General features: G+C 73.0%; 80 protein-coding genes (1 of these 80 running past the window's edge). 39 read left to right on the forward strand and 41 right to left on the reverse strand.

Features of this window, described 5'->3' with window-relative positions; all coding sequences use genetic code 11:
- The 6 genes from ACZ4K2_RS18320 to ACZ4K2_RS18345 form a co-directional block, all read right to left on the reverse strand.
- Window positions 1-1,127, reverse strand: the 5' portion of a protein-coding gene (locus ACZ4K2_RS18320) for a CpaF family protein (protein WP_467473925.1). The gene continues 211 nt to the left of window position 1, outside the view; only the first 1,127 of its 1,338 coding nucleotides appear in the window; it begins with the start codon at window positions 1,125-1,127; its stop codon lies off the left edge, out of view.
- Between the two features lie 16 nt (window positions 1,128-1,143).
- Window positions 1,144-1,485, reverse strand: coding sequence for a TadE/TadG family type IV pilus assembly protein (locus tag ACZ4K2_RS18325; RefSeq protein WP_467473926.1), 342 nt, complete (start codon window positions 1,483-1,485; stop codon window positions 1,144-1,146).
- Between the two features lies 1 nt (window position 1,486).
- Window positions 1,487-1,867, reverse strand: a complete 381-nt coding sequence (locus ACZ4K2_RS18330; protein WP_467473928.1) for a TadE family protein — start codon at window positions 1,865-1,867, stop codon at window positions 1,487-1,489.
- A gap of 7 nt (window positions 1,868-1,874) precedes the next feature.
- The gene (locus ACZ4K2_RS18335) at window positions 1,875-3,113 is read right to left on the reverse strand and encodes an AAA family ATPase (protein ID WP_467473930.1); all 1,239 of its coding nucleotides are present in this window, start codon (window positions 3,111-3,113) and stop codon (window positions 1,875-1,877) included.
- A 9-nt stretch (window positions 3,114-3,122) separates the two neighbouring features.
- Window positions 3,123-3,827 carry a Flp pilus assembly protein CpaB gene (gene cpaB, locus ACZ4K2_RS18340; RefSeq protein WP_467473932.1) on the reverse strand — a complete coding sequence of 235 codons (705 nt, stop codon included), beginning with the start codon at window positions 3,825-3,827 and terminating at the stop codon, window positions 3,123-3,125.
- Window positions 3,828-3,904: 77 nt separating this feature from the next.
- On the reverse strand, window positions 3,905-4,750 hold the full coding sequence (locus ACZ4K2_RS18345) for a hypothetical protein (protein ID WP_467473934.1): 846 nt from the start codon (window positions 4,748-4,750) through the stop codon (window positions 3,905-3,907).
- A gap of 338 nt (window positions 4,751-5,088) precedes the next feature.
- Between ACZ4K2_RS18345 and ACZ4K2_RS18350 the strand changes: the two genes are divergently transcribed.
- The 6 genes from ACZ4K2_RS18350 (at window position 5,089) to ACZ4K2_RS18375 (ending at window position 14,479) form a co-directional block, all read left to right on the forward strand.
- The gene (locus ACZ4K2_RS18350) at window positions 5,089-6,792 is read left to right on the forward strand and encodes a chitinase (protein ID WP_467473936.1); all 1,704 of its coding nucleotides are present in this window, start codon (window positions 5,089-5,091) and stop codon (window positions 6,790-6,792) included.
- A gap of 135 nt (window positions 6,793-6,927) precedes the next feature.
- On the forward strand, window positions 6,928-7,476 hold the full coding sequence (locus ACZ4K2_RS18355) for a hypothetical protein (protein ID WP_467473937.1): 549 nt from the start codon (window positions 6,928-6,930) through the stop codon (window positions 7,474-7,476).
- Window positions 7,473-8,078, forward strand: coding sequence for a hypothetical protein (locus tag ACZ4K2_RS18360; RefSeq protein WP_467473939.1), 606 nt, complete (start codon window positions 7,473-7,475; stop codon window positions 8,076-8,078). The genes ACZ4K2_RS18355 and ACZ4K2_RS18360 overlap by 4 nt, the downstream gene beginning before the upstream one ends.
- Window positions 8,078-12,820, forward strand: a complete 4,743-nt coding sequence (locus ACZ4K2_RS18365) for a putative T7SS-secreted protein (protein ID WP_467473941.1) — start codon at window positions 8,078-8,080, stop codon at window positions 12,818-12,820. Before ACZ4K2_RS18360 ends, ACZ4K2_RS18365 begins: the two co-directional genes overlap by 1 nt.
- Entirely contained in the window at window positions 12,799-13,143 is a 345-nt protein-coding gene (locus ACZ4K2_RS18370; RefSeq protein ID WP_467473943.1) for a hypothetical protein, read from the forward strand. Before ACZ4K2_RS18365 ends, ACZ4K2_RS18370 begins: the two co-directional genes overlap by 22 nt.
- 73 nt (window positions 13,144-13,216) lie before the next feature.
- On the forward strand, window positions 13,217-14,479 hold the full coding sequence (locus ACZ4K2_RS18375) for a DUF1266 domain-containing protein (protein WP_467473945.1): 1,263 nt from the start codon (window positions 13,217-13,219) through the stop codon (window positions 14,477-14,479).
- A 1-nt stretch (window position 14,480) separates the two neighbouring features.
- Here ACZ4K2_RS18375 and ACZ4K2_RS18380 read toward each other — a convergent pair whose 3' ends face one another.
- Window positions 14,481-14,891, reverse strand: a complete 411-nt coding sequence (locus tag ACZ4K2_RS18380; RefSeq protein ID WP_467473947.1) for an ATP-binding protein — start codon at window positions 14,889-14,891, stop codon at window positions 14,481-14,483.
- A 202-nt stretch (window positions 14,892-15,093) separates the two neighbouring features.
- On the opposite strand from ACZ4K2_RS18380, the gene ACZ4K2_RS18385 reads away from it, so the two are divergent.
- From ACZ4K2_RS18385 to ACZ4K2_RS18400, 4 genes are all read left to right on the forward strand, one after another.
- A complete protein-coding gene (locus tag ACZ4K2_RS18385) occupies window positions 15,094-15,945 on the forward strand; it encodes a helix-turn-helix domain-containing protein (protein ID WP_467473949.1) in 852 nt (283 codons plus the stop codon).
- An 8-nt stretch (window positions 15,946-15,953) separates the two neighbouring features.
- Window positions 15,954-16,154: a DUF397 domain-containing protein gene (locus tag ACZ4K2_RS18390; protein WP_467473951.1), complete on the forward strand. Its 201-nt coding sequence runs from the start codon at window positions 15,954-15,956 to the stop codon at window positions 16,152-16,154.
- Between the two features lie 161 nt (window positions 16,155-16,315).
- On the forward strand, window positions 16,316-16,882 hold the full coding sequence (locus ACZ4K2_RS18395) for a lamin tail domain-containing protein (protein ID WP_467473953.1): 567 nt from the start codon (window positions 16,316-16,318) through the stop codon (window positions 16,880-16,882).
- A 220-nt stretch (window positions 16,883-17,102) separates the two neighbouring features.
- Window positions 17,103-18,446, forward strand: coding sequence for a M14 family metallopeptidase (locus ACZ4K2_RS18400; protein WP_467473955.1), 1,344 nt, complete (start codon window positions 17,103-17,105; stop codon window positions 18,444-18,446).
- A 21-nt stretch (window positions 18,447-18,467) separates the two neighbouring features.
- Here ACZ4K2_RS18400 and ACZ4K2_RS18405 read toward each other — a convergent pair whose 3' ends face one another.
- From ACZ4K2_RS18405 to ACZ4K2_RS18425, 5 genes are all read right to left on the reverse strand, one after another.
- Entirely contained in the window at window positions 18,468-19,043 is a 576-nt protein-coding gene (locus ACZ4K2_RS18405; protein ID WP_467473956.1) for a hypothetical protein, read from the reverse strand.
- A 37-nt stretch (window positions 19,044-19,080) separates the two neighbouring features.
- Window positions 19,081-20,559 (reverse strand): GntP family permease, encoded by a 1,479-nt coding sequence (locus tag ACZ4K2_RS18410; protein ID WP_467473958.1) that lies wholly within the window; start codon window positions 20,557-20,559, stop codon window positions 19,081-19,083.
- A 104-nt stretch (window positions 20,560-20,663) separates the two neighbouring features.
- A complete protein-coding gene (locus ACZ4K2_RS18415) occupies window positions 20,664-21,074 on the reverse strand; it encodes a RidA family protein (RefSeq protein WP_467473960.1) in 411 nt (136 codons plus the stop codon).
- Window positions 21,071-21,835 carry an IclR family transcriptional regulator gene (locus ACZ4K2_RS18420; protein ID WP_467473961.1) on the reverse strand — a complete coding sequence of 255 codons (765 nt, stop codon included), beginning with the start codon at window positions 21,833-21,835 and terminating at the stop codon, window positions 21,071-21,073. The genes ACZ4K2_RS18415 and ACZ4K2_RS18420 overlap by 4 nt, the downstream gene beginning before the upstream one ends.
- On the reverse strand, window positions 21,832-22,839 hold the full coding sequence (locus ACZ4K2_RS18425) for a sugar kinase (RefSeq protein ID WP_467474065.1): 1,008 nt from the start codon (window positions 22,837-22,839) through the stop codon (window positions 21,832-21,834). The genes ACZ4K2_RS18420 and ACZ4K2_RS18425 overlap by 4 nt, the downstream gene beginning before the upstream one ends.
- A 197-nt stretch (window positions 22,840-23,036) precedes the next feature.
- Here ACZ4K2_RS18425 and ACZ4K2_RS18430 point away from each other — a divergent pair, with 197 nt between their 5' ends.
- Both ACZ4K2_RS18430 and ACZ4K2_RS18435 read left to right on the forward strand, forming a co-directional pair.
- Window positions 23,037-24,308 (forward strand): amino acid deaminase, encoded by a 1,272-nt coding sequence (locus ACZ4K2_RS18430; protein WP_467473963.1) that lies wholly within the window; start codon window positions 23,037-23,039, stop codon window positions 24,306-24,308.
- A gap of 9 nt (window positions 24,309-24,317) precedes the next feature.
- Window positions 24,318-25,928 carry an N-acyl-D-amino-acid deacylase family protein gene (locus tag ACZ4K2_RS18435; RefSeq protein ID WP_467473965.1) on the forward strand — a complete coding sequence of 537 codons (1,611 nt, stop codon included), beginning with the start codon at window positions 24,318-24,320 and terminating at the stop codon, window positions 25,926-25,928.
- Window positions 25,929-25,978: 50 nt separating this feature from the next.
- Here the strand turns inward: ACZ4K2_RS18435 and ACZ4K2_RS18440 are convergent, their stop codons facing one another.
- Window positions 25,979-26,827, reverse strand: coding sequence for a trypsin-like peptidase domain-containing protein (locus ACZ4K2_RS18440; protein WP_467473966.1), 849 nt, complete (start codon window positions 26,825-26,827; stop codon window positions 25,979-25,981).
- A 261-nt stretch (window positions 26,828-27,088) separates the two neighbouring features.
- Between ACZ4K2_RS18440 and ACZ4K2_RS18445 the strand changes: the two genes are divergently transcribed.
- Window positions 27,089-27,457 carry a hypothetical protein gene (locus ACZ4K2_RS18445; RefSeq protein WP_467473967.1) on the forward strand — a complete coding sequence of 123 codons (369 nt, stop codon included), beginning with the start codon at window positions 27,089-27,091 and terminating at the stop codon, window positions 27,455-27,457.
- A gap of 242 nt (window positions 27,458-27,699) precedes the next feature.
- On the opposite strand, the gene ACZ4K2_RS18450 is transcribed toward ACZ4K2_RS18445, so the two are convergent.
- Window positions 27,700-28,464 carry a hypothetical protein gene (locus ACZ4K2_RS18450; protein ID WP_467473969.1) on the reverse strand — a complete coding sequence of 255 codons (765 nt, stop codon included), beginning with the start codon at window positions 28,462-28,464 and terminating at the stop codon, window positions 27,700-27,702.
- Window positions 28,465-28,589: 125 nt separating this feature from the next.
- On the opposite strand from ACZ4K2_RS18450, the gene ACZ4K2_RS18455 reads away from it, so the two are divergent.
- Together ACZ4K2_RS18455 and ACZ4K2_RS18460 are read left to right on the forward strand one after the other, a co-directional pair.
- Complete coding sequence (locus ACZ4K2_RS18455; protein WP_467473971.1) at window positions 28,590-29,801, forward strand: pyridoxal phosphate-dependent aminotransferase; 1,212 nt, start codon at window positions 28,590-28,592, stop codon at window positions 29,799-29,801.
- 116 nt (window positions 29,802-29,917) lie between these two features.
- Window positions 29,918-30,340 carry an SCO4983 family protein gene (locus ACZ4K2_RS18460; protein WP_467473972.1) on the forward strand — a complete coding sequence of 141 codons (423 nt, stop codon included), beginning with the start codon at window positions 29,918-29,920 and terminating at the stop codon, window positions 30,338-30,340.
- 83 nt (window positions 30,341-30,423) lie between these two features.
- On the opposite strand, the gene ACZ4K2_RS18465 is transcribed toward ACZ4K2_RS18460, so the two are convergent.
- Window positions 30,424-30,600 (reverse strand): hypothetical protein, encoded by a 177-nt coding sequence (locus tag ACZ4K2_RS18465; protein ID WP_467473974.1) that lies wholly within the window; start codon window positions 30,598-30,600, stop codon window positions 30,424-30,426.
- 286 nt (window positions 30,601-30,886) lie between these two features.
- Here ACZ4K2_RS18465 and ACZ4K2_RS18470 point away from each other — a divergent pair, with 286 nt between their 5' ends.
- Window positions 30,887-31,504 (forward strand): tetratricopeptide repeat protein, encoded by a 618-nt coding sequence (locus ACZ4K2_RS18470; RefSeq protein ID WP_467473976.1) that lies wholly within the window; start codon window positions 30,887-30,889, stop codon window positions 31,502-31,504.
- Between the two features lie 35 nt (window positions 31,505-31,539).
- On the opposite strand, the gene ACZ4K2_RS18475 is transcribed toward ACZ4K2_RS18470, so the two are convergent.
- Window positions 31,540-32,664: a glycosyltransferase gene (locus ACZ4K2_RS18475; protein ID WP_467473979.1), complete on the reverse strand. Its 1,125-nt coding sequence runs from the start codon at window positions 32,662-32,664 to the stop codon at window positions 31,540-31,542.
- Between the two features lie 238 nt (window positions 32,665-32,902).
- On the opposite strand from ACZ4K2_RS18475, the gene ACZ4K2_RS18480 reads away from it, so the two are divergent.
- Window positions 32,903-33,538 (forward strand): tetratricopeptide repeat protein, encoded by a 636-nt coding sequence (locus tag ACZ4K2_RS18480; protein WP_467473980.1) that lies wholly within the window; start codon window positions 32,903-32,905, stop codon window positions 33,536-33,538.
- Window positions 33,535-34,809, forward strand: coding sequence for a glycosyltransferase (locus ACZ4K2_RS18485; RefSeq protein ID WP_467473981.1), 1,275 nt, complete (start codon window positions 33,535-33,537; stop codon window positions 34,807-34,809). The genes ACZ4K2_RS18480 and ACZ4K2_RS18485 overlap by 4 nt, the downstream gene beginning before the upstream one ends.
- A gap of 58 nt (window positions 34,810-34,867) precedes the next feature.
- Here the strand turns inward: ACZ4K2_RS18485 and rfbD are convergent, their stop codons facing one another.
- From rfbD to rfbA, 5 genes are all read right to left on the reverse strand, one after another.
- Entirely contained in the window at window positions 34,868-35,776 is a 909-nt protein-coding gene (gene rfbD / locus ACZ4K2_RS18490) for a dTDP-4-dehydrorhamnose reductase (protein ID WP_467473983.1), read from the reverse strand.
- Window positions 35,773-36,747 (reverse strand): dTDP-glucose 4,6-dehydratase, encoded by a 975-nt coding sequence (rfbB, locus tag ACZ4K2_RS18495; protein WP_467473985.1) that lies wholly within the window; start codon window positions 36,745-36,747, stop codon window positions 35,773-35,775. The genes rfbD and rfbB overlap by 4 nt, the downstream gene beginning before the upstream one ends.
- A 125-nt stretch (window positions 36,748-36,872) precedes the next feature.
- Window positions 36,873-37,730 (reverse strand): hypothetical protein, encoded by an 858-nt coding sequence (locus ACZ4K2_RS18500; RefSeq protein ID WP_467473986.1) that lies wholly within the window; start codon window positions 37,728-37,730, stop codon window positions 36,873-36,875.
- A gap of 215 nt (window positions 37,731-37,945) precedes the next feature.
- Window positions 37,946-38,536, reverse strand: a complete 591-nt coding sequence (locus tag ACZ4K2_RS18505) for a dTDP-4-dehydrorhamnose 3,5-epimerase family protein (RefSeq protein WP_467473988.1) — start codon at window positions 38,534-38,536, stop codon at window positions 37,946-37,948.
- Between the two features lie 38 nt (window positions 38,537-38,574).
- Window positions 38,575-39,495 carry a glucose-1-phosphate thymidylyltransferase RfbA gene (gene rfbA, locus ACZ4K2_RS18510; RefSeq protein ID WP_467473989.1) on the reverse strand — a complete coding sequence of 307 codons (921 nt, stop codon included), beginning with the start codon at window positions 39,493-39,495 and terminating at the stop codon, window positions 38,575-38,577.
- A 118-nt stretch (window positions 39,496-39,613) separates the two neighbouring features.
- Between rfbA and ACZ4K2_RS18515 the strand changes: the two genes are divergently transcribed.
- Window positions 39,614-40,882, forward strand: coding sequence for a hypothetical protein (locus tag ACZ4K2_RS18515; protein WP_467473990.1), 1,269 nt, complete (start codon window positions 39,614-39,616; stop codon window positions 40,880-40,882).
- Between the two features lie 115 nt (window positions 40,883-40,997).
- Here ACZ4K2_RS18515 and ACZ4K2_RS18520 read toward each other — a convergent pair whose 3' ends face one another.
- A complete protein-coding gene (locus tag ACZ4K2_RS18520; RefSeq protein WP_467473992.1) occupies window positions 40,998-42,056 on the reverse strand; it encodes a glycosyltransferase family 2 protein in 1,059 nt (352 codons plus the stop codon).
- Window positions 42,057-42,288: 232 nt separating this feature from the next.
- Window positions 42,289-44,112, reverse strand: a complete 1,824-nt coding sequence (locus tag ACZ4K2_RS18525; RefSeq protein WP_467473993.1) for a phosphoenolpyruvate carboxykinase (GTP) — start codon at window positions 44,110-44,112, stop codon at window positions 42,289-42,291.
- 367 nt (window positions 44,113-44,479) lie between these two features.
- Here ACZ4K2_RS18525 and trhA point away from each other — a divergent pair, with 367 nt between their 5' ends.
- The 3 genes from trhA (at window position 44,480) to ACZ4K2_RS18540 (ending at window position 46,820) form a co-directional block, all read left to right on the forward strand.
- Window positions 44,480-45,193 carry a PAQR family membrane homeostasis protein TrhA gene (gene trhA / locus ACZ4K2_RS18530; RefSeq protein WP_467473994.1) on the forward strand — a complete coding sequence of 238 codons (714 nt, stop codon included), beginning with the start codon at window positions 44,480-44,482 and terminating at the stop codon, window positions 45,191-45,193.
- A gap of 228 nt (window positions 45,194-45,421) precedes the next feature.
- Window positions 45,422-46,054 carry a TetR/AcrR family transcriptional regulator gene (locus tag ACZ4K2_RS18535; protein WP_467473996.1) on the forward strand — a complete coding sequence of 211 codons (633 nt, stop codon included), beginning with the start codon at window positions 45,422-45,424 and terminating at the stop codon, window positions 46,052-46,054.
- Window positions 46,055-46,088: 34 nt separating this feature from the next.
- Window positions 46,089-46,820, forward strand: a complete 732-nt coding sequence (locus ACZ4K2_RS18540) for a Mut7-C RNAse domain-containing protein (protein WP_467473997.1) — start codon at window positions 46,089-46,091, stop codon at window positions 46,818-46,820.
- A 126-nt stretch (window positions 46,821-46,946) separates the two neighbouring features.
- Here ACZ4K2_RS18540 and ACZ4K2_RS18545 read toward each other — a convergent pair whose 3' ends face one another.
- Together ACZ4K2_RS18545 and ACZ4K2_RS18550 are read right to left on the reverse strand one after the other, a co-directional pair.
- Window positions 46,947-48,980, reverse strand: coding sequence for a thioredoxin domain-containing protein (locus ACZ4K2_RS18545; RefSeq protein WP_467473999.1), 2,034 nt, complete (start codon window positions 48,978-48,980; stop codon window positions 46,947-46,949).
- A 322-nt stretch (window positions 48,981-49,302) separates the two neighbouring features.
- Window positions 49,303-49,896, reverse strand: coding sequence for an ArsR/SmtB family transcription factor (locus tag ACZ4K2_RS18550; protein WP_467474000.1), 594 nt, complete (start codon window positions 49,894-49,896; stop codon window positions 49,303-49,305).
- 172 nt (window positions 49,897-50,068) lie between these two features.
- Here ACZ4K2_RS18550 and ACZ4K2_RS18555 point away from each other — a divergent pair, with 172 nt between their 5' ends.
- Both ACZ4K2_RS18555 and ACZ4K2_RS18560 read left to right on the forward strand, forming a co-directional pair.
- Window positions 50,069-50,461, forward strand: a complete 393-nt coding sequence (locus tag ACZ4K2_RS18555; protein ID WP_467474002.1) for a hypothetical protein — start codon at window positions 50,069-50,071, stop codon at window positions 50,459-50,461.
- Between the two features lie 152 nt (window positions 50,462-50,613).
- Entirely contained in the window at window positions 50,614-53,817 is a 3,204-nt protein-coding gene (locus tag ACZ4K2_RS18560) for a tetratricopeptide repeat protein (RefSeq protein ID WP_467474003.1), read from the forward strand.
- A gap of 9 nt (window positions 53,818-53,826) precedes the next feature.
- Here ACZ4K2_RS18560 and ACZ4K2_RS18565 read toward each other — a convergent pair whose 3' ends face one another.
- Both ACZ4K2_RS18565 and mca read right to left on the reverse strand, forming a co-directional pair.
- Window positions 53,827-54,075: a hypothetical protein gene (locus tag ACZ4K2_RS18565; RefSeq protein WP_467474005.1), complete on the reverse strand. Its 249-nt coding sequence runs from the start codon at window positions 54,073-54,075 to the stop codon at window positions 53,827-53,829.
- Entirely contained in the window at window positions 54,068-54,949 is an 882-nt protein-coding gene (gene mca / locus ACZ4K2_RS18570) for a mycothiol conjugate amidase Mca (RefSeq protein ID WP_467474006.1), read from the reverse strand. The genes ACZ4K2_RS18565 and mca overlap by 8 nt, the downstream gene beginning before the upstream one ends.
- Before the next feature lie 154 nt (window positions 54,950-55,103).
- Here mca and ACZ4K2_RS18575 point away from each other — a divergent pair, with 154 nt between their 5' ends.
- Window positions 55,104-55,502: a DUF4307 domain-containing protein gene (locus ACZ4K2_RS18575; protein WP_467474008.1), complete on the forward strand. Its 399-nt coding sequence runs from the start codon at window positions 55,104-55,106 to the stop codon at window positions 55,500-55,502.
- 190 nt (window positions 55,503-55,692) lie between these two features.
- A complete protein-coding gene (greA, locus tag ACZ4K2_RS18580) occupies window positions 55,693-56,190 on the forward strand; it encodes a transcription elongation factor GreA (protein ID WP_467474009.1) in 498 nt (165 codons plus the stop codon).
- A 107-nt stretch (window positions 56,191-56,297) separates the two neighbouring features.
- Here greA and ACZ4K2_RS18585 read toward each other — a convergent pair whose 3' ends face one another.
- The 3 genes from ACZ4K2_RS18585 to ilvA all read right to left on the reverse strand — a co-directional run bounded on the left by ACZ4K2_RS18585 (window position 56,298) and on the right by ilvA (window position 59,599).
- Window positions 56,298-57,155: an ABC transporter permease gene (locus tag ACZ4K2_RS18585; RefSeq protein WP_467474011.1), complete on the reverse strand. Its 858-nt coding sequence runs from the start codon at window positions 57,153-57,155 to the stop codon at window positions 56,298-56,300.
- The gene (locus ACZ4K2_RS18590; RefSeq protein WP_467474012.1) at window positions 57,152-58,135 is read right to left on the reverse strand and encodes an ATP-binding cassette domain-containing protein; all 984 of its coding nucleotides are present in this window, start codon (window positions 58,133-58,135) and stop codon (window positions 57,152-57,154) included. The genes ACZ4K2_RS18585 and ACZ4K2_RS18590 overlap by 4 nt, the downstream gene beginning before the upstream one ends.
- Before the next feature lie 234 nt (window positions 58,136-58,369).
- Window positions 58,370-59,599 carry a threonine ammonia-lyase gene (gene ilvA / locus ACZ4K2_RS18595; protein ID WP_467474014.1) on the reverse strand — a complete coding sequence of 410 codons (1,230 nt, stop codon included), beginning with the start codon at window positions 59,597-59,599 and terminating at the stop codon, window positions 58,370-58,372.
- 162 nt (window positions 59,600-59,761) lie between these two features.
- Here ilvA and ACZ4K2_RS18600 point away from each other — a divergent pair, with 162 nt between their 5' ends.
- The 3 genes from ACZ4K2_RS18600 to ACZ4K2_RS18610 all read left to right on the forward strand — a co-directional run bounded on the left by ACZ4K2_RS18600 (window position 59,762) and on the right by ACZ4K2_RS18610 (window position 61,301).
- The gene (locus tag ACZ4K2_RS18600) at window positions 59,762-60,268 is read left to right on the forward strand and encodes a MarR family winged helix-turn-helix transcriptional regulator (RefSeq protein WP_467474066.1); all 507 of its coding nucleotides are present in this window, start codon (window positions 59,762-59,764) and stop codon (window positions 60,266-60,268) included.
- A gap of 99 nt (window positions 60,269-60,367) precedes the next feature.
- Window positions 60,368-60,871, forward strand: coding sequence for a sigma factor-like helix-turn-helix DNA-binding protein (locus tag ACZ4K2_RS18605; protein WP_467474015.1), 504 nt, complete (start codon window positions 60,368-60,370; stop codon window positions 60,869-60,871).
- Between the two features lie 181 nt (window positions 60,872-61,052).
- The gene (locus ACZ4K2_RS18610; RefSeq protein ID WP_467474017.1) at window positions 61,053-61,301 is read left to right on the forward strand and encodes a hypothetical protein; all 249 of its coding nucleotides are present in this window, start codon (window positions 61,053-61,055) and stop codon (window positions 61,299-61,301) included.
- A gap of 13 nt (window positions 61,302-61,314) precedes the next feature.
- Here ACZ4K2_RS18610 and ACZ4K2_RS18615 read toward each other — a convergent pair whose 3' ends face one another.
- Complete coding sequence (locus ACZ4K2_RS18615) at window positions 61,315-62,469, reverse strand: cystathionine gamma-synthase (protein WP_467474019.1); 1,155 nt, start codon at window positions 62,467-62,469, stop codon at window positions 61,315-61,317.
- Window positions 62,470-62,655: 186 nt separating this feature from the next.
- Between ACZ4K2_RS18615 and ACZ4K2_RS18620 the strand changes: the two genes are divergently transcribed.
- Window positions 62,656-63,774, forward strand: coding sequence for a hypothetical protein (locus tag ACZ4K2_RS18620; protein ID WP_467474020.1), 1,119 nt, complete (start codon window positions 62,656-62,658; stop codon window positions 63,772-63,774).
- 264 nt (window positions 63,775-64,038) lie between these two features.
- A complete protein-coding gene (locus ACZ4K2_RS18625) occupies window positions 64,039-64,770 on the forward strand; it encodes a type 1 glutamine amidotransferase family protein (RefSeq protein WP_467474022.1) in 732 nt (243 codons plus the stop codon).
- Between the two features lie 59 nt (window positions 64,771-64,829).
- On the opposite strand, the gene ACZ4K2_RS18630 is transcribed toward ACZ4K2_RS18625, so the two are convergent.
- Window positions 64,830-65,873: an NAD(P)-dependent alcohol dehydrogenase gene (locus ACZ4K2_RS18630; RefSeq protein WP_467474023.1), complete on the reverse strand. Its 1,044-nt coding sequence runs from the start codon at window positions 65,871-65,873 to the stop codon at window positions 64,830-64,832.
- Window positions 65,874-66,044: 171 nt separating this feature from the next.
- On the opposite strand from ACZ4K2_RS18630, the gene ACZ4K2_RS18635 reads away from it, so the two are divergent.
- Entirely contained in the window at window positions 66,045-66,950 is a 906-nt protein-coding gene (locus ACZ4K2_RS18635) for a helix-turn-helix domain-containing protein (RefSeq protein WP_467474025.1), read from the forward strand.
- 55 nt (window positions 66,951-67,005) lie between these two features.
- Here ACZ4K2_RS18635 and ACZ4K2_RS18640 read toward each other — a convergent pair whose 3' ends face one another.
- The 3 genes from ACZ4K2_RS18640 to ACZ4K2_RS18650 form a co-directional block, all read right to left on the reverse strand.
- On the reverse strand, window positions 67,006-70,302 hold the full coding sequence (locus tag ACZ4K2_RS18640) for a S8 family peptidase (RefSeq protein ID WP_467474068.1): 3,297 nt from the start codon (window positions 70,300-70,302) through the stop codon (window positions 67,006-67,008).
- Between the two features lie 299 nt (window positions 70,303-70,601).
- Window positions 70,602-71,852, reverse strand: a complete 1,251-nt coding sequence (locus ACZ4K2_RS18645; protein WP_467474026.1) for a L,D-transpeptidase — start codon at window positions 71,850-71,852, stop codon at window positions 70,602-70,604.
- Between the two features lie 245 nt (window positions 71,853-72,097).
- The gene (locus ACZ4K2_RS18650; RefSeq protein WP_467474028.1) at window positions 72,098-72,445 is read right to left on the reverse strand and encodes a hypothetical protein; all 348 of its coding nucleotides are present in this window, start codon (window positions 72,443-72,445) and stop codon (window positions 72,098-72,100) included.
- Window positions 72,446-72,554: 109 nt separating this feature from the next.
- Between ACZ4K2_RS18650 and ACZ4K2_RS18655 the strand changes: the two genes are divergently transcribed.
- Complete coding sequence (locus ACZ4K2_RS18655) at window positions 72,555-72,887, forward strand: LAETG motif-containing sortase-dependent surface protein (protein WP_467474030.1); 333 nt, start codon at window positions 72,555-72,557, stop codon at window positions 72,885-72,887.
- Window positions 72,888-73,101: 214 nt separating this feature from the next.
- Here the strand turns inward: ACZ4K2_RS18655 and hutH are convergent, their stop codons facing one another.
- From hutH to ACZ4K2_RS18670, 3 genes are all read right to left on the reverse strand, one after another.
- On the reverse strand, window positions 73,102-74,640 hold the full coding sequence (gene hutH, locus ACZ4K2_RS18660) for a histidine ammonia-lyase (protein ID WP_467474069.1): 1,539 nt from the start codon (window positions 74,638-74,640) through the stop codon (window positions 73,102-73,104).
- Window positions 74,641-74,728: 88 nt separating this feature from the next.
- Window positions 74,729-75,871: a GGDEF domain-containing protein gene (locus ACZ4K2_RS18665; protein ID WP_467474032.1), complete on the reverse strand. Its 1,143-nt coding sequence runs from the start codon at window positions 75,869-75,871 to the stop codon at window positions 74,729-74,731.
- Between the two features lie 145 nt (window positions 75,872-76,016).
- Window positions 76,017-76,811: an enoyl-CoA hydratase/isomerase family protein gene (locus ACZ4K2_RS18670; RefSeq protein WP_467474033.1), complete on the reverse strand. Its 795-nt coding sequence runs from the start codon at window positions 76,809-76,811 to the stop codon at window positions 76,017-76,019.
- 190 nt (window positions 76,812-77,001) lie between these two features.
- Here ACZ4K2_RS18670 and ACZ4K2_RS18675 point away from each other — a divergent pair, with 190 nt between their 5' ends.
- Window positions 77,002-77,724 carry a hypothetical protein gene (locus ACZ4K2_RS18675; RefSeq protein ID WP_467474034.1) on the forward strand — a complete coding sequence of 241 codons (723 nt, stop codon included), beginning with the start codon at window positions 77,002-77,004 and terminating at the stop codon, window positions 77,722-77,724.
- Window positions 77,725-78,274: 550 nt separating this feature from the next.
- Here ACZ4K2_RS18675 and ACZ4K2_RS18680 read toward each other — a convergent pair.
- Both ACZ4K2_RS18680 and ACZ4K2_RS18685 read right to left on the reverse strand, forming a co-directional pair.
- The gene (locus ACZ4K2_RS18680) at window positions 78,275-79,402 is read right to left on the reverse strand and encodes an adenylate/guanylate cyclase domain-containing protein (protein WP_467474036.1); all 1,128 of its coding nucleotides are present in this window, start codon (window positions 79,400-79,402) and stop codon (window positions 78,275-78,277) included.
- 232 nt (window positions 79,403-79,634) lie between these two features.
- On the reverse strand, window positions 79,635-80,495 hold the full coding sequence (locus tag ACZ4K2_RS18685; RefSeq protein ID WP_467474038.1) for a biotin--[acetyl-CoA-carboxylase] ligase: 861 nt from the start codon (window positions 80,493-80,495) through the stop codon (window positions 79,635-79,637).
- Between the two features lie 110 nt (window positions 80,496-80,605).
- Between ACZ4K2_RS18685 and ACZ4K2_RS18690 the strand changes: the two genes are divergently transcribed.
- From ACZ4K2_RS18690 to ACZ4K2_RS18705, 4 genes are all read left to right on the forward strand, one after another.
- Window positions 80,606-82,219: an acyl-CoA carboxylase subunit beta gene (locus tag ACZ4K2_RS18690; protein WP_467474040.1), complete on the forward strand. Its 1,614-nt coding sequence runs from the start codon at window positions 80,606-80,608 to the stop codon at window positions 82,217-82,219.
- Window positions 82,220-82,244: 25 nt separating this feature from the next.
- Entirely contained in the window at window positions 82,245-82,454 is a 210-nt protein-coding gene (locus ACZ4K2_RS18695; protein ID WP_467474042.1) for an acyl-CoA carboxylase epsilon subunit, read from the forward strand.
- A 90-nt stretch (window positions 82,455-82,544) separates the two neighbouring features.
- A complete protein-coding gene (gene mmpB, locus ACZ4K2_RS18700; RefSeq protein WP_467474044.1) occupies window positions 82,545-82,673 on the forward strand; it encodes a morphogenic membrane protein MmpB in 129 nt (42 codons plus the stop codon).
- Window positions 82,674-82,705: 32 nt separating this feature from the next.
- Complete coding sequence (locus tag ACZ4K2_RS18705; protein ID WP_467474046.1) at window positions 82,706-83,323, forward strand: nucleoside triphosphate pyrophosphatase; 618 nt, start codon at window positions 82,706-82,708, stop codon at window positions 83,321-83,323.
- Here the strand turns inward: ACZ4K2_RS18705 and ACZ4K2_RS18710 are convergent.
- Window positions 83,295-83,870 (reverse strand): hypothetical protein, encoded by a 576-nt coding sequence (locus ACZ4K2_RS18710; protein ID WP_467474048.1) that lies wholly within the window; start codon window positions 83,868-83,870, stop codon window positions 83,295-83,297. The genes ACZ4K2_RS18705 and ACZ4K2_RS18710 overlap by 29 nt on opposite strands.
- Before the next feature lie 379 nt (window positions 83,871-84,249).
- On the opposite strand from ACZ4K2_RS18710, the gene ACZ4K2_RS18715 reads away from it, so the two are divergent.
- Window positions 84,250-84,460: biotin carboxylase N-terminal domain-containing protein (locus ACZ4K2_RS18715; RefSeq protein WP_467474049.1), on the forward strand; the 211-nt coding region annotated here is incomplete at its 3' end.

Below are 84,460 nucleotides of genomic sequence, written 5' to 3' on the forward strand. Positions count from 1 at the left end.
TCGAGCAGGGCGATCTCCGTGATCCGGCGGGCTCCGTCGGCGAACCGGGTGAGCTGGACGATGACGTCGACGGCGCTGTTGATCTGGTCGTGCAGCGCGACGAACGGCACCTCGACCTCGGACATCGAGGCCAGGGTCTGGAGCCGGGTGAGGGCGTCCTCGGCGCTGTTGGCGTGCACGGTGGCCAGCGATCCGTCGTGGCCGGTGGACATCGCCTGGAGCATGTCCAGGGACTCGCCGCCGCGGACCTCGCCGACGACGATCCGGTCCGGCCGCATGCGCAGCGAGTTGCGGACGAGGTCGCGGATGGTGACCTGCCCGGTGCCCTCCACGTTCGGCGGGCGGGACTCCAGGCGGACCACGTGGGTCTGCTGGAGCTGGAGTTCGGCGGAGTCCTCGATGGTGATGATGCGCTCGTGCGCGGGGATCAGCCCGGACAGGGCGTTGAGCAGGGTCGTCTTGCCGGTGCCGGTCGCGCCCGAGACGATGATGTTGAACTTGGCCTGCACCAGACCGGCGAGCAGCAGCAGCATGGGATCGTCGAGCGAGCCGAAGCCGATCAGCTCCCGGAGGGTGAAGGAGCGCGGGAAGCGGCGGATGGTGAGGATGGGGCCGGTCAGGGACAGCGGCGGGATGATGACGTTGACGCGTTCGCCGGAGGGCAGCCGGGCGTCCACCATCGGGTTGGACTCGTCGACGCGACGGTTGACCGTCGACACGATCCGCTCGATGGTCTGCATGAGCTGGTCCGCCGAGGCGAACCGCAGGGGCAGTTGCTCGACCCGGCCGCCGCGCTCCACGAACACCGCGTCGGGGCCGTTCACCATGATCTCGGTGATGGACGCGTCCTCCAGCAGGGGTTCGAGGATGCCGAGGCCGAGTGCCTCGTCCACCACCCGGCGGATGAGCTGGGAGCGCTCCACGGTCGACAGCACCGGGCCCTCGCGGCTGATGATGTGCCCGAGCACCCGCTCCAGCCGTGCCCGGCGCTCGGCGGCGGCCAGCGGGCCCATCTCCGCGAGGTCGATCTCCTCCAGCAGCTTGGCCCGGTAGGAGGCGACCAGGTGGCCGTCCTCGCCCCGGCCGGCGTGCTCCTCCGGAGCGCTGATGCGTGCCCGCAGGCTCATGTCTGCGACTCCTCGGTCAGTGGTCGAGCGGCATGGTGGCGGACTTGGTGGCGGTGCCGAAGCTCCAGAGGACCTTCGGGATGGTGACGGACGCGGTGACGGTGACGGAGCCGTCGCCCTCGGCGGCCTCGCAGGACACCGAGAGCACGCTGCTCACCGCGTCCGCGCACGCCTGGGCGTAGGACTGGTCCAGGGAGGCGGCCCGCGCTCCGGCCCGGGCCGCCGTACCGGCCTGTTCGGCGGCGTAGGCGACGGCACCGATCTGGATGCCGGCCAGCCCGACGACGAGCAGGACGGGGATGAAGCCCAGGTACTCGATGGCCACCTGGCCCCGGTCGTGTCTCCTGCGGTACGGCATCTCAGTCCTTCGCCTCCTCCACGGCACCGGCGTGGCCGTGCACGGTGACGGGGAAGTCGAGGAAGCCGGGGAAGAGGACGGGCACCTTGACGGCCACGTCGGCCGTCACGTATCCCGTGCCCTCGCAGTGCTCCACGCTCGCGCCCCCTTGCCAGGCCCCCGACAGGTGCTTCAGCGCGGCCTGCCGGCACGCCGCGTACCGCTCCCCGCGCGGGGCGGCCGTCCCCGCCCGCACGCCCTCGTCCGCGGCGTTCCCGGCGAGGGTGAAGGCGTACCCCACCAGCACGGCCTGCCACATCAGCACGAGGGTCAGGACGATCAGCGGTGTCATGCCGAGGAACTCGACGCTGACCTGGCCGCGGTCGCCGTCCGGCCGTCTCATCGCGTCCTCACTCCTTCCGCCGCCGCAGGCCGGTCCCGCTCCGGCCGCCGCCCCGGTGGGAGGTCCCCGTGTCGGCGGCCCGGACCAGGCCCAGTTCCCCCGCGAGTGCCCACAGCGCCTGCTTCACCGTGCTCTTCGCGTCGAGTTCGTGGAGCCGTCCCGCGTCCACGACCGCCTGGAGTTCCTTGAAATTGGCGGGTACGGCCGTGCGGGCCAGCGCGGTGCCGGTGATGCGCTGCACCAGGGCGGGCTGGATCTCGGTGTTGCGGGAGTGCCGGTTGACGACGACGGTCGTCTCCTCGGCCTTGCGGATCTGGAGCCGGTCCCACATCCGCACGGTGCGTTTGGCGGCGCGTACGGCGATCACGTCCGGGGTGGTGACCAGGACCGCGGTGTCGGCCATCTCCACGGCCGCCGCGCCGGCCCCGCCGAGCTGGGCGCCGCAGTCGACGACGACGACCTCGTAGCGCGAGCGCAGGGCGCTGACGAGCTGGCGGGCGGCCCGGTCGGTCACCTCCTCGCCGCGTTCGCCCTCGCCGGGGGCGAGGAGCAGGGCGAGACCGGTGTCGTGGCGGAAGACGGCGTCGGCGAGGACGCGGGGCGAGATGTCGGTGATGGCGGCGAGGTCGGCCACCGACCGGCGGAACTGGATGTCGAGGTAGGAGGCGATGTCGCCGCTCTGGAGGTCGAGGTCGACCAGTGCGGTGGCGCGGCCGGAGGCCTGGGCGGCGAGGGCGAGCTGGACGGCGGCCAGGGTCGCGCCGACGCCGCCCTTGGCCCCGCTGACCGTGACGACGGTGCCGCCGGCGCCGGGCAGGACCTCGGCGCCGTGCCCGAGGTGCCGTCGTACGCCCGTCGACCACTGGGCGACGGCCTGGACGCGGCCGGCGAGTTCCTCGTACGACAGCGGGAGCGCGACCAGGCCGCGGGCTCCGGAGTCCATGGCGGCGGCGAACAGGGCGGGGCCCAAGTCGCCGGTGACGAGGATGACGCCGACGGCCGGGAAGCGCAGGGCGACCTCGCGGATCAGCTCCAGGGCCGGGACCGGGCCGATGCGTTCGTGGACGACGACCACCTCGGGCAGTTCGTCGACCGACTCGGCGGCGAGCCGGGCGAGCAGGTCGACGAGCTGGGTGGAGTCGGTCACCGGGGGCTGCGGTTCGGCGTCGGGGAGCTGGCTGAGCAGGGTGGTGAGGGAGCGGACGGCGTCCGGGTCCGCGCCGGCCGGGAGGATCCTGGTGGGCATGGCCGCCTCTCACTTGTCCGTCGCGAGTTCGTAGGTGCGGTCCTTGTCGGGGACGCCGGTCACGCTGCCGGGCGCCACCAGCGCGAGCCGGACCCGCTGGGCGAAGGACTCGGCGTAGGTGATGCGCTGGGCGTCGATGGTGGACAGCGCGAAGGTGATGGGGACGGCCTCGGTGGGCTGCTGGGTGCGGTCCTTGTCCGGGTCGAGGGCGGTGATCTGGCCGACGTCGAGGACCCGGGCGTTGGTCACGATGATCTTCGACTGGTCGGGGTCGGCGTCCTTCTTGCCCTCGAAGGTGGCGTAGACGTTGACGCGTGAGCCGGGCGTGATCTTGCCGGCCACGCCGGTCGCCGCGTCGATCATGATGGCGACCTCCTGCTGGCCGGGCTGGAGGGCGGGCTGGTCCACGATCATGTCGGTCTGGAGCAGGGAGCCCGGGCGCAGGGTGGTCACGGCGATCTTGCCGCGGATCTGCCCGAGGTCGGTGACGGCGTTGTCGGACAGCCACCGCCGGGGCATCTCGATCTTCTCGAACTGGCCGGTGTCCAGCGCGGTGTACGGCTTCACCTCGGACCTGACCCGGTAGGCGGCGACCTGGGGCCCGACCTTGGAATCGGCGTCCTTGACGACGGAGAGCACGCCGGCGAACGCACCCAGGGCGCACAGGGCCGACAGGATCAGGAGTAGCACGCCGCGGCGCTGACGGGAGTTCATGAACCGTGCAACCTCATTGGGGGAATCGGTCGTGCGGGATGTGAGGGTCGTCTCCGGGCATGTCGCGTCCGGGCCGGTCAGGCGGGGGCGCGTTGCTCCAGCGCGCGGGGCGCGGGGGGTTCGTGGGCGGGCGGCGGGGTGGCGGAGCAGAAGACGCAGCGGTCGCCGATGACGTCGAGGCCGCACCAGTGGCAACTGGTCTGCCGTACGGAGGTGACGAGTTGGTAGAGGACCGAGAGGTCGGCGAGGTAGCCGCAGAACTCGATCAGGCGGCCGGTTCCCCACCACGCCGCGGACTCGGCGGGCAGCGGTGTCTCGCGCAGCCCGTGCGCGCCCCACCGGGTGCCGAGGCCGGCCGCCCAGTCGCTCTGCAACTGCCCCTTGGCGAGGAGCATCCAGGTGCTGAATTCGGGACCCTTGAGGGTGGCGTCGGGCGTGACCTTGACGAGCTGGGGTTCGGGGTGGGCGAGGACGGCGAACTGGCCGCCCGGCATCCAGGACCTGGCGTGCGCCTTCAGGCCGACCGGGACCCGGTCGAGCTTGGCGACGGAGCCGAGGACGGCACCGGCGTGGATGTAGTGGGTGAGCAGCCGGCCGGCGGAGGCGAGCACCCCGGGGCTCAGGTCGCAGGAGGCGAGCTGGCGCAGCTGCCGGGCCAGGACGGCGATGCCGAGCGGCGGCAGGGCGGGCCGGAACAGCGCGATGCGGTCGCTCTCCAGCAGGGAGCGCAGCGTGTGCAGCCGCCGTACGACCGGCTCCGGGGTGGCCCGTGAGCAGACGACGACCACGTAGCCGTACTGCTCGGTGAGGGTGTGGAGTTCGGTGAGCGCCTCGTCGAGGGGCTTGCGGTCGAGGCCGGCCAGCACGACGGCGGGCATGGTCCGTTCGTCCTGCGCCGGCAGCGCCATGTCGGCACTGGTCACGGCAATGGCAGTTGGCACGCGCAGCTCCCCGCTCTTCACACCCGTCCGGCCCACCGGGTACCCACCGAACGCCGGACGACTTCATTGCGTGACTACGTGAGCACTGTAACCACGGCCGGATGGCCGGAGAACAGCGTTTGTGAAGCCCGTGTGGAACTCTCCCGGTTCAAGTCCCGTCAAACCCGGACAGGTTGAGCAGTCGGTCGGCGACCGTTTCGGTCTGTACCTCTTGACACCCCGATTGGTCTGGACCAACTTGTAGGGCAAGCGGTGGCCACCGTCTACTCCCCCTCCCCGCCAACTCCCCACCGGAGGCTCCAGTGGACCGCGCACCAGGCATGCCCAGACCCCGCAGACGACGGCTCGCGACGTGGTCCGCCACCACCGCCCTCGCCCTCTCGGTCGCCGGCCTCGCCGTCGCGACCCCGGCGTCCGCGGCGGACGTCAACAACGTCAAGAACGCCGGCTTCGAGTCCGGCCTGACCGGCTGGACCTGTTCCGGCGGCACCGGCGCGACGGTCTCCTCCCCGGCCCACGGCGGCAGCGCGGCCCTGAAGGCGACCCCGGCCGGCCAGGACAACGCCCAGTGCACCCAGTCGGTGGCGGTCAAGCCCAACTCGACGTACACGCTGAGCGCCTGGGTGCAGGGCGGTTACTCCTACCTGGGCGTGACCGGGACCGGCACCACGGACGTCTCCACCTGGACCGCCGACGCCCCGTCCTGGAAGCAGCTCACGACGACCTTCAAGACCGGCGCGTCCACGACGTCCGTCTCGGTCTACACCCACGGCTGGTACGGCCAGCCGGCCTACTACGTCGACGACGTCTCGGTCTTCGGCCCCGACGGCGGGGGCAGCGGCGAGCCGGCCCCGACGATCCCGGCGGCCCCCGCCGGCCTCGCGGTCTCGGGCACGACGACGACCTCGGTCTCCCTGTCCTGGTCGTCGGTGACGGGCGCGACGGGCTACAACGTCTACCGCGACGGCACCAAGGTCAGCTCGGTGAGCGGCGCCTCGGCGACGGTGACCGGCCTGACGGCGGCGACCGCGTACACCTTCCAGGTGACGGCGACCAACGCGGCCGGCGAGTCGGCGAAGTCGGCGGCGGTCACCGGCACGACGGCCAAGGACTCGGGTGGCAACAACGGTGGCGGGTCCCTGCCGAAGCACGCCGTGACCGGCTACTGGCAGAACTTCAACAACGGCGCGACGGTCCAGAAGATCTCCGACGTGCCCTCCGCCTACGACATCATCGCGGTCTCCTTCGCGGACGCGACGTCGACGCCGGGCGCCGTCACCTTCAACCTGGACACGGCCGGCCTCAACGGCTACACGGTCGACCAGTTCAAGGCCGACATCAAGGCCAAGCAGGCCGCGGGCAAGAAGGTCATCATCTCCATCGGCGGTGAGAAGGGCACGGTGTCGGTGAACGACTCCGGCTCGGCGACGAACTTCGCCAACTCGGTGTACTCGCTGATGCAGACGTACGGCTTCGACGGCGTCGACATCGACCTGGAGAACGGCCTCAACCCCACCTACATGACTCAGGCCCTGCGCGCCCTGTCCGCGAAGGCGGGCCCGTCGTTGATCATCACGATGGCGCCGCAGACGATCGACATGCAGTCGACGCAGGGCGGTTACTTCAAGACCGCGCTGAACGTGAAGGACATCCTCACGGTCGTCAACATGCAGTACTACAACAGCGGTTCCATGCTGGGCTGTGACGGCAAGGTCTACAGCCAGGGCACGGTCGACTTCCTGACGGCCCTCGCCTGCATCCAGCTGGAGGGCGGCCTCGACCCGTCCCAGGTGGGCCTCGGCGTGCCGGCGTCCACGCGTGCGGCGGGCGGCGGCTACGTCTCCCCCTCCGTGGTCAACGCCGCCCTGGACTGCCTGACGGCCGGCACCAACTGCGGCTCCTTCAAGCCGTCGAAGACCTACCCCGGCCTGCGGGGCGCGATGACCTGGTCCACCAACTGGGACGCGGCCTCGGGCAACGCGTGGTCCACCCCGGTGGGTGCCAAGGTGCACTCGCTGCCGTAACCCCGCCGCTCCACCCCGCACGACCCGACGCCCGGGCCACCACTGGCCCGGGCGTCCGGCGTGCGCGGCCGGACTCGATCGGTCGGCCGCGTGACGCGTTGCGACCGCCGACGGGCCGGTGTGATGATCCCGGACATGGCCGGACACGGGGGAGACGCCCGCGCGCAGGAAGAGGTCCGCAGGTCACGCCTGTACGACTACGCGGACCCGCCGGAACCGGCCCCGCCGCGGACCACCCGCACGGAACCAGCCGGGCAGACCACTCCGCCGGGGCGCACGGCCCCCCTGCCCGAGACCCCGGCCGCCGCCGGGCTCGGCCGCCGGGAGTCCGCCGTCCTGCTCGGCGAGTTCCGGCGCACCGCCGTCCTCGTCCCGCTGGATGCGGAGACGGGCGACCCGCTGGCCGCCGACCACGGTGGCGTGCGCTTCCTCCTGGCGTTCTCCGACGAGCGGGCACTGGCCCGCTACGCCACGGCCCGCGGCGAGGCGGGCCGCGAGTGGCCGTACCGGACGGTCCTCGGCGCGCGCCTGCTGGACGCGGCCGTACCGGCGGTGGGGGTGCCGTGCGGGGTGGCGCTGGACTGCGCGGACGGTGCGCGGGGGATGGTCTTCCCGCCGGTGCGCGGGGTCGTGCCGGACGGGGTGGCGGTGGACGTCGGGGACGGGACGGGGGACGAGCGGTGACCGACGCGGGCAAGGACCTGAGGACCGAGGGGCTCGGCCTGATCGCCAAGGGCCTGACCGAGGCCCTGGGCGAGTTGGAGGAGCTGGGCATGGTCGGGCGGGCCGGCGCGGGGCGCGGCTTCTCCGACCTCGTGATGTCCGGGCTGGAGCTGGGCCACACGGGCCTGACGGACGAGTTCAAGTCGTTCTGCGAGCGCTGGGAGTGGGGGGTGCGGTCGCTGATCGCCGAGGGCAACGCGTTCGCCGTGAAGACGGGTCTGTCGGCGGGCACGTACTACGAGACGGACCAGTACGTCGAGGGCTCCTTCAAGGTCGTGACCAATGCGATCGTCGGCAACCCGTACGCCTCCGAGGAGGACGTGGAGAAGATGGGCTGGGGGGAGATAGCCGCCTCCGGCGGGGGCGCCGACTACAGCGGGGAGTCCTTCGAGGAGGCGTGGGCGAACAGCAAGGAGGGCTGGCGGGGCGCCGCGGACGACGTGATGACCTCGCACACGATCGGCCCGGTGCCGGGCATGGGCCTGGGCGACCTGCGCGGCGCCACCGGCGACGCGGAGGGTGCTGCGGCCGATGATGCGGGCAGTCGGGGCGGTGCGGGCTGATGGGTCTTGGGGATCTCACCGACTCGCTGCTCAGCGGCGGCGAGAAGCTCATCGACGGCGGCAAGAGGATCGTCGGCGAGGGCGTCGACTACACCACCGACAGGATAGGTGACGGCCTGGACCGCGTCGGGGCCCACCAGTGGGCCGACGTGGTGGAGGACTGGGGCGACGGTGTCGCCTCGGACCTCGGCGCGACCCCGGGCGAGCAGCAGCTCGGCGAGACCGAGAAGGCCGACGAACTGGTCCACGGCGACCCGGGGAAGATCCGCGGCAACGCCGAGCACCTGCGGGACTTCCACGGCGCGTTCGACAAGGTCGGCCAGGGACTGCGGAAGGTCGACTCCTCCGGCTGGCAGGGCGAGGGCGGCGACGCCTTCCGCAAGCGGTTCGGGGTGCACCCCGCCAAGTGGGCGCAGGCGGCCGAGGCGTGCCGGACGGCGGCCGGGGCGCTGGAGGCGTACGCCGACACCGTCAAGTGGGCGCAGGGCCAGGCCCGGGAGGCCGTCGAGCTGTACAAGAAGGGCGTGCGGGCGTCCGAGGAGGCGTTCGAGGCGCACCGGCGGAAGGTGGACGCCTACAACGCCAAGGCCGAGGCCGGCCAGGACCCCGGCCCGGAACCCGGCCCGCTGGTCGACCCCGGCAAGGCCGACGTCCGGTCGGCCCGGCACAAGCTGGCCGAGGCCCGCAAGCAGCGCAACACCGCCGCCTCCGAGGCCCAGGGCAGTGTCCGGGCGGCCCTGGCCCACGCCCCCGCCGAACCCCCGCCCCTGGAGCGCCTCGGCAAGGACCTCAAGGACGGCTTCCAGGCCTCCACCACCGAACTGACCCATGTGGTGGGCGGCGCGCTGAAGGGTACGGCGGGCCTGGTCGACGTCGTCCGCGGCCTGAACCCCGCCGACCCCTACAACATCACCCACCCGGCCGCCTACCTGCAGAACGTCAGCATGACGCTCTCCGGCCTGACCTCCACCGCGGCCCACCCCGAACGCGCCGCCCGGGCCGCCGCGGACGGCTTCCGCAAGGACCCCTCGGAGTTCTTCGGCCGGCTCTTCCCCGAGGCGATCGGCACCAAGGGCGCGGGCCTCGCCGGCGGCGGCCTGCGGCTCGCGGCGAAGGAGGGCGCGGAGGGCCTCGCCGGGCAGGGTCTGCGCAGGGGCGCGCGGGAGGCGGAGGAAGCGGGCACGAAGACGGCCCGTTCGAGGGTCGAGGAAGACCCGCCGCAGCGCTCGCACGACGAAAGCAGCACCAAAGAGTGCGGCGACCCGGTCAACGTGGCCACCGGCAGGATGTTCCTGCCGCAGACGGACGTCGCCCTGCCCGGCGTCCTGCCCCTGCTCCTGACCCGGCGCGTGGAGTCCGGCTACGACCTGGGCCGCTGGTTCGGGCCGTCCTGGTCCTCGACGCTGGACCAGCGCCTGGAGATCGACGCGGAGGGCGTCGTCTTCGTCACCGAGGACGGCCTGCTCCTGTCGTACCCCCACCCGGCGCCCGGCCTGCCCACCCTGCCCGGCCACGGCCCCCGGCTCCTCCTGGACCGGGTGGACGGCGGCTACACCGTCACCGATCCCCGGACCCACCGCACCCGGCACTTCGCCGACCGGGGTCCCGGGCTGGCGGTCCTGGAGCAGATCGACGACCGCAACGGCAACTGGACCACGTTCGAGCACGACGCCGACGGCACCCCGCTGGGCGTCTTCACGAGCGCCGGCCAGGGCGTCCGCGTCACGGTGGAAGCGGGCCGCGTGACGGCGTACCACCTGGTGGCGACCGGCGAGGAGCTGAAGCGCTTCGGGTACACGGACGGCAACCTCACCGAGGTCACCAACTCCTCCGGGCTGCCCCTGCGCTTCACGTACGACGAGGCCGGCCGGGTCACGTCGTGGACGGACACGAACGACCGCGGCTACTCCTACGAGTACGACGACCGGGACCGCTGTACGGCGCAGCGCGGTGCGGCGGGCCACCTGACCACGCACCTGGCGTACCAGGACCCGGACCCGTCGACGGGGCTGCGGACGACGACGGCGACGACGGCCAGGGGCCACACCACCCGTTACCTGATCAACGACACCTGGCAGGTGGTCGCGGAGACCGATCCACTGGGCGCGACCACTCACCACGTCCGCGACCGCCACCACCGCCTGCTCTCCACGACGGACCCGCTGGGCCGCACGACGGCGTTCTCGTACGACGAGGCGGGCAACCTCGTCCGGGTGGTCCGCCCGGACGGCCGCGAGGCCACGGCGGAGTACGACGGCCTCGGCCTGCCGGTGAGGGTGGTGAACCCGGACGGCACGGTGGTCCGCCAGACGTACGACTCCCGGGGCAACCGCACGTCGGTCACCGACCCGGCGGGCCGGACCACCCGGTTCACCTACACGGACGCCGGCCACCTGACGTCGGTGACGGACCCGCTGGGCAACACCACGACGGTCGTCTGCGACCGCGCGGGCCTCCCGCTGGAGGTGACGGACCCGCTGGGCGCGACCACCCGTTACGCGCGCGACGCCCTCGGCCGCCCGACCGCGATCACGGACCCCGCGGGCGCCACGACCCGCCTGGAATGGTCGGTCGAGGGCCACCCGACCCGCCGCACGGCCCCCGACGGCACGACGGAGACGTGGACGTACGACGGCGAGGGCAACTGCACGAGCCACACCGATCCGCTCGGCGGCGTCTCCCGCTTCGAGTACACCCACTTCGACCTGCTCACCGCCCGCACCGGCCCGGACGGCGTCCGCTACGAGTTCGACCACGACACGGAACTGCGCCTGACGAAGGTCACGAATCCGCAGGGCCTGACGTGGACGTACGAGTACGACGCGGCCGGCCGCCTGGCGTCGGAGACGGACTTCGACGACCACGTCCTGACGTACGCCTACGACGCGGCGGGCCGCCTGCGCTCCCGGCGGAACGCGCTCGGCGAGGTGACGTCCTTCGAACGGAACGAACTCGGCCAGGTCCTCCGCAAGGACGCGGCGGGCCGGGTCACGACGTACGCCTACGACCTCACCGATCAACTGGCCCAGGCGACAACCGCGGACGGCACGACGCTCACCCTCCTGCGGGACCGTCACGGCCGCCTGCGCTCGGAGACGGTGGACGGCCGCACGGTGACGTACACGTACGACGCGCTGGGCCGCCGGGCGAGCCGGGTGACGCCGGCCGGGGCCGAGACGACGTGGTCGTACGACGCGGCGGGCCGCCGCACCGGCATGGTGGCGTCGGGCCGGGCGATCGACTTCACGTACGACGAGGCGGGCCGCGAGCTGACCCGCCGCATCGGCGGCGCGGTCGCCCTGGAGCACACCTTCGACGCGCTGGGCCGCCTGGCCACCCAGTCGGTGACCGGCGCCGGGGGCGACCTGGTCCAGCACCGGGCGTACTCCTACCGGGCCGACGGCAACCTGATCGGCATCGACGACCACCTGTCGGGCTCCCGGCGCTTCGACCTGGACGCGACGGGCCGGGTGACGGCGGTCCACGCGGCCGGCTGGACGGAGCGGTACGCGTACGACGAGGCGGGCAACCAGACCCGGGCATCCTGGCCGTCGGAGCATCCGGGCGCGGAGGCGCGGGGCTCGCGCGCGTACGTCGGCACCCGCATCACCCGGGCGGGTGACGTCCGCTACGAGCACGACGCGCTGGGCCGCGTCACGCTCCGCCAGAAGACCCGCCTGTCCCGCAAGCCGGACACCTGGCGCTACACGTGGGACGCCGAGGACCGCCTGACCTCGGTGACCACGCCGGACGGCACCCGCTGGCGCTACACGTACGACGCCCTGGGCCGCCGCACGGCGAAGCTCCGCCTGGCGGACGACGGCGAGACGGTCCTGGAAAGGGTGGACTTCACCTGGGACGGCACCACCCTCTGCGAACAGACGACGGTCTCTGCGGACCTCCCCCACCCGGTCACCCTCACCTGGGACCACCAGGGCCTGCGCCCGCTCGCCCAGACGGAACGCATCACCGCGGCGGAGGCTCCCCAGCGGGAGATCGACTCCCGCTTCTTCGCGATCGTCACGGACCTGGTGGGCACCCCGAGCGAACTGGTCGGCGAACAGGGCGACATCGCCTGGCGCACCCGCAGCACGCTCTGGGGCGCGACGGCGTGGACGACGAACAGCACGACGTACACGCCGTTACGTTTCCCAGGCCAGTACTACGACCCGGAAACGGGCCTGCACTACAACTACTTCCGCCACTACGACCCGGAGACGGCGCGGTATCTCAGCCGGGATCCACTGGGCCTGGCTCCAGCCCCCAACCCCGCCTCCTACGTCCACAACCCGCATTCGTGGTTCGATCATCTGGGGCTTGCGCCGGATGCGTGCGAGAACGGGGGAAGCTGGGATGCCGAGGAAGAGCCTTATCTGTACCGCGGTGTCGGACACGCAGACGAGAGAAGTCCGCAAGAGTGGATTAAAATGTATGAAGACGCCAAGCATGGAGTCGCGGAACCGCTGGGCGGACACGCGGATCCGCAATCTCATGCCGGGGGCCGCACCGATAGCATCTTCACTTCATGGACGACGGATTACGAAGGCATGGCGCTAGAGGAGAGCTACCGAGGCAACGGTCCCGGAGTCGTCCTCCGGATACCGAACGCAGACGGAGCGACCTACTTTCGCGTGCCCGGTGTTTCATTCCCGTACGACGAAGGTGAGGTAATGATTCGGGGTACCGTTACGGGAGCCGAGGTGAGCATAGGTGGGGGGCCATGGACAAAGTCAGGATCCTGAAGCTCGTTGAAGCGGCTGTCGAGTCCGGCATCTGTGACGCACAACTCCTCGACCGCCTCGCGGAGATCAATGCAATTGAAGTGGGAAGCGTGTCGAGAGAGAACTTGGCGAACACATACAGGCGCCGCCTGAAAAGAACGACTCCCGGTTCTCAACTCCAGAGAGAGACGGCCTCCCTCTTGTCATTCCTGGACACTTATCCACAGGATACTCTCGCCATGGCAAGCATCTCCCTGCATGGAGACGGTAATGAATTGTTCCTCATGGACAGCAACAGTCAAAAAATTCTGCACTGGATGAAAATGTTCTCCAGTCAAGCTTAACCCCACACATCAAACTCTAACCAAGATTGATATCCGTCGCGTACAAATATCCCTGGAAAAGGTCAGGAACTCGATGTCGTTCGGTCCGCCACCTGCGGGTTTCTCGGCTTCCGCACCTCCCGCCTGGACGCCACCCTCGGAAATCGAACAGGCGCTGTTCGAGGCCAAGAGCCGTGGGAACTGGGTCGGCTACCTCTCCGCACTCGCGCGGAACCCGCTGTACTTCGAGATAGAGAAAGACCAGGCGGACGCCACGCCCAGCGCCACGCACGCCGTCTTCGGGCATGACCCCCGCGTCCCCGGTGGACGGATCTGGGCCGTGTACACCGAGGGCATGCTGCCCGCCCCGGAGCCCCACCGAGTCTTCGACTGGAACTACCTGGAATGGTTCCCGAAGGTGTGGGCTCCGACCGATCCGCCGATGATCGTCGTCAACCCGGGAAGCCCATGCGAGGCATTTCTGCCCTCCGCCCCACCGCACTCGGCGGCCTGGGCGCAGTTCGGCGCACGGACTCCCGCCCGGGACACGTCCCTGTCGCTCCGTACCCTCCGCATCGGCGGCCCCCTGCACGGCACCGTCGCCCACGGCCTCGCCTGCGGCGGCCTCCTGTGCTTCAACAACGGCGCATTCTGGAACGCCATGGCCTGGCACGGCGCGGGCTATCCGGACGAGCGGAAGCGACTCCGCGAGTGGTGGGGCATCACCAGTCGTGAGAAGTGGCTGCGCTGCCTCCGCGACCTCCTCGACTGCGAACAGCACAGCCCGGTCTGGGACTTCGTCCTCGGCCTGCGCCGCAGCATCGCACGTGACTTCGGCGGCCACGTAGACGCGGGCTACTGGCGCCAGACCGCCGCCGACGTCATACGCGCCAGGTCAGAAGGCTCGGTCACGGTCAGCGAGGACGGTGTCACGAGGACCGAGCCCCGGCCCGGGTCCGAGGTCGAGGCCCAGGTAGAGGGCGTACAGCGGCTGATCGGACGCATCACCCGCTACGAGGCCCGGATGCGCGCCGACGGCATACTCGACGGCAGCCGCCACGTCTCGTCCGTCGACGCCTGGGACCTCGGACGTGCGTCCAACATGGCACGGTGGGGGCTGGGAGCCAGGTACGGCACCCTCGCGGAAGCCGAGTCCGCCGTCGTCCGGGCCGGCCGGGCCGCCGCCCGGACCTACAAGTCGTGGCAGGACTTCTCCGTCGGCTTCATCCTCGGCCGCTGCCTCCACTTCGACGACGAGGAGTTCGGCGCCTGGTACCAGAACATGGTCGAGGCCCACCGCGTCCTGATGTCCGACCCCGGTAGCCCGTGGCTCAACATCCCCTTCCGGCAGCAGTGAGTCAGGCCGCCGGGAGTTCGCACCACACGTACTTGCCCCGGTCGCCGAAGCGGGCCGACGGCTGCCAGCCCCAGTACTCCGCGCACGTACTCACCAGACCCAGTCCCCGTCCGTCCTCCCGGTCGAGGGCCTTCTCCAGCGGTACCGGCGGCTCGGGCGGCTCGGGGTCGGTGTCCCACGCCCCGATCCACACCAGCCCCTGCGGTGAGCGGCGCACCCGCAGCGCCGCCGGCCCCTTCGTGTGCCGTACCGCGTTGGAGACCAGCTCCGTCGCCAGCAGTTCCGCCGTGTCCGCGAGGCCCGTCAACCCGTGCATCGCCAGGATCACCCGCAGGGTCTTGCGACAGACGGTCACGGCTCTGAGGTCGTTGGGGATGTAGAGCGTGTAGTCCCACGTCTCGTTCTCGGGCATGCGTCGTCGACTCCGTCCGGTGAGGGGGGTTCCAGCGCGCGGTGGCCTGCCGCAGCCGTCAGGGCAGAGGGGTGCGTGCGCTTCCGCTGCGTGTGCGGTACGTGACCGAAGGTAGGGCATAAATTTCATTCGCTGCAAGCGGGTCACGTAACGTGGGCCCCGAAAGAGTCGCCCCACCGCAGCAGTTGAGGAGAGGACGCCGGTGCCGGCACGACGGAACCCCACCGCACGCCAGGTCCGCCTGGGAACCGAACTGCGGAGACTGCGCGAGGCCGCCGGACTCAAGGCGACGGAGGCTGCGGCCCTGCTGGGAACGAACTCCGTGCAGATGAGTCAGATGGAGGCCGGCGTCGCGGGGGTGAGCGAGCAACGCGTGCGCCGGCTCGCCGCCAATTACGCGTGTACGGACCTCCCTTTGATCGACGCCCTGGCAGCCATGGCCACAGACCGCACGCGCGGCTGGTGGGAGGAGTACCGAGGCGTGCTGCCCGCCGCTTACCAGGATCTCGCCGAGCTGGACCATCACGCGAGGTCCCGCAAGGACGTGGCGGTCATCCATGTGCCGGGGCTGCTGCAGACGGAGGACTACGCCCGCGCGCTCTTCGCCTACATGAATCCGGAGTTCCCCGCCAGCGAGGTAGCCCTGCGCGTGGAGCACCGGATGAGGCGGAGGGTCGTCATCGACGGTCCCGATCCGATCCCCTACGCGACTGTGATCCATGAAGCCGCGCTTCGCATCAGGGTGGCCGGGCGCGCCGCCTGCCGGGCCCAGCTCGGTCGCATTCTGGAGGAGTCCGAGGCGGAACACGTCACCGTGCAAGTCATCCCCTTCGCGCTGGACGATTTCGGGGGCGCCGGTAGCGCCATGGTGCACCTGGGCGGAGTCGTCCCCCGGCTGGACACCGTCGTGCGCGACGCTCCGCACGGCACGGCGTTCATCGACTCCGCGGCGCAGCTGGAGCACTTTCGCAAGCTCTTCCGTAGGGTGAGGGGCCAGGCGCTGACCCCTGAGCGGTCACGCGACCTCATCCACCACTTGGCGAAGGAGCTGTGAGCACCGGCATGACGACCATCCCCACCTCATGGAAGAAGTCGTCCTTCTCCGGCGGCGGTGAGGGCAACGACTGCGTCGAAGTCGCCGACCTGGACACCCACATAGCCGTCCGCGACTCCAAGGCGCCCGCCCGGGCCGTCCTCACCTTCCCGGCCGCCGGCTTCGGTTCGTTCGTCGAGGCTCTGAAGGGGAACCGGTTCGGACATTAGCGCCGATAGCTACGGATATATCCGCGATTGGTAACAGTCCGCGCGTTTCCTCGACCGCCCGGGTGCCGCGCCGCAAGGTGTGGCGTGCGGCCGACCGGTCGCCCCCGTGCACCGCGAACGCGCGCCGCGGGGTGTGCGCAACCCTCTCGAAGGGGGACTTCGTGTCCGTATCCGCATTCGCCTTCCGCCCCCGGATCACCGCCGCCGCCGCGGTGGCCGCCGCCCTCGTGGGCGCCGTGGCCCTGCCCGCCTCGGCCGCCGACCGGACCCCCGGCCACCCGGGCCGGTCCGAGCGGGCGCACGTCGCCATCGGCGCCGCCCAGACGCACCGGTCGGCCCGGTACGACCGCTCCAACGCCGCCCTGAACAAGGAATGGGTGGAGATCACCAACGACGGGCGCCGGGCCGTGGACCTCGACGGGTGGACGCTGTCCGACGAGGACGGCCACACGTACACCTTCCGGCACCACCGGCTGAGGGACCAGCAGAGCGTGCGCGTGCACACCGGGTTCGGGCGGGACCGGAAGAACGACCTCTACCAGGACCGCCGCGAGTCGGTGTGGGACGCCGGCCACGACACCGCGACCCTGCGCGACGACCGCGGCCGCATCGTCGACTCCGCCTCCTGGGGCAACGACCGCTCCGGCCGCCACGACCATCGTGACCAGCGTGGCCACCACGGCCACCACGGCCACCGTGACGGCGGACGGCACGACCGGCGGCGGTGACCCCCGCCCCACCCGTCCCGCGCGCCGCTTCCCCGGAAGTGGCGCGCTTCGTCCGTCACGGGGCCGGGCACCCCTCCGCACCATTGACCTGATCATGCCAATGCTGCACCATGAGCGCCGATCCGCACAGCGGACTCACAGGGAGCCCCACCGAAGGCCCCGGTGAGCCGCACCCGCACGTCGCACGCGAACACCCCACCTCCACCCCCAAGGAGCGTTCATGCGACTCAGCATCCGCGGCTCCGGCGCCCGTGGCGGCAGACGTACCGCCGCCCTCGGCGCGCTGCTGGCCCTCGCCCTCGCCGCGCCCGTGTCGGCCACCGCCGGCCACGCCAGCGCCGACGGCGTCCGGAAGGTCACCCCTTCCGCGGACGACGTACGGCAGTACGAGATCCACCAGGCCACGACTCCCGTGACCCGTACGGCCATCCAGGCCGCCGGGGTCACCGTCGACGAGGCCGACGAGGAGACCGTCGTCGTGTCCGGGCGGGCCGAGCAGATCCGCGAGCTGCGCCGGCTGGGGTACGACCCCCGGCCCCTGGGCGCCGCCCCGCAGCGCGGCCAGGCCCGGCTGTACGACTTCCCCGGCGCCGACGCGAAGTACCACAACTACGCCGAGGCGAACGCCGAGATCGGCCAGCGCCTCGCCGCCTACCCGAACATCATGAGCAGGCGGGTGATCGGGAAGTCGTACGAGGGCCGGGACATCGTCGCCATCAAGGTCAGCGACAACGTCGGCACCGACGAGGACGAGCCCGAGGTGCTGTTCACCGCGCACCAGCACGCCCGCGAGCACCTGACCGTGGAGATGGCGCTGTACCTGCTGCGCGAGCTCGGCGCGGGGTACGGGACCGACTCCCGGATCACGAAGCTCGTCGACAGCCGCGAGATCTGGATCGTGCCGGACCTGAACCCGGACGGCGGCGAGTACGACATCGCCACCGGGTCGTACCGGTCCTGGCGGAAGAACCGGCAGCCCAACTCCGGCTCCACGGCGGTCGGTACGGACCTCAACCGGAACTGGGACTACAAGTGGGGCTGCTGCGGCGGGTCCTCCGGCACCAAGTCGTCCGAGACCTACCGCGGGGCGTCCCCGGAGTCCGCGCCCGAGGTGAAGGTCGTCGCCGACTTCGTGCGCGGCCGGGTCGTCGGGGGCAGGCAGCAGATCAAGGCCGGCATCGACTTCCACACCTACAGCGAGCTGGTGCTGTGGCCGTTCGGCTGGACGTACGGCGACACGGCGACCGGGATGACGGCCGACGACGCCGCCGCGTTCAAGGCGGTGGGGCAGAAGATGGCCGCGAGCAACGGGTACACGCCGGAGCAGTCCAGCGACCTGTACATCACGGACGGGTCGATCGACGACTACCTGTGGGGTGCACAGAAGGTCTTCGCCTACACCTTCGAGATGTACCCGACGTCCAGTGGGAACGGTGGGTTCTACCCGCCCGACGAGGTCATCGAGCGGGAGACCTCCCGTAACAAGGACGCCGTGCTGCAACTGCTGGAGAACGCCGACTGCATGTACCGGTCGATCGGGAAGGCCGCCCAGTACTGCGGCTAGCCGTACGGCCGGCCGCTGCGGCTAGGCCTCCTCGAAGTACGCGTCGAGGACCGCGTCCAGTTGCTCGTCCCACTCCTTGAAGCGCCCCCTGGCCGCCGCCTCGATCTCGATCGGGAACCAGCGGCGGTCGGGGGTGTGCACGGTGACCGTGTACCGCTTGCCGAAGCGGGGCGTCTCCGTCTCCACCGCGGCGATCTCGTCCCAGCGGAACTCGCACGCCTCCTCGTCCAGGCTGAGGCGGACGCCCCTGCGGTCGGCCACTATCCGCGCCCGGCGGTCGGCCGCCTCGAAGACCGGGCCGTCCGCGGGGTCCGCGGCGGACTCGGCCGCGTCCTCGGCCGCCGCGTCCGCCGGGGCCTCGGCGGTCGCCGGGGCGTCCGCCGGCTCGTCGCCGGGCGCCGCGTCGGCCGGCGCCTCGTCGCGCGGCGTCGCGTCGGCCGGTGTCGCGTCGTCAACTCCCTTCGCCACCGGCCCCGCCGGAGTCGGGCCCGTGAGCCCCGGGATGAAGGCCGGGTCGAAACCCGCGCCGGTCACCGGCTGCGTCTTCGACGGGTCGGCCTCGGACGGCTTGCTGCTCGCTCCTATGCGCTGCTCCACGGGCGCAGTATGGACGACTTCCCTGTGCCGGAACCAGTCAGCTCACGAACACGCTGACCACGGCGGCCACCAGGAACCCCGCCAGCGACAGCACCGACTCCAGGACCGTCCAGGTCCGCAGCGTGTCGCGCTCGCTGATGCCGAAGTACTTGGCCACCATCCAGAAGCCGCCGTCGTTGACGTGCGAGGCGAAGATGGAGCCCGCCGAGATGGCCATGATGACGAGGGCGACGAACGCCTGGGAGTGGTGACCTTCCGTCAGCAGCGGGGCGACGATGCCCGCCGTCGTCACGATCGCCACCGTCGCCGAGCCCTGCGCCACCCGCAGGACGAGCGAGATCAGGTACGACAGGACGATCACGGGCAGGCCCACGTCGTGGAAGGTGTCCGACAGCGCCTGCGCGACCCCGCCCGCCTTCAGCACGGCGCCGAAGACCCCGCCCGCGCCGACCACCAGCAGGATGTTGCCGACCGGCTTGAGGGACGCCGTGGACACCGTCTCCAGGGACTTGCGGGACCAGCCGCGGCGGATGCCGAGGAGGTAGTAGGCGAGCAGCAGGGCGGAGGTGAGGGCGACGAACGGGTTGCCGACGAACTCCAGGACCGAGCGGGCCGGGGAGGGGTCCAGGGCGATCGAGGAGAAGGTGGCCGCCAGGATCAGGACCAGGGGCGTGCCGATGATGGCCAGGACCGTCGCGAGCGGCACCGGGTGCTCCCGGGGTGCCACCCCCTGGGCGTGCTGCTCGGCCAGCACCGCCCGCTTCGCCTCCTCCGCTGCCTCCACCATGTCCTGCGGCACGGCGACGAAGATCCGCTTGCCGACCCAGGCGGCGTACGCCCAGGCGGCCAGCACCGCCGGGATGCCGCAGACGACACCCATGAGGACGATCCAGCCGAGCTGCACGTGCAGCAGTCCGGCGGCGGCGACCGGGCCGGGGTGCGGCGGCAGGAAGGCGTGGGTCATGGACAGGCCCGCGAGCAGCGGGAGGCAGTACAGCAGGATCGATTTGCCGGACCGCTTGGCGGCCGCGTAGACGATCGGCGCCAGGACGAAGATGCCGACGTCGAAGAAGACCGGGATGCCGAAGAGCAGGCCGGTCAGGCCCATCGCGAGGGGGGCGCGGCGCTCGCCGAAGAGGCCCAGCAGGCGGGAGGCCAGCACCTCGGCCCCGCCGCTGACTTCGAGGATCGCGCCGAGCATGGTGCCGAGGCCGATGATGATCGCGACGTGGCCGAGGATGCCGCCCATGCCCGACTCGATGGTGGAGACGGCGTCGGAGCGCTGGACGGTGCCGAAGAGTTCGGTGACGGACAGGCCGGAGAGCAGGCCGACGGCTATGGAGACGGCGAGGAGGGCGACGAACGGCTGGAGCCTCGCCTTGATGATCAGCAGGAGCAGCAGGCCTATCCCCACGGCGGCGACCGTGAGGAGCCCGGCGGTGCCGTCGACGAGGAGCAGCAGGCCCCCGGTGTGCGGTGGGGCCGCGGGGGCGGGGACGGCGAGCGGGAAGGACATGCGGGGGTCCTCTTCGTGAGCGCAGGCTGCTTTCGGGCAGGGGGGAGCGCGGCGCGGCACTCCGGGGAGTGCCGCGCCGTGCGGGAGTCGCGGGGAAGGGGGTGTCAGCCGAGCACGGCGAGCGCGTCGATCTCGACGAGGAGGCCGGCCGGCAGTCCGACGTAGACCGTCGTGCGGGCGGCGGGCGGCTGGGTGAGGGCCTGCTCCTCGAAGTAGGCGTTGTAGATCTCGTTCATCTCGGCGAAGTGGTCCACGTCCGTCAGGTAGACGCGGATCATCATCACGTCGTCCCAGGTCGCGCCGCCTTCCTCCAGGATCGCCCGGACGTTGGCGAGGGTCTGGAGGGTCTGCTCGCGCAGGGTGGGCCCGGCGGGCGTCGGGGCCTTGCCCTCCTCGGCGGGCAGGAAGCCGACCTGGCCGGCGACCTGGAGGATGTTGCCCTTGCGCACCCCGTGCGAGAACTTCGCGGGCGGGGTGGTGTGGGTCGACGGGGTGAGCGCGGTCTTCTCGGTCATGCGGGGGTGCCCTTCACTGGCGTTCTTCCGGAGTACTCGCCGCTGATCGCGTCCGCGGTACGGCGGACCAGCGGGAGCAGGGTGAGGAGTTCCTCGGCGGTGACGACGACGTTCGGCGCGGACACCGACATCGCGGCGACCACCCGGCCGTCGGCGCCGCGGACGGGCGCGGCGACGCAGTTGATGGACTCCTCGTGGCCACCGAGGTCGGTGGCCCAGCCCTGTTCGCGCACCGCGGCCAGTTCCTTGAGGAAGGCCTCGGGGTTCGGCGTGGAACGGGCCGTGTACAGGGGGTAGTCGAGCTGCTCGGCGAGGACGCGGCGCTCGGGTGCGGGCAGGTCGGCGAGGAGCAGCTTGGCGACGGCGGCCACGGTGATGGCGACGGGCTTGCCGATCCGGGAGTACATGCGGACCGGGTAGCGGCTCTCCACCTTGTCGATGTAGAGCACCTCGTTCTCCTCGTACACGGCGAGGTGGACGGTGTGGCCGCACGCCTCGTTGAGCCGGACGAGGTGGGGGTGGGCGATCTCGCGGATGTCGAGGTTCTCCATCGCCTCCTGGGCGAGGGCGAACAGCCGGGCGCCGAGGCGGTAGCGCTGGTCGGACTGGCGGTAGACCAGGCCGTGTTCGTGCAGGGTGCGCAAGAGGCGCAGCGCGGTGGACTTGTGGACGCCCAGGCGGCCGGCGACCTGCCCGAGGTCGGCGGGTCCCTCGGCGAGCAGCGGCAGGATGCTCAGGGCGCGGTCGACGGTCTGACTCATGGGGTGTTCGCCTCCTCCTCGGCCTGCTCGGCCTGGGTCCAGCCGGGGCCGAGTCGAAGTCTCCCCCATGCGTCGTCGTCCAGGGCGGCGAGGCGGTCGGCGTGGTCGCGGGCGGGGGGCGCGGCGAGGTCGCCGGGGACGGTGAGGACGGCGGCGGCGAAGAGGTGGCCGTGGCGCAGGCGGTCGCGGACGGGCAGGCCGCGCAGGGTGGCCGAGAGGAAGCCGGCGGCGAAGGCGTCCCCGGCGCCGACGTGGGCGACGACGTCCACCTCGGGGGCCGGGACGAAGACGGCGCGGCGGCCGCCCGTCTCCTCGTCGTCGCCGGTGCCCCGGACGAAGGCGGTCGCTCCGCCCCTGCCCTGTTTGACGACCACGGTGCCCGGCCCGGGCAGCGCCGCGAGGACGGCCCGGTCGCCGTGCAGTCCCCAGGCGCGGCGGGCCTCGTCCTCGCCGACGAACACGATGTCGGCGCGCCGGGCGAGGTCCAGCAGCACCCGGGGGCCGGCGGCGTCCGGCCACAGCGCGGGGCGGTAGTTGACGTCGAAGGAGACCAGGGGGCGGCCGGACCGGGGCGCGGTCAGCTCGCGCATCAGCTCCAGGCAGCCGGCGGACAGGGCGGCGGTGATGCCGGACAGGTGCAGCAGCCGTCCGGACCGCGCCGCCGCGAGGTCGACGTTGTCCGCGGTCATGGCGGAGGCCGCGGAGCCGGCGCGGTAGTACGCCACCTCGTGGGCGTCGGTGTCGCGGTCGGCCGCGGTGCGGAAGTACACGCCGGTGGGGCGGGCCGGGTCGGTGCGCACGGCGCCGGTGTCGACGCCGTACCCGGCGATCCGCTCGACCAGGTGCTGTCCGAAGCCGTCCGCGCCCACCCGGCTCACCCAGCGGGCGGGGTGCCCGGCGGCCGCGAGGGCGCAGGCCACGTTGGACTCGGCGCCGCCGATCGCGCGGTGGAAGGAGGGGACGTCCGCGAGGCGGCCCGGCCGGCTGGGCAGGAAGGTGACCATGGACTCGCCGAGCGCGACCACGTCCACGCCGTTCCACGGGCGTGCGACGGGCGAGTCGTAAGCAGCGTCGTCGATGATGACTCCTGTCGAGGTCGGGGCCGGGGCTCCGTTGACCCGATGTCGGCGAGATGCTAGACACCAGTTAGCAAAAGATGCAATGGCTGTTGCACATATCGCAACGCCAGGAGAGGGGCTCCATGAGCAGCGAAGCGCTCGCCCGCCTTGCCGAGGAACGCGTCGACCACCGCTTCAAGGGGCTCCCGGCGGACGCCGACGGGCTGACCGTGGCCGAGCTGACCGCCCAGCGCCGCAACCTCTTCCGGGACGCCGACGGGTTCACCACCCCCGTCCTCGCCCTGTCCGCCGAGCGCCTGGAGCACAACCTCGCGCTGATGGAGACGTACGCCGCCCGGCACGGCCTGGCGTTCGCCCCGCACGGCAAGACCTCCATGGCCCCCCAGCTCTTCCGCCGCCAGATCGAGCGCGGTGCCTGGGGCATCACGCTGGCGGTGCCCCACCAGGTTCGGGTGGCGCGGGCGTTCGGGATCCGGCGGGTCTTCCTCGCCAACGAACTGGTCGACGCCGCCGCCCTGCGCTGGATCGCCGGCGAGCTGGCGGCCGACCCGGAGTTCCGCTTCGTCTGCTACGTCGACTCCGTGCGCGGGGTGGAGCTGATGGACGCGGCCCTGCGCGGGGCCGCCCGCCCGGTGGACGTGGTCGTGGAGCTGGGCGCGGGGGACGGTGCCCGGACCGGGGTGCGCACCGAGGCCGGGTGCGCGGCCGTCGCGGAGGCCGTGGCCGCCGCCCCCACCCTGCGCCTGGTCGGGGTGGCGGGCTACGAGGGCGAGGTACCGCAGGCCGATCCGGAGCGCGTGCGGTCCTACCTGCGGCGGCTGGTGGCGCTGGCCGCCGCGCTGGACGCGGACGGCCGTTTCGCGGACGCGGACGAGATCGTGGTGAGCGCGGGCGGCAGCGCCTGGTTCGACGCGGTGGCGGACGTGTTCGCCGGGATCCCGGCCCTCTCCCGGCCCGTGCTGAAGCTGCTGCGCTCGGGGGCGTACGTCTCCCACGACGAGGGGCACTACCGCAGGCTGACCCCCTTCTCCCGGGTCCCGGAGGAGGGCGCCCTGGAGCCCGCCTTCCGGCTGTGGACGCAGGTCGTCTCCCGCCCCACCCCCGAGCAGGCCTTCGCCAACGCGGGCAAGCGCGACGCCGCCTACGACCTGGACCTGCCGACCGCCGAGGTGGTACGCCGGGACGGTGTCGAGCGCCCGGCCACCGGCATCACCGTGACCGGCCTGTCCGACCAGCACGCCTGGCTGCGCACGGACCCGGGGGCGGACGTCGAGACCGGCGACTGGATCGGCCTCGGCCTGTCCCACCCGTGCACGTCCTTCGACAAGTGGCAGCTCATCCCGGTCGCCGAGGCGGACGGCACCGTCGTCGACTACATCCGTACGTTCTTCTAGGAGGCCCGCGTGGAGGACCTGGTCATCCGGGACGCCGACGTCGTCGACGGCAGCGGGGCGGACTCCTACCGCGCCGACGTCGTGGTCGACGGCGGGCGGATCGTCTCGATCGTCAAGGAGGCCGCGGCGGCCGGCTGCCAGCGTCCGCGCGCCGTGCGCGAGGTGGACGCGGAGGGCCTGGTCCTCTCCCCCGGCTTCATCGACATGCACGCCCACTCCGACCTGGCGCTGCTGCGCGACCCCGACCACGGCGCGAAGGCCGCGCAGGGGGTCACGCTGGAGGTCCTCGGCCAGGACGGGCTGTCCTACGCGCCGGTGGACGACCGCACCCTGGAGGAGGTGCGGCGGGCCATCACCGGGTGGAACGGGTACGGCGAGGACGTCGACTTCGACTGGCGGTCGGTCGGCGAGTACCTCGACCGCCTGGACCGGGGCATCGCCGTCAACGCGGCCTACCTGGTCCCGCAGGGCACGGTGCGGGCGCTCGTCATGGGCTGGGAGGACCGCGAGGCGACGCCCGCGGAGCTGGACCGGATGCGGCGGCTGGTGGCCGAGGGCCTGGAGCAGGGCGCGGTCGGACTGTCCTCCGGGCTCACCTACACGCCGGGCATGTACGCCCAGGAGAGCGAACTGACCGAGCTGTGCCGGGTGGTGGCCGCGTACGGCGGCTACTACTGCCCGCACCACCGCTCCTACGGCGCCGGCGCGCTGGAGGCGTACGCCGAGATGGTCGGCGTGGCCCGGGAGGCGGGCTGCGCGCTGCACCTCGCGCACGCGACGATGAACTTCGGGGTCAACGAGGGCCGGGCGCCCGAGCTGCTGGCCCTGCTCGACGGCGCCCTGGACGCGGGTGCGGACATCACGCTGGACACCTACCCCTACACCCCCGGCTGCACGACCCTGGCCGCGCTGCTGCCGAGCTGGGCGAGCGAGGGCGGCCCGGAGGAGGTCCTGGCCCGGCTCGGCGACCCGGCGACGGCCGAGCGGATCCGGCACGACCTGGAGGTCACCGGCTCGGACGGCTGCCACGGGGTGCCCGTGGAGTGGGAGACGATCGAGATCTCCGGGGTGACCGATCCGGCACTCGGCGACCTGGTGGGCCGCAGCGTCCGGGCATCGGCGGAGCTGCGCGGCGAGTCCCCCTGGACCACGGCGCGCCGCCTCCTGGTGGCCGACCGGCTCGGCACGACGATCCTCCAGCACGTCGGCCACGAGGAGAACGTCCGCACGATCATGCGGCACCGCACGCACACCGGCGGCTCCGACGGCATCCTGCGGGGCGCCAAGCCGCACCCGCGCGCGTACGGCACCTTCCCGCGCTACCTCGGGCACTACGTGCGGGAGCTGGGCGTGCTGTCGCTGGAGGAGTGCGTCGCCCACCTCACCTCCCGGCCCGCGGCGCGGCTGCGGCTGCCGGACCGCGGGCTGGTGCGCGAGGGGTACCGGGCCGACCTGGTCCTGTTCGACCCGCGGACGGTCGCGTCCGGGGCCGGCTTCGCCGAGCCCCGGACGCTGCCGGTCGGGATCCCGCACGTGCTGGTCGACGGCCGGTTCGTCGTCGAGGACGGCCGGCGGACGGACGTGCTGGCGGGACGGGCGGTCCGGCGCACGCCGGTCTGACCGCCCGCCCCCGGTTCCTCTTCCGGCTACGGCTACGGCTACGGCTACGGCTACGGCTTGGGGAGGGTGCAGCCGGAGGCGCTCAGGTTGAGCCTGTTGCCGGTGGTGAAGCAGGCCGGGATGTTGTAGGTCTCCTGGGCGTAGTTGATGCCCTGGCGGACGGTCACGTTGCCGCTCGCGTCCACCTCGCACGGGTTGTTCACCGTGCACCGCTGGCCGTCCTCGTTGCCGGTGTTGTTGACCGCCACGACCTTGCCGGTGGTGGCGTCGACGACCGGGGAGCCGGAGGTGCCGCCGATGGTGTCGCAGGCGGAGGTGTAGCGGACCGAGTCCTTGAAGGTCCAGTCGCCCTCCTTCAGCCGGTACACGAACCCGTCGACGTTGCAGCTGTAGATGCGCTTCCAGTAGCCGGAGACCACCTTGATGGCGGTGCCGGCGACCGGGTGCGTGTCCTGGACGGTGAGCGGGCTGATGCCGTAGGAGCTCTTGATCGCCGCGTACGTGGTGGTGGTGCGGTAGATCGTGACGTCCGTGTCGGTCATGGTCGAGTAAACGATCTGGTTGGCACGGAGGGTGGCGATCTTGGTGCCGGCGGAGTTCAGCAGGCCGAAGGTGCGGCTGGAGGACTGACCGGTGATGACCTGGCCGGCCGACGGCATGCCGGTCTCCAGGCAGTGGCCGTTGGTCAGCACCAGGGCCGGGTCGGAGTCGGCGGAGTTGGGGAAGCGGATGACGGAGCCGGAGCAGTTGCTGAGCGAGACGGTGCCGGCGAAGTCCACCGTGGCCTTGACGGCGTGCGGGGCGGTCCCGGTGGCGGTGTGCGGGGCGGCGATCGCCGGGGTGGCGCCCAAGCCGGCTATCGCGAGGGAGGAAAGGGCGGCAAGGAGAGGCTTCTTCATGTGGGGGTCCCCTCTTACGACGGGGGCGACCGGAGGAGTTCCGGTCGCCCGCTCGGTTGTCATGCGCATTGTTGACAACGAAGAGGGGTGGGGACAAGGAGCCGGGTCAGGACATAGGGGTTTCCCTCGGCCGGACGGCCATCGGCATCGAACGTTACCGGCGCGCCGGGACTGGCCGGTTCGGGGCTGGTCCGGGCGACGGCGTGCGGCGAGGCTGGCCCGGCACACAGCGGCGCACCCCCGACCGACCGGAGGAAAGCGATGAGACAGCTCCCACGCCGCGTGGCGGCGGCATGCGCGACGGCTCTGGCCGCCACCGCCGTGACCGTCGGCGCCCCGGCGCAGGCCGCGCGGGCGTCGACCACCACCCACTGCCCGACGTCGACGTCCCTCGCCCTGCTGCCCTCCGGCAGCGGCTACTTCTTCCCCAACCTGTGGGTCTCGCGGTCCGCGTGCGGCTTCGTCGACGGGGGCTCCCCTTACTGGTTCACGGTCGACAAGGCGACGGCCAACGTGCAGGTGCTCTCCGGTCCGCCGCGCCCCTACGTCGCCTACAACCTTTCCGTGGTCTGCTCCACCGTGACCGTCGACGGCGACACCGTCCGGGCGGACGGGTGCGGGCCGGCGTAACCGGGCGGTTCCCGGGAGCGGTCGGCGGAACCGGCCGCCGGACCGACGACCACGACTCGTCCGGCACCAGCCGCTCCACGGCGTCCGTCATGCACCGCCCGACGAGCGAGCACGCCGCCAAAAAGAGGTGTCCGAGGGCACCTGCGCCCGCACCGGCCCGCGGCGGACCGTCCCCGACCGGGTCCGGCGGGGTGCGTCAGCCGCGGGCCTCTCGGCACGGGTGGCCCCGCGCCGCCGTCGGGTCAGTCCGAGTGGCGGCCGTGGCCGTGGCCGCGGTCGTGGTCGTGGTCCTCCTCGTCATCGCCGTCGTCGCGCGGGGAGCCGGAGGCGGACCTCGTCGAGCCGCTGGACGGCGCGCCGGGCGTGGCGGAGGCCGGGGCGGAGGCGGTGGGAGCGGCGGTGGTGGTGGCGGCCTCGGGCTCCGTCGGGACGGCGCTCACCGTCGCGCCGCCGGTCGGGGACGCGACCGGCGAGGGCGGGACGGACCAGGCGGTCGCGGAGGGCTCGGGTGCCGACGGGGCCGAGGTGGTGACGTCCGGAGACGGTGACGACGGGGCGGACGGGTCCGCGTCCGCCGTCGGGTCGGCGGTCGCCGTGCCGGCCGGCTCGCCGCTACCGGTCACGGGGGCTTCGGTGGCCGACCCGCCGTCGGTGGGATGGGAGCCGTCCGCGACGCCCGGTCCGGCCAGGCCCACGAGCACCGCGACGGCGCCGGCCGCCCCGAGGACGCCGACGGCAGCCGCCACCCCGCGCCGGCCCCGTGCGTGCCGCCGCGCCCGCGGGGGCTCGGCGCGCTCCCGGTCCGTGGCGGCCGGCGCGGCCTCCCCGGGCACCCGGGGCAGCTCGCGCGTCTCGTCGTGGGCGTGCCGCCGGCCGTGCGCGGTGGCCGGATCGATGTGATCCCCGTGCATCGGGGCCGGAGCCGGCATGGGGTGGTGGGCGTGCGACGAGCCGCCCTCCGGGTCCCCGCCGTACGCCCCCGCCTCGTACTCCCGTTCCATGGACATGGCAGCGGATTCTAGGGACGCGGGCGGCCCGAGAGACAGCCACCGATCATTTCCGGGCAATTCTCTCGCCTCACGTGGCGGAAAACACGACCCGCGAGGCATTACCGGGTCGTAAGCTCACGGACATGCAGGTGATCCAGTCCACCAAGCTCGCCAACGTCTGTTACGAGATCCGGGGCCCGGTTCTCGAAGAGGCCATGCGGCTTGAGGCGGCGGGCCACCGCATCCTCAAGCTCAACACCGGCAACCCGGCCGCCTTCGGCTTCGAGTGCCCCCCGGAGATCCTGGAGGACATCCTCCGCAACGTCTCCACCGCGCACGGCTACGGTGACGCCAAGGGCCTGCTCGCCGCGCGCCGCGCGGTCGTGATGCACAACCAGACCCTCGGCATCGAGACCGACGTCGAACACGTCTACATCGGCAACGGCGTCTCCGAGCTGATCGTGATGGCGATGCAGGGCCTGCTCGACGACGGCGACGAGGTCCTCGTACCGGCCCCGGACTACCCGCTGTGGACGGCGGCCGTCTCCCTCTCCGGCGGCACGGCGGTGCACTACCGCTGCGACGAGCAGTCCGACTGGATGCCCGACCTCGCCGACATCGAGCGCAAGGTCACCGACCGCACCAAGGCGATCGTCGTCATCAACCCGAACAACCCGACGGGCGCCGTCTACGACGAGGCGGTGCTCACCGGACTGACGGACATCGCCCGCCGGCACAACCTGCTGGTCTGCTCCGACGAGATCTACGACAAGATCCTCTACGACGGCGCCACGCACACCCCGACCGCGAAGGTCGCGCCCGACCTGCTCACCCTCACCTTCAACGGCATGTCGAAGGCGTACCGGGTGGCCGGCTACCGCGTCGGCTGGATGTCGATCTCCGGCCCGCGCTCCCACGCCGACTCCTACATCGAGGGCCTGACGATCCTGGCGAACATGCGGCTGTGCGCCAACATGCCGGGCCAGCACGGGGTGGTCGCCGCGCTCAGCGGGCGCCAGACCATCAACGACCTGGTGCTCCCGGGCGGGCGGCTGAAGGAGCAGATGGACACCGCGTACGAGCTGCTGACGCAGATCCCCGGGGTGAGCTGCGTACGGCCGAAGGGCGCGCTCTACCTGTTCCCGCGCCTGGACCCGCAGGTCTTCAAGATCAAGGACGACCGGCGGATGGTCCTGGACCTGCTGCGGCAGGAGAAGATCATGGTCGTCCAGGGCACCGGTTTCAACTGGCCCGAGCCGGACCACTTCCGCGTGGTGACCCTGCCGACGGCCGGCGACCTGCGCGACGCGGTGACCCGGATCGGGACCTTCCTGGACGGGTACGGCCAGCCCTAGGCGGTCACCGGCGGTCGGCGTCCGTAGTCGACGCGCCCCACTCCGTGACACGACTCAACTTTAGACGAAATCTAAGCTAGGATGGCTTCCTGTCAGAGCACAGGAGGCCATCCCCCATGTACGAACCGATCCGCACCAAGTCGGTCCACAGCACGATGGCCGGCACCACCTCCGACTTCCCCCACCGGTCGCGCGAGGAGGAGCTGGACATCCAGCTCGCCGGGCACCTCGCCGCGCTGCTCGCCGTCACCGACGAACTGCGCGCCCTGACCCCGTCCACCGACCTGGACACGGCCGCCGAGCGCCTCGCGGCGCAGGTGTCGCGGCTGCGGGGAGGACGCGCACCGCTGCGGGCGGCCCCGGCCGCGGCGGGTGACGCGGGCGCGCTGCACCGGCGGGCGCACGCGCTCGCCGGCCGGGCGCTGGTGGTCGCCGCCTCGCGCGCGGACACCGCCGCGGCGATCCTCGCGGCCGAACGGATGGACGCCCACGGCGCCGCCGCCCCGGGCGAGCCGAAGGAACTGAGCCCGGCCCGCTGACCCGTCCCGGGTCCCCTCGACGGCCCCGGTCCGCGCGCACCCGCAGCGACGCGCGGACCGGGCGCCACCAGTGACACCGGTCCTCAGATGAAGACGAAGAAGAGGATCAGGATCAACACCACCAGCCCGATCCACCAGATCCAGACGTGCCTGTGTCCGGTGGCCGGCCGGTCCTCGGGCCCTCCGCCGCGGGGGCGGTCCTCCGCGAGCCGGGGGTGCTCCGGGCGATCGCTGCCGTAGAAGTCACCGCCGTCTGCCATGGGCTCATCACTCCTTCCCTGGACGGGCGAGTACCCGCCGGAACGGACCGATCCCGGTTTCCGCGGGCTTTCCCGGCGGACCCGCACCGCCCCGCCCACCCCGCACCGCGGCCCTTTCCCCGCGGGTCCCGGAATTCCCCGCCGCGACTCGTGCATCCGGGTGTTTCACGGGCGCCGGACGCCTGCCGACGGGCCGCGTCCGCGGCGTGCCCCCATAACATCGGCTCCGGCCACCCGGGGCCGGTCATGTCGATCCGTGCTCTCCCATTCGACGAGATGTGACACCGTGAAACACAGGCCATTGCTGGCGGCGCTCTTCGGCGCCGCCACGCTCGCCACCGGAATGACGGCGTGGGCACTCCAGTCCCGGCCGGTGACGACCTCGGAATCCAAGGCCCCGCTGTCGGCGCACGAGGAAGCCGAGCAGTATCTGCGGCGGGGCATTCTGCAGAGCCGGGAGCACGATCCCCGGTCCGCCGCCCAGTCGTACGCGCGCGTGCTGAAACTGGAGCCGCGGAACAAATTCGCCTGGTACAACCTGGGGGCCGCCGCGCACGAGGTCGGGGACACGGCCGACGCCCACGCGGCCTACGAAAGGGCCCTGGCGATCGACCCCGCGTTCCCGCCGGCGCTCTTCAACGAGGCGGTGCTGGTGGAGCGGAGCAAGCCCGACCGGGCCGTGGCCCTGCTGGAGCGCGCCGTGGCCGCCGACCCGAAGGCGGCCACGGCGCACCTGCGTCTCGGGCTCATCCGGGCACGGGCGCACGACGACGGCGCGGCGGTGGACGAGTTCCGCCGGGCCGTCGCCATCGACCCCTCCCTGCTCGGCCAAGTGCCCGGGGAATACAGGCAGTCGGCACGTCCGGCGGCCTCGCCGTCCGGCACGCCGGACGGCGGGGACTGACGCCGGGCCGGGGCGCACCGGACACCCCGCCCGGCCTACGCGCCCCGGTCGCCCACGAGTTGCCCGGGGTTCAGGCGCTGCCGGGCGGACTCCAGGTTGCGCGCCACGCGCTCGCGGTGCTCCGCGGGCAGCCGGCCGCCCTCCAGCAGGCGTGCGGAGCAGTCCCCCGACTCCTCGTAAGCGCCCATCCAGAAGGCGGACACGGCGAGTTCGTCCAGCGCCTGCCAGTCGTACCAGCAGGGCTCGACGAGCAGGCCGTCGGCCGGGTACGGGATGCGTGCGGCCTGGCGCGCGTAGAGGTAGGCGAGCGGCCAGCGCCCGCCCTTGAGGCGGCACAGGCGCGCCAGTTCGGCCAGGGCCTCGGCGCGCGAGGGCAGGCTCTCGTAGGCGCGCAGGTAGCGGTCCGTCACCTCGGCGGACGGCCGGCCGAGGGCGTCCGCGAGCCTCGCGGCGGCCAGGTGGGCGCAGTAGACCTCCTCCGTCCAGCCGCCCATGGCCGCCCGGCGGTCGTAGGCCGCGATCGCCTTCTCCGGCTCCCCCGCGTCCCGCCAGCTCTGCGCGAGGTAGAAGGCGTAGCGGGCGTTGCCGGGCTCCCGGACGAGCCCTTCCTCCAGGATGCGGGCGTCCCGCAGGTACTTCTCCCGCACCCCCTCGTTCCGGTGCCGGCCCCCGCCGCCGAGGATGACCATCCGGGCGTCCTCCAGGGTGCCGAGCCGGAAGGGCGTGCCGCAGTCGACGTACTCGTGCAGGACGCCGACGTACCGCCAGGGCAGCCGGGTGGAGACCAGGGCGGGGCGCCAGTAGACCACCCCGTCGGCGTGCATGCGGACCTTGTAGGCGTCCAGCACCAGCTCCGGCAAACGGAATCCCGGGGCCGTCTCCATCATGTCGTCGGCGTCGATGAAGAAGAGGAAATCGGCACGTGAGCGAGCGAGTTCGATCGCCTCCGTACGGCTTCCGTCATAGCCCTTCCAGGGGCGCTCGTGCAATTCTCCGGGTACTTCGCGGTAGACGTCCCGAATGATGTCCTGGGTGCCGTCGGTCGAGCCGGTGTCCACGATGACCCAGGTGTCGATCAGGGGGCGTACGGATTCCAGACAACGCCGGATCACCGGCGCCTCGTCCTTGACGATCATGTTCAGGCAGACCGTTTTCCTCACGGTTCCCATCCCTGTCAGCAGCGCCACACGAACCGATGCGGGACGGTATCCAGCCGCTGTGAGCCAAAGCAAAGAGGCTGGTCCGGAAAAACGGCTTCCAGCTCGTACATCCGGGTGGTTTGCGGCGGCCGGGAGCCTGGCGCACCTCGGCGCCGACAATGCGAACTCGTAACGTCGTTTACGGCCACCCGGGAAAGCCAATCCATCCGTCCTCCACCATTCCACGAGAAGTGACGACGTGAAACACAGGACAATGTGGGCAGGGCTCGCCGGAACGGTGACGGCCGCGATCGGCGTGACCGTGTGGGCGTTGCACTCCCCCTCGGCCGCACCGCCGCCGGAGGCGAAGTCCGCCGCGGCGACCCGGCAGAGCAAGGTGAAGGAGACGGAGACGGACGCGTTGCTGCGGTCCGGTCTCCGGCGCCAGATGCAGCAGGACCCGGCGGGAGCGGTCGAGCTCTACCGGCGCGTCCTCGCTCGGGACCCGCGGAACAAGGACGCCTGGTACCGGCTGGGGCTCATCGAGCAGCAGAACGGCAGGACGGCCGAGGCCCGGAAGGACTTCGACAACGCGCTCAGGAGCGACCCCTCGTTCACGTCCGCGCTGTACAGCGAGGCGAACATGGTCGCGGCGAGCGAGCCCGAGCGGGCCGTCGAGCTGCTGAGGAAGGGGGTCGCCGGCAACCCGCGCTCGGCGGTCCTGCACCTCCAGCTCGGTCTGCTGCTGGCGAAGCAGGACCGCGACGGCGAGGCGGAGGACGCCTTCCGGCAGGCGGTCGCGGCCGACCCCCACGTACTGCTCCAGGTGCCGGAGTCCTTCCGGGACGCCGTGCGCCCCGCACCCACCCCGAGCCACACAGGGAGCGCCAGATGACGTCGACGGCGACACCGAGGTTCTCCGTCTTCACCCCCAGCCACCGGCCCCGCTACCTGGACGAGTGCCTCGCCACCCTCCAGGCGCAGACCTGCCCGGACTGGGAGTGGATCGTCCTGCTCAACAACGGCGCCCGATGGCGGCCCGAGCACCCCGACGAGCGCATCCGGGTGGAGATCGCGGATGACGTCACGGGGGTCGGGGCGGCCAAGCGCCGGGCCTGTGAGCTGGCGCGCGGCGAGATCCTCGTGGAGCTCGACCACGACGACCTGCTGGCCAAGGCGTGCCTGGCGGAGGTCGGCAAGGCGTTCGACGCCCACCCCGAGGCCGTCTTCGTCTACAGCAACACCGCGCAGATCACCGAGGACGGCAAGCGGGACGACACCCGCTTCAACGAGTCCTACGGCTGGCGGTACAGCGAGGTGCGCGTCGACGGCCGCAAGCTGCTCCAGGCGCAGACCATGGCGCCGACACCGCACAACATCGCCTACATCTGGTACGCCCCCAACCACGTGCGGGCGTTCCGCAGGGACGCCTACGAGCGGGTCGGCGGGTACGACGCCGCGCGCACGGTCCTCGACGACCAGGACCTGATGTGCCGGCTGTTCCACGCCGGCGACTTCCACCACATCGAGCGGTGCCTGTACCTCCAGCGGATGCACCGGGACAACACCCAGCGCGACCCGGAGATCAACGCGCAGATCCAGCGCGAGACGGTCGCCCTGTACGACAAGTACATCGAGGCCAACGCGCTCGCCTGGACCGCCCGGCGCGGACTGCTCGCCGTCGACCTCGGTGCGGCGCTGCGCAAGCCGCCGGGCTACGTGGGCGTGGACCGGCGTCCCGGCGAGGGCGTCGACATCGTCGCGCACCTGCCCGGGAGGATCGACCTGCCCGACGACTCCGTGGGGCTGGTGCGGGCGGTGGACTTCCTGGAGTACGTGCCCGAGAAGGTGCCGCTGATCAACGAGCTGTACCGGCTGCTGGCGCCCGGCGGGATGCTCCTGACCATGACGCCGAGCTCCGACGGCCGCGGCGCCTACCAGGACCCGACGCACGTCGCCTACTACAACGAGAACTCGTTCTGGTACTACACGGACGACCAGTACCGGACCTTCGTGCCGGACCTGGAGGCGAGGTTCCAGTCGTCGCGGCTGGTGACCTTCTTCCCGAGCGAGTGGCACTCGCAGAACAACATCTCGTACGTGGTCGCCAACCTCATCGCGATGAAGGAGGGCGCCGCGCGGTGCGGCGGCCCGCTGCTGGTCTGAGGCCCTGAGCGCGCGGGCGCCCCGCGGGACCCGGGAGTCCCGCGGGACGCCCGCGCGGTCAGGGCCGGCCAGCAGCCCGCGCCGCCTCGGCCAGAGCGGTGAAGGCGGGCGCGGCCAGGGCGGCGGCGAGCTGGTCGCGCCACGGCGGCGGCGGCGCGAGACCGGCCCGCCGCCAGTTGCCGTGGGCGAGCACGCCGAACGCCGGCCGGGGGGCCGGCCGGGGGAACTTGTCCGAGCCGACCGGGCGGATCCGCTCGGGATCGAGGCCGCTGAGCCGGAAGGCCTCGCGCGCCAGGCCGCACCAGGTGGTGCTGCCGGACGACGTGCCGTGGTAGACGCCCGCCGGGGCCGCTCCGGCCAGGGCTGCGCGGCCGAGCGCGGTGAGCTGCCGGGCCAGGGCCCGGGACCAGGTCGGCTGCCCGTGCTGGTCGGCCACCACGTCGAGGGTCCGGCGCCGGGCGGCCAGGTCCAGCACGGTGGCCACGAAGTTCGGGCCGTGGGCGCCGTAGAGCCAGGCGGTGCGCACCACGTAGCCGGTGTCCGGGAGCAGTCCGGTGACGGCCCGCTCCCCCGCGAGCTTGCCGCGTCCGTACGCGTTGACGGGTCCCGTCGGGGCGTCCTCGGGGTACGGCCGGCGCGCGTCGCCGGGGAACACGTAGTCGGTGGAGACGTGCAGCAGCAGGGCGCCGCTGTCGGCGCAGGCGTGCGCCAGGTGGCCCACGGCCGTGCCGTTGACCGCGGTGGCCGCCTCCTCGGACCGCTCGGCGCCGTCGACGTCGGTCCAGGCGGCGCAGTTGACGACGATCCGGTGCCCGGCGACGGCCGCGCGGACGGCCGCCGGGTCGGTGATGTCGAGCCGCTCGCGGCCCGGTCCCGTCACCACGGCACCGGGGTCGGCGGCGAGTTCGGCCAGCACGTCCCGGCCGAGGAGTCCGTGTGCGCCGGTCACCAGCCAGCTCGTGCTCATCGCGGCGCGGCCCTCCGCGTCAGCGGCTCCCACCAGGAGCGGTTCGCCCGGTACCAGGCGACCGTCGCGGCCAGGCCCTCGGCGAAGGACACCCGCGGGGCGTAGCCCAGCTCCTCGCGGATCCTGCCGTCGTCCAGCGAGTAGCGCAGGTCGTGGCCCTTGCGGTCGGCCACGTGCTCGACCCGCTCCCAGTCCGCGCCGACGGCGTCCAGCAGCAGCCCGGTGAGCTTGTGGTTGGTCAGCTCGGTGCCGCCGCCGATGTGGTAGACCTCGCCGGCCCGGCCGCCGTGCAGGACCAGGTCGATGCCCCGGCAGTGGTCCGAGACGTGCAGCCAGTCGCGCGTGTTGCGGCCGTCCCCGTACAGCGGGACCTTCTTGCCGTCGAGCAGGTGGGTGACGAAGAGCGGGATGACCTTCTCGGGGAACTGGCGGGGCCCGTAGTTGTTGGTGCACCGGGTGACCACGACGTCCAGGCCGTGGGTGCGGTGGTACGCGAGCGCCAGCAGGTCGGCGCCGGCCTTCGACGCGGCGTACGGGGAGTTCGGGGCCAGGGGCTGCGCCTCGGTCCAGGAGCCTTCCGCGATCGAGCCGTACACCTCGTCGGTCGAGACGTGCACGAAGCGGCCGACGCGGTGGCGCAGGGCCGCGTCCAGGAGCACCTGGGTGCCCAGCACGTTGGTCCGGACGAACGGGCCCGCGCCGTCGATGGACCGGTCGACGTGCGACTCGGCGGCGAAGTGGACCACCGCGTCCTGGCCCGCCATGACCTGGTCGACCACGTCCGGGTCGCAGACGTCCCCCCGGACGAAGGTGAGGCCCGGGTGCCTCGCCACCGGCGCGAGGTTCTCCTCGACCCCCGCATAGGTGAGCTTGTCGAGGACGGTGATCCGCGCCGCGGGATCCGGGTCCAGCCGCCGCCGGACGTACTCCGAGCCGATGAATCCGGCGCCGCCGGTCACGAGGATGCGCATGGTTCTCCGATGGGTTTCTCTCTGGCCGGCCCGCCCGGAAACGGAGGCGGTGCCCGCGGGACCTGAGTCCCGGGGCACCATCTCCCGTACCGTGCGCGGCCGGCGGAACTGCCGCGCGGGGGTGGTTACGGCGTCACGTCGGCGCAGACCACCCAGGCGGTGATGCCCTGGCCCTGGCCGGTCTGGGTGGCCTGCCACCCGGTGGGCGTGGCGCCGTCCACCGTGGGAACCGGGACGCTGGCGCCCGGGGAACCGTTGCCGGCGTCGAAACCGCCGCCGGTGGCGATGTCACCGGGGTCGCAGAAGACGGTCGCCTGCGTGCCCTGGCTCACGCCCGCGGTCCGGACGTAGGTGCTCAGACCCCGGCCGGTGGCGCCCTGGGCACCCGTCGCGCCCTGAGCGCCGGTGGCACCCTGCGGGCCCGCGGGACCCTGGGGGCCCTGCGTGCCCGTGCCGCCCGCGCCGGTCGCGCCCTGGGCACCCGTCGCACCCTGCGCACCGGTCGCACCCTGGGCACCCGTCGCGCCCGTGCCGGTGGCGCCCTGAGGGCCCTGGGGACCCTGCGGGCCCTGGGGACCCTGCGGGCCCTGGGGTCCCTGCGGACCCGGCTTGCCGGGCTTGTGGCCGTGGTGGTGCCCGTGGTGGTGCCCGTGGCCGTAGGAGCCGTAGGAGTCGTCGTCGTTGTAACGGTCCGCGCGGTCCGAGCGCACGGACCGCTCCGCGCGGTCCGAGCGCTCCGGCTCGTGCGAGCCGGTCACCGGCGCCAGGCCGTCCTGGGCGGCCCGCGCGACCGCGTCGGCGATCGCCGCGGCCACCTCGTTGCCCGGGCGGTGGAGCCCGGCGCCCAGACCGGCCTCGGACCGGTCCATCGCGTCGGCGGCCGCCACGGTGCCCGGCAGGACGTTGAGCGCGACGGCAAGCGCGCCGGTGCCCACCATCATGGCGGACTTCAGGCGTGAGTTTCGGATCGTTCTGCGGCTCACGGGAACCTTCCTTGGGAGTGAGCGAGGGAGCCGACTGCGAGCGCGCGCACCTCCGTGCGCTGTCCCATGCGCGTCTCGCGGCGCCGGCCTCGTACGACTTCAATTTGCACGCTTCGCTCATCGGCTAATACAATCCGCCTCGCGCCGCCCGGCGAGAATCACTCCTGCGGCCTCAATGCGTCACCCGTAAAACGCAAACACCGGTGTGTCGGCTTTTATCCGGGGATTCCGCGGTACGCGGCGCACTCCTCGTGGGAGGGCAGCAGGCCCAGCCGCCCGGCCTCGGCCAGCGTCGGCGCGGCGGCGTCCTTCGCGGACAGGAGCGGGACCAGGCCCTTCGGCCAGTCGACGGCCAGCGCCGGGTCGAGCGGGTCGATGCCGAACTCGCGCTTGGGCGCGTATCCGGCGGAGCACAGGTAGACGACGGTGGAATCGTCCTCCAGCGCCATGAACGCGTGTCCCAGTCCCGCCGCGAGGTAGACGCACGCGTGCGTCCGGTCGTCGAGCCGCACCGCCTCCCAGGCACCGAACGTCGGGGAACCGACCCGGATGTCGACCACCACGTCGAGGACGGCGCCGCGGACGCACGTCACGTATTTGGCCTGGCCCGGCGGGACCGCCGCATAATGAATGCCGCGGAGCGTACCGCGCGCGGAACGGGAGCAATTCGCCTGCGCCAGCGGAAATGGTTCGCCGACGGACGACCGGAATTCACCGCCCCTGAACCATTCGTGGAACCGCCCCCGGTCGTCGGTGAAAACCGTGGGCGTGTGCACCCAGGCCCCTTCGATGCCGAGCGGTCTCATCCCGGCCCCCTCCGCCCGCGCGGCCGTTCCCGTGCCGGTCACCGCCTGCGCGCCTTCGGTACGTCCGCGCCCCGGTGCGGCGGGACGGGGCGCGGGGTCTCCTCCAGCAGCCCCAGCAGGTAGTCGCCGTAGCCGCTCTTGAGCAGCGGCCGGGCCAGGTCCCTGAGCCGGTCGTCGTCGATCAGGCCGGCCCGCCAGACCGCCTCCTCGATGCAGCCGACCTTCAACCCCTGGCGCTCCTCGATCACCCGGACGAACTCGGAGGCCTGCACCATGGAGGCGAAGGTTCCGGTGTCCAGCCACGCGGTGCCCCGGTCGAGGCGGGTGACGTGCAGCGCCCCGGCCTCCAGGTAGGCGCGGTTGAGGTCGGTGATCTCCAACTCGCCCCGGGCGCTGGGCCGCAGGCCCCGGGCGATGTCCACCGCGCGGTGGTCGTAGAAGTACAGCCCGGGCACCGCGTACCGGGATCTGGGCCGGGCCGGTTTCTCCTCGATGGACAGGGCCCGGCCGGCGTCGTCGAACTCCACCACCCCGTAGGCCGAGGGGTTGGCGACCTGGTAGGCGAACACCCGGCCGCCCACCGGCTCGTCGTGCCGGGCCAGCCGGGTGCCCAGACCGCTGCCGTGGAAGATGTTGTCGCCGAGGATCAGGGCGACCGGGCGGCCGTCGATGAAGTCGGCGCCCAGGAGGAACGCCTCGGCGATGCCTCCGGGTACGGCCTGCGCCATGTACTCCAGGCGCAGGCCGAGTTGGCTTCCGTCACCGAGCAGGCGCCGGAACTGGTACTGGTCTTCGGGAGTGGTGATGATCAGGACTTCGCCGACCCCCGCCATCACCAGTGTGGAAAGCGGGTAGTAGACCATCGGTTTGTCGAAGACCGGCAGCAGTTGCTTCGACACCGAGCGGGTCAGTGGCCACAGTCGCGAGCCGGTGCCCCCGGCCAGGAGAATTCCGCGCATGGCAGCACCATAGGTGAAATGGCTACATATACCCCCTTTTTGCGCGTCTACCGTCATAGTCGGATGTTTCGGACATACTGGTCGCGATCGAGCACCGCGCCGCCCGAACGGAGTCCGAATGCCCGACACATCCGCCCCGGAGCCCCGCCGGCACACGGCCGATCCGAAGACGACGGCACTGGCCGCCTACACCGTCGTGGCGACGGCCCTCCTGCTCCGCGTGCTCCTGCTGCCCGCCGAGTCGTACGACTACCAGCACTTCCTGGAGCCCTGGTACCGGCACATCGCGGACCACGGCGGCTTCCACGCGCTCGCCGACCCCGGCTTCTCGGACTACAACGTCCCCTACCTGTACCTGCTGGCCGCGCTGACCCACCTGCCGCTCCCGCCGCTGGCCGGCATCAAGTGGCTGTCGATCCTGTTCGAACCGGTGCTGGCCTACCACACCTTCCGGATCGTGTCCCTGCTGCGGCCCGTCCCCTCCTGGGCGGCCCCCGGCGCGGCCTGCGCGGTCCTCTTCCTGCCCACCGTCGTCACCAACGGCGCGTGGCTGGCGCAGTGCGACGGCGTCTACGTGGCGTTCCTGGCCGCCGGGACGCACCACCTGCTGCGCCACCGCCCGTGGTGGGCGTGCGCGTTCTTCGGGATCGCGCTGGCGTTCAAGGTGCAGGCCGTGTTCCTCTTCCCGCTCCTGCTCGCCCTCGCCGCGGCGGGCCGGGTGCCGTGGCGGTCCCTGCTCGCCGTTCCCGCGGCCTTCCTCGCCCTGGACCTCCCCGCGCTCCTGCTCGGCGCCGACCCGGGGCGGCTGCTGACGGTGTACGCCCGGCAGGCCGACGAGTACCACGCCCTCACCCTCTACGCGCCGACCGTCTACCAGTTCGTCTCGGTGCCGGGCGACCCGGAGGCCGTGCGCGGCGCGGGCGTCCTGGTCGCGGGGGTCCTCGTCGCGCTGCTGACCGGACTGGCGGTGTGGGGGCTGCGGCGCGGGCGGGCGGGCGCGCCGGGGTGCGCGGGGACCCGGATCGTGCTGCTGGCCTGCTGCGCCGCGCTCACCGTGCCGTTCCTGCTGCCCTCGATGCACGAGCGGTACTTCTACCCGGCGGAGGTGCTCACGGTGGTGGCCGCCTTCCTGCTGCCCCGGCGGCTCTGGTACGCGCCGGTGCTGGTGCAGCTCGCCTCGTTCGGGAGCTACCTGAAGTGCAACTCCGTCGCGCTCTCCCCGTACCTGTCGATGCCCGCGCACGGGGTGCTGATGCTGCTGGCGCTGATCGCCGTCCTGCGGGTGACGGTCCGGGAGTTCCGGCCCGCGCCGGTGGCACCGTCCGTGCCCGGCCGGGACGCCGCCGATCGGCCCGCCGCCGACGCGGCCGAGCCGGCCCGCGCGTAGGGGGTCTCGTCCGGAGCGGGCCGGGCCGGTGCGCGCGAGCGGCCCCGGCGGGACGCCCGGGACGGGCGGCGGCCCGGCGCGCGGGGGTGCGCGCCGGGCCGCCGTGCGACCGCTCTCACGGTCCGGGCGGGCCGCCGAGGGAGTCCAGCGGGCTCTCCCGGCCGCGCCGCGGGCCGGGCCACGCGATGCCCGGCGCGGGGACGGGTGCCGTGCCGGTGTCCTCGGCGACGTAGTAGGTGGGCCGCTGCTGGACGGCCGTGTAGACGCGGCCGAGGTACTCGCCGAGCACGCCCAGGCAGATGAGCTGGACGGCGCCCACGAAGAGGACGGCGGTGATCAGCGAGGTCCAGCCGGGGGTCGTGGCGCCCGCCGCGTACACGGCCAGCGTGTAGCCGATCACGGCGAGGCAGACGAGGAAGGCGAGCGAGCCGAGCCAGGTGGCCAGCCGGAGCGGGGCGACGGAGAAGCCGACGACGCTGTCGACCGCGAGCAGGACCATCTTGCGCAGCGGGTACTTGGTGTCACCGGCGACGCGCGGGTCCCGCTGGTAGGCGACCTCCCCGCTGGGGAAGCCCAGCCAGGGCACCAGGAGCCGGTACACCTGCGGCTGGTCGGGCAGGTTCGCCAGCGCGTCGAGGACGTTGCGCGACAGCAGGCGGAAGTCGCCGGCCTGGGCCGGGACATGGCTGCCGACCAGCCGCCGCACGAGCCAGTAGTAGGCGCCCGCGGTGCGGCGCTTGAAGCCGGTGTCCGCGGCGCGGTTGACGCGTACGCCGTAGACGATGTCCAGCCGCCGCGAGCGCGCGAGGGCCAGCATCTCCGGGATCTTCTCCGGGGGGTCCTGGAGGTCGGCGTCGAGACTCGCGGCGTACCGGCCGCGGGCGTGGTGCAGGCCCGCGGTCAGCGCGGCCTGGTGCCCGCTGTTGCGGCGCAGCCGCACCACCCGCAACTGCGGCCACGCGGTCCCGAGGGCCAGCAGCTCCGCGGCCGTCCCGTCCGCGGAGCCGTCGTCCACCGCCACGACCTCGTACGGCTCCCCGGTCCCGTCCAGCACCGGCCGCAGCCGCGCCACCAGCGCGGGCAGTGCCTCTTCCTCGTTGAACATCGGAATCACGACCGACAGCTCGACGGGCGGCCCGCCCGGGTCGGCCGGATCGTGACGGACATCGATCATTCGTGGTTCCCAGCCCGTTCTGGAGCGGGTCGGCGCGATGAAGCGCCCCAATGATGCCCATACGGTACGATTACGGACGTTTTCACGCCTTCAGACACACGGAGAGAGGCCCGGGGCCCGCCCGTACGCCGTTGTACAGGCGGGCCCCGGGCCCCGGAACTGTCACCGCGGCCGGTCGTGACGATCGCTGGTCAGGGCACATCCCAACCGGCCGCGGAGTCGGTGAGCGGGCTCAGCCCAGGCGCTCCACCAGCGCGCGGTACTGGTCCCACAGCTCCTTCGGGGTGTGGTCGCCGAAGGTCTCCAGGTGCCCGGGGACCAGCGCGGCCTCCTCGCGCCAGACCTCCTCGTCCACCGTGAGCAGGAAGTCCAGGTCGGACGGGGACAGTTCGAGGCCGTCGGTGTCGAGGGCCTCCCTGGTCGGCAGGATGCCGATCGGGGTCTCGACGCCCTCGGCCCTGCCCTCCAGCCGCTCCACGATCCACTTCAGGACCCGGGAGTTCTCGCCGAAGCCGGGCCAGACGAACTTGCCCTCGTCGTTCTTCCGGAACCAGTTGACGTAGTAGATCTTCGGCAGCCCGGCCTGGTCCTTGTCCTTGGCCACGTCGATCCAGTGGGCCATGTAGTCGCCCATGTTGTAGCCGCAGAAGGGCAGCATCGCGAACGGGTCGCGGCGCAGCTCGCCGACCTTGCCCTCGGCCGCGGCGGTCTTCTCGGAAGCCACGTTGGCGCCGAGGAAGACGCCGTGGTTCCAGTCGAAGGACTCCGTCACCAGCGGCACCGCGCTGGCGCGGCGGCCGCCGAAGAGGATCGCCGAGATCGGCACGCCCTTCGGGTCCTCCCACTCGGGCGCGATGATCGGGCACTGGGAGGCGGGGACCGTGAAGCGGGCGTTGGGGTGGGCGGCCGGCACCTCGGAGGCGGGCGTCCAGTCGTTGCCCTTCCAGTCGGTCAGGTGGGCCGGGGCCTCCTCGGTCATGCCCTCCCACCAGACGTCGCCGTCGTCGGTGAGCGCGACGTTGGTGAAGACCGCGTTGCCCCACAGGGTCTTCATCGCGTTGGCGTTGGTGTGCTCGCCGGTGCCGGGCGCGACGCCGAAGAAGCCGGCCTCGGGGTTGATCGCGTACAGGCGGCCGTCCTCGCCGAAGCGCATCCAGGCGATGTCGTCGCCGATGGTCTCCACCGTCCAGCCGGAGATCGTGGGCTCCAGCATGGCCAGGTTGGTCTTGCCGCAGGCGGAGGGGAAGGCGGCGGCGACGTACCTGGCCTCGCCCTGCGGCGGGGTCAGCTTCAGGATGAGCATGTGCTCGGCCAGCCAGCCCTCGTCCCGGGCCATGACGGAGGCGATGCGCAGCGCGTAGCACTTCTTGCCGAGCAGGGCGTTGCCGCCGTAGCCGGAGCCGTAGGACCAGATCTCGCGCGCCTCGGGGAAGTGCGAGATGTACTTGGTCCGGTTGCAGGGCCACGGCACGTCCGCCTGGCCCGGCTCCAGCGGGGCGCCGAGGGTGTGCACGGCCTTGACGAAGAAGCCCTCGTCGCCCAGCTCGTCCAGGACGGCCTGGCCCATGCGCGTCATCGTGCGCATCGAGACGGCCACGTAGGCGGAGTCGGTGATCTCCACGCCGAGCGCGGACAGCGGGGAGCCGAGCGGGCCCATGCAGAACGGGACGACGTACATCGTGCGGCCCCGCATCGACTCCCGGAACAGGCCCTCGTCACCGGCGAAGATCTCCCGCATCTCGGCGGGGGCCTTCCAGTGGTTGGTGGGGCCGGCGTCCTCCTCCTTCTCGGAGCAGATGAAGGTCCGGTCCTCGACGCGCGCGACGTCGGTGGGGTCGGAGGCCGCGTAGTAGGAGTGCGGACGCTTGACCGGGTCGAGCTTCCTGAACGTCCCCTTGGCGACCAGCTCCTCGCACAGCCGCTCGTACTCGGCCTCGGAGCCGTCGCACCAGACCACGCGGTCCGGCTGCGTCAGTTCGGCGATCTCGTTGACCCAGGAGACCAGTTCCCGGTGGTTGGTGGGGACGACGGTGGGAGCCGCGTTGTCGCGCGCCACGATTGCTCCTAAGTGAGGGATTTTTGCCCTGGTGAGGGGTTCTTCCTTGGGGCCCCGTGGGGGCTGCGACCCGGATGCTTCGCACTCGTCGCGACTGTTGGCGCTCATCCGGTGTCGACCGCACTCATTTGATCATCCGCCGAGCGTGCCCATATGTCCAGAGGGCATCACAGGTGAGCGAAGTGAGGAAGGCCACGGTTTTCACATCGCCCCTGCGTACCGCTATGCCCCTTTACGTGCACGTTGAGTTCACCTGAAGGATTCTTTGCGCTCCGCCCCCTCGTCCGCCCTGAGGCGATCGCCACTTGTGAACCGCTGCACAGCGGGACCGATCCGTGACTTACGGTTTCGTCGGTACGATGCGGCCATGACTGCGTCCGCCTCCGACGCGCCCCTGGACCCGCCGGCCGCCGGCCGCGGTCCCGTCGCGCTCTCCTTGCCGCATCCGGTCAAGCCCAGGCTCCGCGGCTGGCTGCACCTCGGTATGTTCCCGGCCGTACTCATCGCGGGGCTCGTGCTCACCGCGCTCGCCGACTCCACCAGAGGCCGCATGGCCTGCGGCATATACGCCCTCACGGCCTGTCTCCTGTTCGGAGTCAGCGCGCTGTACCACCGGGGCGACTGGAGTCCGCGGATGGACGGTGTACTGCGCCGCCTCGACCACGCCAACATCTTCCTGATCATCGCGGGCACCTACACCCCGCTGACCCTGCTGCTCCTGCCCGACGGGAAGGGCCGGTGGCTGCTGTGGGGAATCTGGGGCGCCGCCGCGGCCGGCGTCGTCTTCCGCGTCTTCTGGGTCGGTGCCCCGCGCTGGCTCTACACGCCCTGCTACATCGCGATGGGCTGGGCCGCCGTCTTCTTCCTGCCCGACTTCCTGCGCACCGGCGGCGTGGCCGTCCTGGTCCTGGTGGTGGTCGGCGGCCTGCTCTACAGCGCCGGCGGCGTGATCTACGGCATCAAGCGCCCCAACCCGTCACCGCGCTGGTTCGGCTTCCACGAGGTCTTCCACTCCTTCACCCTCGCCGCGTTCGTCGTCCACTACGTCGGCATCTCACTGGTGGCCTACCAGCACGCCTGACCCCCTTCCGCCTCCCTCCCCCGGCCACGGTTCGCACGAGCCGTGGCCTTTCCCGTGCCCGCCCGGGAACCGGCCTCCCGCCGGGAGCCGTACCGCTCCGTACTGCTCCGTACCGCTTCCAGGGTGGCGCTCGCATCGGACCGGCGGAGGGCCCGGCACGCGGCCGCCCGGCCCGGGCCGAAGGCCGCAGATGGCCACGTCAGGCGGCGATGCCGGACAATGACCGGCATGACGGCCGCACATCCCCCCGGCGCCCCCGCCGACCGTCCCCGGCTCGGACTGCGGGAGCGGAAGAAGATCAAGACCCGTGCGGCGATCCGCGCCGCGACCTACGCGCTGGTCCGGGAGCAGGGGTACGACGCCACGACGGTCGAGCAGATCGCCGAGCGGGCCGAGGTGTCGCCGTCGACCGTCTTCCGCTACTTCCCCACCAAGGAGGACATCGTCCTCACGGACGAGTACGGCCCCCTGATGCTGGCGGAGCTGCGTGCCCGGCCCGCGGACGAGCCGTGGCCGGACTCCCTGCGGCACGTGCTGCGCAGGGCCCTCGAACTCAGCGAGCGGGAGGACCCCGAGGCGCTGCGGCTGCGGGCCCGACTCGGCGCGCAGGTCCCCGCCGTCCGCTCCCGGTACTTCGAGAGCATGACGGAGACCGGCCGGCTGCTCCGCCCGGTCCTCGCCGAGCGCACGGGCCTGGACCCGGAGAGCCTGGAGGTGCGCGTCAGCACGATGGCCCTCGTCGGCGGCATGCTGGAGGTCTCCATGTGCTGGGCGGAGCACGGCTTCGAGGGCGAGCTGCGGGACCTGGTGGAGCGGGCCCTGGACGTCATGGCGGCCGGGCTGGGCCCGGGGAGATCCTGACGGCCACCGGCGCCGTCCGTGGCATCCTGGCGGGGTGAACGGACCCGAGATCCACGTCGAAGTCGCCCCCGAGCTGCACCTGTTCGTCCCCGCGGCCCGACGCGGCGGAGCCACCGCCCTGGCCACGGACGGGGTCTCCACCCTCGGGCACGTCGTCGAGTCCCTCGGGGTGCCGCTCACCGAGGTCGGCTCCCTGGTCGTGGACGGCCGCGCCGTCCCGCCCTCGCACGTCCCGGCGGCGGCCGAGCGGGTCGTCGTCCGGCCGGTGGACCGCCCACAGCGAGTGCCGGGCGCCCCGCTCCGCTTCCTCCTCGACGTCCACCTCGGCACGCTGGCCCGCCGCATGCGGCTGCTCGGCGTCGACACGGCGTACGAGTCGACGGACATCGGCGACCCGGCCCTCGCCGCCCGCTCGGCGGCCGAGAAGCGCGTGATGCTCAGCCGCGACCGGGGCCTGCTGCGCCGCCGGGAGCTGTGGGCCGGCGCGTACGTCTACAGCACCCGCCCCGACGACCAGCTCCGAGACGTACTGGACCGCTTCGCCCCCGCACTCACCCCCTGGACGCGGTGCACCGCCTGCAACGGACTGCTGCGGGAGGCCGCCAAGGAGGAGGTCGCCGACCAGCTCAAGGGCGGCACCGAGCGGTCCTACGACGTCTTCGCGCAGTGCACGGAGTGCGGCCGCGCCTACTGGAAGGGCGCGCACCACGACCAGCTGGAGGCGATCGTGGCCCGCGCCCTGGCGGACTCCGGCGGACGGCGGTGAGGGCGCCGCCGCACACCGCCGGCCCCGGCGCACGCGGCACCGTCCCCTACGGGCGCCGGCGCTGACCTCGCCGCCCGCCCGCGGGGGACCGTTCACGCGGTTGCGGGCGGCCTCGGCGCGCGCCGCTCAGGGGACGTTGACCGCCGCGCCCAGCCGCTCCGGGTCCGTGGTCGGGGCGTCGCAGGTGAAGTCGCGGCAGACGTACGCCGTCGGTTCACCGGCCAGCAGCGGGCGGCCGGCGAGGAGCGGGAACTCGTCGCTGTCGGGCGTGCCGGCCGCGACGACGGCGCCCGGGGCGGTGCCGAGCAGGGCCGTGCGGTGCAGCGCGACCGTCCCCTCGTCCGTGAGGGAGGGACCGACGACCGCGACCTCCTTCGGCCCGTCGAGCAGCGCCTCCGCGACGGCCAGCCCCCATCCGATGAACCGGGGCACGCGCGGCCCGAGCGTCTTCACGATGCCCGTCGCCCGCTCGGCCGCGCTCCGGTGCGGCTCGGAGCCGGTGTGGGCGGCGTAGCCCAGCAGCGCGCCCGCCGCGGCGGTCCAGCCGGAGGGGGTGGCGTTGTCGGTGGGGTCCTGCGGGCGGCGGATGAGCCGTTCGGCGTCGGAGGCGGTGTCGAACAGGGCACCGGTCTCCGGGTCGGTGAAGCGGGCGAGCACCTGGTCGAGCAGGAGTCCGGCGAAGTCCAGCCAGACGCCCTCCCCGGTGACCGAGGCGAGCGCGAGGAAGCCCTCGGCGACGTCGGCGTAGTCCTCCAGGACGCCGGCGTTGGGGCCGACCCGGCCGTCCTTGCTGGTGCGGGCGAGCCGGGCGTGTTCGTCCAGGTGGACGCGGACGAGCAGGTCGGCGGCGGCGAGCGCGGCCTCGACGAGATCGGGCCGGTCGAAGTAGGCGCCGGTCTCGGCGAGCGCGGCGACGGCGAGCCCGTTCCAGGCGGCGACGACCTTGTCGTCCCGGCCGGGCGCGGGCCGCTCCGCGCGCTTCGCCAGCAGCCGGCTCTTGACGGAGGCGATCCGGTCCGCCTCGAAGACGCCTTCGGTCTGCGGGAGTTGCAGGACGGACTGCCCGTGCTCGAAGGTGCCTTCCTCCGTCACGCCGAAGTACTGGACGGCGAGTCCGGCGTCGTCCTCGAGGGCGTCCCGCAACTGCTCGGGCGTCCACACGTAGTACGCGCCCTCCACGTGCCGTCCGCTGCCGTCGTCGCTGTCCGCGTCGAGGGCGGAGGCGAAACCGCCCTCGTTCGTGCGCAGTTCGCGGACCATGAAGTCGGCGGTCTCCAGCGCCACCCGCCGGGCGAGCTCCGAGCCGGTGGCCCGCCACAGGTGGGCGTAGACCCGGCAGAGCAGGGCGTTGTCGTAGAGCATCTTCTCGAAGTGGGGCACGACCCAGTCGCGGTCGACGGAGTACCGGGCGAAGCCGCCGCCGAGCTGGTCGTAGATCCCGCCCCGGGCCATCCGCTCGCAGGTGTCGCGCGCCATCTGCAGGGCGCCCTCCGCGCCGGTCCGCGCGTGGTGCCGCAGCAGGAACTCCAGCACCATGGACGGCGGGAACTTGGGCGCGCCGCCGAATCCGCCGCGCTGCGGGTCGTACTCGCGGGTGAGCCCGAGCAGCGCCTGGGCCAGGTCCTGCTCGCCGGGTGACTCGGCGGCCTGCCGGACGAACTCGCGCTGGGCGAGGTCGCGCACGATCTTCCCGGCGACCTCGCCGACCTCGTCGCGCCGGGTGGTCCAGGCCTGCCGCACGCCCTCCAGGACCTGCCGGAAGGAGGGCATGCCGTGGCGCGGCGCGGGCGGGAAGTAGGTGCCGAAGTAGAACGGCTCGGCGTCCGGGGTGAGGAAGACGGTCATGGGCCAGCCGCCCTGTCCGGTGGCGGCCTGGACGGCCTCCATGTAGACGGCGTCGACGTCCGGCCGCTCCTCGCGGTCGACCTTGACGCTGACGAAGTGCTCGTTGAGGTAGTCGGCGGTGGCCTGGTCCTCGAAGGACTCGTGGGCCATGACGTGGCACCAGTGGCAACTGCTGTACCCGACGCTCAGCAGCACGGGCCTGTTCGTCCGGCGCGCCTCGTCGAAGGCTCCGGTCGACCACGGCCACCAGTCGACGGGGTTGTCGGCGTGCTGGAGCAGATACGGGGACGTCTCATGGGCCAGTCGGTTCGGCATGCCCCCATCCTGCCGCAGGACCCGCGCACCGCACGTCAGGCCAGGACGAGGGTCGCCGCCGCCCGCGCACACCCTCGGCCGGGGCTCCGGGTCACCCGGCGGGGGTCCGGGTTCCCCGGCCGGGGCTCCGGGTCCCGCGGTGGAGTCTCGGATCCCGCGGCGGGGCTCCGCCTCCCTGGCAGGGGCTCCGGGTTCCTCGGGTGAGCCTCCGGGTCGCCGGCCGGGGCCACGGGTCCCATGGGTGAGCCCCCGGGTCGCCGGCCGGGGCCACGGGTCCCCGGCCGCCCGACGCCCCGGGCCGTCCCGGGGCGCGGGGTGGCCGTCAGCCCGCCGGTTCCCCGTTCCGCTCCTCCGCCTCCGTGGCCGCGGGAACGGCGTAGAAGCGCATCAGCACCGGCCGGGCCCCCTCCGGCGCGGCCTCTCGCGGATGGCCGTACCGGTCCAGCAGGGCGTGGTACTCCCGCAGGAAGGCGAGCAGCTCGTCCCTGGTCATCCAGGAACCGTGGCGCTGGACCTGGGCCCAGCCCTCGGGGCCGCGGTACTCCCGGTGGGCGCGCTGGTAGAGCGCGGTGTCGAACTCGATCTTGAGCAGGGCCAGTTCGGCCGCCGCCGCGTACTCCTCGGGGGCCATGGCGGCCGGGTCGGGCGTGGCGTGCCGGAAGGGCAGCGCGCGCCACCAGCGCTCCCGGCCGCCGGACTTCTCCGGGATCTCCGCGATGAGCCGCTGCTCGGCGAGTTTGCGCAGGTGGTAGCTGGTGGTGCCGGAACTCTCGCCCAGTTCGCGGGCGAGCACCGTCGAGTTCGCCTCGCCGTGCCGGCCGAGGTAGTCGAGGATCCGGCGGCGCAGCGGGTTGCCGAGGGACTTGTAGAGGGCGGTGCGCTCCAGGCTGGTCATCTCGGGCAGGCCGTCGGTCATGGGCTCACCGTAACCCTGAGCGACCCCGAGTCCCCCTGAGGAACCCCTGAGATCCGCCGAAGTTACTTTGCAGAGATTTCTCTGCAGTCTACTGTGATGGCACGGGCGGACCGCTGGAGGGCGGTCGGCTGACGGGTGGGCCGAGGGGGCACGGGGATGAGGGGGCACGGGGATGAGGGCGTACGGGTGGAGCAAGTGGACGCTGGTGCTGCTGGGGTTGTCGGCGGTTCTGCTGGTGCCGTGGATGGCGGTGCTCGCGGCGACCCTGCCGGGCACGACCCGCGTCCACCACTGGTCGGTGGCCTGGATAGGTCTGGACGTCCTGCTGGCGGCGGGCTGCGCCGCGACCGCGTTGCTGGGGCTGCGCGGTGACCCCCGGTCCCGCCTCACTGCCTCGGCGACGGCCGCGGTGGCGGTGCTGGACGCCTGGTTCGACATCGCCACGGCCCATACCGACACGGCCCTGCTCCAGGCCCTGGCCTGTGCGGTGGCGGAAGGGGCGGTGGCGGTGGCCTGCGTCAGGGTGGCGCTGTCCGGAGGGCACCGGTGCGTACAGCGGCCGTAGTCCGGCCCGCCGGTTCCGTGCGGGCCCCTGCCGCACCGCTTGGGCGAGTCGGCACACTTCCCCCACACACCGCGGATCACCACCCTCTCGCGCTGCCGCCGCCCTGGAAGGACACTCGTACACATCGGAGTTGCCGCCGGAGGGGGACGGACATGCGGGACGGCCATCGGGTGGAGGCCGAGCGGCTGCTGGAGCGGGCCGTGGAGGAGGAGGTACGGCGCTCGGGCGGGCGGATCGACGGCCCGCTGCTGCTGACCCGGGCGCGCGCGGCGCTGGACACGATGGCCGGGGCTGCCGGTGAGGAGTACGAGGCCTATACGAGCGCTCTGGACGAGGCGGACGCCGGGCGGCTGACCTTCGGACAGCGGTACGCGCGCGCCGGCGCCGGAACGGCCCTGCTGGTGGCTGCCGTTGCCGCCGTCGCCGCCGCCGTCGCCGACCTCTCCCTCGGCACGGGCGCCGGACCGGCCGTCGGCGCCGGCGTCACCGCGGCCGTGGCGGGTGCCGCCACCACGGTGGTGAAGGTGGCGGGCGCCCATCTGCCCGCGGCCCACCACCGCGCGGGCGCGGCCGGCCAGCCCGGCGGCCCGGAGCAGCTGCGGTTGCAGTGGCTGACCGCCCTGGAGGTGCGGGGCATCCGCCCGTTCCTCGACCAGCAGCGGGTGATCAGACCCTCCACCGGCACGAAGAAACCCGGCGGACCGGCACTGCGCGGCACGGACAAGAGCGCGGCGGCCCGCAGGCGCTCGGTGTTGGAGCAGTCCTTCGGTCATCTCCCGGACGCCGACGGCCCGTTCGCCGGGCGCCGGGCGGAGCTGGGCCGGATCCGGCAGTGGGCGCAGGCGGCCCGGGCGGCCGGCGAGACGCGGCCGACGGTGGTCGTGCTGCACGGCGAGCCCGGCTCCGGCCGGACCACGCTCGCGGTGCGCGCGGCGCACGAACTGCGGGACCACTTCCGGGGCGCCGTCGTGGTGGACCTGCGCGGCGGCAGCCGGGAGGAGGCGCCGCTGGCGACCCGGGACGCCCTGCTGCACCTGCTGAACCGGCTGGGCGCCCCGCGGGAGCAGCTGCTGTTCCGGGAGCGGTCCTCCGCCGACCAGCACCTCAAGCGGCTCGGCGAGCTGTACCACCGGCAGCTGACCGGGCTGCCGGTGACCATCGTGCTGGACGACGCCTCCGACCCGGAGCAGGTGCGCGCGCTGGTCCCGGAGGGGTCCGACAGCCTGGTCCTGGTGACCAGCCGGGCGCCCCTCGGCCTGCCCGCGGACCTGCCGGCCTGGGTGCACGAGCTGCCCGTGCGGCCGCTGGACGCGGCCGGTGCCGAGGAGCTGCTCGGCGCGGCGGCCGGGGAGTCCCCGGGGCCCTACGACGCCGATTCCGCGGACGAGGTCCGCCGGCTGTGCGGGGGGCTGCCGCTGGCGCTGCGGATCGCGGGCTCCGGGATCGGCCCGCGTTCGCCCCGGCAGCTCGCCGCGGACCTGGACGCGTACGGCCCGGTGGAGCCGGTGGAGCGGGCTCTCTGGCTGCGCTACACCGACCAGCCGGAGCCCACGCGCCGGCTGCTGCGCAGACTCGCCCTGGCGGGCCGGGCCTCGCTGGGCACGGCGGCGGCCGCCGCGCTGCTCGCCACCGACGAGGCGGAGGCCGCCCGGCACCTGACGGCACTCGCCCGGGCCGGGCTGATCGACCACGTGCGCGGCAGCCGCTACCGGCTGCACGACCTGGTGCGGGCCTTCGCCCTCGCCCGGCTGCGGGACGAGGAGGACCCCGCCGAGCGCGCGGCCGCACAGGAACGGCTGATCGTGAACTACGCCGAGCTGGCCGACGCAGTGCTGCGCCTGGTCGACGGGAACATGTCGACGCGGTCGAACCAGTTCGGCTCGCACGGCTTCCCCTCCCTGGACGAGGCGCTGCGCTGGCTGGACGAGGAGTCCAGCGCCATCACGGCGGCCCTGCGGCACGCGGAGGGCGTGAACCAGGCACCGGTGCTGAACCTGCTCGGCGCGCTGTGCGACTACTGCCTGCTGCGCGGCGACCTGTACCGGCTCGGCGAGATCAACGAGCTGGCGCAGTCGGTGGACCAGGGGCTGCTGGTGCGCTCGGTGCAGTGGCGCACCGGCATCGCGGCCCGGCAGCTCGGCGAGCTGGACAAGGCGCGCACCACGCTCACCTCGGTCGTGGACCTGTACCGGGAGGCCCACCACGACGCGGGGGCGGCCCGCGCGCTGTGCTCGCTCGGGATCACGCTGCACCACCAGGGCGCCCTGACGGAGGCGGCGGCCCGGCTCCAGGAGGCGCTGGACCTCCAGGCGGCGCCGGAGCTGGCGACGGACCGGGCGTGGACGATGCACGCACTCGCGGCGGTCCAGCGGGACCGGGCCCGGCCGGCGGAGGCGCAGGACCTGCTCGACCGCTCCCTGGTCCTGCACCGCGAGGGCGGCTCGGTGCACGGTGAGGCGTGGGCCCACTTCCAGCTCGGCCAGGTGGCGCTGCGGCTCGGGGACGTACCGCGTGCGGAGACGGAGCTGCGGACCGCCCTGGAGCGGTACGGGCGCACGCGCGACGCCCGCGGTGAGGCGTGGGCGCTGACCCAGCTGGCCCGGGCCCGGCTGGTGGCCGGCGACCCGGCCGCCGCCGTGGACGGCCTGCGCGGGGCGGTCGCCCGGCACCGGGACAACGAGGACGCGCGCGGTGAGGCGTGGACGCTGTACTACCTGGGGCAGGCGCTGGAGGAGACCGGGGAGCTGGACCGGGCGGTGCGCGACCTGGAGCGGTCGCGGACGATGTTCTCCCGCATGCGGGACGTGTACGGCCTGGCCTGCGCCCGGCACCACTCGGCGCGGGTGACCCGGGACCAGCGGGCCGCGCAGACCGGCTCGCTGCGCAACTCCGGGTTCGCGCGCCAGTTGCTGGTGGACGCGCGCGCCGACTTCCAGCGCATCGGCGTCGCCCACGGCGAGGCGTGGACCTGCCTGGAGCTGGCCGTCGTCGACGCGGGCAATGCCCGCACCCAGCAGGCGCTGGCGCTGTGCGACGAGGCGCTCACCCTGTTCACGTCCTACGGCGACCGGCGCGGCGAGGACTGGGCGCGCTTCCTGCGCTGCACCCTGCTGCCGTACGCGGCCCCCGGCGGGGTGGAGGTGGGCACGGCGGTCGCGCAGGAGGAGCTGGCCCGGCTGGCCCGCGCCACGCATCCGCTGCGGGACGAGAGGCTGGACGACTGCGCCTCGGCGTTGGCCCTGCTGCTGGAGCGGGGCGTCCGGCTGGAGGACGGCTGGCAGGGCTGGCGGCTGCGCATGACTCCGGACCGCCACGCCCGGGAGATCATGGGGGTGGCGGTACCGGCGGGGCGGTGAGCCCCGGGGTCAGCCGCGCTGTGCCGTCGGGCCGGCCTGCTTGCCGGCCCGCTCGCCCTCGGCGTCCGGGGACTCCTTGAAGTCGACCTTCTGCATGTGCTTGCTCATCGACTTCATCAGGCCCCACACGGCCAGGGCCATCACCGCGAAGACGATGAAGCCGAGGACACCGGGGGTGACCTTGTTCTGGTCGACCTCCTTGGCGAGGGGGACGAGATGCGTCACTGCCAGGCTCACGCTTGCACTCATGTCAGGCATTGTCCCGGATGCCCGCGAAGAGGTCGTCCTCGGGGATGGCGGTGTCGACGAGGGACTTCGCCAGCTCGTACTCCTCGGTGGGCCAGACCGCCTTCTGGAGCTCCAGCGGCACCCTGAACCAGCCCCCGTCGGGGTCGATCTGCGTGGCGTGGGCGATCAGCGCCTTGTCCCGGATCTCGAAGAAGTCCGCGCACGGAACGTGCGTGGTCAGCGTGCGCTCCGACCGATCCGTCTCGTCCCAGCGCTTGAGCCAGTCCCCGTACGGGGACTCCAGGCCCCGGTCGAGCATCGCCTGGTGCAGCGCCTCGGTGCGGGGACGGTTGAAGCCCTGGTTGTAGTAGAGCTTCTGCGGCCGGAAGGCGGGGCCGAACTCGGCCTCCGGGTACTTCTCGGTGTCCGCCGCGCCCTCGAACGCCACCATGGTGATCTTGTGGGTCATGATGTGGTCGGGGTGCGGGTAGCCGCCGTTCTCGTCGTAGGTGGTGATCACCTGCGGGCGGAAGGAACGAATCCTGCGCACCAGCTCGCCGGCCGCCTTGTCGACGTCCTCCAGGGCGAAGCAGCCCTCGGGCAGCGGCGGCAGCGGGTCGCCCTCCGGCAGGCCGGAGTCGACGAAGCCGAGCCAGTCCTGCTTGACCCCGAGGATCTCGCGGGCCTCGTCCATCTCCTTCTTGCGCACCTCGTGGATGTGCTCCTCGATGTAGGCGTCACCCTGGAGCTTGGGGTTGAGGATGGACCCGCGCTCGCCTCCGGTGCAGGTCACCACCAGCACGTCCACCCCCTCGGACACGTACTTCGCCATGGTGGCCGCGCCCTTGCTCGACTCGTCGTCGGGGTGCGCGTGTACGGCCATCAGTCGCAACTGGTCAGTCAAGACTCAATCCTCGGTAAGTCGGCGCCCCTGGTTCGCGGGGCATTCAATGATGCCGTCCCGGCGGGACGTCGTTGAGGGGTGACGGTCGGGCGGCGGACGAAGGCTTCTATAGTGACCCAATCAGGGGGCGAATAATTCCGCGGAGAGGACGATCATGAGTACCGCGAGCACGCGGCTGCCCGAGGGCCGCTACGGCCGCCTCTCGGACGAGCGCGCCGACCGCAAGCTCAAGATCGCCGGCTCGGTGCTGGGCATCGTCCTGCTCGCACTGATCGGATTCTTCGCCTACCACTACGTCGTCCGGAGCGAGATCAGCGCGCAGGTCATCACCTTCGACGCGGCCGACGACGCGGTCAAGGTGCACCTGGAGGTGCACAAGGACGCCGGCGCCTCCGGCTACTGCACCCTGCGGTCCCAGTCGGCCGACGGCGCCGAGGTCGGCCGGGCGGACTTCCGCTTCTCCGGCCCGGCCACGCGGATCGACAAGGTCGTCACGCTCCGTACCACGGCGCAGGGCACGACGGCGGAGCTGCTGGGCTGCCACACCGGCTGAGGACCGGCGGACACTCCCCGGCGCTGTCCGGAATGTCGAGGGCCCGACCTGCGTTGACGTGAATCTGTGGGCTTATGTCCTCCCCCTTCCGCCCGCGAATTGTTAGGCTCGTGGTTTCGCCCATCCAAGAGGGAACATTCTTCGAGGTAGGGCGATGCTTTGTATTCCCAGTACCGACGAGGAGCACCCTGTGACCCAGACCAGCGAGAACGTCACCTGGCTGACCCAGGAGGCGTACAACAAGCTCAAGGACGAGCTTGCGTACCTTACTGGTCCTGCGCGCACGGAGATCGCCGCCAAGATCGCGGCCGCGCGCGAGGAGGGCGACCTGCGCGAGAACGGCGGGTACCACGCGGCCAAGGAGGAGCAGGGCAAGCAGGAGCTCCGTGTGCGCCAGCTGACCCAGCTCCTCGAGAACGCCAAGGTCGGCGAGGCACCGGCCGCGGACGGCGTCGTCGCGCCGGGCATGGTCGTCACGATCGCCTTCGACGGCGACGAGGACGACACCCTGGACTTCCTGCTGGCCTCCCGTGAGTACGCCAGCTCCGACATCGAGACCTACTCGCCGCAGTCCCCGCTGGGCACCGGCGTCATCGGCCACAAGGTCGGCGAGGACGCGGAGTACGAGCTGCCGAACGGCAAGAAGGCCTCCGTGCGGATCCTGAAGGCCGAGCCCTACTCCGGCTGACCTTCCCCGCCTCCGCCTCCCGCCCCCGGCGGGCCCTCAGGGCCCGCCGGGGGCTTCGTCGTGGGCGGGGTGCGCCCGCGCCGGGCCGGCGGGCCCCGGGTCCCGGGTCAGGCGGTCGCCGAGCGGTACCTGCGCACCGCGAGGGTCCGGAAGACCACGATGATCAGGACCGAGTAGATCAGCGAGGCCCAGACCGGGTGCTGCATCGGCCAGGCGTCCGAGCCGGACCGCCCGGGGTTGGCGAGCAGTACGCGGGCCGCCTGGACGGTGGCGCTGAACGGGTTCCATTCGGCGACGTGCCGCAGCCACGGCGTCATGTTGCCGGTGTCCACGAACGCGTTGGAGAGGAAGGTCACCGGGAAGAGCCAGACCAGTCCGCCGGAGGTGGCCGCCTCCGGGGTGCGCACGACGAGGCCGATCAGCGCGCCGATCCAGGTGAACGCGTAGCCGAGCAGGAGCAGCAGGCCGAAGGCGGCGAGGATCCTGCCGGCGTCGGTGTCGCCGTCGGAACCGGCCCGCCAGCCGACCAGCAGCGCGACCACGGCGAGGACCAGCAGGGTGAGCGCCGTCTGCACCAGGTCGGCGAGGGTGCGGCCGGTCAGCACCGCGCCGCGCGCCATGGGCAGCGAGCGGAAGCGGTCGATGAGGCCCTTGTGCATGTCGTCGGCAATGCCCGCGCCGGCGCCGGCCGTGGCGAAGGTGACGGTCTGCGCGAAGATGCCTGCCATCAGGAAGTTCTTGTAGTCCAGTGCGCTGGTGCTGGCGCCGATCTTCATCGAACCGCCGAACACGTAGGTGAACAGCACCACGAACATGATCGGCTGGATCAGCCCGAAGATCATCACCTCGGGTATGCGGGACATGCGGATCAGGTTGCGCCTGGCGACGATCAGCGAGTCGCGTACGGACCGGCCGAGGGCGCTGCCGGGGGCCGCGGCGGGCGCGGGGCCGGGTACCGCGCTCATCGGCCGGCCTCCTCGCCGTTGTGCCCGTCCCCGTCGGCGGTCTCGGCCGCGTGTCCGGTCAGGGACAGGAAGACGTCGTCGAGCGTGGGACGGCGCAGTCCGATGTCGTCCATCTCGACCCCGCGCGCGTCCAGTTCGCGGATGATCTCCGCGAGCAGCTTGGCGCCGCCGGTGACGGGCACCGTGAGCATGCGGGTGTGCTCCTCGACCGTGGTCTCGCCCTTGCCGAAGCCGCGCAGCACCCGCGCGGCTTCGGGGAGGCGGTCCCGCTCGTGCACCACGATCTCCACTCGCTCGCCGCCGGTGCGGGCCTTGAGCTGGTCGGAGGTGCCCTCGGCGATGACCCTGCCGTGGTCGACGACCGCGATCTCGTGGGCCAGGTGGTCGGCCTCCTCCAGGTACTGCGTGGTGAGCAGCAGCGTCGTACCGGCGGAGACGAGCTGTTTGATGACCTCCCACAGCTGCTGGCGGTTGCGCGGGTCGAGGCCGGTCGTGGGCTCGTCCATGAACATCACCGGCGGCGAGACCACGAGGGCCGCGGCCAGGTCCAGCCGGCGGCGCATGCCTCCGGAGTAGGTCTTGGCGGGGCGGTCCGCGGCGTCCGTGAGGTGGAACTGCTCCAGCAGCTCCGCGGCGCGCGCCTTGGCCGCCTTCCCCCGCATCTGGTAGAGCTGCCCGACCATCCGCAGGTTCTCCCGGCCGGTCAGGTATTCGTCGACCGCCGCGAACTGGCCGGACAGGCCGATCAGGCGGCGTACGGCGTCGGGGTGGCGCAGCACGTCCACGCCCGCGACGACCGCCTTGCCGCGGTCGGGGCGCAGCAGGGTGGTCAGGCAGCGGACGGCGGTCGTCTTGCCGGCGCCGTTCGGCCCGAGCAGGCCGAGGACGGTGCCCTCGGGCACGTCGAGGTCGACGCCGTCCAGTGCTTTTACGTCTCCGAAGGTCTTCACCAGGCCTTCGGCATGGATGGCCCCAGGCATGTCCGTCTCCACGTCGTCGGGGACTCGGATGCGGGATGACCGCGCGGGGGACGGATGCGGGCGCCTGCCCGGGCCCGTCCCCCGCACGGGCTCGTTCTCGTTCTCGTTCTCGTTCCACGGTGCGCGACCGCCGTCCTCCCGCCGGGCCGGGCGGCCGTCACACCAGGACCGTAACGCGATGTATCGCGTTTCTCAATGCTTTTCACCCGTCCGGGTGGTGCGGGTTGCCCGGCGTCAGTCGATGACCGTGTAGCCGGCGTCCCGCAGGGCCCGGCCGACCTCGACGCGGTGCGCCGGGCCCTCCGTCTCCAGGTGCAGCTCCACCTCGGCCTCGGTGAGACCGAGCCGGGGGTCGGTGCGCACGTGGCTGATGTCCAGGACGTTGGCGTCGGCCGCGGACAGCACCCCGAGCAGCGTGGCGAGCGCGCCCGGCCGGTCGGTCAGCCGCAGTCGTACGGCGAGGTAGCGGCCCTGGGCGGCCATGCCGTGCCGCAGCACGCGCTGCATCAGCACCGGGTCGACGTTGCCGCCGGAGAGCACCGCGACGACCGGCCCCTCGAAGGCGTCCGGCGCGGTCAGCAGCGCGGCGACGGGGCTGGCCCCGGCCGGCTCCACCACCAGCTTGGCCCGCTCCAGGCAGAGCAGCAGCGCCGCCGAGAGGTGGTCCTCGCTGACCGTGCGCACCTCGTCGACCAGCTCGCCGACGATCCCGAACGGCACCTCGCCCGGCCGGCCCACCTTGATGCCGTCGGCCATCGTCGCGGGGTGCTCCAGGGAGACCGGCCGGCCGGCGGCGAGGGAGGGCGGGTAGCAGGCCGCGCCCTCCGCCTGCACGCCCACGATCCGGACGTCCGGCCGGAGTTCCTTCACCGCGACGGCGATGCCGGCCGCGAGCCCGCCGCCGCCCATGCCGACGACGATCGTGCGCACCCGCGGGCTCTGCTCCAGGATCTCCAGGCCGACCGTGCCCTGACCCGCGATCACGTCCGGGTGGTCGAAGGGGTGGATGAACACGGCACCGGTCGCGGCCGCGTACTCCTGGGCGGCGGCCAGCGTCTCGTCGACCACCTGGCCGTGCAGGCGCACCTCGGCGCCGTACTCGCGGGTCGCGCTGATCTTCGGCAGCGGGGCGCCCTTCGGCATGAACACCGTCGCGTGCACGCCGAGCAGCGAGGAGGCCAGCGCCACGCCCTGCGCGTGGTTGCCGGCGCTCGCGGCCACCACGCCGGCCGCCCGCTCCTCCGGCAGCAGCCCGGCGATCCGCACGTAGGCGCCGCGCAGCTTGAACGAGCCGGTGCGCTGGAGGTTCTCGCACTTCAGGTGCACCGGTGCGCCGACCAGCCGGGACAGGTACCGGCTGCCTTCCATCGCCGTCACCCGTGCGACGCCCGAGAGCATCTTCTGGGCGCCGCGCACGTCGTCGAGGGTGACGGAACGCAGCGAATCGGCCGTGCGGTAGCTCATCTCTCCAGCATCGCAGTTCACGTTCGCGCACGACGGGGGTGCCCACGCAGCGAGACCGGTTTGCGCAGCGCCGGTACGGTCCGGCGCCGGGCCGCGTACCCTGTCCACCAACCCAGCAGCCCTTCATGAAGCGAGCCTCCGGCCATGCCCACAACACCTGAAATGTCGATGGACATGACGACCGCCGGTGATACCGGTCTTCTCGACACCCTCCAGCACGAGGTTGCGGTGTTCGCCCGCCGGGCCGAACAGACACGGCTCGGCGGCGTCGGCCAGGTGCGCAACTCCATGGACCGTGCCGCGTACCTGCTGCTCAACCGCCTCGACAACGAGGGCCCGATGGGCGTCAAGGCACTCGCCGCGAGCATGGGCATCGACTCCTCCACGGTGACCCGGCAGGTGGCGCCCCTGGTGGACACCGGGCTCGTGAAGCGGACCTCGCATCCGGAGGACGGGCGGGCGGTGGTGCTCCAGTTGTCGCCGCGCGGTTCGGCCCGGCTGGAGGAGGTGCGTTCGTCCAGGCGCCGGCTCATGGCCGAGCTGACGCAGGACTGGGCGCCGGAGGAGCGCGAGCAGTTCTGCGGGCTGCTCACCCGCTTCAACCACGCGCTCTCCGCGCGGATGACGGTGCAGGGCGGGGTGCCGGCGGAGCAGCCGCCGGCTTCCTGAGCGCCGGAGTGCACCGGAGGGGCCCGGAGTCTTGACCCCGGGCCGCCGCTGTCCTCATATGAGACCGGGTCCGGTCGGACCCGCTCGGGGGGAGGCGCGGTGCGTGAGCGGCAGCCGGTCCCCGGTGCCCGCAGGGCCCGGGAGTTCGAGGCGTTCGTCGCGGGGGCGGCGGGGCGCCTGCTGCACGCGGCGACGCTGCTCACCGCGGAGGCGCCGGACGCCAACCCGCGCGCGCGGCGCCTGCTGACGCTCGCGCTCGCCCACACCTACGCCCGCTGGGACCGGCTGCGCGGCGAGGACCCGTACGACCGCGCCCGCCAGTACCTCGCCACGCGCTTCGCGCGCAACGGCTGGCACCGCTACGACGCCCGCGGCCGGGTCCGGCCGGACCCGGCCGGCCCGCTCGCCGCGCTCACGCCGCGGGAGCGGCTGGTCCTCGTCCTGCGGCTGTACGAGGGGGTGGCCGAGGAGCAGGCGGCGGCCCTGCTCGGGCTGCCCGTGGAACGCGTCCACACGCTCTGCGACCGGGCGACGGCGACGGTGCTGCACCCCGCCCGGCCGGTGCCGCCGCGTCCGGTGGGCGGCAGGAGGGGCTCCTCATGAGATGCGGCCGCTCCCGCCCGGGAGGCGGCTACCGCGCGCGAGGCGACGCCGGCCTGCGGGCGCTGCCGGAGGCGATCCCGGATGCGGACGGCTCCCGCGCGCGAGGGGGCGCCGGGCGCGCCCTGCCTCCCCGTTCGCTCCCGCCGGGCGGCCCCGCGCGGGGCCGGCCGGGGAGGCGGGGGTGAACCGGCGCGAGCGGGAGGACGCCGTGCGGCGGATCATGGAGCGGGCCGCGGCGCCCGTGCCGCCCGAGCTGGGTGCCGACGCGGCGCGGCGCGGGGACCGGCTGCTGCGGCAACGGCGGCTCGCCCGCCGGCTGCTGTGGCTGCTGGCGTGCGCGGTGCTCGTCGCGTTCGCCGTGTGGGCGGCCGACGCCCGGCCGTGGGCGGAGCCGCCCGCGCAGACGACTCCGCCGGTCACCGGCTGGTGACCCGTGCCCGCGGCTAGCCGAGGGCCTGCTTGAGGTCCTCCAGCAGGTCGTCGGCGTTCTCGATGCCGACCGACAGGCGCACCAGGTCGGCCGGGACCTCCAGCAGGGAGCCGGCCGTGGAGGCGTGCGTCATCCGGCCGGGGTGCTCGATGAGGGACTCGACGCCGCCGAGGGACTCGCCGAGGGTGAAGATCCGGGCGCGGTTGCACACCTCGATCGCGGCCTGCTCGCCGCCCTCGACCCGGAACGACACCATGCCGCCGAACGCCTTCATCTGCTTGACGGCGACGTCGTGGCCGGGGTGCTCGGGCAGCCCCGGGTAGCAGACGCCGGTCACGCGCGGGTGCCGGGCCAGCATCTCGGCGATCCTCGTGGCGTTCTCGCTGTGCCGGTCCATGCGGACCGCGAGGGTCTTGGTGCCGCGCAGCACCAGCCAGGAGTCGAAGGGACCGGCCACGCCGCCCATCGCGTTCTGGTGGTAGGCCAGCTCCTCGCCGAGGGCCTGGTCGCTGACGATCAGCGCGCCGCCGACCACGTCCGAGTGGCCGCCCATGTACTTGGTCAGGGAGTGGACGACGACGTCCGCGCCGAGCGACAGCGGCTGCTGGAGGTAGGGCGTGGCGAAGGTGTTGTCGACGACGAGCCGGGCGCCCGCGTCGTGGGCCACCTGGGCGACGGCGGCGATGTCGGTGATGCCGAGCAGCGGGTTGGAGGGGGTCTCCACCCAGACGGCCTTGGTCTTCGGGGTGATCGCGGCGCGGACGGCGGCCGGGTCGCTGGTGTCGGCGACCGACCACTCCACTCCCCAGCGGGTGGCGACCTTGGAGAAGAGCCGGAAGGTGCCGCCGTAGGCGTCGTTCGGGATCACCACGTGGTCGCCGGGGGCGAGCAGCGTACGCAACAGGGTGTCCTCGGCCGCCAGTCCGGAGGCGAAGGCGAGACCGCGCCGGCCGCCCTCCAGCGCGGCGAGGTTCTCCTCCAGGGCGGTACGGGTGGGGTTGGCGCTGCGGCTGTACTCGTAGCCGCCGCGCAGTCCGCCGACGCCGTCCTGCTTGTAGGTCGAGACCTGGTAGATCGGCGGGACGACCGCACCGGTGAGAGGATCCGCGGTGTTGCCCGCGTGGATCGCGAGGGTCTCGAAGTGTTCGCTGATATGCCTGTCGCTCATGTGAACCGAGCGTAGTGCGCCCGGCGGCCCGGTGGCGTCCACGGAGGGCCGCTCGTCATGTTGAGCAATTTCGTCACGTTCCTGTCATCACCCGATTCGGCCTTTTTGTCATGACCTCGGCCGAAGTTGTCCACAGGTCGGCGGAGGGGTTCGCCAAGTGGCGACGGTGTCTGGTTCGCTTGACGCATGGCGATTCTCTGGCTGCTGATGGCGCTGCTCATGCTGAGCCTCGTCCTGCTCCCCGTCCTGCGGCGCGGCCGCGGGCGGATCGAGCAGGTTCCCCCGGGACACCCCGACGCGGCCGACCCGGCGGCCTACGGCTTCGTGCGCCAGGAGGAGCTGGACGTGCGCCTGCCGGGCCCGGACGAGGACCTGCTGGACGTCCTGGAACTGGTCCAGCGCACCGGGGACTACCGGGCCGGTGCCCAGTTGCTGGCCGGCACCGGGGCCGACGGCGAGCTGCGCTGGCAGCGGGTACAGGCCTTCGCCGGCGCCGCCGCGCTGGAGCTGCAGCAGCGGCCCGGCGGGGTGCACGAGACGCCGGGCGGCCAGTGGCTGCGGGTGTGGCGGGCCGAGCAGCCCAAGGACGCGGGCGGCGCCGCCGTCCACGCCGAGTTCCTGGTGCAGCAGGCCTGGCGGACGGCGACCCCGGGCACGGACGACTTCCGGATCATCATGGAGGAGGCCCGGACGGCGTGCGGGCAGGCCGCCCTGCTGGCTCCCGGCGATCCGGTGCCGTACGTCATAGAACTGTCCATCGCCCGCGGACTGGCCTACTCGCAGGCGGAGTTCGAGCAGCTGTGGCTGAAAATCCTCGACCGCGCCCCGCACCACATGGGCGCGCACCTGGCCGCGCTGCACTACTGGTGCGAGAAGTGGCACGGTTCGCGCGAGCAGGCGTACGCGTTCGCCGAGGCCGCCGCGACCCGCGCCCCGCGGGGCTCCCTGCTCGCCGCGCTGCCGCTGTTCGCGGTGTTCGAGCACCTCCCGGAGGTGAACCTGGTCGCGGGCTTCTACCGGAGCGAGGTCGTCACCCGGGCGATGCACGGCGCGCTGCACGCGGTGCACGTGGCGGACCCGGCCGATCCCACGGCGCCGCACGTCCGGCACCTGCTGACCTTCTTCCTGGTCCGTGCCGAGCGCTGGGCCGAGGCCATGGACCAGCTGGTGCACATCGACGGGCACGTCGGCGCGGTGCCGTGGACCCTGTCCGCCGATCCGGCGGCCGCCTTCGCCCTGCACCGCGCGCTGGCGGTGGCCGGGTACGAGGCGAACGGCGGCAGCCCAGCCACCCTGCCCGGCTGATCCGGCCACCCGGCTGACCCGGCGGCCCTCGCGGACGGCGCGGGACTCCCGGCGGCCGCAACCACCCCGGCGGCTTCCGGCGGCCGGGCAGTCCCCGGCGACCGCCCCAACCCGTCCCCGCGGCGGTTCTCCCGCCCCGGCGGCGTGGGGCCGTCCGTTTCCGGCCGGGTGCCGGTCCGGTGGGGACGGCGGTTATTGGTGCGACGGCGCCGGGGCCCGCCCCGTAGATTGCGGCCGCACACGGAGGAGATCGAGGGGGAGGTCATGGGGGGTCGTACGTTCCTGATCGGCGGTGGCTGGGACCGCGCCGAGGTGTACGAGCCGTTCCTGCGCGAGGTGCGCGGGGAGCGGCGGATCGGGTGCCTGGTCGTCGACGAGGGGGACGGCGCGGCGCAGTTCGAGCGGTACGCGACGGCGCTGGGCAGAGTGGGTTCGCCGTGCGTGCCGGTGCCGCTGCTGGTGCCGCTCGGCGGGCGGTTCGAGCCCGGGGCCGCGCTGGAGGGCATCGACGGGCTGCTGGTGTGCGGCGGACTCACGCCCGCGTACCAGGAGGCGCTCGCGGGCTGCCTGGAGCGGCTGCCCGCGCTGCTGGCCGGGCGCGGTGTGCCGTACGCGGGATTCTCCGCCGGTGCCGCCGTCGCCGCGCGGCGGGCCGTGGTCGGCGGCTGGCTGGCGGACGGGGTCCCGGTGTGCCCGGAGGAGACCGGGGAGGACCTGGCGGAGATCGAGGTGCGGGCGGGGCTCGGGCTGGTGCCGTTCGCGGTGGACGTGCACGCAGCCCAGTGGGGGACGCTGGCCCGGCTGGTCACGGCGGTCGCTCGGGGCGCGGTGCCGTACGGGGTCGCCGTGGACGAGAACACCCTGGTCGCGGTGGGCGGCGGCGAGGCCCGGGTGGCCGGTGCCGGGCGGGCCCACGTCGTGCGCCCGGCCGCCGGGGGCGACGCGGGCGTGCTCGTGCGGTCCTACGGTGCCGGGGAGGGCTGGCCCGTGCCCTGACCCGCGGCCCCGCGAGGGGCGCGCGGGCCGGGCGCGCGCCGAGCCCGCCCGGGCCCCGCTCAGATGGTGGCGGTGTCGATCACGAAGCGGTAGCGGACGTCGCTGGCCTGCACCCGCTCGTACGCCTCGTTGATCTGGTCGGCGCGGATCAGCTCGATCTCCGCGCCCAGGCCGTGCTCGGCGCAGAAGTCCAGCATCTCCTGGGTCTCGGCGATGCCGCCGATGCCCGAGCTGCTCATGCTGCGGCGGTGGCCGAACATCGACTGGAGCACGAGCTGCACCGGCTCCTCGGGCAGCCCCACGTTCACCATGGTCCCGTCGGTGCGCAGCAGGCCCACGTACGCGGAGAAGTCGAGCGGCGCCGAGACGGTGTTCAGGATGATGTCGAACGTGCCCTTCAGCTTCTCGAAGGTCTCCGGGTCGCCGGTGGCGTGGTAGTGGTCGGCACCCAGCCGGAGCCCGTCGTCCTTCTTGCGCAGGGACTGGGAGAGCACCGTGACCTCGGCGCCCAGCGCGTGCGCGATCTTGACGCCCATGTGGCCGAGGCCGCCCAGGCCGACGACGGCGACCCGCTTGCCCGGGCCGGCGTTCCAGTGCTTCAGCGGCGAGTACGTGGTGACGCCCGCGCACAGCAGCGGCGCGGCCACGTCCAGTGACAGCCCCTCGGGGATGCGGACGACGTAGTTCTCGTCGACGACGACCTTCTCGGAGTAGCCGCCGTAGGTGGGCTCACCGTCCTTGCCGGTGTCGTTGTAGGTCCAGGTCGGACCGCCGCCGAGGCAGTACTGCTCCAGTCCGGCCCGGCAGTTGTCGCACTCGCGGCAGGAGTCGACCATGCAGCCGACGCCCACCCGGTCGCCGACCGCGTACTTCGTCACACCGGAGCCGACCTCGGCCACCACACCCGCTATCTCGTGGCCCGGGACCATGGGGAAGGTGCCCGGACGCCAGCCGTCCTGGACCTGGTGGATGTCGGAGTGGCAGATACCGGCGAACTTGATATCGATCAGGACGTCGGACTCGCCGACCGCGCGCCGCTCGATGGTGGTCCGCTCCAGCGGGGCCTTCGGTGCGGGCGCGGCGTAAGCAGCAACAGTGGTCATGCCGGGATTCTCCTAGCGAGGGGGGTCGTGCCCGGCTGCCTTCCCGCCGGGTACGCGTCCAGCCTGCCTCGGGTCGGTGCCATCCACCCAGTCCACGGTTTTGCGTACGACCGCTGTGCCTACCACCAGCGAGGTCAGGCTGCCGTGCGTACGACCCGGGATACTGGACGTATGGACAGCAGGGACGAGCAACCGGACGCGGCCGCCACCGGCCGGCCCCTGGACCGGCGGGCGGAGCTGAGCGAGTTCCTGCGCAGCCGGCGGGCCCGGCTGCAGCCGGAGGACGTCGGGCTGGCCGCCTTCGGCCGGCACCGCCGGGTACCGGGGCTGCGCCGCGAGGAGCTGGCGCAGCTCGCCGGGGTGTCGGTCGCGTACTACACCCGGCTCGAACAGGGCAACGGCCGCAACGTGTCCGCGGAGGTGCTGGACTCGATCGCCCGGGCCCTGCGGCTGACGGACGCCGAGCACGCGCACCTCACGCACCTGGCCAAGCCGAAGGCGCACAAGAAGAAGCCGGCGGCACGGCAGCAGCAGGTGCGCCCGGCGCTGCGGCAGCTGCTGGCGTCCCTGGACGGCGTGCCGGCGTACATCGTGGGCCGGCGCTCGGAGATCCTCGCCTGGAACCGGACGGCGGCGGCCCTCTTCGGCGACTGGGCCGAGCTGCCGCCCGCCGAGCGGAACTGGGCGCGGCTGACCTTCCTGCGCCCGGACTACCGGGAGCTGTTCGTCGACTGGGAGCAGAAGGCGATCGACATCGTGTGCGCCCTGCGCATGGACGCGGGCTGCGATCCGGACGACGCGCGCCTGTCGGCCCTGGTGGGCGAGTTGTCGGTGAAGAGCGAGGAGTTCCGGCGGCTGTGGGCCACGCACGACGTCAAGGAGAAGAGCCACGGGGTCAAGCGGATGCGGCACCCGCTGGTCGGTGAGCTGGCCCTGCACTTCGAGAGCTTCCGGCTGACGGACGGCTCGGACCAGTCGCTGGTCACCTACCACGCGGAAGCGGGCTCCTCCTCTGCGGAGTCCCTGCGCCTGCTGACGAGCTGGGGCACGGACGCCACCCGCGCGGCGGCGCGCTGAGGGGCGCACCGGAGGCCGTGCCCCCGGTGCGCCCCTCAGCGGTGAGTGCCGCGGCCTACCTGCCGAAGTAGGCGTTGTGGACGGTGATCTCCGACGTGTTGCCCTTCCTGTCGGTGATCCTGGCGCGGAACGACACGGCCCTCCCGCGCGCCGGGTTCCGCACGGTGATCTTCCCGGCCCGGACGGCGGCCTTCCTGAAGGTGCGGCCGTCGTAGGAGACGTAGACGGCGAGGGTCTTCAGGTTGCGGCCCGCGGCGGCGCCCTCCACGGTGACCGGGAAGGTGGCCGTGCGGCCGGCCGGGACCCGGCTGTCCAGGCCGGTCGTGGCGCCGAAGCGCACGGTGGAGGCCGGCAGCCGCGCGAGGCCGCCCGCCGGCCGCCCGGAGCGGAACGTCCAGGCCGCGTCGACGCGGGTCGACGCCTCGGAGACCTTCGCGGACCGCCTGACCGAGGTGGTCAGCCGGTAGGCCGCGTCACCGGCCGGGACCCGGAACGTCTCGGTGCCGGACAGCGGGTCGTCGCCGGAGCCGACCTTGGCGCCGTTGCGGTACAGGGTGGTCCGCACCGAGGCGAAGGACGAGGTCCCGCGGTGCCCGGCGGAGTCGGCGACCAGCGGCAGCACGCCGTAGATCTCGTCGCCGGCGCGGAACAGGCCGGTGTCCTCGCCCAGGCGCGGGCCGAACACCGCGGTGTTGACCGTCCTGGTGTAGGTCCGGCCGGCCTTGAAGGCGGACTCGCCGAGCGCGTAGTCGGCGTCGGTGTCCGGGAAGCCGTCCCGGCCGGTCCTGCCTTCCTGGGTGAACCGGAGGTCCCAGCGCACGCCACCGCGGGCGGACAGGTGCAGGGTGCGGGTGCCGGGCAGGCGCTGCGGGAAGCCGAGGGCGGCGGCGCCGGAGCTGCCGGGCAGCCAGCCGAACGCGTCGACGGTGCCCTTCTTGCCGCGGGCCGCCGCGCCCATGCGGATCCTCACCGTGGCCAGGTCGCCCGCCTTGTAGTGCCTGGTGTAGCCGGTGGCGAGCCGGCTGACCGGGCCGCCGGAGGTGACGTCGTACTGCTCGTTCGCGCCCTTGGTCCAGTGGCCGTCCCACTGCTGCCGCAGCGTTCCGGCGGGCGGGCGCGGGCCCAGGTGGGCGGTGCGGAAGTTCCGGTAGCCGGTGAGGAACAGGGCGTAGGCGTACCGGCCGTCGCCGATCTCGACCTCGAAGCCGGGCGAGGCGACCCGCGCGGTCGCGCCCGGCGCCGGGACGGTGACGGCGACCGGCCTGGTCCTGCGCGCGTCGACGGTGACGGTCTGCTTCCCGGTGACGGTCAGCCTCGGCTGCGCGATCCAGTCGACGCCCTTGCCGGCGTCGCGCGGGTCACGGGAGACGGAGGCGTTGAGGATGTACGTGCCCCTGGGCGCGCGCACCTTCACCGTGCCGGACTTGTCGTACGGGTTGAACGAGACGTCCTCGGCCAGGCCGGTCGCGCCGGTGAGGCCGGCGTCGTAGTAGGGGGCCGGCCTGCCGTCGCGGCCGATGAACTTCAGCGTGACGTCGTACGACTCCGCCTCGCGCTGCACCGCGGCGGTCGCACGGACCGTCTGGCCGCCGCCCGTCGCCGTGACGTACGCGGAGTAGGCGCCGTCGACGGTGCCGCCCAGCCTGGTGTCGGCGGTGAGGTCGACCGCGGCCCTGCCGTGTGCCGGGACGGTCACCTTCGTCGCGCCGAGCGTGAAGAATCCGGCCGGGGCCGCGGCGCCCTCGGGGCCGGTGGCGGTGCTGGTGAGGGTGAGGGTGACGTCCTGGTCGCCCAGGTTGCGATAGGCCAGCCGCCGGGTGACCGGCGTGTCGTCGGTGTGCGGCCAGCGCTGGACACCGAAGCCCACCGACACCGGGTCGGCGATGACCGACTGCCCGACGGCCTTGTCGACCTGGATCCGGCCGGAGCCCTGCTCGAACGGGGTGTACCTGCCGCCCTTGGCGGAGCCGGTGAGGGCGGCCTTCAGCTCGGCGTGGCCCCAGTCGGGGTGTGCCTGCTTCAGGATGGCCGCGGCGCCCGCGACGTGCGGGGTGGCCATCGAGGTGCCGGAGAGGGTCAGGTAGCCCGGGGGCTTCTCGCCGGCCTCCTCGCCGAGCTCGCCGTCCTCGGCCGCGGCGGCGGTGATGTCCACGCCGGGCGCGGTGACGTCCGGCTTGACGGCGCCGTCACCGCTCCGCGGGCCGGTGGAGGAGAAGGAGGCGAGCACGTCCTTCTTGTCGACGGCGCCGACGGTGAGGGCGGCGTCCGCGCTGCCCGGTGAGTTGACCGTCCGGGGGCCCTCGTTGCCCGCGGCGACCGCGAACAGGACGCCCTTCTCGGCGGAGACCCGGTTGATCTCGGCCTCCAGCGGGTCGATCCCGGGGCTGTCGTAGCCGCCGAGGCTCAGGTTGACGACGGAGGCGCCCCGGGAGACGGCCCACTCGATGCCGGCGATGATGTCGGAATCCGCACCGGAGCCGCCGTCGTCCAGGACCTTGCCGTTGAGGAGCCGGGCGTCCGGGGCCACCCCCTTGTACCGGCCGCCCGACCCGGCGCCCGTGCCGGCCACGATGGAGGCGACGTGCGTGCCGTGGCCGACGTGGTCGGTGGCGTCGGCGGCGGGGGTGAAGTTCCGGGACGCGGCCACCCGGGTCCTGAGGTCCGGGTGGCCGGTGTCCACGCCGGTGTCCAGGACGGCGACCTTCACGCCCTTGCCGGTGTAGCCGGACCGCCACGCGACGGGGGCGCCGATCTGCGGGACGGACGTGTCGAGGCTCGCCGTGCGGACGCCGTCGAGCCAGACGCGGGCGATGCCGGAGGCGGCCCGGTCGCCGTCGGTGACCGCCCGCCACAGCCCGGTGTCCCCGGCCGGGACCTGTACGGCGTCCGCGTCCAGTGTCCTCAGGCTGTGGCGCAGGGTGCCCGCCCCGCGCACGCCGGCCCTCGCGGCCGTGGCGGTGCCGCGGTAGCCGACGATGACCTTCGGACCGTTCCGCTGCGCCCTGCGGGCGGCGGCCCGGTCCAGCTCGGTGACGTCGAACAGGCGCCGGTCCAGCGTGCCGGAGGCGACCAGGCGGGCCGCGTCGGCGGGTACCACCAGCGTGTGCCCGGCGGCCCGGCGGACCTGGAAGGCGATGCGCTCGCGCCCCTCGGCGCGCTCCAGGCCGACGACGCGGCCCTCGGCGTCGAGGGTGACGCGGTCCCCGGTGATCAGGGTGACGTGGTGCTGGGTGGCGCGTGCGGAGGCGGTCGCCGCGGCGGCCGCGGGCCGCGCCGACGCCGGGCCGGTCATGCCCGCCGCGAGGGCGACCGCCGCGGCTGCCGCCGTCCCGGCCGCGGCCGCTCTTCTCACTCGTCCGTGCAAGGTCTCCCCCTGGAGCCGAGATGCCGGGTGAATTCCCCGTTCACCCGGCCAGGGGTGTACTCGCACGGATGCGCGACGCCCCCGGGTGCCGCAGTATGCCGGGGGGTGATCAGAGGGCTCAAGAGCGGAGGGGACGGCGCGGGGGCGCGGCCGGAACCGTTACGCCGCGGCGGGGACACCGTGACGAAACCGCGAAGTCCCGCGGGTTTCCGGGGCGTCGGGCCCGGCCCCGGGAACGCCGATGCCGCCCCGGGCGGGGGCGGCATCGGGTCGGGTGCGAGCGGGCGTCAGACGGCCGAGCCGGCCTTCCACTGCGCCCAGTCCATGTTCCAGCCGTTGAGGCCGTTGTCCGGGGAGACGGTCTTGTCGCCGGTGTTCTGGACGACCACCACGTCACCGATCAGCGTGTGGTCGAAGAACCACGCGGCCGGCATGTCCGGGTCGCCGGCGCCCTTCTTGTCCTGGAGGCCGACGCAGCCGTGGCTGGTGTTGGCGCTGCCGAAGACGGACGGGGCGCCCCAGTAGTTGCCGTGGATGAAGGTGCCGGAGCTGGTCAGGCGCATGGCGTGCGGCACGTCCTTGATGTCGTACTCGCCCTTGCCGTCGTCGTCGGTGAAGCCGACCGTCGCGCCGTTCATGCGGGTCTCCTTGAACTTCTCGGAGATCACCATCTGGCCCTCGTACGTCTTGTTGTCGGGCGAACCGGCGGAGATCGGGATGGTCCTGACGACCTTGCCGTCCTGCGTGATCTTCATCTGCTTGGACTTCGCGTCCACGTACGAGACCTGGTTGCGGCCGACGTGGAAGGTGACCGTCTTCTGCTGGACGCCGAGGACGCCGTCGGCGCCCTCGACACCGTCCAGCGCCAGCTTCAGGGTGACGTCGGAGCCCGCCTTCCAGTAGTCCTGGGGACGGCAGTCCATGCGGTTCGCGTTGAACCAGTGGCAGGCGACCTCCTGGCCGCTGGTGGTGCTGACCGTGATGCCCTTCTGCACGGCGGCCTTGTTGGCGATCGCCTTGTCGAAGTTGATCGACACGGGCATGCCCACGCCGACCGTGGCGCCGTTGTCCGGGGTGAAGGTGCCGATGAAGCTGTTGGCCGGGGAGACCGTGGTGAAGGAGGCGTTCTCGTGGGCTATGAGGCCCTCGGAGTCCTTGGCCTCCGCGGCGACCTTGTAGGTGGTCGAGCGCTCCAGCTGGGTGGTGGGCTTCCAGCTCTTGCCGTCGGCGGACAGCTTGCCGTCGACGGCCTTGCCGTCCTGCGTGGTCATGGTGACGCCGGTGAGCGAGCCCTTGCTCACCGTGACGGCGGCGGAGTTGTTGATCGACGCGTTGGCGGAGCCGTCCTTGGGCGTGATCGTGATCTGCGCCTCGGACGACTTCTTGGCCGCCGCCGCGTCGGACTGGGCCTGCGAGGCGTCATCGCTGCCGCCGGTCGCGGAGGCCTTCTCGCCGCCCGAGCACCCCGTGAGCACCAGCACACCACCGAGCAGGGCGGACGCAGTCATCAGACGCCCGCGCCGCTTACCGTCCGTCATCACAAGCTTCTCCATCGTTGCCAATCGCGAAAACCCCGAGAGTCCCCCGCCACGAACCTTCAACGCTACGGCCGGTCCGTCCCGTTCCACAGCATGTGGATCTGTGGGGCATCCCACGTTCGCGGAATCGGGCCGCGCGTGGGGGGCCGTGGTGCGTGTGGGGCGGGAGTTGGGCCGTGCGCCCCCTGGGACGGCGAAACCCCGGACGGCGGTCGCCGCCCGGGGTCGTGGGTGCCCCGGGACGCTCAGCCGATGCCGTCGTCCTCCTCGTCGTCGTCGTCCACATCATCCTCGTCGAGGTCCCAGTCGGGCGAGTCAGGGTCGTAGTCGATCCGCTCGGTGGACCAGGACGCCTGCTGGAGTTCCACCCCGGGCACCTCACTGACCAGGTCGAACGGATCGACGAGGTAGGCGAGGGCCTCCGCGGTGTCCTCCGTCACAGCCGCCTCGGCGTGCGCCCGCTCCGACTCCGGCAGCCCGGTGTCCGCGGCGAGCCGGCTCAGCGCCGTCTTGGTCACCTCGTCGTCGTCCTGCACTTCCAGCACGAGCTCCACCCGAAGCCGCACAAACCGTGATGTCTCTTCTGCGCTCATGGCGGGAGCGTACGGCCGAAACCTCTCGTGACTTTCCCGTGACCCGCGACTTTCACTAACATCTGCCCACACGGCCAATTCGCCAGCGTCACAAGGGGATCGATATTCCGTGTCATCCGCTCGCCGTCCGCTGCTGACCGCCACCGCCGCGGCCACCCTGCTCTGCGCGCTGTGGTTCGTCCCGTCCGCGAACGCCTCGCAGGACGCCCCGGCGAGAGAGACGGCCGCCCTGTCCGGGACGGGCCAGGTCACCCGGTTCACCCAGGCCTCGGCCACCGGCACCGCCGCCTCGGACCAGGCCGCCCAGGCCGCCCGGGAGGCCGAACTGGCCGACACGGGAAGCCTCGACACCACCCCGTACGTCGTCGGCGGCAGCCTCTTCCTCACCGTGGGCGCCGGGTTCGTCGTGTACGCGGTGCGCCGCGAACGCCTCGGTTTCTGATCGTCCCCGACGGGGACTCCCCGGCCGCCCCCGCCGCGGCCGACGTGGCGGAGCGGGCCGGGGCCGCACGGGAAGCCGTACGCCGTGCCCGTGGCCGCGGTGAAAGAGGCGCCCCGCGCGTCGGGGTGACGAGGCGTCGGGGTGACGGGGCGTCGGGTTCGGCGGAGTGCCGGGCGTGACGGGGTCCCGGTCGCGGCCGGGACCCCGGTTCCGGTCAGCGCAGCGGGCCGGTGACCTGCTCCACGGCGGCCACCAGCTCCCCGCCGCGCACGAAGGCGTCGGCGGCGGCCAGGTCGGGCGCCAGGAACCGGTCCGGGCCCGGGCCCTGCACGCCCGCGGCGCGCACGGCCGTGATCACGGCCCGCGAGGCGGGCGCCGGGGTGAGGCCCTCGCGCAGTTCGACGGCGCGGGTGGCCGCGTACAGCTCGATGGCGATGACCCGGGTGAGGTTGTCCACGGCGGTGCGCAGCTTGCGCGCGGCCGACCAGCCCATGGACACGTGGTCCTCCTGCATGGCGGAGGACGGGATGGAGTCCGCGGAGGCCGGTACGGCGAGCCGCTTCAGCTCGCTGACCAGCGCGGCCTGCGTGTACTGGGCGATCATGAGCCCGGAGTCGACACCGGCGTCGTCCGCGAGGAACGGCGGCAGCCCGTGGCTGCGGTTCTTGTCCAGCAGCCGGTCGGTGCGGCGCTCTGCGATGGAGCCGAGGTCGGCGGCGGCGATGGCGAGGAAGTCCAGCACGTAGGCCACGGGGGCGCCGTGGAAGTTGCCGTTGGACTCCACGCGGCCGTCGGGCAGCACGACGGGATTGTCGACGGCGGAGGCCAGCTCCCGCTCCGCGACCAGCCGGGCGTGCGCGACCGTGTCGCGTCCGGCGCCGGCGACCTGCGGGGCGCAGCGCACCGAGTAGGCGTCCTGGACCCGCGGGGCGTCGTCCTGGTGGTGCCCGGTGAGTTCCGAGCCCGCCAGCACGGCGAGCATGTTGGCGGCGCTGGCGCCCTGCCCGGGGTGCGGCCGGATGGCATGCAGTTCGGGGGCCAGCACCTTGTCCGTGCCGAGCAGCGCCTCCAGGCTGAGGGCGGCGGTGATGTCGGCGGACTTGTACAGGGTGTCCAGGTCGGCGAGGGCCATGACCAGCATGCCGAGCATGCCGTCGGTGCCGTTGAGGAGGGCGAGGCCCTCCTTCTCGCGCAGCTCGACGGGGGCGATCCCGTGCTCGGCGAGCAGCTCGCCGGCGGGCCGTACGGCACCGTCGGGACCCTCGGCGTCCCCCTCCCCCATGAGGGTGAGGGCGCAGTGGCTCAGCGGGGCCAGGTCGCCGGAGCAGCCGAGGGAGCCGTACTCGTGCACGACGGGGGTGATCCCGGCGTTCAGCACGTCGGCCATGGTCTGCGCGACCTCGGGCCGCACACCGGTGTGTCCCGAGCAGACGGTCTTGAGCCGCAGGAACATCAGCGCCCGGACGACCTCGCGCTCCACCCGCGGACCCATGCCGGCGGCGTGCGAGCGGACGATGTTGCGCTGCAACTGGGCGCGCAGCTCATGGCTGATGTGCCGGGTCGCCAGGGCGCCGAAGCCCGTGGAGACGCCGTAGACCGGCTCCGGCTTGGCCGCCAGCGCGTCCACGATCTCCCGGGCCGCGGCGAGCGCCGCCACCGCCTCCGCCGACAGCTCGACGCGGGCACCGCCGCGCGCCACGGCGAGCACGTCGGACGCCGTGACACCGGACGTCCCCACCACCACAGTGTGCATATCCATATTCAGGAGCGTACGCATTGAATGCACCGGTGTCACTAGTGGATACCGGCAGCGCCCCTTACCTCGGGGTGCGGGCCGCGCCTCACGGCCGGCGCCCGCGGAAGCGGCGCCGCTCGGCGCGCGGGGGCGGCGGCTCGTCGGCCAGCCGTACGACCGGATCGTTGGGCCCCTCGCGGCCGGCCACCACCGGCCGGTCCAGCCGCAGCGCCTTGGCGCGGTACTGGGCCGCGTCCGCGAGCCGGAACAGCCGGCGGGCGTCGTGCACCTCGCCGACCGGCTCCTCGGTCGAGGCGACCCCGCACGCGACCCCCTCGCCCAGCTCCAGCTCAGCGGCCCGGCGGCAGAGTTCGTCCGCCGCCTTCACCACGTCGTCGGCGGGCTGCCCGATCGCGAGCAGGCAGAACTCGTCCCCGCCGAGCCGCGCGGCCAGCGCCCCGGGCACCATCGCGCCGCACAGCGACAGCACGGAGCCGAACCGCTCCAGGAGCCGGTCGCCGACGGCGTGCCCGAGGGTGTCGTTGACCCGCTTGAGCCCGTTGAGGTCGCAGACGACCAGGCTGACGACGACCCCCTCCGCGCGGTGCCGTTCGACGGCCTCCTCCAGCCGGACGTCGACGGCACGGCGGTTGGCGAGCCCCGTGAGGGCGTCGGTGAACGCGAGCCGGCGGGCCTCCTCCAGCCGCTCGGTCTGCGCGATGCCCGCGGCCACGACGGCGGCGAGCACGGTGGCGAAGTCCGCGTCGGCGCGCCCGTACGGCGGCCGGCCGGGCGGGCGCGCCACGTACAGCTCGCCCCAGGCGCGCCCGTGCAGCACGACGGGGGCGACGACGCAGCAGCCACGGCCCCGGCGGCGCAGGGCGGCGACCCGCTGGTGCAGGTAGCCGGGGGTGCCGGCGGCGGCCCCCGCCGCGGTCTCCACCCAGGCGTTGGGGCCCCCGCCGCCCGCCCACCGCTCGTGCAGGAACTCGGTGATCTCCGGGAACTGGTGCACCGGGTACGCCTCGGCCTCGGGGAACTCCTCCTCGTCCGGGGCGCGCTCCCCGACGTTCACGAGGACGCGGAGCCGGCCCAGCTCCCGCTCCCACACCGACAGCGCGGCGAAGCCGCCGTCCAGCGCGAGGCAGGCACCGAGTGCGGCGGCCTGCCAGCACTCGCGCGGGGTGTGCGCGGCCGCCATGCCCTGCGCCAGCGCCACGACCGCCGTCAGCCGCTTGTCCTCACCCATTACTCCAGGCTAGGGAGGAATCGAACCGTTCGGGACATCGGCGGGGCGATCAGGTGGAATGTGCGGCGGCGGGCCCCGAGGTCCCGGGGTCTTCCGTCCGGATCAGCCCCCCGAGCCCGGCGTGATCCGGACGAGGGGCCCTCGCTCACTCCCCCGGCCACTGCGGCCTGCGCTTCTCGTTGAAGGCCGCCACCCCCTCCGCCCGGTCGCCCGAGAAGGCCACCGATCGCCAGGCGGCGTCCTCGACGTCCAGGCCCGCCCGCAGGTCGAGGCCGTGCCCCAGCCGCAGCGCGCGCTTCGCCGCCCGCAGTCCCACGGGCGAGTTGGCGGCGATCCGGGCGCCCAGGGCCAGCGCCTCCTCGCGGTCCCGGCCCTCCTCGACGAGCTGGTCCACGAGCCCCAGCCCGGCCGCCTCCGCCGCCTCCACCCGGCGCGCCGAGAAGATCAGCTCGGCCGCCCGGGCCGCCCCGACCCGGCGCGGCAGCAACTGCGTGCCGCCGCCGCCCGGGATCACGCCCACGGACACCTCCGGCAGCCCCACCACGGCCGTGCGGTCGGCCACGATCAGATCGCAGGACAGGGCCAGCTCGAACCCGCCGCCCAGCGCGAAGCCGTGCACCGCGGCGATCGTCGGCATCGGCAGCTCCAGCACCCCGGTGTACGCCGCCCGCGCCACCGGGCGCTGCCGCACGAGGTCGGCGTCGGTGAAGGAGTTCCGCTCCTTCAGGTCCGCGCCCACGCAGAACGCGCGGTCGTGCGACGAGGTCAGGACGACCACCCGGGCCTCCCGGTCGGCGGCGAGCGCAGCGCACGCGTCCGCGAGGGAGCGGGCCATCCCGGTGGAGACGGCGTTCATCGCCTTGGGCCGGTCCAGCACCAGCTCCGCGACCTGTTCGTGCCGCCGCACCAGCACGAACTCCCCGAACCGCTCCTCGCCCATGACGCCCTCCGGTTAACGCGGGTTAACTGACTGTCGATCCGATCATCGCAGCCGGACCCGCGCCCGCGAAACCCCGGAGGGCTACGCCCGTTCGAGTGACATCGGGGCGGTCTCCCCGCACACCGCCCACGGGAGCGCATAGCGTCCGCCCCGCCATGCGCGCCCCGGGCGCACGGCGGGGAGGGGACCCATGACAGCGATACCCGCACGCACCGGTACGGCACCGGGGGACGAGCCGGGCAGAAGACCGGGCCTACGACGCGGGCGGCACCGCAGGCCCCGTCCCCGCGGGGTGCTGCTCGCCGCGGCCGGCCTGGCCCTGGCCGCGGGGTTGCTCGGCCTGGTCCGGTCGGCCTCGGACGGGGGCGTCGGCGCACCCGGCACGGCGGCGGCCGCGCCCCGGACGGACCGCGGCGGCGGAACCGCGACCGGGCCGGCCGGCACCGCGGCCACCCGCGCCGCCTCTCCCGCCGCCGGCGTCCGCGCCGCACCATCCTCGGCGGCCTCCGCCCCGGGTGACGGGGGCCGCGCCCCGGCGCCCGCCGGGTCGCCCGCCCCCGAAGTGCCGGGCGGGTCCACGGCCCCGGCCGACGGCACGGCCGTACCGGCCCCGCCCCCGGCGGCCACCCCGTCCACCGCCCCGACGGCCCCCTCGTCCGTCCCGCCCGCGGCACCCGCGCCGGCACCGGCGCCGACGACGTCCGCCCCGCGTCCGGCCCCGGGGACACCGGCCCCGGACCCCACCCCGGCACCGAGCCGGCCCCCGGCGCCGGAGCCCACGGCGGAACCCGCTCCGGGCGAGGTGTGCCTGCCGGTGATCGGCCTGTGCGTGGACATCGACCTCGGCCCGGCCCCGGACGAGAACCCCTGGGACCGGCCGCCGCGACGGACCGGCGACCCCGGCTCGGCCTGAGCACGGACACGGAAGGTCTCGGCCCCGCCGACCTGACGAGAGGCCCCGGAGGCGGACCGGCGGGCACGGCCCGGCCCGAGCACGAACGCGGGGGACGTCAGCTCCTCCGACCCGAACGAGGAGCCCCGGGCGCGAACCGGCGGCCACAGCCCGGCCCGAGCACGAACACGGGGGACGTCAGCCCCGCCGACCCGAACGAGGAGCCCCGGGCGCAGACCGGCAACCACAGCCCGGCCCGAGCACGAACACGGGGGACGTCAGCCCCGCCGACCCGAACGAGGAGCCCCGGGCGCAGACCGGCAACCACGACTCGGCCGGAGCCCGGACGCACGGGTCGTCGGCCTCGCCGGGCCCGGCCGATGGCCCTGGGTCGTCGGCCACACCGGGCAGGACGGAGGGTCCTGGGGCGTCAGCCACGCCAAGCCGGGCCGATGGCCTTGGGTCGTCAGCCACACCGGGCCAGGCGGAGGGCCCTGGGTCGTCGGCTACACCGGGCCGGACGAAGGGTCCTGGGGCCGGCGTCGGCCGGGGCCGGTGCGTGCGCCGGGTCTCAGGGCTGGCCGTCGCGGCGGGCCAGGAGCCACGGCTCGACCACGCCGAGTCCGCGCACCGGGCGCTGCCACATCGGCTGGAGCGCGAAACGGTACGCGGGCGGTGCCTCGCCCTCCTTCTCGGCCGCCGCCGCGGCCTCGGCGGCCTCCGCCTCCGAGACGGGCGCCTCGCCGGTGCGGGTCAGCTCCTCGGCGAACGCGCTGTCCACCAGGACGGCGTCGCGGGGGGCTATCGACGTCAGCCGGGAGGCCAGGTTGACCGTCGTGCCGAACACGTCCCCCATGCGGGTGGTCACCGTGCCGAAGGCCATGCCGACCCGCAGCTCGGGCATCGTCTCGTCGTTCGCCAGGGTCTCCACCAGGCGCAGCGCGATGTCCGCGGCGATCCCGGCGTCGTCCGCCGCGTACAGCACCTCGTCGCCGAGGGTCTTGATCAGCCGGCCGCCGCGGGCGGCGACCAGGTCGGCGGCGGTGGTCTCGAAGGCCTCGACCAGCTCGCCGAGTTCCTCCTCCTCCATGCGGCGGGTCAGCCGCGTGAACCCGACCAGGTCGGCGAAGCCGACGGCCAGCCGCCGGTCGACCATCTCCTCGTCGTCGGCCGACTGCACGACACGGCCGGCCGAGGCGGCGAGCTGGCGGCGCCACACGTAGACCAGGAACTCCTCCAGCTCGGGCAGGAGCAGCTCGACGATCGGATAGGTGACCTCGGTACGGGTCATGCCCGGCTCGGGCGGCTCGGTCAGGCCCTCCAGGAAGGAATCCATCTGCCACTCCGCCAACCGGGCGGTGGTCTGCCCGGTGGACCGGGCCACCTGCACGGCCATGGCCTCGCTCAGCAGCCCCGCCTCCACCAGACCGGCCAGGCGGCGCAGGGCGAGGACGTCGGCCTCGGTGAGGGCCTTCGCCTGGCCGATGTCGGCGAAGCCCATCGCCCGCCAGAACCGGGACGCCAGCTCCATGGACACACCGGCGCTGCGGGCGGCCTGGAACGGGGTGTAGCGGCGCTCGGCGCCCAGGATGAGCTGTTCGAGCCGCAGGGCCAGCGGGTCCGTGCCGGGGTCCGGGTCGGGGGCGGGGTCCACCCGGCCGTCCCCGCCCGTGCCGGAGCCCGTGTCGTCGACGGTCACGCCTGCTGCCCTTCCGATCTGCCGCGGTCAGGTTTCGACCGGCCTCAACTCTACGGCAGGTGTGCGCCAGCTCACTCCGTCGGGCCGGACGGCACCCCGCCCCCCGGCACCGCCCGGATCACCCGGCGCGGCCACCGGCCGAGGACGGCATCGGACCAGGTCCGGGCGGGTGCCCCGGGCCCCGAGGCGCCTGGGGTCCGGGACGCGCGCGCCGGGTGCCCGGGGCGTCCGGTCACGCCGGCCGCAGGTGCACGATGTCCCCCGCGCCCACCGGCTCCTGCACGCCGTCCCGCGTGGCGATGACCAGCCGCCCGTCGCCGTCCAGGGCCACGGCCTCCCCGACCACCGCGCGGTCGCCCGGCAGCTCGGCCCGGACCGCCCGTCCGAGGGTCGCGCAGCCCGCGGTGTACGTCTCCTGCAGACCGCTGGAGGCCGGGTCCCCGGAGGCCGCCCGCCACCGCCCGTACCAGTCCTCCAGCGACCGCAGCACCGCCCGCAGCAGCGGGTCCCGGTCCGTGCCCGCCGCGCCGGCCAGCGCCAGCGACCCCGCCTGGGGCACCGGAAGCTCGTCCGCCCTGAGCGTGACGTTGATGCCGACACCCACGACGACACCGTCCTCGCCGGCCCGCTCGGCGAGGATGCCCCCGGCCTTGCGCTCCTCCCCACCCACGGTCACCAGCAGGTCGTTCGGCCACTTCAGGGCCGTGTCGACGCCCGCCGCCCGGGCCAGGCCGGTCGCCACCGCCACCCCCGTCAGCAGCGGCAGCCAGCCCCAGCGGGCCACCGGCACCTCGGCGGGCCTGAGCAGGACGGAGAAGAAGAGGCCGGAGCGCGGCGGCGCCGACCAGCGGCGGTCCAGCCGGCCCCGCCCCTCGGTCTGCTCCTCCGCCACCAGCACCGCGCCCTCCTCGGCTTCCCCGGCGGCGGCCCGCGCGGCGAGGTCGGAGTTGGTGGAACCGGTCCGCCGCACCACCTCGACGTCGCGGTACAGGCTGCCCTCCCGGACGAGCCCGCGCCGCAGGGCCGCGGCGTTCAGGGGCGGACGGTCCAGGTCGGACCAGCGGCTGTCGTCTGATGGATTCTGCGGCGTCATGCAAGCCACCCTAGGTGTGGTAAACGACGCACTGCCGACGGGTAGCCCCGCCACTACCCTACGAATGAGTAACCGTCCCCCCTTTTGAGCAGGCAGGGAGCCGCATCCCGATGTCCGAGCCGGAAGAGCGCCACGAGATCCACGAGACCGACATCCACACGACCGCGGGCAAGCTCGCGGATCTCCGGCGGCGCATCGACGAGGCGACGCACGCCGGCTCGGAGCGCGCCGTCGAGAAGCAGCACGCCAAGGGCAAACTGACGGCCCGTGAGCGGATCGAGCTGCTGCTCGACGAGGGCTCGTTCGTCGAGCTGGACGAGTTCGCCCGGCACCGCTCGTCCCACTTCGGGCTGGAGCGCAACCGCCCGTACGGGGACGGGGTCGTCACCGGCTACGGCACGGTGGACGGCCGCCCGGTCGCCGTGTTCTCCCAGGACTTCACCGTCTTCGGCGGCGCGCTCGGCGAGGTGTACGGGCAGAAGATCGTCAAGGTGATGGACTTCGCGCTGAAGACCGGCTGCCCGGTCATCGGCATCAACGACTCCGGCGGCGCCCGCATCCAGGAAGGCGTCGCCTCCCTCGGCGCCTACGGCGAGATCTTCCGCCGCAACACCCACGCCTCCGGTGTGGTCCCGCAGATCAGCCTGGTCGTCGGGCCCTGTGCGGGCGGCGCGGTCTACTCGCCGGCCATCACCGACTTCACGGTCATGGTCGACCAGACCTCGCACATGTTCATCACCGGCCCCGACGTCATCAAGACGGTCACCGGCGAGGACGTCGGCTTCGAGGAGCTGGGCGGCGCCCGCACCCACAACACCGCCTCCGGCGTGGCCCACCACATGTCCGGCGACGAGAAGGACGCCATCGAGTACGTCAAGCAGCTCCTGTCGTACCTGCCGTCCAACAACCTCTCCGAGCCCCCGGTGTTCCCGGAGGAGGCGGACCTCGCCGTCACCGACGAGGACCGCGAGCTGGACACGCTCGTCCCGGACAGCGCGAACCAGCCGTACGACATGCACACGGTGATCGAGCACATCCTCGACGACGCCGAGTTCTTCGAGACGCAGGCCCTGTTCGCGCCGAACATCCTCACCGGCTTCGGACGGGTCGAGGGCCACCCGGTCGGTGTCGTGGCCAACCAGCCGATGCAGTTCGCCGGCTGCCTGGACATCGACGCCTCCGAGAAGGCGGCCCGCTTCGTGCGGACCTGCGACGCCTTCAACATCCCCGTGCTGACCTTCGTGGACGTGCCCGGCTTCCTGCCCGGCGTCGGCCAGGAGCACGAGGGCATCATCCGGCGCGGCGCCAAGCTGATCTTCGCCTACGCGGAGGCCACCGTCCCGCTGATCACCGTGATCACCCGCAAGGCCTACGGCGGCGCCTACGACGTCATGGGCTCCAAGCACCTGGGCGCCGACCTCAACCTGGCCTGGCCCACCGCCCAGATCGCCGTCATGGGCGCCCAGGGCGCGGTCAACATCCTGCACCGCCGCACCCTCGCCGAGGCGGAGGCGGCCGGCGAGGACGTGGAGGCGGTGCGGGCGCGGCTCATCCGGGAGTACGAGGACACCCTCCTCAACCCCTACGTCGCGGCCGAGCGCGGTTACGTCGACGCGGTCGTCATGCCGTCCGACACGCGTGCGCACGTCGTCCGCGGCCTGCGCCAGCTCCGTACCAAGCGGGAGTCCCTGCCCCCGAAGAAGCACGGCAACATCCCCCTCTAGGACCCGCGGACCCCTGGGAGTGGTCATGAACATCAAGGTCGTACGAGGAAACCCGACCCCGGAGGAGCTGGCCGCCGCACTCGCGGTGGTCCGCGCCCGCGCCGCGGCGGCAGCGGCGGCGCCGTCCGGCGCGCCGGGCCCGCGGGACGCGTGGGCCGACCCGTCGCGGATCGCGTCCACGCGGGTGCCCAGGCCGGGCCCGGCGTCCTGGACCCGGACGTACTGGCCGTCCTGACCGGCGGGGCGGGCGCGGGGCCGGCGGCGGGCGCCGATCTGAGTAGCCCTACTCAGGCGCCCCGCCCGGCCGAGGCCGCACGCTGGAGGAATGCTGTGGTCAGACCCGGAGAACGAGCCGCCGAAGGAACTGCGCGACGCGCACGACATGCTGCGGCGGCTCGGCTTCCTCCTGGCCTCGGCCATGGTCGTCGTGATGATCGTGATCGGCCTGAGGTGAGCCGTACGGCCGTACGTGACTAACCTGACCGCATGACCGCTACGCGCCGCAGGCGACTCGTGCTCGCCTCCCAGTCCCCCGCCCGGCTGGGCCTGCTCCGGCAGGCCGGCCTCTCCCCCGAGGTGATCGTCAGCGGCGTCGACGAGGACGCCGTCACCGCGCCCACGCCGGCCGAGCTGGCGCTCGCGCTGGCGGAGGCGAAGGCGTCGGTCGTGGCCGCGCGGCCGGAGGTGCAGGGCGCGCTGGTGATCGGCTGCGACTCGGTGCTGGAGCTGGACGGGCGGGCGCTCGGCAAGCCGGCCGACGCCGAGGAGGCGACCGCCCGCTGGAAGGACATGCGCCGGCGGGCCGGGGTGCTCCAGACGGGGCACTGCGTGTGGGACACGGAGGCCAAGCGGTACGTGTCGGCGACCGCCTCCACCGTCGTCCGGTTCGGCGACCCGAGCGACGCCGAGATCGCCGCCTACGTGGCCTCGGGAGAGCCGCTCCACGTCGCCGGGGCCTTCACCCTGGACGGCCGGTCGGCGCCGTTCATCGAGGGCATCGACGGCGACCACGGCAACGTGATCGGCCTCAGTCTGCCCCTGCTCCGCCGGCTCCTCGCCGAACTGGGCGTGGGCATCACCGAGTTGTGGGCTCCGGAGCGCTGAACCGCGGAGGGACGGAGTCCTGCGGCCCCTCGTCCCCGTCCCCGTCCCGCGGGCCGTCCGGGCGGGCCGCCCGTGCGCCGGCCCCGGCGGGGGGCGCGCCCGGTTCGGCGAGCGCGGCCGGGTCCCCGTCCGGCCCCGGCGCACCGCCGTCCGCCGCGGGCTGCGGGCCGCCCGTACGGTCGTACGTCATCAGGAGCAGGACGATCAGCCCGAGCACGACGACCATGAAGAGGAACGCCGTCAGGCCGACCAGGCCCCAGGCGAACGCCCCGAGCAGCCCGTGCACCACGGCCGCGCTGATCAGCAGGACGCGCCCGAAGCCGGCCGGGGCGCGGTCGCGTACGGCGACGAGCGCGGCCACCAGCGCGCAGCACGCGAAGTAGAGGCCGAAAACCACTCCCCCGGCCTTCGAGGACGTCGACATCACGTGCGGGTCCAGGCCGGCCAGGGACATGTCCTGCCGGTCGACGAAGACTCCGAGGATCCAGTTCACCGCGGCGATGAGGACGGCCTCCGCCAGGAGGACGACCGCCACGACCCATGCCACCGGTCTGCGCACCACCGGTTCCCACCCACCCTCACACCAGCAGCCTGTTACCCCAGGTACGTTCAAGACAGCCCGCACGCTACTAACGGGTAAACCCAGGGACAAGGGTTCGGCCGGGAGCAAAGAATCATTGGGCCATTCGTAGGGACTCGACAAAGAATCAGAGTGGGGCGCAGCACGCCTTCACAGAGACCTTGGCCACATGGCAGGGCTAGGGTTTTCCGCGGAGTTCCTGCGTACCGAGGTACGACAAGGGCTTTCGTGGGTCGGGCGAGCCTCGTATCACGCTCCGTGTGGGCAAGCTCACCACCGGGGACGGGTCGAAGTGCCGTGTCGGCAGTCCCTAAACTCGGCTTGTTTCAAGGAGGGAGCCTCAATCGTGCGCAAGGTGCTCATCGCCAACCGTGGCGAAATCGCTGTCCGCGTGGCCCGGGCCTGCCGGGACGCCGGGATCGCGAGCGTGGCCGTCTACGCCGACCCGGACCGGGACGCTCTGCATGTCCGCGCCGCGGATGAGGCGTTCGCCCTGGGCGGTGACACCCCGGCCAGCAGCTATCTGGTCATCGACAAGATCCTCAACGCGGCCCGCG

The sequence above is a fragment of the Streptomyces sp. NPDC025833 genome, assembly GCF_055558055.1.

Coding starts and splice junctions, on each gene's coding strand:
- ACZ4K2_RS18335 (WP_467473930.1), bottom strand. CDS start 3,113: ATGCCCACCAGGATCCTCCCGGCCGGCGCGGACCCGGACGCCGTCCGC.
- ACZ4K2_RS18690 (WP_467474040.1), top strand. CDS start 80,606: ATGTCCGAGCCGGAAGAGCGCCACGAGATCCACGAGACCGACATCCAC.
- ACZ4K2_RS18575 (WP_467474008.1), top strand. CDS start 55,104: ATGAGTACCGCGAGCACGCGGCTGCCCGAGGGCCGCTACGGCCGCCTC.
- ACZ4K2_RS18615 (WP_467474019.1), bottom strand. CDS start 62,469: ATGAGCGACAGGCATATCAGCGAACACTTCGAGACCCTCGCGATCCAC.
- ACZ4K2_RS18545 (WP_467473999.1), bottom strand. CDS start 48,980: ATGCCGAACCGACTGGCCCATGAGACGTCCCCGTATCTGCTCCAGCAC.
- cpaB (WP_467473932.1), bottom strand. CDS start 3,827: ATGAACTCCCGTCAGCGCCGCGGCGTGCTACTCCTGATCCTGTCGGCC.
- ACZ4K2_RS18685 (WP_467474038.1), bottom strand. CDS start 80,495: ATGACGCCGCAGAATCCATCAGACGACAGCCGCTGGTCCGACCTGGAC.
- rfbA (WP_467473989.1), bottom strand. CDS start 39,495: ATGCGCGGAATTCTCCTGGCCGGGGGCACCGGCTCGCGACTGTGGCCA.
- ACZ4K2_RS18620 (WP_467474020.1), top strand. CDS start 62,656: ATGGCGATTCTCTGGCTGCTGATGGCGCTGCTCATGCTGAGCCTCGTC.
- ACZ4K2_RS18695 (WP_467474042.1), top strand. CDS start 82,245: ATGAACATCAAGGTCGTACGAGGAAACCCGACCCCGGAGGAGCTGGCC.
- ilvA (WP_467474014.1), bottom strand. CDS start 59,599: ATGAGCTACCGCACGGCCGATTCGCTGCGTTCCGTCACCCTCGACGAC.
- ACZ4K2_RS18670 (WP_467474033.1), bottom strand. CDS start 76,811: ATGGGCGAGGAGCGGTTCGGGGAGTTCGTGCTGGTGCGGCGGCACGAA.
- ACZ4K2_RS18400 (WP_467473955.1), top strand. CDS start 17,103: ATGCGACTCAGCATCCGCGGCTCCGGCGCCCGTGGCGGCAGACGTACC.
- ACZ4K2_RS18485 (WP_467473981.1), top strand. CDS start 33,535: ATGACGTCGACGGCGACACCGAGGTTCTCCGTCTTCACCCCCAGCCAC.
- ACZ4K2_RS18355 (WP_467473937.1), top strand. CDS start 6,928: ATGGCCGGACACGGGGGAGACGCCCGCGCGCAGGAAGAGGTCCGCAGG.
- ACZ4K2_RS18375 (WP_467473945.1), top strand. CDS start 13,217: ATGTCGTTCGGTCCGCCACCTGCGGGTTTCTCGGCTTCCGCACCTCCC.
- ACZ4K2_RS18505 (WP_467473988.1), bottom strand. CDS start 38,536: ATGAGACCGCTCGGCATCGAAGGGGCCTGGGTGCACACGCCCACGGTT.
- ACZ4K2_RS18455 (WP_467473971.1), top strand. CDS start 28,590: ATGCAGGTGATCCAGTCCACCAAGCTCGCCAACGTCTGTTACGAGATC.
- ACZ4K2_RS18590 (WP_467474012.1), bottom strand. CDS start 58,135: ATGCCTGGGGCCATCCATGCCGAAGGCCTGGTGAAGACCTTCGGAGAC.
- ACZ4K2_RS18440 (WP_467473966.1), bottom strand. CDS start 26,827: ATGAAGAAGCCTCTCCTTGCCGCCCTTTCCTCCCTCGCGATAGCCGGC.
- ACZ4K2_RS18330 (WP_467473928.1), bottom strand. CDS start 1,867: ATGAGACGGCCGGACGGCGACCGCGGCCAGGTCAGCGTCGAGTTCCTC.
- ACZ4K2_RS18370 (WP_467473943.1), top strand. CDS start 12,799: ATGGACAAAGTCAGGATCCTGAAGCTCGTTGAAGCGGCTGTCGAGTCC.
- ACZ4K2_RS18410 (WP_467473958.1), bottom strand. CDS start 20,559: ATGTCCTTCCCGCTCGCCGTCCCCGCCCCCGCGGCCCCACCGCACACC.
- rfbD (WP_467473983.1), bottom strand. CDS start 35,776: ATGAGCACGAGCTGGCTGGTGACCGGCGCACACGGACTCCTCGGCCGG.
- mmpB (WP_467474044.1), top strand. CDS start 82,545: ATGCTGTGGTCAGACCCGGAGAACGAGCCGCCGAAGGAACTGCGCGAC.
- ACZ4K2_RS18430 (WP_467473963.1), top strand. CDS start 23,037: ATGAGCAGCGAAGCGCTCGCCCGCCTTGCCGAGGAACGCGTCGACCAC.
- ACZ4K2_RS18650 (WP_467474028.1), bottom strand. CDS start 72,445: ATGAGCGCAGAAGAGACATCACGGTTTGTGCGGCTTCGGGTGGAGCTC.
- ACZ4K2_RS18350 (WP_467473936.1), top strand. CDS start 5,089: ATGCCCAGACCCCGCAGACGACGGCTCGCGACGTGGTCCGCCACCACC.
- ACZ4K2_RS18425 (WP_467474065.1), bottom strand. CDS start 22,839: ATGGTCACCTTCCTGCCCAGCCGGCCGGGCCGCCTCGCGGACGTCCCC.
- ACZ4K2_RS18390 (WP_467473951.1), top strand. CDS start 15,954: ATGACGACCATCCCCACCTCATGGAAGAAGTCGTCCTTCTCCGGCGGC.
- ACZ4K2_RS18415 (WP_467473960.1), bottom strand. CDS start 21,074: ATGACCGAGAAGACCGCGCTCACCCCGTCGACCCACACCACCCCGCCC.
- ACZ4K2_RS18560 (WP_467474003.1), top strand. CDS start 50,614: ATGCGGGACGGCCATCGGGTGGAGGCCGAGCGGCTGCTGGAGCGGGCC.
- ACZ4K2_RS18645 (WP_467474026.1), bottom strand. CDS start 71,852: ATGACGGACGGTAAGCGGCGCGGGCGTCTGATGACTGCGTCCGCCCTG.
- ACZ4K2_RS18625 (WP_467474022.1), top strand. CDS start 64,039: ATGGGGGGTCGTACGTTCCTGATCGGCGGTGGCTGGGACCGCGCCGAG.
- ACZ4K2_RS18565 (WP_467474005.1), bottom strand. CDS start 54,075: ATGCCTGACATGAGTGCAAGCGTGAGCCTGGCAGTGACGCATCTCGTC.
- ACZ4K2_RS18550 (WP_467474000.1), bottom strand. CDS start 49,896: ATGACCGACGGCCTGCCCGAGATGACCAGCCTGGAGCGCACCGCCCTC.
- ACZ4K2_RS18450 (WP_467473969.1), bottom strand. CDS start 28,464: ATGTCCATGGAACGGGAGTACGAGGCGGGGGCGTACGGCGGGGACCCG.
- ACZ4K2_RS18420 (WP_467473961.1), bottom strand. CDS start 21,835: ATGAGTCAGACCGTCGACCGCGCCCTGAGCATCCTGCCGCTGCTCGCC.
- ACZ4K2_RS18630 (WP_467474023.1), bottom strand. CDS start 65,873: ATGACCACTGTTGCTGCTTACGCCGCGCCCGCACCGAAGGCCCCGCTG.
- ACZ4K2_RS18325 (WP_467473926.1), bottom strand. CDS start 1,485: ATGCCGTACCGCAGGAGACACGACCGGGGCCAGGTGGCCATCGAGTAC.
- ACZ4K2_RS18380 (WP_467473947.1), bottom strand. CDS start 14,891: ATGCCCGAGAACGAGACGTGGGACTACACGCTCTACATCCCCAACGAC.
- ACZ4K2_RS18675 (WP_467474034.1), top strand. CDS start 77,002: ATGACAGCGATACCCGCACGCACCGGTACGGCACCGGGGGACGAGCCG.
- ACZ4K2_RS18445 (WP_467473967.1), top strand. CDS start 27,089: ATGAGACAGCTCCCACGCCGCGTGGCGGCGGCATGCGCGACGGCTCTG.
- ACZ4K2_RS18465 (WP_467473974.1), bottom strand. CDS start 30,600: ATGGCAGACGGCGGTGACTTCTACGGCAGCGATCGCCCGGAGCACCCC.
- rfbB (WP_467473985.1), bottom strand. CDS start 36,747: ATGCGCATCCTCGTGACCGGCGGCGCCGGATTCATCGGCTCGGAGTAC.
- ACZ4K2_RS18365 (WP_467473941.1), top strand. CDS start 8,078: ATGGGTCTTGGGGATCTCACCGACTCGCTGCTCAGCGGCGGCGAGAAG.
- ACZ4K2_RS18635 (WP_467474025.1), top strand. CDS start 66,045: ATGGACAGCAGGGACGAGCAACCGGACGCGGCCGCCACCGGCCGGCCC.
- hutH (WP_467474069.1), bottom strand. CDS start 74,640: ATGCACACTGTGGTGGTGGGGACGTCCGGTGTCACGGCGTCCGACGTG.
- ACZ4K2_RS18600 (WP_467474066.1), top strand. CDS start 59,762: ATGTCGATGGACATGACGACCGCCGGTGATACCGGTCTTCTCGACACC.
- ACZ4K2_RS18460 (WP_467473972.1), top strand. CDS start 29,918: ATGTACGAACCGATCCGCACCAAGTCGGTCCACAGCACGATGGCCGGC.
- ACZ4K2_RS18665 (WP_467474032.1), bottom strand. CDS start 75,871: ATGGGTGAGGACAAGCGGCTGACGGCGGTCGTGGCGCTGGCGCAGGGC.
- ACZ4K2_RS18520 (WP_467473992.1), bottom strand. CDS start 42,056: ATGATCGATGTCCGTCACGATCCGGCCGACCCGGGCGGGCCGCCCGTC.
- ACZ4K2_RS18555 (WP_467474002.1), top strand. CDS start 50,069: ATGAGGGCGTACGGGTGGAGCAAGTGGACGCTGGTGCTGCTGGGGTTG.
- ACZ4K2_RS18585 (WP_467474011.1), bottom strand. CDS start 57,155: ATGAGCGCGGTACCCGGCCCCGCGCCCGCCGCGGCCCCCGGCAGCGCC.
- ACZ4K2_RS18535 (WP_467473996.1), top strand. CDS start 45,422: ATGACGGCCGCACATCCCCCCGGCGCCCCCGCCGACCGTCCCCGGCTC.
- ACZ4K2_RS18705 (WP_467474046.1), top strand. CDS start 82,706: ATGACCGCTACGCGCCGCAGGCGACTCGTGCTCGCCTCCCAGTCCCCC.
- trhA (WP_467473994.1), top strand. CDS start 44,480: ATGACTGCGTCCGCCTCCGACGCGCCCCTGGACCCGCCGGCCGCCGGC.
- ACZ4K2_RS18515 (WP_467473990.1), top strand. CDS start 39,614: ATGCCCGACACATCCGCCCCGGAGCCCCGCCGGCACACGGCCGATCCG.